Source organism: Neorhizobium turbinariae, assembly GCF_023223505.1.
Lineage (GTDB): Bacteria > Pseudomonadota > Alphaproteobacteria > Rhizobiales > Rhizobiaceae > Neorhizobium > Neorhizobium turbinariae.
On sequence record NZ_JALPRY010000004.1, the window covers coordinates 113,956 to 221,147 of the forward strand.

Annotated in this window: 133 protein-coding genes, 1 tRNA gene and 1 pseudogene (2 of these 135 only partly in view); 70 read left to right on the forward strand and 65 right to left on the reverse strand. The window is 60.9% G+C overall.

What is annotated here, in order from left to right:
- Positions 1-357: the 5' portion of a transglutaminase family protein gene (locus M0654_RS03490; protein WP_248681852.1), read on the reverse strand. Its footprint begins 2,982 nt before the window's first position; only the first 357 of its 3,339 coding nucleotides appear in the window; its start codon is at positions 355-357; its stop codon lies beyond the left edge, outside the window.
- A 180-nt stretch (positions 358-537) separates the two neighbouring features.
- Between M0654_RS03490 and M0654_RS03495 the strand changes: the two genes are divergently transcribed.
- Entirely contained in the window at positions 538-2,331 is a 1,794-nt protein-coding gene (locus tag M0654_RS03495; RefSeq protein WP_248681853.1) for an ABC transporter ATP-binding protein/permease, read from the forward strand.
- A gap of 23 nt (positions 2,332-2,354) precedes the next feature.
- Here M0654_RS03495 and M0654_RS03500 read toward each other — a convergent pair whose 3' ends face one another.
- On the reverse strand, positions 2,355-2,762 hold the full coding sequence (locus tag M0654_RS03500; protein WP_248681854.1) for a DUF1801 domain-containing protein: 408 nt from the start codon (positions 2,760-2,762) through the stop codon (positions 2,355-2,357).
- Between the two features lie 81 nt (positions 2,763-2,843).
- Positions 2,844-4,913, reverse strand: a complete 2,070-nt coding sequence (locus M0654_RS03505) for an ATP-dependent helicase (protein ID WP_248681855.1) — start codon at positions 4,911-4,913, stop codon at positions 2,844-2,846.
- Positions 4,914-5,150: 237 nt separating this feature from the next.
- Here M0654_RS03505 and M0654_RS03510 point away from each other — a divergent pair, with 237 nt between their 5' ends.
- Complete coding sequence (locus M0654_RS03510; RefSeq protein ID WP_248681856.1) at positions 5,151-5,324, forward strand: DUF1328 domain-containing protein; 174 nt, start codon at positions 5,151-5,153, stop codon at positions 5,322-5,324.
- Between the two features lie 74 nt (positions 5,325-5,398).
- On the opposite strand, the gene M0654_RS03515 is transcribed toward M0654_RS03510, so the two are convergent.
- From M0654_RS03515 to M0654_RS22715, 14 genes are all read right to left on the reverse strand, one after another.
- Positions 5,399-5,608 (reverse strand): KTSC domain-containing protein, encoded by a 210-nt coding sequence (locus tag M0654_RS03515; RefSeq protein WP_248681857.1) that lies wholly within the window; start codon positions 5,606-5,608, stop codon positions 5,399-5,401.
- 88 nt (positions 5,609-5,696) lie between these two features.
- A complete protein-coding gene (locus tag M0654_RS03520) occupies positions 5,697-5,978 on the reverse strand; it encodes a hypothetical protein (protein ID WP_248681858.1) in 282 nt (93 codons plus the stop codon).
- A gap of 223 nt (positions 5,979-6,201) precedes the next feature.
- Positions 6,202-7,329: a tyrosine-type recombinase/integrase gene (locus M0654_RS03525; protein WP_248681859.1), complete on the reverse strand. Its 1,128-nt coding sequence runs from the start codon at positions 7,327-7,329 to the stop codon at positions 6,202-6,204.
- Positions 7,304-7,474: a hypothetical protein gene (locus tag M0654_RS03530; protein WP_248681860.1), complete on the reverse strand. Its 171-nt coding sequence runs from the start codon at positions 7,472-7,474 to the stop codon at positions 7,304-7,306. Before M0654_RS03530 ends, M0654_RS03525 begins: the two co-directional genes overlap by 26 nt.
- On the reverse strand, positions 7,474-7,752 hold the full coding sequence (locus M0654_RS03535) for a hypothetical protein (RefSeq protein WP_248681861.1): 279 nt from the start codon (positions 7,750-7,752) through the stop codon (positions 7,474-7,476). Before M0654_RS03535 ends, M0654_RS03530 begins: the two co-directional genes overlap by 1 nt.
- Positions 7,742-8,161: a hypothetical protein gene (locus M0654_RS03540; protein WP_248681862.1), complete on the reverse strand. Its 420-nt coding sequence runs from the start codon at positions 8,159-8,161 to the stop codon at positions 7,742-7,744. Before M0654_RS03540 ends, M0654_RS03535 begins: the two co-directional genes overlap by 11 nt.
- Positions 8,154-8,372: a hypothetical protein gene (locus M0654_RS03545; RefSeq protein WP_248681863.1), complete on the reverse strand. Its 219-nt coding sequence runs from the start codon at positions 8,370-8,372 to the stop codon at positions 8,154-8,156. Before M0654_RS03545 ends, M0654_RS03540 begins: the two co-directional genes overlap by 8 nt.
- On the reverse strand, positions 8,369-8,728 hold the full coding sequence (locus M0654_RS03550) for a hypothetical protein (protein WP_248681864.1): 360 nt from the start codon (positions 8,726-8,728) through the stop codon (positions 8,369-8,371). Before M0654_RS03550 ends, M0654_RS03545 begins: the two co-directional genes overlap by 4 nt.
- The gene (locus M0654_RS03555) at positions 8,725-8,925 is read right to left on the reverse strand and encodes a hypothetical protein (protein ID WP_248681865.1); all 201 of its coding nucleotides are present in this window, start codon (positions 8,923-8,925) and stop codon (positions 8,725-8,727) included. The genes M0654_RS03550 and M0654_RS03555 overlap by 4 nt, the downstream gene beginning before the upstream one ends.
- On the reverse strand, positions 8,922-9,143 hold the full coding sequence (locus M0654_RS03560; RefSeq protein WP_248681866.1) for a hypothetical protein: 222 nt from the start codon (positions 9,141-9,143) through the stop codon (positions 8,922-8,924). The genes M0654_RS03555 and M0654_RS03560 overlap by 4 nt, the downstream gene beginning before the upstream one ends.
- Entirely contained in the window at positions 9,140-9,439 is a 300-nt protein-coding gene (locus tag M0654_RS03565) for a hypothetical protein (protein WP_248681867.1), read from the reverse strand. Before M0654_RS03565 ends, M0654_RS03560 begins: the two co-directional genes overlap by 4 nt.
- Before the next feature lie 56 nt (positions 9,440-9,495).
- Entirely contained in the window at positions 9,496-10,218 is a 723-nt protein-coding gene (locus M0654_RS03570) for a Rha family transcriptional regulator (protein ID WP_248681868.1), read from the reverse strand.
- Positions 10,215-10,550 carry a hypothetical protein gene (locus tag M0654_RS03575; RefSeq protein ID WP_248681869.1) on the reverse strand — a complete coding sequence of 112 codons (336 nt, stop codon included), beginning with the start codon at positions 10,548-10,550 and terminating at the stop codon, positions 10,215-10,217. Before M0654_RS03575 ends, M0654_RS03570 begins: the two co-directional genes overlap by 4 nt.
- Before the next feature lie 12 nt (positions 10,551-10,562).
- Positions 10,563-10,736 carry an Arc family DNA-binding protein gene (locus M0654_RS22715; RefSeq protein ID WP_313791066.1) on the reverse strand — a complete coding sequence of 58 codons (174 nt, stop codon included), beginning with the start codon at positions 10,734-10,736 and terminating at the stop codon, positions 10,563-10,565.
- A 112-nt stretch (positions 10,737-10,848) separates the two neighbouring features.
- Between M0654_RS22715 and M0654_RS03580 the strand changes: the two genes are divergently transcribed.
- From M0654_RS03580 to M0654_RS03615, 8 genes are all read left to right on the forward strand, one after another.
- On the forward strand, positions 10,849-11,187 hold the full coding sequence (locus M0654_RS03580; RefSeq protein ID WP_248681870.1) for an Arc family DNA-binding protein: 339 nt from the start codon (positions 10,849-10,851) through the stop codon (positions 11,185-11,187).
- Between the two features lie 431 nt (positions 11,188-11,618).
- Entirely contained in the window at positions 11,619-12,077 is a 459-nt protein-coding gene (locus M0654_RS03585; protein ID WP_248681871.1) for a hypothetical protein, read from the forward strand.
- 129 nt (positions 12,078-12,206) lie between these two features.
- Positions 12,207-12,518: a DUF6074 family protein gene (locus M0654_RS03590; RefSeq protein WP_248681872.1), complete on the forward strand. Its 312-nt coding sequence runs from the start codon at positions 12,207-12,209 to the stop codon at positions 12,516-12,518.
- Positions 12,515-12,979: a hypothetical protein gene (locus tag M0654_RS03595; RefSeq protein ID WP_248681873.1), complete on the forward strand. Its 465-nt coding sequence runs from the start codon at positions 12,515-12,517 to the stop codon at positions 12,977-12,979. Before M0654_RS03590 ends, M0654_RS03595 begins: the two co-directional genes overlap by 4 nt.
- Complete coding sequence (locus tag M0654_RS03600) at positions 12,976-13,416, forward strand: hypothetical protein (protein ID WP_248681874.1); 441 nt, start codon at positions 12,976-12,978, stop codon at positions 13,414-13,416. Before M0654_RS03595 ends, M0654_RS03600 begins: the two co-directional genes overlap by 4 nt.
- A gap of 58 nt (positions 13,417-13,474) precedes the next feature.
- Entirely contained in the window at positions 13,475-13,921 is a 447-nt protein-coding gene (locus M0654_RS03605; protein ID WP_248681875.1) for a hypothetical protein, read from the forward strand.
- Entirely contained in the window at positions 13,918-14,349 is a 432-nt protein-coding gene (locus tag M0654_RS03610) for a hypothetical protein (RefSeq protein WP_248681876.1), read from the forward strand. Before M0654_RS03605 ends, M0654_RS03610 begins: the two co-directional genes overlap by 4 nt.
- The gene (locus M0654_RS03615) at positions 14,346-14,927 is read left to right on the forward strand and encodes a DUF6362 family protein (protein WP_248681877.1); all 582 of its coding nucleotides are present in this window, start codon (positions 14,346-14,348) and stop codon (positions 14,925-14,927) included. Before M0654_RS03610 ends, M0654_RS03615 begins: the two co-directional genes overlap by 4 nt.
- A gap of 30 nt (positions 14,928-14,957) precedes the next feature.
- Here M0654_RS03615 and M0654_RS03620 read toward each other — a convergent pair whose 3' ends face one another.
- Positions 14,958-15,221: a DUF982 domain-containing protein gene (locus M0654_RS03620; protein ID WP_248681878.1), complete on the reverse strand. Its 264-nt coding sequence runs from the start codon at positions 15,219-15,221 to the stop codon at positions 14,958-14,960.
- Positions 15,222-15,382: 161 nt separating this feature from the next.
- On the opposite strand from M0654_RS03620, the gene M0654_RS03625 reads away from it, so the two are divergent.
- The gene (locus M0654_RS03625; RefSeq protein WP_248681879.1) at positions 15,383-15,610 is read left to right on the forward strand and encodes a Lar family restriction alleviation protein; all 228 of its coding nucleotides are present in this window, start codon (positions 15,383-15,385) and stop codon (positions 15,608-15,610) included.
- Between the two features lie 249 nt (positions 15,611-15,859).
- Here the strand turns inward: M0654_RS03625 and M0654_RS03630 are convergent, their stop codons facing one another.
- Positions 15,860-16,033: a hypothetical protein gene (locus tag M0654_RS03630; RefSeq protein ID WP_248681880.1), complete on the reverse strand. Its 174-nt coding sequence runs from the start codon at positions 16,031-16,033 to the stop codon at positions 15,860-15,862.
- A gap of 150 nt (positions 16,034-16,183) precedes the next feature.
- On the opposite strand from M0654_RS03630, the gene M0654_RS03635 reads away from it, so the two are divergent.
- The 3 genes from M0654_RS03635 to M0654_RS03645 are packed head-to-tail and all read left to right on the forward strand — an operon-like array spanning position 16,184 to position 16,991.
- On the forward strand, positions 16,184-16,420 hold the full coding sequence (locus M0654_RS03635) for a hypothetical protein (RefSeq protein ID WP_248681881.1): 237 nt from the start codon (positions 16,184-16,186) through the stop codon (positions 16,418-16,420).
- Between the two features lie 2 nt (positions 16,421-16,422).
- Positions 16,423-16,599 (forward strand): hypothetical protein, encoded by a 177-nt coding sequence (locus tag M0654_RS03640; protein ID WP_248681882.1) that lies wholly within the window; start codon positions 16,423-16,425, stop codon positions 16,597-16,599.
- On the forward strand, positions 16,599-16,991 hold the full coding sequence (locus tag M0654_RS03645) for a hypothetical protein (RefSeq protein ID WP_248681883.1): 393 nt from the start codon (positions 16,599-16,601) through the stop codon (positions 16,989-16,991). Before M0654_RS03640 ends, M0654_RS03645 begins: the two co-directional genes overlap by 1 nt.
- A gap of 1,239 nt (positions 16,992-18,230) precedes the next feature.
- On the opposite strand, the gene M0654_RS03650 is transcribed toward M0654_RS03645, so the two are convergent.
- Positions 18,231-18,632 (reverse strand): hypothetical protein, encoded by a 402-nt coding sequence (locus tag M0654_RS03650; protein ID WP_248681884.1) that lies wholly within the window; start codon positions 18,630-18,632, stop codon positions 18,231-18,233.
- A gap of 153 nt (positions 18,633-18,785) precedes the next feature.
- Between M0654_RS03650 and M0654_RS03655 the strand changes: the two genes are divergently transcribed.
- Genes M0654_RS03655 through M0654_RS03725 form a run of 15 tightly spaced genes read left to right on the forward strand, consistent with a single transcriptional unit; the run spans position 18,786 to position 27,671 of the window.
- A complete protein-coding gene (locus tag M0654_RS03655; protein WP_248681885.1) occupies positions 18,786-19,199 on the forward strand; it encodes a hypothetical protein in 414 nt (137 codons plus the stop codon).
- Positions 19,196-20,875, forward strand: coding sequence for a terminase large subunit (locus tag M0654_RS03660; protein ID WP_248681886.1), 1,680 nt, complete (start codon positions 19,196-19,198; stop codon positions 20,873-20,875). The genes M0654_RS03655 and M0654_RS03660 overlap by 4 nt, the downstream gene beginning before the upstream one ends.
- Positions 20,872-22,158 (forward strand): phage portal protein, encoded by a 1,287-nt coding sequence (locus M0654_RS03665; protein WP_248681887.1) that lies wholly within the window; start codon positions 20,872-20,874, stop codon positions 22,156-22,158. Before M0654_RS03660 ends, M0654_RS03665 begins: the two co-directional genes overlap by 4 nt.
- Entirely contained in the window at positions 22,130-22,798 is a 669-nt protein-coding gene (locus M0654_RS03670) for an HK97 family phage prohead protease (RefSeq protein ID WP_248681888.1), read from the forward strand. Before M0654_RS03665 ends, M0654_RS03670 begins: the two co-directional genes overlap by 29 nt.
- 32 nt (positions 22,799-22,830) lie before the next feature.
- Positions 22,831-24,024, forward strand: a complete 1,194-nt coding sequence (locus tag M0654_RS03675) for a phage major capsid protein (protein ID WP_248681889.1) — start codon at positions 22,831-22,833, stop codon at positions 24,022-24,024.
- Between the two features lie 58 nt (positions 24,025-24,082).
- Positions 24,083-24,289 carry a hypothetical protein gene (locus M0654_RS03680; RefSeq protein ID WP_248681890.1) on the forward strand — a complete coding sequence of 69 codons (207 nt, stop codon included), beginning with the start codon at positions 24,083-24,085 and terminating at the stop codon, positions 24,287-24,289.
- 1 nt (position 24,290) lies between these two features.
- The gene (locus tag M0654_RS03685) at positions 24,291-24,635 is read left to right on the forward strand and encodes a hypothetical protein (protein ID WP_248681891.1); all 345 of its coding nucleotides are present in this window, start codon (positions 24,291-24,293) and stop codon (positions 24,633-24,635) included.
- On the forward strand, positions 24,635-25,210 hold the full coding sequence (locus M0654_RS03690) for a head-tail connector protein (RefSeq protein ID WP_248681892.1): 576 nt from the start codon (positions 24,635-24,637) through the stop codon (positions 25,208-25,210). Before M0654_RS03685 ends, M0654_RS03690 begins: the two co-directional genes overlap by 1 nt.
- A 9-nt stretch (positions 25,211-25,219) precedes the next feature.
- Positions 25,220-25,423, forward strand: a complete 204-nt coding sequence (locus M0654_RS03695) for a hypothetical protein (protein WP_248681893.1) — start codon at positions 25,220-25,222, stop codon at positions 25,421-25,423.
- Positions 25,410-25,802 (forward strand): head-tail adaptor protein, encoded by a 393-nt coding sequence (locus tag M0654_RS03700; protein WP_248681894.1) that lies wholly within the window; start codon positions 25,410-25,412, stop codon positions 25,800-25,802. The genes M0654_RS03695 and M0654_RS03700 overlap by 14 nt, the downstream gene beginning before the upstream one ends.
- On the forward strand, positions 25,802-26,227 hold the full coding sequence (locus M0654_RS03705) for an HK97-gp10 family putative phage morphogenesis protein (protein ID WP_248681895.1): 426 nt from the start codon (positions 25,802-25,804) through the stop codon (positions 26,225-26,227). Before M0654_RS03700 ends, M0654_RS03705 begins: the two co-directional genes overlap by 1 nt.
- A 1-nt stretch (position 26,228) precedes the next feature.
- Positions 26,229-26,633, forward strand: a complete 405-nt coding sequence (locus tag M0654_RS03710) for a DUF3168 domain-containing protein (protein ID WP_248681896.1) — start codon at positions 26,229-26,231, stop codon at positions 26,631-26,633.
- Between the two features lie 23 nt (positions 26,634-26,656).
- Positions 26,657-27,106 carry a phage tail tube protein gene (locus tag M0654_RS03715; protein WP_248681897.1) on the forward strand — a complete coding sequence of 150 codons (450 nt, stop codon included), beginning with the start codon at positions 26,657-26,659 and terminating at the stop codon, positions 27,104-27,106.
- Positions 27,106-27,519, forward strand: coding sequence for a gene transfer agent family protein (locus tag M0654_RS03720; protein WP_248681898.1), 414 nt, complete (start codon positions 27,106-27,108; stop codon positions 27,517-27,519). The genes M0654_RS03715 and M0654_RS03720 overlap by 1 nt, the downstream gene beginning before the upstream one ends.
- Before the next feature lie 2 nt (positions 27,520-27,521).
- Positions 27,522-27,671: a hypothetical protein gene (locus tag M0654_RS03725; RefSeq protein WP_248681899.1), complete on the forward strand. Its 150-nt coding sequence runs from the start codon at positions 27,522-27,524 to the stop codon at positions 27,669-27,671.
- Here the strand turns inward: M0654_RS03725 and M0654_RS03730 are convergent.
- The gene (locus tag M0654_RS03730) at positions 27,668-27,931 is read right to left on the reverse strand and encodes a hypothetical protein (RefSeq protein ID WP_248681900.1); all 264 of its coding nucleotides are present in this window, start codon (positions 27,929-27,931) and stop codon (positions 27,668-27,670) included. The genes M0654_RS03725 and M0654_RS03730 overlap by 4 nt on opposite strands.
- Before the next feature lie 11 nt (positions 27,932-27,942).
- On the opposite strand from M0654_RS03730, the gene M0654_RS03735 reads away from it, so the two are divergent.
- From M0654_RS03735 to M0654_RS03795, 12 genes are all read left to right on the forward strand, one after another.
- On the forward strand, positions 27,943-29,898 hold the full coding sequence (locus M0654_RS03735) for a phage tail length tape measure family protein (RefSeq protein WP_248681901.1): 1,956 nt from the start codon (positions 27,943-27,945) through the stop codon (positions 29,896-29,898).
- Positions 29,899-29,901: 3 nt separating this feature from the next.
- Positions 29,902-30,546, forward strand: a complete 645-nt coding sequence (locus M0654_RS03740) for a hypothetical protein (RefSeq protein WP_248681902.1) — start codon at positions 29,902-29,904, stop codon at positions 30,544-30,546.
- A 1-nt stretch (position 30,547) separates the two neighbouring features.
- Positions 30,548-31,213: a hypothetical protein gene (locus M0654_RS03745; protein ID WP_248681903.1), complete on the forward strand. Its 666-nt coding sequence runs from the start codon at positions 30,548-30,550 to the stop codon at positions 31,211-31,213.
- Between the two features lie 185 nt (positions 31,214-31,398).
- Positions 31,399-31,641 (forward strand): hypothetical protein, encoded by a 243-nt coding sequence (locus tag M0654_RS03750; protein WP_248681904.1) that lies wholly within the window; start codon positions 31,399-31,401, stop codon positions 31,639-31,641.
- A gap of 19 nt (positions 31,642-31,660) precedes the next feature.
- The gene (locus tag M0654_RS03755) at positions 31,661-35,515 is read left to right on the forward strand and encodes a carbohydrate binding domain-containing protein (RefSeq protein ID WP_248681905.1); all 3,855 of its coding nucleotides are present in this window, start codon (positions 31,661-31,663) and stop codon (positions 35,513-35,515) included.
- On the forward strand, positions 35,512-37,035 hold the full coding sequence (locus tag M0654_RS03760) for a hypothetical protein (RefSeq protein WP_248681906.1): 1,524 nt from the start codon (positions 35,512-35,514) through the stop codon (positions 37,033-37,035). Before M0654_RS03755 ends, M0654_RS03760 begins: the two co-directional genes overlap by 4 nt.
- A 52-nt stretch (positions 37,036-37,087) precedes the next feature.
- Positions 37,088-37,771 carry a hypothetical protein gene (locus tag M0654_RS03765; RefSeq protein ID WP_248681907.1) on the forward strand — a complete coding sequence of 228 codons (684 nt, stop codon included), beginning with the start codon at positions 37,088-37,090 and terminating at the stop codon, positions 37,769-37,771.
- A 58-nt stretch (positions 37,772-37,829) separates the two neighbouring features.
- The gene (locus M0654_RS03770; protein WP_248681908.1) at positions 37,830-38,075 is read left to right on the forward strand and encodes a hypothetical protein; all 246 of its coding nucleotides are present in this window, start codon (positions 37,830-37,832) and stop codon (positions 38,073-38,075) included.
- A gap of 122 nt (positions 38,076-38,197) precedes the next feature.
- A complete protein-coding gene (locus M0654_RS03775; protein WP_248681909.1) occupies positions 38,198-38,821 on the forward strand; it encodes a lysozyme in 624 nt (207 codons plus the stop codon).
- A complete protein-coding gene (locus M0654_RS03780) occupies positions 38,821-39,057 on the forward strand; it encodes a hypothetical protein (RefSeq protein WP_248681910.1) in 237 nt (78 codons plus the stop codon). The genes M0654_RS03775 and M0654_RS03780 overlap by 1 nt, the downstream gene beginning before the upstream one ends.
- A complete protein-coding gene (locus tag M0654_RS03785; RefSeq protein WP_248681911.1) occupies positions 39,054-39,320 on the forward strand; it encodes a hypothetical protein in 267 nt (88 codons plus the stop codon). Before M0654_RS03780 ends, M0654_RS03785 begins: the two co-directional genes overlap by 4 nt.
- A 340-nt stretch (positions 39,321-39,660) precedes the next feature.
- The gene (locus tag M0654_RS03795) at positions 39,661-40,233 is read left to right on the forward strand and encodes a Panacea domain-containing protein (protein WP_248681913.1); all 573 of its coding nucleotides are present in this window, start codon (positions 39,661-39,663) and stop codon (positions 40,231-40,233) included.
- 585 nt (positions 40,234-40,818) lie between these two features.
- Here M0654_RS03795 and M0654_RS03800 read toward each other — a convergent pair.
- Both M0654_RS03800 and M0654_RS03805 read right to left on the reverse strand, forming a co-directional pair.
- Positions 40,819-41,070, reverse strand: a complete 252-nt coding sequence (locus M0654_RS03800) for a DUF6894 family protein (protein ID WP_248681914.1) — start codon at positions 41,068-41,070, stop codon at positions 40,819-40,821.
- A 284-nt stretch (positions 41,071-41,354) separates the two neighbouring features.
- Complete coding sequence (locus M0654_RS03805; RefSeq protein ID WP_248681915.1) at positions 41,355-41,573, reverse strand: hypothetical protein; 219 nt, start codon at positions 41,571-41,573, stop codon at positions 41,355-41,357.
- A gap of 270 nt (positions 41,574-41,843) precedes the next feature.
- Here M0654_RS03805 and M0654_RS03810 point away from each other — a divergent pair, with 270 nt between their 5' ends.
- Entirely contained in the window at positions 41,844-42,548 is a 705-nt protein-coding gene (locus M0654_RS03810; RefSeq protein WP_248681916.1) for a hypothetical protein, read from the forward strand.
- Positions 42,549-42,994: 446 nt separating this feature from the next.
- Complete coding sequence (locus M0654_RS03815) at positions 42,995-43,672, forward strand: hypothetical protein (RefSeq protein ID WP_248681917.1); 678 nt, start codon at positions 42,995-42,997, stop codon at positions 43,670-43,672.
- A gap of 99 nt (positions 43,673-43,771) precedes the next feature.
- Here the strand turns inward: M0654_RS03815 and M0654_RS22720 are convergent, their stop codons facing one another.
- Genes M0654_RS22720 through M0654_RS03845 form a run of 6 tightly spaced genes read right to left on the reverse strand, consistent with a single transcriptional unit; the run spans position 43,772 to position 46,306 of the window.
- Positions 43,772-44,335: a CatB-related O-acetyltransferase gene (locus tag M0654_RS22720; protein WP_282571523.1), complete on the reverse strand. Its 564-nt coding sequence runs from the start codon at positions 44,333-44,335 to the stop codon at positions 43,772-43,774.
- A 47-nt stretch (positions 44,336-44,382) separates the two neighbouring features.
- On the reverse strand, positions 44,383-44,757 hold the full coding sequence (locus M0654_RS03825) for a thermonuclease family protein (RefSeq protein ID WP_248682004.1): 375 nt from the start codon (positions 44,755-44,757) through the stop codon (positions 44,383-44,385).
- Positions 44,757-44,963 (reverse strand): hypothetical protein, encoded by a 207-nt coding sequence (locus M0654_RS03830; RefSeq protein ID WP_248681918.1) that lies wholly within the window; start codon positions 44,961-44,963, stop codon positions 44,757-44,759. The genes M0654_RS03825 and M0654_RS03830 overlap by 1 nt, the downstream gene beginning before the upstream one ends.
- Positions 44,960-45,613: an SOS response-associated peptidase gene (locus tag M0654_RS03835; protein WP_248681919.1), complete on the reverse strand. Its 654-nt coding sequence runs from the start codon at positions 45,611-45,613 to the stop codon at positions 44,960-44,962. The genes M0654_RS03830 and M0654_RS03835 overlap by 4 nt, the downstream gene beginning before the upstream one ends.
- A 4-nt stretch (positions 45,614-45,617) precedes the next feature.
- Positions 45,618-46,079: a hypothetical protein gene (locus tag M0654_RS03840; RefSeq protein WP_248681920.1), complete on the reverse strand. Its 462-nt coding sequence runs from the start codon at positions 46,077-46,079 to the stop codon at positions 45,618-45,620.
- Between the two features lie 23 nt (positions 46,080-46,102).
- The gene (locus tag M0654_RS03845; protein ID WP_390919536.1) at positions 46,103-46,306 is read right to left on the reverse strand and encodes a hypothetical protein; all 204 of its coding nucleotides are present in this window, start codon (positions 46,304-46,306) and stop codon (positions 46,103-46,105) included.
- Positions 46,307-46,456: 150 nt separating this feature from the next.
- Here M0654_RS03845 and ligD point away from each other — a divergent pair, with 150 nt between their 5' ends.
- Complete coding sequence (gene ligD / locus M0654_RS03850; RefSeq protein WP_248681922.1) at positions 46,457-47,518, forward strand: non-homologous end-joining DNA ligase; 1,062 nt, start codon at positions 46,457-46,459, stop codon at positions 47,516-47,518.
- Positions 47,519-47,582: 64 nt separating this feature from the next.
- The gene (locus M0654_RS03855; RefSeq protein ID WP_248681923.1) at positions 47,583-47,918 is read left to right on the forward strand and encodes a GCG_CRPN prefix-to-repeats domain-containing protein; all 336 of its coding nucleotides are present in this window, start codon (positions 47,583-47,585) and stop codon (positions 47,916-47,918) included.
- Between the two features lie 313 nt (positions 47,919-48,231).
- On the opposite strand, the gene M0654_RS03860 is transcribed toward M0654_RS03855, so the two are convergent.
- The 4 genes from M0654_RS03860 to M0654_RS03875 all read right to left on the reverse strand — a co-directional run bounded on the left by M0654_RS03860 (position 48,232) and on the right by M0654_RS03875 (position 50,344).
- Positions 48,232-48,429, reverse strand: a complete 198-nt coding sequence (locus tag M0654_RS03860; RefSeq protein ID WP_248681924.1) for a hypothetical protein — start codon at positions 48,427-48,429, stop codon at positions 48,232-48,234.
- 86 nt (positions 48,430-48,515) lie between these two features.
- Positions 48,516-49,193 carry a hypothetical protein gene (locus M0654_RS03865; protein ID WP_248681925.1) on the reverse strand — a complete coding sequence of 226 codons (678 nt, stop codon included), beginning with the start codon at positions 49,191-49,193 and terminating at the stop codon, positions 48,516-48,518.
- Positions 49,194-49,326: 133 nt separating this feature from the next.
- Entirely contained in the window at positions 49,327-49,794 is a 468-nt protein-coding gene (locus M0654_RS03870) for a translation initiation factor 2 (protein WP_248681926.1), read from the reverse strand.
- Between the two features lie 178 nt (positions 49,795-49,972).
- Complete coding sequence (locus M0654_RS03875; RefSeq protein ID WP_248681927.1) at positions 49,973-50,344, reverse strand: hypothetical protein; 372 nt, start codon at positions 50,342-50,344, stop codon at positions 49,973-49,975.
- 298 nt (positions 50,345-50,642) lie between these two features.
- Here M0654_RS03875 and M0654_RS03880 point away from each other — a divergent pair, with 298 nt between their 5' ends.
- The 4 genes from M0654_RS03880 (at position 50,643) to M0654_RS03895 (ending at position 51,939) form a co-directional block, all read left to right on the forward strand.
- Positions 50,643-50,903 carry a hypothetical protein gene (locus tag M0654_RS03880; protein WP_248681928.1) on the forward strand — a complete coding sequence of 87 codons (261 nt, stop codon included), beginning with the start codon at positions 50,643-50,645 and terminating at the stop codon, positions 50,901-50,903.
- Between the two features lie 8 nt (positions 50,904-50,911).
- Positions 50,912-51,085, forward strand: coding sequence for a hypothetical protein (locus M0654_RS03885; RefSeq protein ID WP_248681929.1), 174 nt, complete (start codon positions 50,912-50,914; stop codon positions 51,083-51,085).
- Complete coding sequence (locus M0654_RS03890) at positions 51,057-51,404, forward strand: hypothetical protein (RefSeq protein WP_248681930.1); 348 nt, start codon at positions 51,057-51,059, stop codon at positions 51,402-51,404. Before M0654_RS03885 ends, M0654_RS03890 begins: the two co-directional genes overlap by 29 nt.
- Positions 51,405-51,486: 82 nt before the next feature.
- Positions 51,487-51,939: a hypothetical protein gene (locus M0654_RS03895; protein WP_248681931.1), complete on the forward strand. Its 453-nt coding sequence runs from the start codon at positions 51,487-51,489 to the stop codon at positions 51,937-51,939.
- 194 nt (positions 51,940-52,133) lie between these two features.
- Here M0654_RS03895 and M0654_RS03900 read toward each other — a convergent pair.
- Positions 52,134-52,208: transfer RNA gene (locus M0654_RS03900), tRNA-Val, on the reverse strand.
- Between the two features lie 107 nt (positions 52,209-52,315).
- Positions 52,316-52,678 (reverse strand): response regulator CpdR1, encoded by a 363-nt coding sequence (cpdR1, locus tag M0654_RS03905; protein WP_037077221.1) that lies wholly within the window; start codon positions 52,676-52,678, stop codon positions 52,316-52,318.
- Between the two features lie 185 nt (positions 52,679-52,863).
- Here cpdR1 and M0654_RS03910 point away from each other — a divergent pair, with 185 nt between their 5' ends.
- Positions 52,864-53,751 carry an N-formylglutamate amidohydrolase gene (locus M0654_RS03910; RefSeq protein WP_118850430.1) on the forward strand — a complete coding sequence of 296 codons (888 nt, stop codon included), beginning with the start codon at positions 52,864-52,866 and terminating at the stop codon, positions 53,749-53,751.
- A gap of 288 nt (positions 53,752-54,039) precedes the next feature.
- Positions 54,040-54,816: a histidinol-phosphatase gene (gene hisN, locus M0654_RS03915; RefSeq protein WP_248681932.1), complete on the forward strand. Its 777-nt coding sequence runs from the start codon at positions 54,040-54,042 to the stop codon at positions 54,814-54,816.
- Positions 54,817-54,819: 3 nt separating this feature from the next.
- Here the strand turns inward: hisN and M0654_RS03920 are convergent, their stop codons facing one another.
- Entirely contained in the window at positions 54,820-55,809 is a 990-nt protein-coding gene (locus M0654_RS03920; protein ID WP_248681933.1) for an alpha/beta fold hydrolase, read from the reverse strand.
- A gap of 438 nt (positions 55,810-56,247) precedes the next feature.
- Between M0654_RS03920 and M0654_RS03925 the strand changes: the two genes are divergently transcribed.
- Positions 56,248-56,727, forward strand: a complete 480-nt coding sequence (locus tag M0654_RS03925) for an Hsp20 family protein (protein ID WP_118850428.1) — start codon at positions 56,248-56,250, stop codon at positions 56,725-56,727.
- Positions 56,728-56,803: 76 nt separating this feature from the next.
- On the opposite strand, the gene M0654_RS03930 is transcribed toward M0654_RS03925, so the two are convergent.
- Positions 56,804-57,802 (reverse strand): bile acid:sodium symporter family protein, encoded by a 999-nt coding sequence (locus M0654_RS03930; RefSeq protein WP_118850427.1) that lies wholly within the window; start codon positions 57,800-57,802, stop codon positions 56,804-56,806.
- A 192-nt stretch (positions 57,803-57,994) separates the two neighbouring features.
- Between M0654_RS03930 and M0654_RS03935 the strand changes: the two genes are divergently transcribed.
- A complete protein-coding gene (locus tag M0654_RS03935) occupies positions 57,995-58,276 on the forward strand; it encodes a hypothetical protein (RefSeq protein ID WP_248681934.1) in 282 nt (93 codons plus the stop codon).
- Positions 58,277-58,329: 53 nt separating this feature from the next.
- On the forward strand, positions 58,330-59,124 hold the full coding sequence (locus M0654_RS03940; RefSeq protein ID WP_248681935.1) for an SDR family NAD(P)-dependent oxidoreductase: 795 nt from the start codon (positions 58,330-58,332) through the stop codon (positions 59,122-59,124).
- Positions 59,125-59,167: 43 nt separating this feature from the next.
- Here M0654_RS03940 and M0654_RS03945 read toward each other — a convergent pair whose 3' ends face one another.
- A complete protein-coding gene (locus M0654_RS03945) occupies positions 59,168-60,220 on the reverse strand; it encodes a threonine aldolase family protein (RefSeq protein WP_248681936.1) in 1,053 nt (350 codons plus the stop codon).
- Between the two features lie 446 nt (positions 60,221-60,666).
- On the opposite strand from M0654_RS03945, the gene gltB reads away from it, so the two are divergent.
- Both gltB and M0654_RS03955 read left to right on the forward strand, forming a co-directional pair.
- Positions 60,667-65,406 (forward strand): glutamate synthase large subunit, encoded by a 4,740-nt coding sequence (gene gltB / locus M0654_RS03950; RefSeq protein ID WP_390919543.1) that lies wholly within the window; start codon positions 60,667-60,669, stop codon positions 65,404-65,406.
- A gap of 176 nt (positions 65,407-65,582) precedes the next feature.
- The gene (locus M0654_RS03955; RefSeq protein ID WP_118850422.1) at positions 65,583-67,037 is read left to right on the forward strand and encodes a glutamate synthase subunit beta; all 1,455 of its coding nucleotides are present in this window, start codon (positions 65,583-65,585) and stop codon (positions 67,035-67,037) included.
- A gap of 103 nt (positions 67,038-67,140) precedes the next feature.
- Here M0654_RS03955 and M0654_RS03960 read toward each other — a convergent pair whose 3' ends face one another.
- The gene (locus M0654_RS03960) at positions 67,141-68,370 is read right to left on the reverse strand and encodes an SGNH/GDSL hydrolase family protein (protein WP_248681938.1); all 1,230 of its coding nucleotides are present in this window, start codon (positions 68,368-68,370) and stop codon (positions 67,141-67,143) included.
- 60 nt (positions 68,371-68,430) lie between these two features.
- The gene (locus M0654_RS03965; RefSeq protein ID WP_248682005.1) at positions 68,431-69,579 is read right to left on the reverse strand and encodes a lytic murein transglycosylase; all 1,149 of its coding nucleotides are present in this window, start codon (positions 69,577-69,579) and stop codon (positions 68,431-68,433) included.
- A 272-nt stretch (positions 69,580-69,851) separates the two neighbouring features.
- Here M0654_RS03965 and galU point away from each other — a divergent pair, with 272 nt between their 5' ends.
- Complete coding sequence (galU, locus tag M0654_RS03970; RefSeq protein WP_248681939.1) at positions 69,852-70,739, forward strand: UTP--glucose-1-phosphate uridylyltransferase GalU; 888 nt, start codon at positions 69,852-69,854, stop codon at positions 70,737-70,739.
- Between the two features lie 56 nt (positions 70,740-70,795).
- Here the strand turns inward: galU and M0654_RS03975 are convergent, their stop codons facing one another.
- On the reverse strand, positions 70,796-72,280 hold the full coding sequence (locus M0654_RS03975; protein WP_248681940.1) for an outer membrane beta-barrel protein: 1,485 nt from the start codon (positions 72,278-72,280) through the stop codon (positions 70,796-70,798).
- Positions 72,281-72,410: 130 nt separating this feature from the next.
- On the opposite strand from M0654_RS03975, the gene M0654_RS03980 reads away from it, so the two are divergent.
- Positions 72,411-73,406 carry a KpsF/GutQ family sugar-phosphate isomerase gene (locus M0654_RS03980; protein ID WP_118850418.1) on the forward strand — a complete coding sequence of 332 codons (996 nt, stop codon included), beginning with the start codon at positions 72,411-72,413 and terminating at the stop codon, positions 73,404-73,406.
- A gap of 3 nt (positions 73,407-73,409) precedes the next feature.
- On the opposite strand, the gene M0654_RS03985 is transcribed toward M0654_RS03980, so the two are convergent.
- A complete protein-coding gene (locus M0654_RS03985) occupies positions 73,410-73,868 on the reverse strand; it encodes an NfeD family protein (protein ID WP_118850417.1) in 459 nt (152 codons plus the stop codon).
- A gap of 5 nt (positions 73,869-73,873) precedes the next feature.
- Positions 73,874-74,911: an SPFH domain-containing protein gene (locus M0654_RS03990; protein ID WP_248681941.1), complete on the reverse strand. Its 1,038-nt coding sequence runs from the start codon at positions 74,909-74,911 to the stop codon at positions 73,874-73,876.
- A 179-nt stretch (positions 74,912-75,090) separates the two neighbouring features.
- On the opposite strand from M0654_RS03990, the pseudogene M0654_RS03995 reads away from it, so the two are divergent.
- Positions 75,091-76,614, forward strand: a pseudogene (locus M0654_RS03995) (FAD-dependent monooxygenase).
- Here M0654_RS03995 and hemH read toward each other — a convergent pair.
- The 7 genes from hemH to M0654_RS04030 all read right to left on the reverse strand — a co-directional run bounded on the left by hemH (position 76,615) and on the right by M0654_RS04030 (position 85,927).
- Positions 76,615-77,649, reverse strand: a complete 1,035-nt coding sequence (gene hemH, locus M0654_RS04000) for a ferrochelatase (RefSeq protein ID WP_248681942.1) — start codon at positions 77,647-77,649, stop codon at positions 76,615-76,617. It abuts the pseudogene before it with no gap.
- A gap of 134 nt (positions 77,650-77,783) precedes the next feature.
- Positions 77,784-79,799 (reverse strand): 5'-nucleotidase C-terminal domain-containing protein, encoded by a 2,016-nt coding sequence (locus M0654_RS04005; RefSeq protein WP_248681943.1) that lies wholly within the window; start codon positions 79,797-79,799, stop codon positions 77,784-77,786.
- A gap of 216 nt (positions 79,800-80,015) precedes the next feature.
- On the reverse strand, positions 80,016-80,378 hold the full coding sequence (gene omp10 / locus M0654_RS04010; protein ID WP_118851611.1) for an outer membrane lipoprotein Omp10: 363 nt from the start codon (positions 80,376-80,378) through the stop codon (positions 80,016-80,018).
- A gap of 145 nt (positions 80,379-80,523) precedes the next feature.
- Positions 80,524-81,978, reverse strand: a complete 1,455-nt coding sequence (locus M0654_RS04015; protein ID WP_248681944.1) for a homospermidine synthase — start codon at positions 81,976-81,978, stop codon at positions 80,524-80,526.
- 191 nt (positions 81,979-82,169) lie between these two features.
- Positions 82,170-82,835 carry an aminotransferase class IV family protein gene (locus M0654_RS04020; protein WP_248681945.1) on the reverse strand — a complete coding sequence of 222 codons (666 nt, stop codon included), beginning with the start codon at positions 82,833-82,835 and terminating at the stop codon, positions 82,170-82,172.
- Positions 82,784-83,941: an aminodeoxychorismate synthase component I gene (locus tag M0654_RS04025; protein WP_248681946.1), complete on the reverse strand. Its 1,158-nt coding sequence runs from the start codon at positions 83,939-83,941 to the stop codon at positions 82,784-82,786. The genes M0654_RS04020 and M0654_RS04025 overlap by 52 nt, the downstream gene beginning before the upstream one ends.
- A gap of 132 nt (positions 83,942-84,073) precedes the next feature.
- On the reverse strand, positions 84,074-85,927 hold the full coding sequence (locus M0654_RS04030; protein ID WP_248681947.1) for a M3 family oligoendopeptidase: 1,854 nt from the start codon (positions 85,925-85,927) through the stop codon (positions 84,074-84,076).
- A gap of 166 nt (positions 85,928-86,093) precedes the next feature.
- Here M0654_RS04030 and M0654_RS04035 point away from each other — a divergent pair, with 166 nt between their 5' ends.
- Together M0654_RS04035 and M0654_RS04040 are read left to right on the forward strand one after the other, a co-directional pair.
- The gene (locus M0654_RS04035) at positions 86,094-87,653 is read left to right on the forward strand and encodes a sigma-54-dependent transcriptional regulator (protein WP_248681948.1); all 1,560 of its coding nucleotides are present in this window, start codon (positions 86,094-86,096) and stop codon (positions 87,651-87,653) included.
- A 271-nt stretch (positions 87,654-87,924) separates the two neighbouring features.
- Complete coding sequence (locus tag M0654_RS04040; protein WP_248681949.1) at positions 87,925-89,784, forward strand: DUF882 domain-containing protein; 1,860 nt, start codon at positions 87,925-87,927, stop codon at positions 89,782-89,784.
- 49 nt (positions 89,785-89,833) lie between these two features.
- Here the strand turns inward: M0654_RS04040 and M0654_RS04045 are convergent, their stop codons facing one another.
- From M0654_RS04045 to M0654_RS04060, 4 genes are all read right to left on the reverse strand, one after another.
- The gene (locus M0654_RS04045; RefSeq protein ID WP_248681950.1) at positions 89,834-90,340 is read right to left on the reverse strand and encodes a hypothetical protein; all 507 of its coding nucleotides are present in this window, start codon (positions 90,338-90,340) and stop codon (positions 89,834-89,836) included.
- 117 nt (positions 90,341-90,457) lie between these two features.
- Positions 90,458-90,730: a DUF2312 domain-containing protein gene (locus M0654_RS04050; RefSeq protein ID WP_118850405.1), complete on the reverse strand. Its 273-nt coding sequence runs from the start codon at positions 90,728-90,730 to the stop codon at positions 90,458-90,460.
- A 93-nt stretch (positions 90,731-90,823) separates the two neighbouring features.
- Positions 90,824-91,132 carry a DUF1244 domain-containing protein gene (locus tag M0654_RS04055; protein WP_248681951.1) on the reverse strand — a complete coding sequence of 103 codons (309 nt, stop codon included), beginning with the start codon at positions 91,130-91,132 and terminating at the stop codon, positions 90,824-90,826.
- A 19-nt stretch (positions 91,133-91,151) separates the two neighbouring features.
- Positions 91,152-91,943 (reverse strand): N-formylglutamate amidohydrolase, encoded by a 792-nt coding sequence (locus M0654_RS04060; protein ID WP_248681952.1) that lies wholly within the window; start codon positions 91,941-91,943, stop codon positions 91,152-91,154.
- Positions 91,944-92,196: 253 nt separating this feature from the next.
- Between M0654_RS04060 and M0654_RS04065 the strand changes: the two genes are divergently transcribed.
- Both M0654_RS04065 and pyk read left to right on the forward strand, forming a co-directional pair.
- Positions 92,197-92,607: a DUF1036 domain-containing protein gene (locus M0654_RS04065; protein WP_245450474.1), complete on the forward strand. Its 411-nt coding sequence runs from the start codon at positions 92,197-92,199 to the stop codon at positions 92,605-92,607.
- Positions 92,607-94,046, forward strand: coding sequence for a pyruvate kinase (gene pyk / locus M0654_RS04070; RefSeq protein ID WP_248681953.1), 1,440 nt, complete (start codon positions 92,607-92,609; stop codon positions 94,044-94,046). The genes M0654_RS04065 and pyk overlap by 1 nt, the downstream gene beginning before the upstream one ends.
- 70 nt (positions 94,047-94,116) lie before the next feature.
- On the opposite strand, the gene M0654_RS04075 is transcribed toward pyk, so the two are convergent.
- The 6 genes from M0654_RS04075 to M0654_RS04100 form a co-directional block, all read right to left on the reverse strand.
- Positions 94,117-95,157, reverse strand: coding sequence for an alpha/beta fold hydrolase (locus tag M0654_RS04075; RefSeq protein ID WP_248681954.1), 1,041 nt, complete (start codon positions 95,155-95,157; stop codon positions 94,117-94,119).
- Positions 95,158-95,178: 21 nt separating this feature from the next.
- The gene (locus tag M0654_RS04080; RefSeq protein ID WP_248681955.1) at positions 95,179-95,832 is read right to left on the reverse strand and encodes a hypothetical protein; all 654 of its coding nucleotides are present in this window, start codon (positions 95,830-95,832) and stop codon (positions 95,179-95,181) included.
- Positions 95,833-95,931: 99 nt separating this feature from the next.
- Entirely contained in the window at positions 95,932-96,057 is a 126-nt protein-coding gene (gene ykgO / locus M0654_RS04085; protein ID WP_003497670.1) for a type B 50S ribosomal protein L36, read from the reverse strand.
- A 128-nt stretch (positions 96,058-96,185) separates the two neighbouring features.
- A complete protein-coding gene (locus M0654_RS04090; protein WP_248681956.1) occupies positions 96,186-97,256 on the reverse strand; it encodes a 5-(carboxyamino)imidazole ribonucleotide synthase in 1,071 nt (356 codons plus the stop codon).
- Positions 97,253-97,750 (reverse strand): 5-(carboxyamino)imidazole ribonucleotide mutase, encoded by a 498-nt coding sequence (gene purE / locus M0654_RS04095; protein ID WP_248681957.1) that lies wholly within the window; start codon positions 97,748-97,750, stop codon positions 97,253-97,255. The genes M0654_RS04090 and purE overlap by 4 nt, the downstream gene beginning before the upstream one ends.
- A 10-nt stretch (positions 97,751-97,760) precedes the next feature.
- Complete coding sequence (locus M0654_RS04100) at positions 97,761-97,964, reverse strand: YdcH family protein (RefSeq protein ID WP_118850396.1); 204 nt, start codon at positions 97,962-97,964, stop codon at positions 97,761-97,763.
- A 230-nt stretch (positions 97,965-98,194) separates the two neighbouring features.
- Here M0654_RS04100 and M0654_RS04105 point away from each other — a divergent pair, with 230 nt between their 5' ends.
- The gene (locus M0654_RS04105; RefSeq protein WP_118850395.1) at positions 98,195-98,371 is read left to right on the forward strand and encodes a YdcH family protein; all 177 of its coding nucleotides are present in this window, start codon (positions 98,195-98,197) and stop codon (positions 98,369-98,371) included.
- Between the two features lie 141 nt (positions 98,372-98,512).
- On the opposite strand, the gene M0654_RS04110 is transcribed toward M0654_RS04105, so the two are convergent.
- Positions 98,513-98,773, reverse strand: coding sequence for an ArsR/SmtB family transcription factor (locus M0654_RS04110; RefSeq protein ID WP_118850394.1), 261 nt, complete (start codon positions 98,771-98,773; stop codon positions 98,513-98,515).
- An 85-nt stretch (positions 98,774-98,858) separates the two neighbouring features.
- On the reverse strand, positions 98,859-99,629 hold the full coding sequence (locus M0654_RS04115; RefSeq protein WP_248681958.1) for a sulfite exporter TauE/SafE family protein: 771 nt from the start codon (positions 99,627-99,629) through the stop codon (positions 98,859-98,861).
- A gap of 123 nt (positions 99,630-99,752) precedes the next feature.
- Between M0654_RS04115 and M0654_RS04120 the strand changes: the two genes are divergently transcribed.
- The gene (locus M0654_RS04120) at positions 99,753-100,406 is read left to right on the forward strand and encodes a thiamine phosphate synthase (RefSeq protein ID WP_118850392.1); all 654 of its coding nucleotides are present in this window, start codon (positions 99,753-99,755) and stop codon (positions 100,404-100,406) included.
- 9 nt (positions 100,407-100,415) lie between these two features.
- Positions 100,416-101,552 (forward strand): tetratricopeptide repeat protein, encoded by a 1,137-nt coding sequence (locus M0654_RS04125; protein WP_248681959.1) that lies wholly within the window; start codon positions 100,416-100,418, stop codon positions 101,550-101,552.
- A gap of 21 nt (positions 101,553-101,573) precedes the next feature.
- On the opposite strand, the gene M0654_RS04130 is transcribed toward M0654_RS04125, so the two are convergent.
- Positions 101,574-101,789 (reverse strand): hypervirulence associated TUDOR domain-containing protein, encoded by a 216-nt coding sequence (locus M0654_RS04130; protein ID WP_248681960.1) that lies wholly within the window; start codon positions 101,787-101,789, stop codon positions 101,574-101,576.
- Between the two features lie 222 nt (positions 101,790-102,011).
- On the opposite strand from M0654_RS04130, the gene M0654_RS04135 reads away from it, so the two are divergent.
- The 4 genes from M0654_RS04135 to M0654_RS04150 all read left to right on the forward strand — a co-directional run bounded on the left by M0654_RS04135 (position 102,012) and on the right by M0654_RS04150 (position 105,248).
- Positions 102,012-102,812, forward strand: a complete 801-nt coding sequence (locus M0654_RS04135; protein ID WP_118850389.1) for an inositol monophosphatase family protein — start codon at positions 102,012-102,014, stop codon at positions 102,810-102,812.
- 132 nt (positions 102,813-102,944) lie between these two features.
- A complete protein-coding gene (locus M0654_RS04140) occupies positions 102,945-103,994 on the forward strand; it encodes a flagellar motor protein MotA (protein WP_248681961.1) in 1,050 nt (349 codons plus the stop codon).
- Between the two features lie 3 nt (positions 103,995-103,997).
- On the forward strand, positions 103,998-105,029 hold the full coding sequence (locus M0654_RS04145; RefSeq protein WP_248681962.1) for a peptidoglycan -binding protein: 1,032 nt from the start codon (positions 103,998-104,000) through the stop codon (positions 105,027-105,029).
- A 3-nt stretch (positions 105,030-105,032) separates the two neighbouring features.
- Positions 105,033-105,248 (forward strand): hypothetical protein, encoded by a 216-nt coding sequence (locus tag M0654_RS04150; protein ID WP_248681963.1) that lies wholly within the window; start codon positions 105,033-105,035, stop codon positions 105,246-105,248.
- Here the strand turns inward: M0654_RS04150 and M0654_RS04155 are convergent, their stop codons facing one another.
- Both M0654_RS04155 and M0654_RS04160 read right to left on the reverse strand, forming a co-directional pair.
- A complete protein-coding gene (locus M0654_RS04155) occupies positions 105,249-106,520 on the reverse strand; it encodes a glucoamylase family protein (protein WP_248681964.1) in 1,272 nt (423 codons plus the stop codon).
- 43 nt (positions 106,521-106,563) lie between these two features.
- Positions 106,564-107,192: the 3' end of an ABC transporter transmembrane domain-containing protein gene (locus M0654_RS04160; protein WP_248681965.1), read on the reverse strand. It continues 1,168 nt past the right edge of the window; only the last 629 of its 1,797 coding nucleotides appear in the window; its start codon lies off the right edge, out of view; its stop codon occupies positions 106,564-106,566.

The following is a 107,192-nucleotide window of genomic DNA, read 5'->3' on the forward strand; positions in this document are numbered from 1 at the left end:
CTTGCGGTAGATCGACAAGTCCTCGACGAGGTTTTCCGGATAGAGGAACGGCCAGTTCGTCGCCTCTTCCTCCACGAAGAAGTCGAACGGGTTGTAGACCGTCATGTCGGCAACAAGGTCGACCTCGATCTTGAACTCGGTTGCCGGTTCGGGAAAGACGAACCGGGCGAGGTAATTGCCGTAAGGATCCTGCTGCAGATTGACGAAATGATTCTGCGGCGAAACCTTGAGCGAATGGCTCAATACCTTTGTTCGGGAATGGGCGGCGGGCTTGAGGCGGATGATCTGCGGTCCGAGACGGACGGGTTTGTCGTACATGTAATGGGTGAGGTGGTAGATACTCGCCTTGATCGACATCGGTTCCCCAAAAGCAGCCTGTTGCACGGATTTTGGGCGCTGCCTGAGAAGAATGCAAGGTGCAATACTTGGGCGAGGCCCAAGATGTTTGCCGGGTGTTGCTGGCACTGCCTCCTGCAAAGCCTGCGGCGGCATGATAAAGCTCGCTCAATACGATAAGGCGGCAGGGAATAAAGACAGATGACCCATGCTCAGGAAGCGGCTCCGCAATCTTACGAGCTTCCGTTCGGCAGTCAGTTGCGGATGATGATCGGCGCCTTCTGGAGCGCCGAGGTTCGCAACAAGGTGCTGGTGCTGACGGTGGCGTTGCTCGCCGTCATATTCGCCACCACTTATGCGACCTACAAGCTGAATGAATGGAACGGGCCGTTCTATGACGCGCTGGAGCGGCGCGACATGCCCGAATTCCTGAACCAGTTGATGGTGTTCGGCGTCCTTGGCGTGTCGCTGACGCTGCTCAACGTCATCCAGCAGTGGCTGAACCAGACTACCGCGCTGCGCATGCGTGAAGGCCTCGCGCGTGACCTTGCGGAAGTGTGGCTGAAACCCGGTCGGGCGCTGAAGCTCGGTGGGGCAGGCGCGATCGCCAACAATCCCGACCAGAGGCTGCATGAGGATACGCGCATCCTGGCGGAGAACACGACGTCGCTGGCGATCGGTCTCGTTAATTCCACCATCCTGCTCGCAAGCTTCATCGGCGTGCTCTGGGCGATATCGTCGGACTTCGGCTTCCGCATCGACGGGCGCGTCATCACCATTCCGGGCTACATGGTCTGGGCAACCATCATTTATGCGCTTGCCGGCTCGCTCTTGAGCAGTTTTGTCGGCCGTCAGTTGCCGCGGCTCAATGCCGACCGCTATGCCCGCGAGGCAGACCTTCGCGCCACACTGGTGCGGACAAACGAGAACCTCCTGCCGATCACGCTGGCACGCGGCGAGGCGAGCGAACTCAACCGCGTCCACTATGCAATCGATGGCGTGCTGCACATGCTGCAGCGGCTGGCGGTGGCGCTTGCCAACCTTACATGGGTCTCCGCCGGCTTCGGCTGGCTCTCGGTGGTGGCGCCGATCATCATCGCCTCACCGATATATTTCTCCGGTGAGCTTTCCTTTGGTGGTTTGATGATGGCGGTGGGTGCCTTCAACCAGGTCAACCAGGCGCTGCGCTGGTATGTCATCAACTTCAGCGTCATCGCGGACTGGCGGGCGACGCTGGCGCGCGTTTCCTTTTTCCGCAACGCGCTGCTCGCGATGGATACGCCGGCCGCGGAGGGCGAGGTGATCAGCCACAGGATGGGACCGCCCGAAGAGGGGATCAGCCTTCGCGGCGTCGCGGTTTATGGCGAGCCGGACAAGGGCGAGGCGGGCCACGGCACACGCATGGGCGAAGACGCCTGCACGATCATGGCGGGCGAGCGGGTGATGATCAATGGTGATCCGGGTGCCGACCGGCACCTGTTCTTTGCAGCGCTTGCCGGGACCTGGCCCTGGGGGCGGGGCGAGATCACGCTGCCGCACGGCGAGACGATGATCCTGATGCCGCAGGAAGGCTACCTCCCCTTCGCCAGCCTGCGGGAGGCAATGACTTATCCCGCCGGCGGCACCGGCATCAGCGACGAGGCACAAAGGACAGCTCTAGAGGTCGTGGGTCTGGAGCGTTACGCAGACCGGCTCGACGCGGTGGAGCGCTGGGACCGCCTCCTCGACAAGGAGGAGGAGGCAGCGCTGCAGGTGGCCAATGTGCTGCTGCGCAAGCCGCAATGGCTGGTGATCGACGACGTGCTGGAGGGGCTCGAACCGCAGGTACAGGCGCGGCTGGTGGAGGCGCTGGCAACGCTCGAAGGTTCAACGATCATCTATGTCGGTCATTCGCAAGCCTTCAGCGACGCGATGTCACCGAAGCTCCTGCACCTGGCGCCGCTCCAGCCCGGCGAGCCTGTAAAGGAGGATGCACCGGAAGAAACGGAGGGGTGAACGGTTCTGCGGGAGGTGCGCCGTCAGAGCTTTTCGCCGGGCAGGGCGGCGGCCTGGCGGATCCATTCCGCAAGCTGCGTTTCGTCGATCACGTCGTCTTCGTGGATGTGGAAATAACGGACCTCCTTCTGCTTCGAGCTTTCCGGCGGCTGTGGCACCAATGATGTGCCCCGGAAGAAGGTGAGCTTCACGTAGCGGTCGAAGCAGTGGAAGGCGAGGAACCAGCCGTTGCCCTCAATGCCATAGAAGGGCGTGTTCCACTTCACCGCCTTGCGAATATCCGCAACCGTCCTTTCGACGAGCCTGTCTAGCGTGCGTCCAACCCGCTTTTTCCAGCCGGGCATGGCGGCGATATAGGCCTGGACCGGCGCGTCTCCGTCGCCCTTCGGGATCTGCGGATTGCCACCGGACAGGAGTTTTGGCTTGTCCATGCTCAAGCTCCCTTCAAGGTTGCCGTTTCGCCCTCAACATCTGAGCTTCCATAGCAGAAATCGCCTTGCGACACGATCCCGTCAGCGCCACATGCCGCGCATCCTGGCCGTCACATCGATGCGCACCTGCTGGCGATGCTGGCGTTCGGCATCCGACATGGGTGCCACGACCGGCCATGCGGTGGTTTCGAAAAACTGCAGCAGGGTGGCCGGGATGAAGCGGGAGCGCGAGGCATAAACATGCCGGTCGCCCTGCGACTGCTGACCATGCACGAAAAATCGCTGCGGCGTGATGAGATGCAGGTGGTCCTTCGCCCGCGTCATCGCGACATAAAGCAGGCGGCGTTCCTCCTCCAGCTCGGCCGTGGAGCCGGTGCCGAGGTCGGATGGAATGCAGCCATCGACGCAGTTGAGCAGGAAGACCGACCGCCATTCCTGGCCCTTGGCGGAATGGATGGTGGAGAGGATCAGGTAGTCCTCGTCCAGCAGTGGCACCCCGGCTTCCGCGCTCGTCGCGTCCGGCGGATCGAGCGTCAGCTCGGTGAGGAAACGTTCGCGCGACGCATAGCCTGCTGCGATCTGCTCGAGCTGCAACAGGTCGGCCTTGCGGGTTTCTGCATCCTCGTGAATGCGTTCCAGGTGCGGTTCGTACCACTGGCGGGCAAGGCCGATCTCGGACGGCCAGCCTTCCTTTCGGCGCACCGCGCTGAGCATCTCGACAAAGGCCGGCCAATCGGCGCCGGAGCGCGGCGGCGCCGGGATTTCTTCGAGTGCTGCGAGCGGCTCCGGATCGGCGGAGATGGCATCGAGGATCTTGCCCGCCGTCTGTGGACCGACGCCCGGGATGAGCTGCATCAGCCGGAAACCTGAAACGCGATCGCGCGGGTTCTGCGCAAATCTCAGCGCCGCCAGCATGTCCTTCACATGTGCGCTGTCGAGGAACTTCAGGCCGCCGAACTTGACGAAGGGAATGTTGCGGCGCGTGAGCTCCACTTCCAGCGGGCCGGAATGGTGGGAGGCACGAAACAGGACCGCCTGGTTCTTCAGCGTCATGCCCGCCTCGCGGTTTTCCAGCACCTTTTCAACGATGTAGTTGGCCTGTTCCGCCTCGTCCTTCACGGTGACGAGGCGCGGCCGCTCCTCGGCTTCCCGGTCGGTCCAGAGGTTTTTGGTGAAGCGCTCGCGGGCCAGATCGATGACACCGTTGGCGGCGGCCAGGATGGTGGTGGTGGAGCGGTAGTTGCGGTCCAGCGTGACGATTTGCGCCGGCGGATCGAAACTTGCCGGGAAATCGAGGATGTTGCGGATCGTGGCGGCGCGAAAGGAATAGATCGACTGGGCATCATCGCCGACGACGGTGAGCCCGCGGCCGCCCGGCTTGATCGCCATGAGGATCGACGACTGCAGGCGGTTCGTATCCTGGTATTCATCGACCAGGACATGGTCGAAACGAGTGCCGACATCCTCGGCAATGGCCGGTTCGGCCATCATCTGCGCCCAGTAGAGCAGCAGGTCGTCGTAATCGAGGACGTTCTGGGCCTGCTTGGCTTCGACATAAGCGCCAAACAGCTCGCGCAGCTGCTTTTCCCAGTTGAGGCACCAAGGAAACTGCCCTTTCAGCACCTCGTCCAGCGGCGTCTCGGAATTGACGGCGCGGGAATAGATGGCAAGGCAGGTTCCCTTGGTCGGAAACCGGCTTTCCATCTTCGAAAAACCGAGCTCGTGGCGCACGAGGTTCATCAGATCGGCGGAATCTTCCCGGTCGTGGATGGTGAAGTCGGGATCAAGGCCGATCTGCTGGGCGTAGAGCCGCAGGATACGTGCGCCGATGCCATGGAAGGTGCCGGCCCAGGCAAGCGCATCGGTCATCACGCCGGCATTGGCGCCCAGCACCTGCTTGCAGATGCGCTCGACACGGCGCGCCATTTCGGACGCCGCGCGGCGGGAAAAGGTCATCAGCAGGATGCGGCGCGGATCAGCGCCAGAGACGATGAGGTGCGCCACCCGGTGCGCCAGCGTGTTCGTCTTGCCAGAGCCGGCACCGGCAATCACCAGCAGCGGACCGGCCGCACCGCCGTTTGGCACGTCCGAACCGTGCTCCACGGCCCGGCGCTGTGCATCATTGAGCTTTTCCAGATAGGCGATCGACATTCGTTTCCGCAGGCTTGTTCCCGATGTGTTCGGCAGCAATAGCTGATTCGCCGCCAAGGCGCCCGTTGTTCGGTGGCGGGTTCGACCGATGGGGTGGCGGATATGCGTTGGCACGTCGAGCGGGATCAGGCAGGGGCAGTTCGTGCAGATGTCGGGAACAGAGCGGGTTGCTCCGTGGTTTGGAACCTCGCGGGTTCGTTCACGTTATCTGCCCATCATTCATCGAGGGTATCTTCCATGCTGAAATGGGCACTGATTTTCCTGGTCATCTCGCTGATTTCCGGCTTTCTCGGCTTCTCGGGCATTTCGCAGGCCACGGCCGGCATCGCCAAAATCCTGTTCTTCCTCTTCCTCGTTGTCTTCGTGGTTCTGGTGGTCTTCGCATTCGCCGTCGGCAGCGCTGTTTTCTGAGAACACGCGAGGGTTGCGACAAGGGAGGTCTCAGCCTGCAAGGGCTGGGGCTTTCGAGTAGATGTTGTGGAAGCCTAACCCAAGCTGGCGTCGCGATACCGGTTGCGTATCAGCTTCATGTAATAGCTGCCGGGGGAGGAAGTATTTCTCAGGTCATCGATGACATAGTCGGGCACATCGCAAAACTCCCGGATCTGCCCGTTGGACATGAAGATCTTCAATCGCGACGATGCCATGTCGTATTCCGCGGCATCCAAGAGCTTCGACTGCAGCACAACATGCATTTCGCCACCCGCCTTCCGTCATTCCTCCCAGAGAGCAAGAATAAGCAGGATCTGAGGCGAGTCAATTAGCACAATCAGCGCGCGTTGTTTAGCGGCATAGGGCATTGCCGTTGCCATCGACGACGCAGTTGCGCTGCGTTGCGCCGATGCTGCCCGCCTTCCGCGATGGCCGCTCCTGTATCACGCCGGGACGTCTTCCGCCGATCTGCCCGGAGACGCCACCATACTGTGTATCAATGTCGAAGTTTTCGTTTCCGTAAGTGCCGGTATAGCCGCCACTGCCATTCGGTGCGACTTCGTAGTTGCGGTGTTGTTGTGCACTGGCGGGCGACGCAGCGAGAAGAATTGCGACGAGAGGCATTGTCTTCATGATCGAGCTCCTTTTCGTCCTCAAACAATTAACGTGCAGGAAGTTTCCTCGCGGCGACGTGCCAGCCGAGCGTCATGAGTTCGGAGGAGCGCCGGCTCGACGCCGTCAAGATGGCGACAGGTCTGCGGGAGACGACAGGCTATAAATGCCAAAAAGGCTCCCGGTTGCCCGGAAGCCTCTGCTGTTCAGCGAATTGGATGGTGGGCGTGACAAGGATACAATTTCAGTTTTTTGCCTTTGTTTTTATTGCTTTTTTCGGTTTGAATCCCTCACCTGAAATTGGGTGAGGGGAAAGTATGTTCTCGATCTGGTCTGCCACGATGCGGCTGCCCTCGACTCCGAGACGCTTTCGATCGACACCCTTGGTGTAGATTTCGGCCGTTGCCAGCTTGGTCCATCCGTACTGCGCCATCAGTTGGTGGCTGCCTGCGCCGCCTTCAGCCGCCAGTGTGGCGCTGAGCTTCCTGAGCCCGTGAGCCGACTTGGTCACGCCCGCCTCGGTGCATCTCTCCCTGAACCAATTCCCGAATGCTTCCTTCACGAATGGTTTGCCGCGGCTGCTCTCGATCAGATGCAGGCCCTTCCGTGGCGTCTGCTCAATCATCTTCAGAAGATCGTCGGTGAGCTCCACCGTGATCCTCGATCCTGTCTTCGCCGTCGCCAGCGACAGCTCTTTTCCCTTGATGTGCTGACGGCCGGCAATCGCGACGTCGGACCGTCTCAGACCCGTCAGAAGCATCAGCTCCATCGCTAGGCGCTCGGGTGTCCCGATCTCGTGGCGCTGACGGAATGCCCTCACGTCGTCGATCGTCCATGGCGGGAAGCCGTCTGACTTGTAGCCTGGCGGTTCAACGCCGATAGTCGGATCCGCTGCGACCAAGCGCATTTTCCTCGCCCAGCCAAACATCCCCCGCATTACCTTCAGGAAGTTCGCGGCCAGCGCCGGTGTCTCGTGCCGCTTATCCACGCCCTCTTGAATGACGTCCTGAGTGAAGGTGGACAGGGCATAGTGTCCGTTCTTTTCCAGAACCTTTGCCATGATCAGCCGCTGCTGCTTTTGCGTGGCGGGGCTATAGCCGGCCCACTTGGCGCTTTCGGTCGTGTACCGGTCCCAGAGCCACTGCAGCGTGCCCTCGTAAACCTTGGCCACCTCAACGGGCGATCCCGTCAGGGCAGCGCGGTACGCGGCCTTGAACGTCGGGTCGTTCGGGTACGGGAGCCGTATCCGTTTCCCCTTGCCGATGCGAAAATAGAAAACCCACTTGTCGTGGCGGGTTTTCTGCTTGGTGACGTGGAGGGGGAGCTTTCTTGGCATCCCCGAAGCTTCATAGGCTTGGTCGGGAGTAGTCAATTCCGGTTTCCTTGATCTGCTCGGACCTTGGCCGGATGGTGACAACGGCCTCACCAATCTTGATTTCGACAGTGCAGCCAGTCTCTTGCGCGACTTCCGCCGCGCGCTGCATGTCCTGCTTGCGGATGAGGGCAGGGGCGGACATCAGGCAATTTCCCCGCTATTCGACTTATCCACAGGGGTGATGTCGTCCATCGCCTCGATATGCGAGCGCGCCGTTTCCAGCCCGCTCAGCGCATGGTCAAGCACCAGCAGCAGCGAGTGCAGAGCATCGTCGATCTCACGGCCGCGGGTATTGTCGCCCAGGCCCTGGACGATCAGCTTCGCGGCGTTCGTGTAGCCCTTGGTGTCTAGCAGGTTGCTGTCAGCCTGCCGGATCAGATAGAACATCGTTGACGGATCGGCCGGCGCTTCACTTCGCATGCGGTAGCCCTCCGTTGACGTAGAGCGACCGCAGGAGCAACGGTTCCATGGTGCCGCCGCCCTTCTCATCTTCGTCCAGATGCGCGGGCCACCAGAGCTTGTCCAAGTTCGACCACCCGTTGGGGTCTGCTGCCTCGTGGAAGTAGGCGAGCTTCATCTGGGCTTCTTCTGCCGTCAGGCACGGCAGGCGGAGCAAGATCCGAAATGCTTTGATCTCCCGCACGGCCGCATCATCGCGAGTAGCTTTCCTCGCCTTCGGCTTGCCATCGGCGTGGTAGAGCTTGTTTTCGTCTTCGACCATGAGGCGATGCAGGGTGATGGCTTCCTTGATCATCGATGTGGAGTTGACGGTGAGGGCCATAAGCTCATGCTCCCACCGGTTGATGCGATCGGTTTCGGACTTAGCCACGGCTGGACCTCCCGCGCTTTACACCTGGGCTGACCAAGATGAACTCGACCCCAGCCTCGTGGCTGATGTCGAATTGGCATTCCTCGCCGTGGAGTTCGTCCATCAGTTGAGACAGGTGCTTGGTAACCGCCTCGATCTGGGCGGTGAGGATTTCCGCATTCTTGAATTGCGATGTGATCGAGCGGGGCAGGGCGACGGTAGGGCGGCTCATTTCAGCCCCTCCAGATAACCCAGAGCGGCCAGGACCATCCGCTCAGCAGCTTCGCAGCCGTAGACTCCGCCTTGATCGCTCACAGAGATGCGAAGCGCCTCCATAGCTCCTTCGAGCGTTGTCGCTGGCGCGTTCCACTCTGTCAGTCGGTCAAGGTGTGGCCCATAGGTAATATCGGCCAACGCGCTGCACTCGTCGTTGTCCAAGCCCCCAGCGAGCCGGTTGAAGTCTTCCAGCCCGCGTTGATACGCCCGGATGGTGTCCAGAAGCGGGTCAGGAATGTCCGCCGTGGCGACGGCGGTATGGCTGGTAGCAGCGATGACGATGCTAGCCTTCAGAACGGTGCGGCGGTTCATTGCGCGTCCTCCATCTCGTCCACAAGCTGCTGTGCTGCCGTGATCTGCTTCTTCGCGTCCTCAATGATGAGGCAGAAGGCCGCGTAGTCCGCCACGTCGCCTTTGCCGATGAGAACTTCGACCATAATGTCCAGGGTGTGGAGATAGCTATCGGTAGCGCCGAGAGCATCGCGGAACTTCGTGACCCGGTCGGTCATTGGCGCTTCTCCTTGAATTTCGCGATGTTTTCCTCGCCCTGCTTGTCTTGGAAGGCGACAATGCCTTCCGAAATGTCGCGGGCGATCCAGAGAAGGCTGTTTATGCGGCGGTCTATTTCGTCCTTTCCAAGAGCGAACTGAAGTTCGCACATGACGTCCAGAAGGTCGTTCAGGTTGCGGACGGCTGCATCGACTTCCTCAATCTTGTAGCTGCTCATAGCGAAGTCCCTCCATCAATTGCAGCCTCGAAGCGCACGCGGAGGACGCTGGCACGTTCCGCGACATTGCTGATCAGGAAGTCGAAGCAGTCTCGCTCGAGGCGGGTGCATTGGTACTGGAAGCAGTTGTCGTTGACGGTTTTCGGCGGGCCTATGTTGTCCCAAGCATTGACCGCAATGTCGGCCATCAGCATGAGTTCGCGGATATCGTTTTCGAGCCCGCGCATCGCGTCAGCGACCTGTTCGTGGGTAGGTTTGGGCATAGCTTCGCCCTTCGCCGGTGATGGCGTTGTCATTGGTATTCTCCGTGGCTGATTAGGAATGTCTGGTGTGGTTCAGATTTGAGCCATGACTATTCGCGGCGGGTGAGCTTGAACCGGCCTTCGATGTATGGATGCGTGTAAAGCTTGCCGGCCGAATGCTTGGCCTCGTCAGCGAAGCGCTTGAAGATTGCCGAGACCTCTTTGATCGAGAACCCGGAATTGTGGACGCCCTCGGCGTGAGGGTTGCGGACCAGCACGCGGATAGTCGGCGCATACGGACTGTCCCGCATAATCTTGTCGACGACGGTGACGGACAGGCCGTATTCCTTGTTCATGCGCTTCCTGATGCGCTCGATGCCTTCGCAGTCGGTCGGCATCTTCTCGAGGACTGTGTGCGCCTGGGTGATCAGGGACACCTGAGAAGTCAGGACCGCGATCTGCTCGCCCTGCTCAGCCTGCCGGCGCTCGACCTCCGCTTGGATGGTCAGCATCTGGATCAGCGTTTCGGTGGTGGTCAGTGGACGAGGGGAGGCGACTGCAGCCTCAAGCTCCCGAAGGCGACGAATGACCTTGAGGCGGAGCGGAGCGCTGTAGCCAAGAAGCAGAGTTTCGGTCAGTTCCCGGTTGAGCCGGTATTCCGTCTGCTCACGGTTCATGCTGTCGAGGTAGATGTGTCCAAAAATGGACGCATCTTCGTTCAGTTCACCGAGCATCTTCTCGATGTCACGCTTCACGTGCTGGTGCTGCTTGCCGGTCAGATCCGCAATCTCACGGCTGGACATGGTGACGGTGGTAGAGGTGAGCATGTTCATCGAGCGCTCTCCTGCGGCAGGACGAGCGAGCGGAGAAAGGCTTCGAACCCTTCCCATGCCCCGTATTCCTCGTCACCTAGGCATTCGATGATCGGGGTTCTTACGCCAACGGATCCGTCAAGCACATAGCGCAGCTTCGCCTGCACTTCGTCATGCGTGCTGCACGGAGCCGTCGCCATAACCTTAAACGCGGCCACCTCTGCGGCGCCGGTCTGTTCTGCGAGTTCTTCGCTGACTGGGTTATGGTGATCGTCGAATGAACCTTCGTCGGCTAACACCGCTTTCTGGTGCGCCTTGATGGCTGCTTTGACTGCGTGTTGAAGTGCGGTCATGCTTGCTCCTTGTCAGTCGTGACGACCTGTATTGCCTACGGAAGCTGCTTCCATTTGCGCCCTGATGCAGCGAATGACCTCGCTGTTTTGCGAGCTGCCGTTGTATTCGGCCCGGCTCGAGATGAACGTCTTCACGTCATCAGGAAGGCGAACCATTAGTTTGGGCTGTTGAGATTTCTTAACCACGTCTTGTACTCCTTTCGTTAACTTCAAGATGTCACCGTGACATCATGACGTCAACAAAAGAAGTCACGGTGACATCATTTATTTTGTGTCACGGTGACAGTATGGATTGGATATGAGCGACGAAAAGCCGGTAAGAGAGCAAGACAAGTTCATGTTGCGCCTGCCCGACGGCATGCGCGAGCGTATTTCCGATGCTGCAAAAGCTAACCGGCGGAGCATGAATGCTGAGATTGTTGCTGCGTTGGAGGAGAAGTATCCGGAGATCGAATATCCTGAGCTAAGCTTTCTCGACGAGATCGATGAACTCACTAGGAAGCTCGAGCGGATACGGGAAGCTCGCCTGCAGGAGGCTGCCGAGAACTGGAGCGACGCCTTCATCGACGAGGTAGCCGACAAAATCGGGCCTAAGGCAAAGTCGTTGAAGCGGAACAAGACGCCGTCGGAAAGATGATGTCACGGTGACGCTTTTCATTGCATTGATGATGTCACGGTGACATACTCGGCTTCTCATTCCATTGAGGAGCCTTCCTTTGCCTTATTCTCCACAACAGAGCATCACATCAGCGCTTCGACCGCCCGCCAGTGGCGATAGCGGCACGCGCGATGTGGCAAGCCAAACCCTCAAGCAGCGCTTTGAGCTGACGGTATATGAAGCCGCACAGGCCTGCACACTGGCGAAGACCTTTCGGACGGTGCGGAGGGCGCATTCGTGACCATCTCCTCCGAGAAGAAGGGATACCCGCCGCGGCGGTACGTCGTCGAGACAAGCGGTCCGCGTTGCCCGAAGTGCAACGGCAGGGCTCCGAACCGCTACTGCCGCAGGTGCGGGCCGTTGCCTCGCTTGATCCGTGAGGATGGCGTCGTTCGGCGGGAGTTCCCGCGATGAAGAACAAGCGCTGGCAAGTTGAAGGCGCATGGGTGCCGAAGCGGCTGGATCTCCTGCAGAGCGCCGCATGGCGGAATGCACCGCGCGCTCTTAAAGCCCTCCTGGAAGTTCTCGAAATCGAGCACATGCGCAAGAAAGGCAGTGCGAACGGGGAGTTGTTCTTCAGCTACCCGCAGTTCGTCGCGGCTGGATTCAACCGGACGACAGTGTCGTCGATGACGAAGCTTGGCGAAGCGCTCGGGCTCTTGAAGGTGAACCGTGAGACCGGCGTAGGCAGACAGGATCTGCACGATGCCTGCGCCTACACTCTCACATACCTTCCTACCGGGATCATCGGCAATCTTGCTCCTACCGATGATTGGAAGCGGATCAAGACGGACGAACAAGCCTTGCTCATCGTCCAAAGGATGAGGGAGCGAAAAGCCAGCCGCAAGAAAGACAGGAGGGCTGCGTGATGAAAACGCAACTCCGGTCATACTTGGAGGCGTCTACCGGTACCTCAAGTGAGACTACACCGGTCATGCTTGGAGTACTTTACCGGTCATACTTGAAGGACATTCCTCTATATTCTTGGGAGGGTATCCATGCGGCAGGGTGAACTCTTCGACAGAGATCATGCATCAGCCAGCGCGACTGTGCTCTTGTTCCCGCTCAACCGCCGTCGTTCGAAGGTCGCCGATGTTGCTCGGAAGCTGAGCACGAAACGAACGGAAGCGCATGTCGACCAGTACACAGGCCAGGTTACGAACGCTCTTCGCCGCCATCTTCGATCTCTCGGTCTGACCGAGCCACAGCAGCAATCGGAAATCGCGTCCTTCTGGTCGGAGGTTGACCGGGAAGTCGCGTGCTTGTCCTGGCGGGCTTCGACCGGCAACAACCCCAGAGGTGCAGCATGACCAACATCGTCTCTTTCCAACCCAAGCAGCCGCCGATGGGTGCGAGGGATTTGGTCGAACTCCTTCAGACGCTGAAGGCATTCGCACTTGTAGCGTCGGCGCAAGCCGAGAAGGCAAAGACGCTCGACAAGCTTATCGGCGTCTACGCCAACTGGTTGCGCAGGTACTACGAGCTGTCCGGAGCAATTGGGCAGGCTTATCAGGAAGCCACAAAGGATGTTCGACACCGCGGCACGGATGCTGACGAAGATCGCATCGATAACATCGTCGATTGCATGACCGAGCTGGAGGCGCGGATTAATGGACCACACCCTTGGCTGTCCCTGCCAAGCCGGCGCCGCGCTCAGGAAAGGATCGTCCTCATCCTTGGCTTCGCGGCGACCAGCCTCACCAAAGCGATAGAAACCGCCGAGTTGATCGGAAAGCCTGCGCCTCGTCCTGAACCTGGAGGCGCAGCATGACCTTCGTCGACATCAAGCCGGGGCAGTGGGTGCTGGCCTTTTACGAACCCTTCGGGCCGAACAGCCTGACGCTTGCGGAGCACCTTGAGAGGTTCACGAGCCGTGGCGGGGGCTGGGACTGTATCCCTTCGAACGAGATATTCCACCTCTACCGAGTCTCGCGCGCAACGCCGAAAACCTATCACGTCGACGAGATGGATACGCACCTGCGAGCCTACGTCACCAAAACGCAGTATCGGGGCAACGTCATCGCAGCCGGAACAAAGGACGAGATGACGGAGCTGCGGAAGCGGTTCTATGCAATCGGCAAAGAGGCAGACGATCAGATCGATTTCGCCGTCGATCGTCTCGCGAGGCCCGTGCGCCGGCGCGTTTACGCCAAAGCGCGCAAGGAAATTCACAAGCTCCTGCCTCAGCATTTCGGGAGGGGCGAATGATCCTGCTCGACATCTTCAAGCTATGGCGTCGGTTGCGCATGATCCGGAGGGCAGGGCAATGACCCAGATCCTGAATGTCACCCGCAACGAGGACGGCCAGTATCAAGTTAGTGATGCCAGCGGTCACCTCGTCGATGGCCCATTCGAAACCAACGCCGCAGCGTGGCGGGCGCTCGATCGGCTCGACCACGAGAACAACGCGCCACCCAAGATGCCGAAGAACAAGAAGGTGCTCTGGGGCAAGCCTGAGCAGGCGAAGAAAGGGGAGAAGGGCAAGAAGGCGCGCCGCAGGGATAAGCAGGCCCAGCCCAAGCAGGAGCACCGCCTGAAGGTGAACGCAGCCAAGGCGCCGGGATGGATTCGCGGTGTTGCCGCGGCAAAGTTCGACCCGGCCGGCCAGCGGAAGTACCGTGACGACAAGCTGGGCACCTTTGGCGCCGCTTCGCCGGTCAAGCGTATCGATCCTGCGGAATACCTGGCGGCGAAGGCGAGGGGTGAAGCTTGAGGCGTCACCGCGTCAACATCTACAAGATAACCCGAGAGTGCGGTGTTCGCCTCCGGGATGCGAGCGAGCATTCCCCAGCCAGCCGACGGCCGGGGGACTGCTTCTGCAAGCCGACCATTCGCGAGATAGGCGAAAGCCACGGCGAGGCTCATCTTCGCCTCGTCCTCATGCTCCTCACCGGTGACAGGAGCAATGCTCGAGAACTTTACGCCGATGTCCTCAAGGCGGTGTCCCGCCTCCTGGCGAAGCATCCTGAACTCGTCCGTCGCCCGACGCTGATCGACGAGTTCAACGCGCTTAACATCCATCGCCTGCGCCGGCAGGCAAAAGCCATGAACTGCGACACGGCCATGAGCGACGTGCTGCACGTGATGCTCACACTCACATTCATCCTCCCCGACGAAGCGGCATTTGGAGAAGCAGCATGAAATTTCAGGACTGGACAGCGCAGGCGGTAAAGGATCGGGTGATCGAGATGGCGGAGACGCTACGGCGGTCACCATCCGTCAAGGGGCCTCGCATGTTCGGCAATGCCATGCCAGTGCCCGTCAGGCGCTACGACGAGAGTTACGGGCACCAGGCGGCGCGATATCGCGAAAGCGCGTCAGCGGCCGCCCTGGGGCGAATGGAACAGGTTTGGCGGTGGGTGAACGACCTACCAAGCGAAGACGACAGGAAGCTGCTCTATGCCTGGTCGTGGGTAAAGGTGCGTAAAGGGCTGAAGATTTCTGCGTTCGCTGCAGAAAACGACATGAACGAAAGAACTTTACTTCGCTCGGTAACAGCTATCTGCCAGGCCATTGCGGACGATCTAAACCAAAAAGGCCAGTTTCGGCTGGTCACCCCGGATTTACAGGTGTCCGAAACTCAGCCAGATATCACGTCAACAACGGTATCGTCCGGAAATTGCGTCACACACTGGCGCGCTTCGGACGCCAAGCCGCACATCGACCCTGCTCTGCCTCCGGTGAGAGTAATCGAACCCCGGCAGGCCCGGGCGCGGTAACCTTTGGACCGAGGTAGGGCACCTGATGCTCTAATGGCACTTGCTCACGTGGATCTCGTTTTCATACGCGGCGAGAAAAAACATTTTCGCGGTGTCATGATCCGTCTCAAGCCGGAGTGCAGCGTAGCAGACGCTGATCGCTCTTGAGCAAGCAGGGCGGGCGACCGTGAAGTTGTCTCGCATGTAGCGAACCGCTTCTGCGGGGCCGCGGATCTGGCGAACGCGCGTCTTCTCGACGATGTTTACGGGCGGATACCACCGGGCACTGAACAGCACCGGAACAATATGCGACATAGCTTTCTCCCTCTAGCTCATCTGCGTGAGCCAAGGCGAAATATTCCGCATTTCTACAATCAGAGCGAGTCCATCTGACCTAGCTAATTGGAGGTAGACAGCTACATCCGGCGAGCTAAGCCGAACGCCGCAGGCAGCGCGAGAAGCGGAAGGCGGCGTAGATGGTAGCCAAGGTTCTGGAAAGCGATATCGGGTTGAAGCCTTGCCCGTTCTGCGGCGGCTTCGAGTTGCATATCGAGACGGACAGCGAGCCAACGTCAACGGTGCAGGTGGAGTGCGACACTCCCGGCTGTGAAGCCTCCGGGCCTCATGGCAAGGATGCTGACGAAGCCGCAAGGCTTTGGAACCGTCGCGCACCAGCAGACAGAATCGGGAAGCGGCCGCTGTGAAGAGCGAAACGTGCCGCTGAGGTTCGGCCAAGTAGAGGCCTCCGGTTACGCTTCCCGCCCTAACACTGCATGCGCTTCGAAGCCCTGGGTTCTACCAGTAGCCGGGCCACGGCTCGGATAGGGCGCATGCAGGACCTCATCGCTCGGGAGCACGTAAGTGTGTGAGGCTTCGGCCTCCCCGGCGTCCATTACCGCTCATTACGGTTCATTAGCCCCGCCCCGGAGTGATCTGGAGCGGGGTTTGTCGTTTCAGGAAAACAGCAGGTCATCGAGTTTGGCGAATTCGGTGAGGGCTGCGTCGAGTTGGTTGCGCCTTTCCGCGCGCTCACTTGGCCGAAGGTGGAGCTGGATCATTCGCTTCTCGGCCAGGTGAAGATTAACGAAGGCCTTTGTGTAGGCGTCTATAGCGTCTTCTGTTTTCATTTCGGCAATTCCTTTTCTGTTGGGGTAGCGCTCAGTGCGCAGACACCAAGATGCCGCTGATTCAAGCGTGCGTCAAACAAGAAAACCGTTGGTTGTCAATGAGATAAAGGGTTTAGCGGCTGAGTTAAACCGCATGACCAGGAGAGAGACATGACGCCGAGTTCATACCCTATGACTGCGGCGACCAGAGCCGAAGCGAGGGCTGTCTTCGATCAGCATTGCGACATGAACGGCATAGGCTACCTCACTGTCGAGGATGTCGACGGCGAGCGGGTTTGCTTTCTCTATGACGCGAAGGGTTACTGCCTGATCGCATCGAGGCATGGCCAATACGACCTCATCAACTACGCCATCGCGAACGGCATAACCATCCGCTCCAGGCATTAGCGATGGCCACAACCCGCGAAATCATCGAAGACATTGTCGCTCGCCACGATGAGCGCATGAGGGCAGACCCACGCTACGCTATGACCTTCCGCTACATGCAGGAGGCCACCAAGCCGGTCGAGCGCTCTAAGCACTACGATCGCGACGGCTACTGCGATAACCCGGCCAGAGGATATTGATGCTTCCAGTCGATCAGACGCAGTTCGTTGGCGATGGCGTCGGCGGCAATTGTGTTCAGGCTTCGGTTGCTTCCATCCTCAACCTGTCGCTTGCGGACGTTCCGCATTTCCTTGAGGTCGGTGAGCGACCGGAGGAATGGGAGCTATCCATGATGGACTGGCTGGAGGAGCGAGGCATCAGCTACATCCGCCGTGAAGGCGAATGGATCTTCGATGGCTACTATCTCGCATCTGGCCCGTCACCACGTGGAGTCAGCCATATGGTCGTCTACCATGACGGCTCACTTGCTCATGACCCCCATCCGTCGCGAGCTGGCATTCTTGAGGTTAAGCGGACGTGGGTCCTCGCTCCGCTCGATCCGTCCGCCATCCGCCTGACCGCCGCCGCCTAGCCAGAGGCAGAACCTTCGAAGCATGAGTTGAACACTTCCAGCATTCGCCGGGGAAGCTCAACCTGGTCTTGGGCGAGAATCATGATGCCCTCTATGTCTCCGTCACTAGGGGAGCTGTCGGGCCGGTTCATTATCGCGAGGATTTGCTTTTCGAGAGCCTGATGCTCTCTGCTCAATGCGTTGAGATCTGCTATCTGTTCCTCTGTCAGTACCGGTGAAGCCATTTGCATTCTCCCAAGCTTAGTCAAGCCTAGCGATGACAGACGGAGATTCGTCCGGCGTCAATCCACCAATAGAGGTAGCCGTGGCTGCCAATAGCTCGCGCTTCCGCTCACACCCTCTTAAGACAACCCATGCCGGTCGTGAAAACACGGCTAGAGATCGGATCTAGTTTGAGCGGGCCCGGCGGTTGAACGAATCGACAGCGTTGCTGTAGTCGGACGATGCAGACTCGTTTTCGCGATTTGCCTTATCGATGGCCTCTTGCGCCTCTCGCTTATTGCACGTCATGAAGGACTCTACCTCATCCCTGTAGGTCTCCATCTCGCGTTTACAGCGGTCGAACTCCCACTCGTCGTCAAAGGCGCCATACTGTGATGCGCACGAGGGGGCACTAGGTTCGCTGCAATAAGCGTATGCCGTAGCTGGTACGGCCCACGCCGCGAGAACGTAAGCTAGAATAAGTTTGCGCAAACCGGGTCCTCCTGATTCCTCCAGCAAGAGATCACCTCGAGTGCCTAAGCTCAAGACCCTCAAGCCCATGGTCTCTACCATCAAGCCTCTAGTGGGCAGGATGCCAGGAGACGAGAAGGCGAGAGACCAACAGCGACGGGACACAGCCCCATGGCGCAACTGGTACAAGACGGAGAGATGGGCACGGCTTCGGCACGCGGTCTTCCTCCGTGACCACTACCGCTGCCAGCGCACTGGTGAACTGTGCGTAGGTAAGCACCCCGCACCCAACAGTCCTGTTGCCAACCACAAGGTAAGGCACAAGGGCGACCCGGTTCTCTTCTGGGACATCGACAACATCGAGACCGTGAGCAAGGCTGTCCATGATAGCCTCATCCAGTCCGAAGAGCGCAGGTCAGAACTACGGGACTGAGTACCTGTGAACCGCTATATCAGCTGAGAGGCTGACTTGAGGGGAAAACCGCAGAGACGGAAGGCACTTGGGCTGTACCCCAGTGCGTCCACAGCAAGCCCATCACGACGCCCCGAAGCAGAAGCGGGCTCTGTTCAAAGCCGCTTCACGCTGACTTCTATATGTAAGGATGAACCATTATGGGCAAGCCCCCTGAACTCACTGGATTCCCTATGTGGGTGCACAAAGCTTAGCTCCTCCGCCCGCATGGCGTCTTCGTAGAGCAGGATGTCGTGGCTACCGGCATAACGACTCGGTCGCGGGGCGTTCGAAGGGATAGCTATCGCCGGTTGTTTGTCTTCCTTCGTGAAGAGGAATAGCCCAACGGCGACCAAACCCACGGAAACTGCGGCTACTGCTAGGACGAGAAGCGAGGCCCCGACCATGTCGTTAATAGGGCCCTTAATTCCTTCAACCATGAGGTTGCTGCTTACTGAGGCGAAGACCGATGAAGACAGACTAACGAGGAAGGTGGCGGTGTATTGGTTTCTAGTCACTTTGGGTCGCTCCTATTTGTGCGGCGGCAACCTAGAGGCCGCTAATGAATCCTTTGTGTAGGGGGGGCGTTGAAAGCGTCTAGCACTCCATCGCCCCGGACCCGCGCCCCACGCACGTACACAATTTTTTTTGGAGCACCGTGAATTTCAGCCATGGCCGGAAACAAAAACAGCGGTCGTCCAGAGTACGCGCCTACGGATGACGAGCGCGAGAAGGTGCGAGTTCTCAAGGCCGGCGGCATGTCGAACGAGGCAATCGCTGAGGCTGTGGGCATTTCGGAGCCAACGCTTCGCAAGCATTTTTCTTCTGAGCTAGATCGGGGCACTGCGAAGGTGCGTGCTGATCTGCTGATGGCTCGGTATCGCTCGGCAATGGGCGGCAACGTGGCTGCGCAGAACAAGATGATCGAGCAGGTTGCAGCCTCTCAGGCACAGGACAGGAAGATGCCCAAGCCGAAGGCAGAGAAGCTTGGCAAAAAGCAGGAGCAGAAGATCGCGGCCCAGAACGTGGGGGGCCGGTTCGCCCCTCCTGCGGCTCCTAAGCTGGTTGTGAGCAACGACAAGTGACCTGGGACACAAGCTGCCCGGATTGGGAGCGCCGGATCATTGAAGGCGAAAGCCTGATCCCGTTCGCGCCGCTTTTCCCGGATGAGGCGGAGGCTGCGCTGGAGGTCTTCCAGTCGCTGAAGATCGTGGACGCGCCAGGCAGCCCGACCTTTGGCGAGGCGTGCGAGGATTGGGTCTTTGATTTCGTCAGGGCCATCTTCGGCGCCTATGACCATGAGGCGGCAAAGCGGAATATCCGAGAGTTCTTCCTGCTGATCTCGAAGAAGAACTCGAAGTCGACCATTGCGGCCGGCATCATGCTCACGGCGCTGATCCGCAATTGGCGGCATTCGGCGGAACTGCTGATCCTGGCGCCAACGATCGAGATCGCGAACAATTCTTACGGCCCAGCGGCCGACATGGTTCGCGCAGATCCTGATCTGTCGGACCTCCTGCACATCCAAGACAACTTCCGCACCATCACGCACCGGATAACAGGCGCGAAGCTGAAGGTGGTCGCGGCTGACACGGACACGGTAGGCGGCAAGAAAGCGGCTTTTGTGCTCGTGGACGAGCTCTGGATCTTCGGCAAGCGCAACAACGCTGACGCGATGCTTCGGGAAGCCACCGGCGGTCTGGTGTCTAGGCCGGAGGGGTTCGTCATCTACCTGTCGACGCAGAGCGATGCACCGCCGGCTGGGGTGTTCAAGGACAAGCTCGACTATTTCCGCGAGGTCCGCGACGGCAAGATTGCCGACCGGAAGAGCCTCGGCGTGATCTACGAGTTCCCCAAGGCCATGCTGGACGCTGAGGCATATCTGGATCCGGCGAACTTCTACGTGACGAACCCGAACCTGGACCGCTCGGTCAGCCGCGAATGGATCGAGGAAGAGCTGGTCAAGGAGCTTCAGAAGGACAGCGAGACCCGCAACACCTTCCTTGCCAAGCACCTTAACATCGAGATCGGCATGAACCTCCGGTCAAACCGGTGGCCTGGTGCTGACTTTTGGACGGTGCGAGTGGAACACGGTCTGGATCTCGAAAGCCTGCTGGCTCGGTCTGAGGTTGCGGTGGTCGGCATCGACGGCGGCGGCCTTGATGACTTGTTCGGCTTTACGGTGGTGGGCCGGGAGAAGGGCACTCGAGACTGGCTCTCCTGGTCGCACGCATGGTGCCACAAGGGTGTCCTGGAGCGGCGCAAGTCGATCGCCTCGAAGCTGGAAGATTTCAAGAGCGACGGGCTGCTGACGATCGTAGACGACGAGCTGGACGACATTTCCGGCATCATCGAGATTATCAAGGATATCAAGGACCGCGGCTTGCTCGCCTCGGTGGCTGTGGATCCCGCCGGCCTTGGTGAGATGATCGAAGCGCTGGCCGAGATCGAGGTGACGCAGGAAGCCGGCAACCTCATCGGTGCTCCGCAGGGCTGGCACATGATGAACGCGATCAAGACCGCCGAACGCAAGCTCGCGAACGGCACGCTCCGGCATGCGCCATCCGCCCTCATGGATTGGTGCGTCAGCAACCTGAAGATTGAACCGACCGCGACGGCTATCCGCGCGACGAAACAGAACGCGGGTGACGCGAAGATTGACCCGGTGATGGCGCTTTTCGATGCCGTCACGGTCATGATGAGGAACCCGGTGGCCCCCTCGGCTTTCGATGCCGATTCCTGGATTGCGAGTTATGCATGAGCTGGTTGTCGCGACTTCTGCGCCTCGACGGTGCGAAAGATATCGAGCCTTGGCGTGGCGGGGCTGTGTCGACGGAGCACGGCGACAACTTTGTCACCAATCAGGTAACCGTTGCAGATTATCGTGACTATCGCGCTGCCCAGGGAGGCGCTGCGGTAGGCCTCTCGGCCACATGGGCATGCGTCCAGCTGATCGCCGGTACGATCGCCTCCTTGCCCCTCATGGTCTACCGCACGGGCGACGACGGAATCCGGCGGGTTGCGAAGGATCACCCGCTCTATTTCGTGCTCCATGACAGCCCGAACTTCGACCAGACGGCGGTTGATTTCTGGGAGATCATGGCGGCCAGCATTGAGCTGCACGGCAACGCCTACGCACTGATGGAGCGGCGGGCGTCAGATCGCGCGATCACGTCGCTCTACCCGATCCGGCCGGATCTGGTGAAGGTGCGGCGCCTCAGCAACGGCGACCTTGAATATGAATGGACGGACAACGGGCGGCGCGTCGTCAAGACGGGCACCGATGTTCTGCATATCCGCGGTTCATTTGGGGACGCGCTCGGCGGGACTTCTACCCTGTCTGCATGCCGGAATGTCTTTGATGATGCGATGGCCGCTGAGAATGCCGCCGGCTCTATGTTCCAGAATGGCGTGAACCCTAGCGGCGTGCTGTCCACGAAGCCAGAGGTCCAGCTAACGCCCGAGCAGCGCCACGAATTGGAACAGCATCTCCAAAAGAAATACATGGGGTCGATCCGCCAGGGCCGGCCGATGCTTCTCGATAACGGTCTGACGTGGACGCAGCTGTCGATCAACCCGCAAGACGCGCAGATGCTCGAGAGCCGCAAGTTCAGTGGCGAGCAGATCTGCCGCATCTTCGGTGTGCCGCCGGCAATGGTCGGGTTTGGCGACAAGTCGTCGAACTGGGGCACTGGCAAAGAGGTGGATGTCCTCGGCTTCCAGAAGTTTGCCCTTCGCAAGCGCCTGAAACGGATCGAGCAGTCCGTTCTAAAGCAGCTGGTGCCTCTTTCCGAGCGCCGCGCGCAGGGGCTGACGATCGAGTTCAACCTCGATGGCCTGCTCCGCGGCGACACGACGAGCCGCTATGACGCCTACGAGAAGGCAATCCGCATGGGGATCAAGACCCGCAACGAGTGTCGAGCGCTTGAAAATGACCCGCCGATCGAGGGCGGCGACGTAATCACCGTGCAGATGCAGGACATCCCGCTCGCAAACGCCATCAACGGAGATCGAGATGGACAAGAAGACAGCGCCAGTTCTTGAGATCAAGTCTCTCAAGGATAGCGGCGAGTTTGAGGGCTACGGCTCCACGTTCGGCGGCGAGCCGGACGCCTACGGCGACGTAATCGCGCCTGGCGCCTACACGGAGAGCCTCGCGAAGCACAAGGCAAAGGGCACGATGCCCAAGCTGTTCTGGCAGCACAACGCTGACGAGCCGATCGGCAAATGGCTTGATGCGTCGGAAGACGATCATGGCCTGCTGATGAAGGGGCGGCTGAACATGGAAGTTCAGCGCGGCCGCGAAGCCTACGCTTTCCTGAAGGCCGGCGACATCGACGGTCTGTCGATTGGCTATCGCATCAAGGAGTACAGCGTCGACACGGAAACAGGCGTTTGGACGCTCCAAAAGCTAGATCTGGTTGAGGTCAGCATCGTGTCTGTCGGCGCCAACGAGAATGCGGTCGTGCAAAGCGTGAAGGCGGCGAAGGCCGTCCACGACCTCACCGAGAAACTGAAGGCCGGGGACCGGCTGTCAGAGCGCGAGTTCGAAACCTGGCTCAAGGGGCTGGGCTTTTCCAACTCGCAGGCGGAGCGCGCCGCGCGTCTCCACCTGAAAGGGCAGGGGGAACCTGCCAATGCGGCTGAAGACGGCGTTGCCTTCTGGCGCGCCTTGATGGGCTGAGGGCCCAAATCAACCCAAAACAGGAGGTTCCCATGTCGGAACAGAAAACTGCGGCCGAGCTTGCCGCAGAGGTCAAGCGTGACTTCGACACCAAGCACGACAAGGTGAAGGAAATTGCCGAGAAGGCACTTGCCGAAGCCGAGAAGGGCACGCCGATGGCGCAGAGCGCCAAGGAGCTTGCCGACCAGGCCATCACCGCGCTGGCGGAAGCCAAGGCTCGTCTCGATGAGATGGAGCAGAAGATGGCCCGCAACCGCGAGCAGGGCGACAACGGCCGCACTGCCGGCGAGCGTTTCGTGGAAGACGAGGGCTTCAAGTCCTTCGCCGGCCAGACCCGCCCGCGTGGCCGCCACATCGTGGAAGTGAAGGACATCACGTCTCTCACGACCGACGCTGCCGGCTCTGTTGGATCGCTGGTCCAGCCTCAGCGCGTTTCTGGCACTGAACTGCCGCAGCGCCGCATGACGATCCGCGCGCTTCTGGCGCAGGGCAACACCAACTCCAACTCGATCGAGTACGACAAGGAGAAGTTGTTCACCAACAACGCGGCTCCGGTCGCTGAAGGTGCCACCAAGCCCCAGTCGGAGCTCCAGTTCGAGGATGCAACCGCTCCGGTTCGCACCATCGCTCACTGGATGCGCGCCTCGGTGCAGATCCTGGCCGATGCGCCGGGTCTTCGCTCGATGATCGACCAACGCCTGCGTTATGGCCTTGCCTATGCTGAAGAGCAGCAGCTTCTCAACGGCTCCGGCTCTGGCCAGAACCTCGAAGGCCTCATCACCGCCGCCACCGCCTATTCGGCGCCGGGTAGCCTCACGGCTGCAACTCCGGTTGACGTGGTTCGCCTGATGATCCTGCAGGTTGCTCTCGCTGAGTACCCGGCAAACGGCATCGTCATGAACCCGATCGACATGGCTGCGATCGAAATGGCCAAGGATACGGCCGGCGGCTACCTGATTGGTGACCCGCAGGGCACGATCCAGAAGCGCCTCTGGGGGCTTCCGGTCATCGAAACGCAGGCGATCGGCGTCGATAAGGCGCTCGTTGGCGCCTTCAACCTCGCTGCACAGATCTTCGACCGCCAGGACGCGACTGTCGAAGTCTCGACCGAAGACCAGGACAACTTCGTGAAGAACAAGGTCACCATCCGCGCTGAAGAGCGCCTGGCACTGGCCATCTATCGCGAAGCCGCCCTCGTTTACGGCGATCTGGGCCGCGTGGCCTGATGAAATGAAGGGCGGGGCAGCAATGTCCCGCTCCTCCCTCTCGTAACAGGAGGCCACCATGACCACCAAAGTCAAACTCATCCGCCCTCTGGACGGCAAAGACGCCGGCTCGGTTGTCGAATACCCGGACCTCGACGCAAAGCGCCTTGTGGCGCGTGGTGCTGTTGAGATCGTGAAGGAAAAGGCAGCGCCTGCGGTGGACAACAAGATGGCGCCGGCCGTGGCCAACAAAGCCGCAGCCCCCCGAAAGAAAAAGGGCGAATAAGATGGTTGGCCAGATCCAGAGAACACGCGGCAAGGCCGCATACCGCCGCGCGGCCGACGCCGCCGGCAAGAAGCCGAAGAACACCGTTCTGCCGGCTATCACGGGCACGCCTACGGAAGGCGAGACGCTCACCTGCTCGACAGGCACGTGGACCAACACGCCTGACGCCTATGCCTACCAGTGGCTCAGGGCTGGCGTTCCAATCGCGGGCGCTACTGCATCCACCCGCGTGCTCGACGCTGCTGACGTTGGCTCTGCCATGAGCTGCACGGTGACGGCGACGAATGAAGGCGTTTCAACGTCGGCAACGTCCGCTCCGACTGCTGTTGTAGAGGCTGATGAATAATGTTCCGACCCGTCCGCGTCACGCCTTCGGCTGACCTTGATCTTCCCATCTCCGTTGAGGACGTGAAGACCGCTCTGCGCGTGGACGGGGACGATACCGACGGCGAGATCGAGCGGCTGATCAAGGCTGCCGTCCAGCACTATGAAGGCTGGAGCGGCGTGCTTGGCATTGCCATCGTCGAGCAGACGTGGCGGCAGGACTACGGGCGGTTTGAGGAGAAGATGGGCCTCAAAGTCGGCCCTGTCACCTCGATAGCCTCTGTGAAGTATCGCAACGACCAAGGCCAGATTGCCACGGTTGCCGCGGACAAGTACGCGCTGAAGCATACCGGCGGAGGCGAGGCTTATGTTCGCTTCGATCGGGGCTTCACTGCACCCGTTGATCTCTACGAAGACGCCCCGATTTCCATCGAATACGTCGCCGGCTGGCCTATCGGAGAGGTGCCTGCCGATATCCAGACGGCGATCATCCTGCGCGTGCAGAAGCATTTCGATGCCGCCGCGCAGACGAACTCTGATGTTCTCGATCGGGTCGAGAAAGACCTAACATCCCGATACCTCACCCTCTCGATCTAGGAGAAAGCCATGACCCGCGTCCGCTTCACCGCCGACTTCGACTACAAACCGACTATGCAGACCACCATCGGCTACAAGGCCGGCATGGAGGAGACCGTCAAGAAGGAATGCGCCGAGCAAGCGATCGCAGCCGGCAAGGCGGAGGAGATCCCTGACGCCGGACGTCCGTCCGAGGGCAAGCCATCCGGTAAGACAACCGATGGCGCCAAGTAAAACGCCCACCGCCCAAGAGCTGAAGCATCGGCTTGCCTTCGACAAGCGAGTGGAGTTTGACGACGGATACGGCAACACCGAGGGCAAGTTCAAGGAGCAATTCGAGGTGTGGGCGGCTGTCCGCTCCCGCGGCGGCTCCGAGGCTGTGGTGGCCGCGCGGCTGGAAGGCCGCAATCTGTATGGCGTCTACCTTCGCTCTTCCTCACAGACGCGGCAAATCGAGAGCGACTGGCAGGTAAGAGACTTGCGAAACGGCGCATGGACCGGCGAAGGCGACGATCAGGTATGGACCGGCCCCACCTACGCAGTGAAGATCGTCGATGCCCTCACTGACCCGCGCTGGGTTTATCTGGAGATCCAGTCTGGAGTGGCCTCGTAATGGCAATCAAGGCGAAGATGCTCGGTCGCGAGAAGGCGATGCGGCTGCTTAGCGGCATCGTTCCTGAGGCGGAGAAGGAACTGGCGAAGGCGCAAATGGAGGGCGCGCAGCAGGTTGCGAACAAGATCAAGCCTCGCGCTCCTGGGCCACGAACGGGCGCCTACCAGGCCAGCATCCAAGCAGCCCGCCTTGCCGATCGGCCAAAAGAGCGTGCTCTGGGCGGCGGGGCATCGAACAGCAACACGAAAGACCCCAACGCGACCGGTGTGTTCGCTGATTACATCTGGCGGTTCCTGGAGTTCGGCACCGTAAAGATGGCGAAGCGCCCGCACATCTTCCCGACATGGCGACAGGAACGGAAGAGGGTCCGATCGAAGATGGCTGCGGCCGTCCGCAAGGCCGTGAACAAGGCGAAGAGCAAGTAACATGGCATCACCGAGCCTTGAACTGCAGGGAGCGATTGTCTCCCGCCTGAAGGCCTCTGCTGCGCTGACGGCGCTGAACAAGGGGCGGGTTTACGACGCCGTTCCCGACAACGCTGTCTTCCCATACGTGACCGTAGGGGAAGGTGACGAAACCAGCGACGACGTGGACTGCGTCGACGGCTTCGAGATCTCGCTCGACATCGATGTCTGGTCGCGCGCTACAGGCTTCCCTGAAGCAAAAGCGATCAGTGACGAGATCCGCAAGGCGCTCAAGACGCCCGATCTCACCATCCCGACCAACGCACTTGTTAGTTTTCGCCACCGGCAGACGCGGTTCCTCCGCGACCCTGATGGCCTGACCTCACATGCCGTGATGACCTTCGAAGCCATCGCGGAGCAGCCTTAACCGCCACTACAGGAGACACCCCTATGGCAGACCCAACAACCATCCGCGGCGGGAATATCAAAGTCCTCCTCGGTAACGCCGCAACCCCGATCGTCTACACCGCGCCGTGCGGCTTCAATCAGCGCAGCGTCACGATCAACAAGGGGTTGGAAGAGGTAAACATCCCTGATTGCGACAACCCGGATGCGGTGAACTGGGTCGGTCGAGATGCGACTTCCATGTCCATGTCGATCAGCGGCGAAGGCCTGCTCGCGGCAGAGAGCGTGGAGACATGGCTTGACGCAGTGGAAGATGTCGAATCCATCCCGATCAAGGTTGAATGGCATTTCCCGGCGAAGACGATCACCTGGACCGGAAAGGCTCATGTTGAGAGCTTCGAGGCTGGCGCTCAAGATGGCCGCCGCGTTTCGGGTAACGTCTCTCTCCAGAGCGATGGCAAGATGACCCGCGTTGTCACGCCGGTTGGTGGCTGATGAGCAGAGACGGCTCCTGCGAGGTCGTCTTCAACGGCCAAAGGACACAGTTCAAGCTTGCCTGGCGCGAGCTGATGAAGATCCAGGAGGCCTGCGATGCTGGGCCTTATGTGGTACTGGACCGACTGGTTACCGGACGCTGGCGGCTCCAAGACATTTCCGAAGTCATCAAATGGGGTCTCATCGGCGCCGGCATGCCGCAGGGTGATGCCTTGAAGCTGGTCGAGACCGAAGTTGAAGGGCGCCGTCCGCTCGAAAACCTCGTCATCGCGCAAACGGTCTTGGGTGCTGGTGTGGTTGGCGCTCCGGAGGAAGAAGTCGGAAAAAAATCCGAGGCGGCAAGTCGAGGAAAGCGGAAGTCCCGCTCCCGAACGGGAAGCTCCGGTTTGCCGCCATCATCGGGAACGGAATAGCGATGGGCATGACGCCGGCAGAAACGCTAGCGTGCTCCCCATTCGAATACCTTGCCGCTCTGGACGGCTTCATGGAAGCTAACGATCCGGATAGCGACAAGAGGCTCAGCGAAGCGGAGAAGGATGCGCTCTGGGAGATGCTGGAGGCTTAGTTGCCTAAGATGCGCTTGCTGGTTCTGTCCAAGTCCGCTTGGCTGATGAATCCGTTGAACATGCACCTCGTCAGGAACTGTTGGTTGTCAGACGGGATGACACCCTTCTCCATGCCTCGAAGACGATCGGTGCAAGCAAGTCTCTGCGCGACCAGCTTACGCCGATCAGCCGCTTTGTATTCCGACCAAGCGTAATATCCGCCGCCGGCAATCACGACGGCGCAGGCTGTTGCAATCAATGTTTTCAGCCATCCCTCCATAGGAGTCTCCCTTGGCCACTGACAATGAACAACTGGTGCTTAGCATCAGCGCCGACGTGCGGCAAATTCAGCGGCAGCTAAAGGGCTTGGTCGGGCAGACGCAGCGCGACACGAAGGCAATCGAAGCTGCGTTTGGAGGCATCGACAAAGCTGCTTCTGGTGCGTTCGCCGGGGTGGCTGCCAACAGCAATCGCGCTTTCGGTGCTGGGGTAAACGGAGCGAAGCAGTTCGAGCGGGCGGTGAATACGTCTCGGCTTCAGACGGCTAATCTTGCGGCCCAGCTCAACGACATCGGCGTACAGCTTGCAGGTGGGCAGTCGCCGTTCCTCATCGCCCTGCAACAGGGCACGCAGATCAACCAGGTTCTCGGACAGGGCGGCGCGCGAGCGGCTGTAGGCGCCCTTGCCGGCGCGTTCACATCGTTGATCAACCCTGTCTCGCTTGCGACAATCGCCATCATCGCGCTCGGTGGCGAGGCCATCCAATACTTCACCTCGCTCCTCTCCGAGGGGGACAAGTCGGAGGAGATGCTTAAGCAGCAGGCTCAGCTGATCCAGCAGGTTGCAGATCGCTGGGGCGATGCTGTGCCGGCGCTTAGGGAATATGCCGACGAATTGGAGAGGACGGCCCGGGCGGCCCAACTAAATGAGGCCGGTGGCATCGTGAACGAGCGTGAACTAGCGCCCGTTCGGAAACAGATCGAAGACGCCGCGGTCGCTGTAGCTGACCTCGTTTCGCAGCTTCAAAGCGCGGGGGAAGAAACCGAAACCATTGTCGCCCTGCAGGAAGCTTTCAACAAGTTCTCCAGCGCCGCAGAGGACGGGTCTCTGAAGCTTGAGGATGTTCAGGCGGTACAGGACACTCTTGCCGCTGCGATCAACAGCAGCGGAATTCCTGCGCTTTCTGAATTCAAGTCGATGTTCGACCAGTTGACCGGGTCGGCCCTCAATGCATCGGATGCCGTTCGCCAGACCAATGCCGCCATTGCCCAGGCACAGGCACGGATGAACGACCCTAATACCTGGCGCGGTCGCGGACTCATCGGCCAGCCGGAAGGTGCTATTCAAGGCTCGTCTGACCCTGACTTACCGTTCGAGGGACCGACGATCAATCGGCGTCCGCTTGTGGAACTGGAAGGTTTGCCGGGGGCGAGCAGGTCTGCATCACGCGCTGCGTCCGAACGGGAGAAGGCTGCGAAGGCAGCCGAGCGTGAAAAGCAGGCTGTTACCGATCTGATCGAGCAGCTTCAGTTCGAGCAGGCCGCTCTCTCCATGACAAATGAAGAGCGTGCTGTTGCCAATGCCCTTCGTCGCGCTGGCACTGCTGCCACGCCAGAACAGCGAGCACAGATCCAGAGCATTGTAGAGGCAACATATGCTGAGCGTGACGCGATCCGCGCCAACAAGGAGGCGATGGAAGAGCTTCGCGACGTGAGCCGAGACGTGTTCGAAGGTATTGTCTCGGATCTCCGCAACGGCAAGAGTGGCGCCGACATCCTCTCCAATGCTCTCGACCGCCTTGCCGACCGTCTCATCAGCTCCGCGTTTGACGGATTGTTTGACGGTACATCAGGTGGCAAGGGCGGCTTGTTTGGCGGCAAGATTATTCCCGGAATTCTTCACAGCGGCGGTGTTGCCGGCAGTGACGGGTATGGTCATGGTCGCGCTGTGTCGCCTTCGGTGTTTGCAGGCGCGAAGCGTTATCACAAGGGTGGCGTAGCGGGCCTTATGCCTGGCGAGGTGCCCGCGATCCTGCAGCGTGGCGAAGTCGTGATTCCCCGAGGTGCAAAAGCTGCCTCGGGCGGAGGGATGGCGTTCACCTACGCCCCACAGATTGACGCTCGCGGTGCTGACGCGGCGGCCGTTGCCCGGCTGGAGCAGGTCGTCGCCAAGCAGCAGACTGAGCTGCAGGGCCGGGTCGAGGCAGCCGTCCGGTCGGCGCAAAAGCGCAACGTGAAGCTGGGCTAGCCGATGACCATTACCTATCCGCTGCCCCTATCGTTCTGGGATGACTTTCCCGGTTGGTCGACAGAGTTCGAACTGTTCTGGCGGCAGGAGCAATCCCGCACGGCCGGCGGCGCGACCATCGTCAAGGATATCGGCGACCCGCTCTGGAGGATGACGGCGCAGAGCCGCGTCATGAAGCCGAACGAGCTCGATTACTGGCGGGCGCGCCTCGCGAGCCTGGAGAACGGGTTGAAGACCTTCCGCGCGTTCCCTAAGTCGCGCTGCTTCCCGATCGCTTATCCGAATGGAAGCTGGCCAACGGGAGCCTCTTTCTCCGGCACGGCGCAGCTTGCGACGGTGAACGCGAACCGCAAGGCTATCGCGGTCGGAGGTCTGCCCTCCGGCTACAAGGCGTCGGTCGGCGATTTCCTGCAGATCGGAACACGGGATCTACACCAGGTGATGGAGCCGGCAACCGCGGCTGGCGGCGGCGCAACCTCTCAGTTTGAAGTTCGTCCGCACCTATGGCCTGGCGTTGTGGCTGGTGTGCAGGTTCTGGTGAAGCAGCCATCGTGCATCATGTCGATTGTTCCCGGCTCAGTCTCTACCACGGCTGACTTGGCGACGGGTCGCGGCTCCGTCAGCTTCCAGGCGTTGGAGGCGCGGTAGAATGCGAAACATCTCGGCAGAAAACCTCGCTGCGCTCGAGGCGCGGCAACTGGTGGCGCGCGACTTCCTCTGGATCGTGGCGCGCGATCGGGTGACGAATGCACCTGTCACTGATGGCATGTGGTCGGGCGTCGGCAACATCTCGGCGTCCGTCATCCACCCTGACACAGGCGCAATGGTCACACGTGACTGGTTTGGTTCGGGCACACTGGTGCAGATCGATGATATCCCGCTCGTATCGAACCTGTCCGTGCAGAACGTCACCATCCGCATGTCTCAAGTTTCCGAGCATGTTGCGATCCTCGTGCGGCAGTATGAATGCAAGCAGGCTCGGGTGGAGATCTACCGCGGCCTGTTCAATCCGGACACGCGCCAGATGGTGGCGCCAGCGGAATGCCGGTTTGTCGGCTTTGTCGACCAGATTGAGATTACGACACCGAGCGAGAACGAGGAAGGATCGGTCACGCTGACCTGCGCCAGCCATACGCAGGAGATGACGCGCGCCAATACTTCGACCCGCAGCCATGCAACCCAGATCCTGCGCGACCCGAACGACACGTTCTACCAGGACGCGGCGACGGTGCAGGAGTGGGAGGTCTTCTGGGGCAGCGAAAAGGGCAAGGTCCAGACCCAGAAGAAGCGCAAGAAGTTCCTCGGGATATTCTGATGCAGGTGCGGAACGCGACGTCGTCAGACCGTGATCGGGTTGTTGCCCTGCTTCGGGAAAGTCATGAGGCGGCCGGCTTCACCTTCCCATTTCAGGCGGCTTACGCGGACCAGCTTTTCCAGCAACATTTTCATTCCCCTATGGCTTGTGTGCTTGTGGCCGGCGAACCGGCCATGTGCGTGCTGATGGCAGTCGCGTTTGAGCACCCCTTCGGCGCTGGGCGCATCGCCAAGGAAACCGTTTGGTATATCGCCCCGTCATCTCGCGGGCGCTGCGCCTTGAAAATGCTTGATGCCTACGAGGCCTGGGCGCGCGCTGCCGGCTGCGTCTCGGTCGGCATGGCCTCTCTTGTCAGCAATGACATCTCCAAGATCTACGAACGGCGCGGATACGCAGCCGTCGAAACTCACTTCATGAAGTCGCTCTGACGCTTCCAGGGAATTTCTGATGGCAATTTTCACAGCCGTGGCGTCAGCCATCACGGCAGTATCGACCTTCATTGGCGGCCTCGGCACGATCGGCACGTTCCTGCTCAAGACCGCTGTTGGGGTTGGCGTCAGCCTTCTCGGCCAAGCGCTCGCAGGCAAGCCGAGTGCATCCCAGAACTTTGCGATCAACAGCACCATCCAGGGCGGCGGAGATCTGCCGCGCTCGTTTATCCTTGGTCGCTATGCCACCGCTGGTTCGCTCGTGTGGGTCAACACCTGGGGGCAGGACAACGACACACCGAACGCTTACCTGACGCAGGTCATTGCCCTCTCCGATCTTCCTGTTGGGGGGCTGGAGGAATTCTGGTGCAACGGCGAGAAGATCACCCTCGGCGGCAACACCATGCTGGGTCTCGCTGCGACGGGTGCGTTTGCTGACAATCTCTGGATCAAGTTCTACGACGGCACGCAAACCGCCGCCGATACGCTACTGACCACCTACGCCTCGAATGCCAACCGGCAATGGAACAGTAATCGGATCGGGCGCGGCGTGGCTTATGTCGTTGTCACGGCGCTGGTGTCAGCGAACAAGTTCTCCGGCATCCCCTCCTTTAAGTTCGTGGTGGATGGTCTGAAGCTTTACGATCCGTCACGCGACAGCACTGTAGGGGGCGTCGGATCGCATCGCGCAAGCAATCCCGCCACGTGGGGCGGCGACGGTGACCATCTGCCGGCAGTCCAGCTATATAACCTGCTTCGCGGCATCACTTATGAAGGAGAGTGGTTCTACGGCCTTCAGAACCTGCCCGCCGCCCGTCTGCCCGTGGCTCACTGGATCCAGCAGATTGCGAAGTGTCGCGCGCCCATTGAAGGTGCGGATGGTCCAGAACCGACCTATCGCAGCGCCGGGGAAATCCAGGTGGATGCCCCGCTGACGACTGCGCTGGAAGCGATACTCACTTCGTGCCAAGGCAAGATCTCGGAAGTTGGTGGCGTTTACCGGCTCCTCTGCGGTGCGCCGGACGCTCCGGTCATCTCCTTCAGCGACGATGACATCCTGTCGACGGAAGAGCAGACCTTCACGCCGTTCCTCGGTCTCGCGGACACGATCAATGGCATTTCGGCAACCTATCCCTCGCCAGCCGACGGATGGGTGCCAAAAACGGCACCTCCGCTCTACCGCAGCGACCTCGAAACGCTTGACGGTGGCCGCCGGCTGATGGCTGACGTGCCTCTGGATTTCGTGCCGTATGCGGAGCAAGTGCAGAGGCTAATGAAATCCGCACTGGAAGAAGCGCGCCGCTTCCGCCGGCACACGCTCGTCCTGCCGCCGCGGTTCTGGGCCTACGCCACACCTGGCACCGTCTTCGCGTGGACGTCGGTTCGCAACGGTTACGCCAATAAGCTGATGATCATCGACGGGGTTGCCGATCGCGCCAACCTCGATGTCATGGTTGATATTCGCGAAGTCGACCCGGCCGACTACGACTGGAACAGCGATTTAGAGTTCCACCCTCCTGTTGATGGAGCTGTCGGTGTCATTCGTCCGGCCCCTCAGCCTATGTACGGCTGGGAGGTGGAACCTGCAGAGTTTCGTGATGCTGCGGGCAACGCAAGGCGGCCATCGATTCTGGTTCGATGCTCTTCTCAGCAGAAAGACGTCGCCAAGGTATGGGTAAAGGTTCGGCTGAAAGCGACCGCTGCCGTCGTATTCGACAGCGACGAGACGCCCTATGCATCGCCTTACGAATGGATCCTGAACGGACAGTTCCTGCCGAACACAGTCTATCAGGTCGCTGGAAAATTCGTGCCCTTCTCTCAGCGCGAGACGTTGTGGTCCAGCTGGATCGATGTGACGACGCCGAACATCCTGATCGCGGCGGAAGATGTCCTCGACAACGCTATAACGGCTGCCAAGATCGCCGACGCCGCCGTCACGGCCGCCAAGATCATGAACGAGGCCGTCACCAGCCTGAAGCTGGCCGAGAAGGCGGTGACGACGGCAAAGCTCGCGGTTGCGGCCGTGACCGCGGAGGTTATCGCGACCGGCGCCGTCATTGCCGATAAGATTGGCACGGGCGCCGTTACGGCTGCCAAGATCGCAGATGGCGCAATTGCCGCGACCAAGTTCGCCAGCGGAATAGAGCCGGTCACGATCGTCAGCAGCGGACCACTTCCCACACAGAAGTCCACCTCGACGATCTTCTATGGCGGGCAGCTCTATCAGTGGGGCGGGACATCCTACGCGCCTATCGAGGCTGAAGTCGGTCCAGGCACGATCACTCAGACCGAGATCGCTAACGGTGCCATCACAACCCCGAAGCTTGTTACCAACGCAATCACATCTGACAAGCTCGCCACCAATTCAGTGATTGCAGGCAAGATTGCAGCGGGTGCCGTATCGGCGGATCAAATCGCTGCGAATGCGGTCACCACGGAGAAGCTGGCTGCAGGGGCGGTGAGCGCCGACAAGATCGCGGCCAATTCGATTACGTCCAAGCAGCTGGTCGTAACAGACTTCTCAAACGTTCTTTTGAATGGCGACTTTTCACAAGGGATCGACGGGTGGTCGGCCAATCATCCCGAATTTACCAGCGTCGGCCCTGAGCCTGCCAACAGGCCAGTCGGTAGTTCAGTGCGATTTACCAGCCCGACCGCGACCTGCACTCTTTTGAAGACCGATGCTTTGGCCGCCAATCCTGGAGACCAATATTATTATGAGGCGTGGGTTTACAATCAGTCGGGCTTTTCCTCCACCTGGCGGCTTTACGCCCAGTGCACGGACTCTACCGAAACGGCCTACGCGTACCCGATCGCAATAGATGTGCCGAAAACCGGAAGCGGCTGGCAAAAGATCACGAGTTCGCTAACCGTTCCGCCCACGGTTTCCAACGGCAATATGGTGGCGAAGATAAGGTTTGGCATAGAGTGCCGTAACCCGGATGCTTCAGGTCTTTACGCGGCAGGGCAGCTGTTCGTTCGCAGAAAGAACAATTCCGAGCTGATTGTTGACGGGGCGATCATCGCTTCCAAACTGGCGGTCGATTCCGTTACTGCCGCTGCCATCAAGGCAGGCACGATAACCGCGACGGAGATCGCGTCAGGCGCTGTCACGGCGGCCAAAATCGCAGCAAGTGCCGTGACGGCTGACAAGATCGCTGCCAACTCTGTTGGCGCCGACAAGATTGCCGCCAATTCGATCACGGCCAAACAGCTTGTCTTGACCGATTTTTCCAACGTCGTTTTGAACGGGGACTTTTCCCAGGGTCTGGATGGATGGGTCAGCAACGCACCGACCTATGTCAGCACTGGGACTGAGCCTGCAAACAGGCCGGTCACCTATTCGGCAGCATTCAATTCGCCGGCCGGAACAATCAATCTTCTAGGAACCGAGTTTGTACCGGTCAACGCGGGAGATGAGTATTATTTCGAGGCATGGGTTTACAATCAAGGAGGGGCCACCTGCACTTGGCGACTGTACGCTCAATGCACGGATTCAACCCAGACCGGGTACGCTTATCCCGTAGCAATCGACTTCCCGAAAACCGGTGGAAGCTGGCAGAAAATTTCGGGCTCCCTCAAAGTGCCGGCCACGATAGGCAGCGGCAACCAGATCGTAAGAGCCAAGTTTGGCATCGAATGCCGCTCTCCAAGTCCAGGCTACACCTACCTTTTGGGGAAACTGTTTGTCCGGCGCAAGAACGGAGCCGAATTGATAGTTGATGGCTCCATCACGGCCGACAAGCTTGCCGTCAATAGCCTCACCGCCATCAGCGCCAACTTCGGTAATGCCAGCGTCACCGGCGTCATCTCGTCCACCAACGGCAAGATGCAGCTCGATTTCAACAACGGCAACATCATCATCAACTCATGACCAGGACACTGATCGGCCTCGACAGCACTGGTGTTACTTGCGTGAAGATCACGAAGGGCAGCATCAACCCATTCACCGAGCCAGACACGAACTACGGTTCTTTCCTGTACAATTCGAAATGGTTCAAGGACATTAAGATCAACAATGTCTACAAGCTGCCGACGCCGAGCGGGACCGCCTATTACCCCTCCGGCCGGAACGCATCGAACTACAACTATGCGCACTACACCGACTTCAACTCATGGGAGACGATCTACCGGCGCGGCTATTTCTCCAGCGAATACACATTCCCCGCCTTCGACTTGAAGTCGAAGCGCAGATCGGACGGCCGCTTCGTCGAGATCAGCAGGCGCCGGTTTCAGGGGACGTCCTACAACGGCAATGAAGCGGCCTACAACAGAAGCGACATCCCCGGCATATGGTATGAAAATCTCGCCGGCTGGGGAAACCCCGGTACGACCATCTACAATTTCTTCGGCGCCGTCGGGAACGCTCTCGTCCTGCAGGGCTCTTACCAGAACTCAGGTTACGACCGGCATGTTGTCCTCTGGGAGCTGCCCGCGAATAACGTCGCAATAAAGGACTCGGCGACGAAAACGCCCTCTCCGGGGCAGCGGGTCGTTCAGATCGACAAGGACTCCTGCAAGGTCGCCAAGCCCGGCTACGACGTCAGGACTGCCACACCGACGCAGCTTGCCATGGACAGCAGCCGCAGGCCCGCGAGCGTCATCAAGACAGGTGATGTTGCCTTGGCGGCCGGTGCTGTGACGGAAGTGCCGCTCGGCTTCGCAGTCGGACCGAATACGGTCGCCGACATCATCCTCTATAACGGCGGCGTGATCACCTTCCCGGCGGGCCAGTATTTCGACGCGTTGGCCTGCGAGTACTGGTTCTCAGGCTCCAGCATGTTCATCCAGAACGCCGAAGCAGCCTGTCGGGCCCGCTTCATTATTATGGCGTTCGACGACGCGAGCCCCAGCTCCGGCACGAACAAGGTGCTCAACAAGTTCACCGCCGGCGGTCAGGACGTCGTCCAGTTCCTTCGCCCCGGATCTGCCAACCCTCCGAATTTTTCAGACGTCATCCTCGATAGCCGCTGGCCGGCGCTGCAGATCCTCGACGAGGGGTGGATCGATGTCGCCCCTGTGTCGCCGGGCATCTACTACCCGGGCAGCCAGATCCAAGGGCAGTTGAACCAGGGTCAGGCTGTCACGAAGACGTTCAACAACAACGGTTTGTTCCCGTTCGTGAAGTACTGGACCTACAACCAGCACAGCACGCAAGGCTGGCAGATCAATCCTGCGCTGACCTTCATTACCGAGTCCTGGAACAACAAGACGCGGTATCACCAGGGCAACTCGTCCTACTGCTACCTGACGAACAACCAGGCGACCTTCGTGACCTTCAATGGCAACCCCGTGCTGGAGCGCACCGCGGGCAACCCGCCGCAGTGGGTCTACGACTACCAGCCCGACCAGGTCCGGGGCATCCGCTACTACATCCTCGGGATCTCCGTCTGATGCTTCTGTCCCTCACATTAACCTGCGACGTATCCAGCGGAAGGAACATAAAATGTACCGCATAGACAGCATGTATGAGGCCATGGCGGATGCCGTGGTCAAAGCCCACCAGGCGCAGACTGTCGACCGTTGGGTCGCCGCGTCTGCCATCTGGCTGGCGCGGCAGCAGATTTTCGGGGTCCAGGACTTCTGGTACGAGCTCGCAGCCAAGGTGACGTCTCTGCTGCCTGACGCAGACCGTTTAGCCATCGACGAGCAGCTCAGCCGGCAGGAAGAAAAGCTGTTCCAAAATACGGGCGACTGGCCGGTTGTCCCCTCCGGGCTTCATGCGGTTGTGGACTCATGGTCCCCGCAGGAGGCTGAGATCGATATCGATCTGCTCCGCGCGGAGATGGTTGCTAAGGTCGACCGTGAGGCGGAGGCATACCGCCTCAACTTCATCACGGCCGGCGACGGCCAGGCCATGACCTATCAGCAGAAGCTGGCAGAGGCGCGCGCCAAGCTCGCCAATACCTCGATCGCGGATGCCGAGATCCCGCACATCGTTGCGGAGGCTGAAGCCACCGGCATGACCAAGACTGATGTAGCGCAGTCGATCGTCGACACCTTCGCCGGTTGGCAGATCCTGTCGGCCGGCATCGAGGGCAAGCGCATGGCGGCGAAGAAGGCGATCGCAGAAGCTGAGGCGGCCGAGGCGATCAAGGCCGCTGCGGCTGTCTCCTGGTCAACGGAATGAACCGGCTGCAAAAGCCTCCTCGCAACCCCATAAGAAACTTCACGCAGGAACGCAGCCTATGTCCATGATGATCTCGTCGCTCAAGCGTCGCAACGAAGCCCTCCAGAACGAATGCGATAGCCTCGCTGGTGGTATCGACCACCTCTCCAACCAGTTGCAGGAGGCCTACCAGCTTCTGCAGAAATACGAACCGGCCTATGTGGCTGAGAAGATGGGAGTGCCGGTGCTTCAGCCTGCCCCGGGACGAAGGTTGACCGCTGCTGAAGCAGAAGAAATCGGGAAGCTGCAGGACGGCCAGGTGTGATCTCCCGGCAGCAACGTGACGTCAATCGGTTGCCCGACCCCTGTCTAAAGCTACAGGCAGTCGCGTCCTAAGCGGCTTCTGCCAGAACGGGCGGGCTTCGTCCATCAACATCGGAGAACATCATGACACGACGCATCAACGCGGCGGGGCTCTCGCTCGTGAAAGAGTTCGAAGGCTTCGAGCCCCGCTGGTACAAAGACCCCGTTGGCATTTGGACAATTGGCTACGGCCATACGGATGCAGCCGGGGATCCCAAGTACGCGGCGACGAAGGGACTTGTCCTCACCGAAGCCAAGGCCACCGAGATCCTGCAAAACGACCTGCAGAAGTATGCGGACGCGGTGTCAAAAGCGGTCACCGTTCCGCTTAATGACAACCAGTTCGACGCGCTCGTGTCGTGGTGCTACAACGTCGGCCCGGGAGCGATGGCGAGTTCAACGCTCGTCCGCAAGCTCAATGCCGGTGACTATGCGGCCGTGCCGTTCGAGCTCTCGAAGTGGAACAAGGCCGGCGGCAAGGTTCTGCGCGGCCTAACCCGTCGCCGCGCTGCAGAGGGGTCTCTGTTCACGCGCAAAGCTTCTCCTGCCCCTGCGCCAGTCCCGACGCCTAAACCCGCTCCAGCGCCTCCTGTGGGCGAAAGCAAGCCCACCGCCTCTAACGCGACCAAGGGGCTGGTTGCCGCCATCGTCGCCGCGGTGGCTGCGGCTGGCGCATGGTTCTCCGACTTCTTCCAGGGGTGGTTCTGATGACCGACATCATCAAGACAATCGCCCGCTGGCGCACGTGGGTAATCAACCTGCTGCTCGTGTTCGCCACGCTGGCGCCGGAGATCCTCAACGCGCCAGAGATCCTCGCCCTCGTGCCGCAGGATTATCAGCGACTGTTTCTGGCTGCGCTGTTCCTGCTGAATATTTGGCTTCGCCCCCGTCCGGCTGTTCTTCCATCTGACCCAGAGGTGCAGGTGAGGAAGGAGGGCGCATGAGCCTCTTCGACCTCATCAAGCTCGCTGTGGGAGCGCTGATAGGCTTTGGCCTGTGCATGCTCCTCTACGTGCCTGCCGCCGTCAGTGACGCGAGAGAAGCCGAAGCCGCCCGCCTGACCGCTGCCACCAATACCGCCATCGGAGAACTGACCAATGAAGCGGATCGTGCTCGTGTTAATCGCCGCCTATGTGTTGAGCGGGGCGGCGTGTACATCCACCAAACCGGTCAGTGTGGCGAAAGGCCAGCTGCAATCCACGGCTAGGTCGATCGCCGGGACATCGCTGATCGGGGCTCGAGGAGCCACAGCACGCGACCAGGACAAGATCGATGACACGGTGGCGGGGCTCTGCGCGGCGCGTGCTTTCACGCCGGACGAATGCGCAGCGCATGACAAGGCGGTGAACCGATGAAGATCAGCCTTGACATCTCCTTGACCTCCGCAGCCCTTCGACAGGGAGGTGGGGTGCCTTGGTCGACTGCAGAACGTCGGCTAAACGTTCTTTAATCTCATTCAGTCATATTGATGGCATCATATTGCGTTCTAAATCCGTTAACGTATACCGATGGACGCGAGATTCGCGTTTCTCGCGATGAGAGAAGCCATGAGCTACGAACCGAGAAAAGCCGCGCAGTTGATTGCGTCACTTATCCTAAAGACCGGAGGGCATTCCTTGAACGTCCTAAAGGCGGTCAAGCTCGTGTATCTTGTCGATCGGGAGAGCATAAAGCGCTACGGGTTCCCGGTGCTTGAAGAGAACCGCGTGTCGATGCCCCATGGGCCAGTAAATTCTTCGACATACAGCCACATCAACGGCGAGTACGATCTTGATGAGTGCGGCTGGTCTGACTTCCTGGAAGATCGAGCGCAGCACCGTATAGCGCTAACGGATAGTCGCATCACAGTCGACGACCTTGATGAATTGAGCGACGCCGACCTCGCCTGTGTTGACGCGGTCTGGGAAACGTTCGGCGCCATGGATCAGTGGCAGTTGCGGGATTGGACGCATGATCCAAAAAACGTCCCGGAATGGGAAGATCCGAATGGCGGCTCTGCTGTCATCCCCATGCAGCGTATTCTCAATTCTGTCGGCGTCGAGAATGCCGACGAGTTCCTACAGTTGTCCGATAGCTTCAAAGCTATAGATCGAGCTTTCGAGGCCGCAAGGGTTCACTAGGTGGTTGCGAGAGCCGGAACGCTGCTAATTCCATCCGGACCGAGCCACAATCCTGGTACGATGCATCTGCACATCGTGTGCACCGAACCGTGCGCTAAGGGCCTTCAGATAATCGTCTCAGTGACCACCTACACAAACAACCTTTGTGACGGCACGTGTCTTCTAGATGTTGGAGACCATGACTGGATCAAACACCAGTCATGGGTCATGTATCGGAAGGCGCGGCTTGAGGAAGCTACTACTTTGGATAACGGGCTGCAGATTGGAGTGTTCATTCCAAAGCCAGCTTGCTCGACAGAACTTCTGTACCGTGTGCTCGACGGCCTGTGTGCTAGCCCTCACACGCCGCGGAAGATCAAGAACTACTACGGCTGCCCAGTGCCTCCAGTGGATCCAGTGGCCGCTTGAGCCGGCTACACCGGGCCACCTCGCCAACATCATCTGCTGGTTAGAGGTAGCGGTCGAGGTGACAGGGGGTTACGCCACCTCGACCGCCTACTCGGTTGTTAAAGCGCGCGCCGAGCCACTCATCTTGTTGTACCAGGGCGCCATTGATCAACGCCATCTTCTGTAGAGCATACCCTCTCATTTAGAGGGGCAGTCCCGCAGGCGAATGACCGACCGAAATGGTAGTACGTGGATTGTCTTGCCGTCTTCGTCGACGACCTCGAACTGCTCGTTGCCTATTTCCTCGCCGTTCCGAACCCTGTCTGCGACCATCTCGCGAGCTCCCAAAATGGCTTCCTCCAAGGCCGCGGTGTGGGTCGGAAGATCGATACCGTCTATGTCGGCCTGAAGTGCGCCGCCGCTGCGGATATGGAAGTAGTATCTCGGCATGGCGTTCTCCAGCAGAACCGCGCACAGAACGACGGATGCTCCATCCTGTTCCACCCATAGCAGAAAGGGAAGTGTATCCAGCAGAGGAGAGCCGCCTGGCGGTGGGTGGCAGCTCTCCTCTGGGTACCTCGATTTGCGGCGAGGTGACTCTGAATAGATGACAGAGCTTGTGCGACCAAGGATGAGCGATCGCTAAATGGTTGAAGGGCTCAGCCGTTTTTCCCGCCTGAGCCCTTCTATCGAACGGGCCTTCACGTACCCGCAGTCGTTGTCCCACAAGATGGTTAATGCTGTATTTCCGAAATGTTCCCTGGCGAACTATCAGAGGAACCGCTCAATCTGCTGATTACTTCCGCCAATAGCGACACGATCTGCAACATCAATATTATCGAAATCGCGAAAGCCGCACATTTGAACAGGCTCACGCCGAAGCAGGCAGCTTCCGCCGCGGCCAGAACCGCAATGACACCCATTTGGATGAGCGAACAGATCTTGTTCTGCATGGCAGGACGTCCACTCGGTAAGCTGTTGAGCCGCTAGAGTGGTATCCCGATCCTAATTTGGCCTTAGCGGATGAGGCCAAGATCTTGCTTCCTAGCACCTAAATGAACCGCATTAGATGGGATCGAGGTCCTGCTGTATCGAAATGCCACTGCCATTCACCGTCTCTTGAGTATGTTTTCCGCTAAATTAGCATTAGGCGAAACGACTGCAGGTTGAGTCGCATTCCACTCCAGTGCCGGCGTTTGGACCGGTTCATCAGGAGGAAGATAATGCGATATCAGTTAAGGTGCCTGATGCTTTCGAGCGTCTTCATCGTTCCTCTTTCCGCACCCAGCTTCTCGCAGGGGCTGAGCGTGGGAGGCGAAAACGGCGTCAGCGTCGGCGTCGACACCAGTGACGGCTTGGGAGTGAGCGCTTCGGTCGGTGGCGACAACGGTGTGAACGCTGATGCAAACGTTGGCGGCAGCAGTGGATTAGCTGACGCGAATGCATCGGTTGGCGGTAGTGGCGGTGTCAACGCGGACGCCAACGTAGGAGGAGGCGGAGGTCTCGATGCTGACGTCAACGCCTCAGTCGGCGGATCTAATGGCGTAAACGCTGGTGTCGGTCTCGATACCTCGGATGGTGTTGATGCTGATGTCACAGCTTCCGTCGGCGGCAGTGATGGCATCAACGCAGGCGTCGGTGTGGGCATTGGAGGATCTGGCGGCACGGGCCTCGACGTTGATGTCGGTATCGGCAATGGCGCTGGTGCTGGAGGTAGTGGGCCAGGTGCGGGCTCGGGAGGATCCGGCGGATCTGGCGGGACAGGGGGCGGTAAAGGCTTGACTGCAGCCCAGCAGCAAATGTTCAATTCCATGTCTGACGGAGAGAAGCGCCAGTTGCTCAACCGTTGCGCTGATATCCGTTCCGGCGGCGGCGACAGAGCGCTCGTCCAGCTCTGCCAGATGCTGCGTCTTACGGCACGTCGTTGATGCCCATAGGTTTCTGAATTCGGGCAGCTAGCACGCGACCTTACAACATTTTCAAGATCAGATAGCCGTCCTCCGGGGCGGCTTTTTCTTTGTCTGAAAGGGCATCCCGTTGTTACCAGATGAAACCGGCGCCACCGCAGCCGCAAGCCTTCGGGCCAAGCTAGGGGCGGGTAGCATGATCTTCACAGACCCAGCCGGTGTCTCGGCATCTCCTGCACTTCGCCATCTCTGACCTCGTGAGCTTCCATGAACGAAACCGACATACATGGCGGCCGACGGTATCGCGGCTGCAACGGATCGGTACGCGCCGTGGAGAAGGTTGAAGATGGGAGAGTGTTCTACCGGGTCAACGGGACCGGAACGAGAACATCAATGGAGCTGTGCGCATTCGCGCCGCTCATAAAGCATGAACTACCTGATGGTGCATTGAAAGGGCGGCAGGATTAATGGCGAGCGGAAACAGCGATATGCCGAACGGTAACGGAATAGCCTTCGACCCGATGGCTCAGTATGCGCGGTTGTCCGAGCGCGTGGAGAATCAAGGCAAAGACATCGTTGATCTCCGGTCGAACATGAACACCGGGTTCCAGAGCGTCAACGCCAGCATCACAACCCTGTCGAACGAACTGCGCTCTAATTCCAAGACGCAGTGGCCGGTTATCTGGGCTGCGGCTGGCGTCTGCTTCACCATCCTCGCCACCGGTGGAGCGTTTTTCTACAACAGCCTGAGCAAAGGCCAAGATAGGTTGGATGCCGCAATACTTAAGAACGCCGAACTGCAGCAGGTTTCGGTGAGTAAGCTGGCGGACACTACGCAAGCCGCTCTCTCGGCTATGGGCGAACGCATGGTCACGCAGAAGGAATTGGAGTGGCGGACCGCGCGAGGGCAGGAAGATCGGTCTCGCATGGAAGCGTCGGTCAAGGAGATCCGAGAAGGGTTGGTCCCACGCGCAGAACATGAGCGGGTCTGGCAGAACTACACAAACAAGGATCAGGACCTCCAGCGTCAGCTCAACGAGGTGAAAGAGGCCCAGGGCAGCGTCTACGGTGCCCGTGATGTTATTCTTGATCTTCGCCAGCGTCTGGACCGCGTCGAGCGCGAGCGGATAAATCCGCCTTCCTGACATCTTGCCGCCTTTGTACGATTGCGTACACTTCTCGCGCGGACCTGAATATTGGCCTCCTCTGCCTTCACGGGCGGGGGAGGCTTTTCGTCGTTTGGGCTATGCATCGATCCGCAGCGGAGAGGCTTCCAAGGTTGCAATGGCCTCTTCTAGTTCAGCAAACTTTTCTCGCGCGTCCTCCAGATCACGGTCCCACCACTCGGATGCCAGGATAAGCTGACGTTGTGCTTCGTTGAAACGAAAACCGACGATCCGGGCAGGAGAACCAGCTACGATAGCGAACGCCGGCACATCTCTGTTTACGAAGGAGTTGGCGCCGACAACCGCCCCAATGCCGATGTTTACGCCTCTCCGGATAATGCTGTCGACGCCAATCCAAACATCGTGGGCGATGTCGCAACTGCCTTTCGTGAGCACTGCCTTTGCATCGCGGTAGAACAGGCTGCTTGTCGAGATCCGATCGATGTCATGCTCCCCCTGGCCGATGCTCACGTTGTTCGCAATTGACACGTAGTTGCCGATACTGCTTCGGGTGACATCGCATCGTTCACCGATGTAGCAATATCTGCCGATCGTGCTGTCGGATGAGATTCGGCTGCTCGGTCTGATCTCTGTGGTGAGGTCAAACCTCCCCGCCGTCTTCTTTTTCCGAAACAAACGCATCTTGCATCCTTATTTGAAGAACCCACCGCTTTAGCCGTGCGTCTAAGCTATGTGTCGACTTGGCACCAGTCATTCTTTTTGCCCGGGCGCCACTCTCGCGCCGTCCCCTCCCTAAGCAGGATCTGGCCCACCTCTTGCCCATCGGGCAGGTAGAGGTTCACTAGCGGCCGCTTGAACTGGTCTACACCGTTCGCTTCGACCTTGATCGCCTTGCCCTCGATCAAGCTTCTCAGGCGCTGCTTTGCCAGCAGGGCGAGCTTCCGCTCCTTCTCGCACTTTGCATGGCTGCCGATCTCTGGCGTGTCAATGCCGGAGACGAAGGGCGTTCCGCCGCCCAAGAGGCGCATGTTCTGGCCGTCGCACTTGATGGTATCCCCATCGACAACAAGCAGCGAAGCGCACACGAAGAGGGTGCTGAGCATCATTCAGCCGGCTCGGTGGCATACTTCGCCGCGATATGCTCCGGCCAGTGAGGGTAATGCTTCGCGCACCACCATGTCATTTTGTCGCCGGTCCCGCGGCTGTAGCCAAGCCCGCCCCACTTCCGGCAGCTCGCGATCGAGCAGTAGTGGTTCTCATGGATGCCGGCGCCCGGGTCGCTCGTTCTGCTCTCAGGGTTCAGGCTCAAATCAGCGCTCCCTGGGCTTCCTGCACAGGGAGCAGGATCAGGCGGTCATCCGGCAGAGGGCGCTGCAGAGCTTTGGCTTCGTCCCATGGTGCGCGCATCCAGACGTCCATCTCTTCCTCGTTCGTCAGGATCACCGGCATTGCCTTCGGGTGGATCGGACTGACTACGCTGTTTGGCTCACAGGTGAGGAAGCCGTAGACCTCATGCTCGCCCTCACGAGGCGTCTTCATGGAGCCTCGCGTTCCGCTCCAGATCGTCCATATCCCAGCAAAGAAGGCGATCGGCTTGCTCTCGTCGATGGCAAACCAGCGCTTCGTCTTCCTCGGCTTGGTGTCCTCGTATTCGCAGAAGGTCGTCCAGGGCACGAGGCAGCGGTTCGCCGGGCCTAGCCACCGGCGCCAGTGCGGCGAGGTCGCGTTGCGGATGTTAGTGACGCCGCAGTCCGGCTTGCCCTGCAGGATGCTGGGAGGGGTCGGCATACCCCAGGTGAGCATCGTCATTTCGCGTCCGTCCGGCGTGTTTCGGATGACCGGCCCCGGCCGATCAGGATAAACATCGAGCGACGGCTGCAGGTTGCCGAGCCTGTCGAAGGCCTTGGTGATCGCCCTCAGGGCCTCCTGGTTGGTTGTGACATTGTAGAGATTGCACATGCTTTCACCTCGGCAATGACGAAATCTCGACCACGCTAGCGTATCTTTTACATTCCTTACAGTGGAGCTTGGCCGCCAGGTCCTTGATCCGAGCATTAGTCCCGACCTGTCGCTCCAGCGCCTTCCTGTTGAGCTTGGCGCGGCGGCCGCATTGGCAAACGGCCTTCAGCACTTCCCACTCCCGCAGATCGGCAAGGCGTTTCCCCAGTTCGATTTCATGCTGCTCGCGGCTGATGTAGCCACGCTGCCGCACCCATTCGTCCAAGCGCCTGTAATAGAACAGACGGCAAAGATTGTAGTAGCCCTTCTTCGGTCGGTCGCAGCCAACGGCTTTAGCAAGTTCGCCCAGCAACTCCGGCATGGACGCGTCTCCGTGTTTGCCGAAGAGTTCGTCTCCATCGAAGTGATGGAGAACCTCACACTCTTCGCAGATGACGGTGACCTTCTTGCCCTGGTATTCGGACAATGTCGCCGCTTGCTTCCCGGACATCACTCGCGCTCGTAGCTCGGTCGCCATCCACGCGTGAAGCCACGGCTGCTTGCCCCTTCCGTCAGTGCCAGCTCTTGCCGCAGGTGACGGCAGTCTCCGAGAAGCGTGGCAATGGCTGCGCGGCTATCACCACCATGCCAGGCGAGAACCGCATCTACCTCAGACAGTTCAGGTTCGCTCTGTTGTAGAGATGCTTCAGGCACGACTTCTCCTTCGCGCCGAAGCGCGTCCATAAGCTGTGGATGATATGTGGATAGCCGCTGCTCATGCGGCGACTGGTGTTCTCAATATGTTCTCGTTTGTGGCGGAGTCAACAGGAAATCTTTTTAAGGATTTGCTGTTGCAATGGGTGCATGACAAAGCGTCCTCGCAAGCGCTCCAAGCCACTGCTGATTGACGACAATCTGCCGCTTCAGAGCAGGCCTGTACGGCGGCGTGACCCAAAGCAGCCCGAGCTTCCGTTTGATCTGATGCCCGAACGGGTGGAGCCTTGCCTGGCAACGCTGCGGGCTTCTCCGCCTCATGGTCCCGACTGGTCGTATGAGATCAAGTGGGACGGCTATCGCCTTGCCGTTCACGTCGAACCATCGGGTGTTCGTGTGATCACGCGCGGCGGCAAGGATTGGACGCACCGTTTTCCTGGCATAGCAGAAGCCGCCAAGGCGCTTGATCGGACCATGATCCTCGATGGCGAGGCTGTCATCCTGGACGAGCAAGGGAGGTCCGACTTCGGCCTGCTCCAGAGGTCGCTCGGAGCCAGTGGCAGAAATGGCGGCAAGCTGCCGTCGAGGGACTCCATTCTCTACGCCTTCGACCTCCTCTACCTGGATGGTCACGATCTACGGAAGCTGGACTACGAGGACCGCCGAGAACTGCTGGAGGAGGTGCTGGATGGGCAGGACGGAGCGATCCGTCTCTCGGAAGAGTTCGACGCCGATCCGGATGCACTGTTGCAGCATGCTTGCCAGCTAGGCCTCGAAGGCATCATCGCGAAGCACAGGAGACGCCCGTACAGGTCTGGCAGGCAGGGCGACTGGCTGAAGATCAAGTGCATTCAGAGCGACAGCTTCATCGTTGTCGGCTACGAGCCATCAACCGCATTGGCAGGCGCAATCGGCAGCCTGCTGCTTGCAGCCTACAGCGGGGACGACCTCGTCTATGTTGGCAGCGTTGGAACAGGCTTTAAGCACGATCAAGCGCGTGACTTGAAGGTGACGCTCGACAAGCTGCGTTGGAAGGCGAAGAAGCCTCCCGTCGACTACGACGGAAGCCGCAAAGCGGTCTGGGTGCAGCCGACACTGATCACCGAGATCGAATATCGTGCCTGGACTGGTGACGGAAAGCTGCGGCATGCCTCGTACAAGGGGCTCAGAGACGTCCAGGACAACGCTGAGATCTATCAGTTGGACGACTGAACGTTCAGCAGCCATTCACGCGGCCAAGCGCTAGATCGACCCATCACGTTTGGAGGAAACAGGAATGCGTGGTTTGATTCTAGCAGCAGGCCTTTTGATTGCTGGATTGACAGGCGGAACTGCAAACGCAATGCCTGCGGGCGGTGTATCAGCACCATCGTCGTCTTTGATCCAGACGGTCGATTGGGCATGCGGTCGAGGCTTCCATCTCTCGCCGCGGGGGTATTGCCGGCCCAACCGGTGGGCGCCACCCCCACCACCGAGGCACGTCTACCGTCATCATCGCCGAGATCATTGGGATCATCGTGGACCACCGAGGCACTGGCGGGAGCGAGACCGCTTTGACGGAAGAGACTGGCGCGATCATCGCGAATGGCGACGCGACAGAGACTGGCGATAGGGTATCCGACCATCCGTGCGCATGCGCACGGCTTACGCTCAATCATGGGTGAGAACGTCGCGACGGCAATGAATTCCGGGGGTAGGAATTCTGAGGGGGACGGGGGCGATTGCCGTCGCGACATCGTTCTAATCTGCAGCCCGGCCAAACGTTCCAAAACAAAACGACCGGCTGCGTTTTTTCGCGCGCCGGCCGTAGCCCGTCCCTGGGTTGAGGCTGTGGTACTGTGGCATGTAGGCAAGAAGATGTCATAGATGCAGTGTCAGGCGGGACGTTGATACCTTGCTGATTCCCCGCCTCTGTTTTCAAAGACCTAGCTGATGAGGGCGCTCAGCTCCTGCTCACCTCGCACGCCGTGCGCGTAAAGCTCGACAAGCTCGGCGGCAATATGCGCGGCGTCGTTGCCTTCCTTAGACAAGCCGCGGCGTTGGCAAGCAGCCTCAAGAACGCGCTGGATCATGGCGAGATCTGCCGGGGCGAGTGGTTTAGGATCGTAGGTAGTTGCTATCATCCCGGCAGTATCGGGTGCCGGGATGAACCTCAGATGAATCGGGACGGGGTGTCAGGCCCTAGCGGCTTCGCGCCGCCAGCCCACTATCATAAACGCAGGGCCGACTTCCAATCCGGCAGCGTCGGCTCGCCCCGTACTTGCCGCCTCCGACCGAGCTCATCGAACAGGTAATTCACCACAGGCACGTTGGCGTCAAACGTCCAGCCTCGGCTACCAGATGGATGGAGGATGTGCGCCGCAACGGCGCCGTAGTTATCACTCCAGTTGATCTCGTGAGCCTCGAACGAACGGCCGGCGATATTATACGCCGCTGGGATCGTCACATGGTGTTTCTTCCGCCGCCACAAGTCCCGGCCGCAGACGAGGATGATCTCGGCTTCCGACCGTTTGACCGCATCGAAGAAGATTCGCGGAGTATCTCCCTCCCACATCTCAGGGAGAGGGCGCGAGTTGGGCTTACTTGCGGCGACTACCGGGATGTAGTTGTAGAAGACGACCGATCGCCAAAACGCATCGGACTGCTCTCTGGTCAATGGCTTGTCACGGCTCCCGGTGACGAGCCGCTCGACGTTTGCAAAGAACTTCCCCGTTTTTCCAAGCTTGCCTTCCAGATAAGCCTGAACGACGTCCTGCGTCATGTTCGGCACGTAGGATCCCACAGCGTGCTCTGCACTGTGGTGGCTTTCGCCGAGGATCATCAGCCGCGCGCCGCCGATGATGTTCTCGCTATCTCCCCACAGGTCACCGCGCCAAGGTTCTGCCATTTCGACTTCCTCCGTAACTTGTTGCGGCTCAGAAACCCTTTCACCGCTCAACTGACGCATACGCTGCAAATAAATGTTCGGCCCGCATGGCGGCGCGAGCCGAACGATCTAAGACCGGGCCGGCCGTGGGCGGTTAGGCCGAAGGCGTACCTGTCGTCGTTTTCTTCTTGGGTTCCACCACCGGAGGCGCCATCGTTGGCGTCTTTGGGTTCTTTGGGTCCATCGGTTCCAGAACGACGTAAGCTGGGTTAGGGTAGTGGTCGAGCGCCGCGCCAGTCGCTGCGTCGACGCCCATGCCGATCACGCCACCGACCAGAACGTTGCCTGCAAATCCTGCGGCTCCCCCGTCGCTGATCTTGGTTTTGACATCGAGCCGGCCAGGCTTGTAGCCTTCCTTCTCAGCGAATACGGTGAACTCTGCCTTGCGCTCAACCTTGATCGTGCAAGGCGATTGGGGGCAGGAGTGTCCGAGCGACGTGCTCACCTTGGCGTCGGTCGGCATCGCGGAGATGACGACGTTTTCGCTCGTGCCGCGTGAGATAGAGCCGCACGACGACAGTGCCGCGGCAAGCGCAGCGATAGTAGCTATTTGGATTTTCATGATTCCCCCTGGATGTGCGGGAGAAGTAAACAGCTGCTCGCGTTAAAGTCGAGTGGGAGTTTTCATATGTGGTAAATTTGGGGACGATCAGCCGCCATTTAATCTACCTTTGCAAGGGTCTTGTCGTCTCGAGCGTGGCCGGACCATCGAGCCAGGTGTCAGTGCGCCACTCCTCGGTTCATGGCCTAAGCGCTTCCCTCAAGATCGCTTCTGCTCGCGCCTCGATCGTCATACGCAAATCGCGGATCATGCCCGTCGCTTCCAATAGAGCAGCCTTGATCTCGTTGTCGCTGAACATCTGCACGGACCTAGACATGGTCAAGAAATCAATGGCTGAATCGCGGTCTAGGCTATCCTGCTGCACCCCTAAAACCTCCCTTGCGTAACGGATGCCTCGGTAAGCCCGATCAAGCAGCCGCGCACGCTCGAACTCGCCCAGGCCGAGGACGCCGTTTGCAGCGCGGATCAAGTCGGCGATGAGGTTGTCTAGCGGCTCCACCTTCAGATCCCATCGTTCTGGGTCAGAGTTTCCTCCAGCCTCGATATCCAAGCACCGCAGCCTGCCACGGGTCCGACAAGAGTCAATGGGCCTATCCCACCCATTCTCATTCCTTCTAGCTGTTGAAGAAGGCGAGGTCAGCCGCTACGGATTTTGGAGAGCGCAGATGAGGGGATGTGATGAATCGCAAACGTAACCGCCGCTGGTCAGACGCTACTGTAAGAAAGGCTGCTGACCTCGCTCGGGAGAAGGGGGTGACAATCCGTCTTGAGCCGGACGGCGCCGTCGTTGTTCTCCCGCCAGGTCAACAGGACCCGAGCCCGATCGAAGATGACGACGGAATTGAACAATGGTGAAACAGCACCCGGGAGACGGATTATCTTACCCACCGAGAGGAATGTCTCGCGAAGAGGCGGCTCGCTATGTCGGTGTCGGCACTAGCAAGTTCGCTGAGCTGGTGGCTGACGGACGGATGCCTAAGCCGAAGAGGATCGACGGCCGGGTCATTTGGGATCGTATTGCACTGGACGCCGCCTTCTCCGACCTTCCCGACGAAGGCAGGAACATGATCGACGAGCTACTGTCTCGACGCGATCCCCCACCTCTGTGAGTGAAGACGTGACCAAGCCCGCTTTTCTGAACTACGCCGACATGAAACGCATGGCGACGTTGGCTAAGCGTGAAGGCGTCATAGTCGAAGTCGAGATCGACGGGAAGATTGTCAGGATAAAGCCCGACAGAGGCGACAAACGAGAAGAGCTTGATGAGCCTTTCGAAGAAATCCGCCTCTGACGGGACGCCGCGACTGCCTTACTGGCCTGCCGCGCTAAACAAGAAGATGGCCGCGGCCTACTGCGGGCTATCACCCGAGGTCTTCACAAGTGTTTGTCCACTGAAACCCATCTCCTTTACCTCATCATCGAGGGGGGAGCGATTTCTCCGGCAACGTTTGGACGAATGGCTGCTTTCACTCGATCCGAACGTAGAACCTGCGGCGGAGCGGAGAAGCATGGTGCAGTTGATTGATGGCGACCAAGAGCCCAAGCGAAGGTTTGGGGACAACATCCTGGCGGAGCCGTTGCCGCGCAAACGGCGGAAAAGGGAAACCTGATGGTGCGAAAGCCACCAAAGGTCGAATGAGGATAGTGGCGATCCTCTCTGTTACCGCGCAACGTATTAGGTTCTAAGTAGACGTGACCAAGAAAGCCATCATTAGCCAGGCCGAGCTCATGAGAATGGCCACCGCTGCGAGAAAGCACGGCGTTGTCGTGGAGCGAGAGATCGACGGTGTCATCACCCGCGTTACTCCCTTTCATGAACTGCCAAAGGTCGCCGCTCCAGAGCCAAATCACTGGGACGCGGTTTTAGAGGATGCTCCACCCGAACCCATCCAGCCGCCGTTCGATCATCGCGAACGGTACGTGATGGAGCGGCTGATCGATCTAGGGGTTGGGGTCAGAACGTATTCGTGCACGATCCGAAGCTTCGGGCCGCACACGCAGAGCAAGCTGTTGGAGCGCGGGTACGTTGAGGTCACCAATTCCATCGGGGACAAATTTAAGGACGACGAAATCAGCCTGACGAGGAAGGGGCTTGCTGATTTCAAGGCGCTCGAGAGGCACCGTAGTAAATACCCAAGCCTCTAGACGCGGCACGCTCTCACATTGCTGCCTGCTTGCCCGAAAGAACCTCTGGACACGCTTGAACCCGCTGAAAGGTGAGGGGAGCGCGTCGGGTTTCATAATAAAATCAAGGGGCTCAAAAAGAGGGTAGGTGAGGGGCTTTAGTAGCCTGAAAAAGCAAAAAACCCTGCGTTAACAGGGCTTTAGCTGAATAAGGATGGTGGGCGTGACAAGGATCGAACTTGTGACCCCTACGATGTCAACGTAGTGCTCTCCCGCTGAGCTACACGCCCATCCGATGGCGGCGCATAGACCATATACTGGCCGGGCCGTCAACTGGTTTTTGCCATGAAATGCGAAGGTTTTTTCAAAGCCTTGCAGATCAGGGCAAAGGCGGCCTTCAGGCCGCCAGGAGCTTGTTCACTTCGTCCACGAGATCGCGCAGGTGGAAGGGTTTGGAGAGAACCTTGGCGTCCTTGGGAGCCTTGGAATCAGAGTTGAGCGCGACAGCCGCAAAGCCGGTGATGAACATGACCTTGAGGTCCGGATCGAGTTCGGTGGCGCGGCGTGCGAGTTCGATGCCGTCCATTTCAGGCATGACGATGTCGGTCAGGAGCAGCGAAAACGGCTCTTCGCGCAAGCGGTCATAGGCGCTCGCACCGTTGTCGAAGGAAGCCACCTTGTAGCCCGCCTTTTCCAGCGCCTTCACGAGGAATCGGCGCATATCATTATCGTCTTCGGCGAGAAGGATTTTCTGAATCATCTCCGGGACCGTCATCCAATGCAACTTTTTTAATGTTTTTCGTAACTCTCACACTGCCAAGGCACGGTAAAGATCCGTTTAATGCGGCTGGGAGAGGATCTGGTAGGGTATAGATAGTATGGACTTCCCGCCGGGCAACTGGCAACATGGATCTCCGGACAAGTTCGCGACATGGTAAAGGCAGGATGGATTGCAGCGCGGGTGATTTTGAACATTTTGAAGTAAGGGAGCCCGCCACCCAGACCATCCCCTTCGTTTTCAACTCCCCGCATAGCGGCCGCGTTTATCCCCCCGCGTTCCTCGCCGAAAGCAATCTCGATTCGCTCGCCATTCGCCGCTCCGCCGACCACTATGTCGACGAGCTGTTTGCCGAAGCGACGGAACTCGGTGCGCCGCTGCTCATGGCCCACTTTCCCAGGGCGTATCTCGATGTGAACCGCGAACCCTACGAGCTCGATCCGCGCATGTTCGACGGGCCCTTGCCGCCCTTCGTCAACATCGGCTCGATGCGGGTTGCCGGCGGGCTTGGCACCATTCCGCGCATCGTGGCGGAGAACATGGAGATCTACCGCAGGCGCTTGCCGGTGGCGGAGGGCCTGTCCCGTATCGACGCAATCTACAAACCTTACCATGCGTGCCTGAGGAAACTGATCGCCCGCACCCATGCCCGGTTCGGGCTTGCGGTGCTGATCGACTGCCATTCGATGCCGGGCAACATCCGCGTCTCCGGCCCTGAGTCGCGGCCGGACTTCATCATCGGCGATCGCTACGGCACGAGTGCTTCGGCCGAGCTGTCGCGGGCGGCAATGCAGATCCTTGATGGGCTTGGGTTCGCCGCCGTGCGCAACAAGCCCTATGCCGGCGGCTTCATCACCGAACATTACGGGCGCCCGGTGCGCGGGCTGCATGCCCTGCAGATCGAGATCAACCGTTCGCTTTACGTGGATGAGGTGACCCTCGAGAAGCGGCCGGAATTCACCGCGATCGCCGAGGCGCTTGCCGTCTTCATGCGGCAGATGGCCGAGTTCGTTGCCGATTTTTCCGGCCAGAGCGGCGCACTCGCCGCCGAATAAACTCGCCGAGCGATTCCCCACCCTGCAGGCAAAAAAAACCGCGCTTCCGCGCGGCTAAGTCTAGGGAGGAAACACCCAAGGAGGGTATTCACAGTCAAAGACTGTGCTTGGGAGACTAGGTTTGCGATGCACAAACGTCAAGCATGAATTTCTCATGCCTAACTTTCGGGCACGCTAAATTTGCTCTTCCGGATGCTGCCATTTGCCGGTGAAGCGCTTGTCCCGACTGGGTTTTCAGACGTCGCCCAAGACGCTAGAGATGAGATCCCGCCACAAGGATTTTTCTTCATGCTTCCGGATCGTGACTTCTTCTACAGGCTGGCTGATGCGGCGAAGGCAGAGACCCTGCCGCGCTTTCGCACCGGGCTTTCGGTGGTCAACAAGATGGCGGGCGGCTTTGATCCGGTAACGGAAGGCGACCAGGCGGCGGAGAAGGCGATTCGCGCCCTCATTACCGAGCATTTCCCGGAGCATGGGGTTCTTGGCGAAGAGCATGAGAATGTGGGGCTTGATCGCGAGCACGTCTGGGTGATCGACCCGATCGATGGCACGCGCTCCTTCATCTCCGGTCTTCCCGTCTGGGGCACGCTGATCGGCTTCCAGACGAATGGTCGCGCCGCCATGGGCCTGATGGACCAGCCGTTTATCGGTGAGCGTTATTTTGCCGACGGGACGCAGACGCATTATTGCGGACCAGATGGCGAGCGGGTAATCTCGGTGCGCGACTGCGGCGAGCTTGGCAATGCGACGCTCTTCACCACCTCTCCGCATATCTTCACAGGAACCGATCTTGAGCGCTATCGTGCGGTGGAGGAGCGGGTCCAACTGTTCCGTTACGGTTGCGATTGTTATGCCTATGTGCTGCTTGCCTCCGGCCAGATCGACCTCGTCGTCGAAAACAGCCTCAAGCCCTATGACGTTGGTGCGCTGATCCCGATCATCGAGCAGGCGGGCGGCATCATCACCACCTGGGACGGCGGTCGTCCGGAAAAAGGCGGCAACATCATCGCTGCCGGCAGCAAGGCGGTGCACGAACAGGCGCTGGCGCTGCTCGCCGGCCGATAAAACTCAGGCCGCGGTCTCCGACAGGCCGAAGCCGCCGTCCTGGCCGGGCATGAAGGCGTCGATGGCGGCCATGGCCTGCGCCCGGTAGATGTCGCGTTCCTGGAAAAGCTCGTGGCGTGCGCCGTTGATCGTCACCAGCTGCCCGGCGCGGAAGTTCCGTGACAGCTCCTCCTGCGCCCAATAGGGCACGATCGGGTCGAGCACCGGTGCGAGGATCAGCGTCGGGATGGTGATCTGGGTCAGATGCGCCTGATTGTTGACGCGCTTCATCGCCTTGAACGTCTCGTGCAGCCAGCGGGCCGTCGGCGCCCCGACCGTCAGCTCCGGGTGGGCGTTGATGATCTCGAGGTTGCGACGGAAGCGACCACGATCCGACGTGATCGGATTGCCCTCGAAGGGTCGGTGGTTCTGGTCCTTGCCCATTGCCAGGCTGCCAAGCCCCGTCCAGGAGGCGGCGGTGGAGAGCGCGCGGATCAGCCCTTCCGGAACTCCCTGGCCGGAGAGCGCGGTATAGGGCGCGGCAAGCGCCATGCGGTGGATGCGGTTCGACAGCCGCGGCGCAGCCGACAGGGCGACGAGTGCGCCGGTTGAATGGCCGACCAGGAAGAACGGCAGTCGGGCATCCGGCAGCACGATGTGCTCGAGGAAGAGCTCGAGATCCTTCTCGTAATCGGAGAAGCGCCGGACGTGCCCCTTCCTGGGGTTCTTTCTCAGCCGGTCGGAGCCACCCTGGCCGCGCAGGTCGAAGGTCGCGACCCAGAGCCCCTTGGCGTTGAGCTCGCGGATCGTTTCGAAATACTTCTCAATGAACTCGTTGCGCCCCTGCATGATGACGACGGTGCCCGCCGCCGGCACGACGGATGAGCGAAACAGCCCGTAGCGCAATCTCGCGCCGCGATGGCCGGTGAAATAACCGCAGGTGTAGTTCTCCGGGGCAGGGTTGCCTTCGGTGAGGTGGAGAATGTCGGGCGATGCAGCGGGCGTGGTATTCATGTGTGTCAAGCGACAGCAAGCGGCTGTGAAGGTCAAGCGGGATTTGCGTTTCTGTGGCCCAAGAGGTTGGCCTGGAGCGAAACGGTTCAAGGGGATGTGCGGGAAAAAGAAGCCGGAACCGGCGGTACGGGAGCCCGCGCGAGTTCCGGCAAGCATGACTGAAGCGAAGGGACGAATGGGCTCCAGTCGTTAGAGGCAGTCTGCCTTCCAGTTCTGCTGGTCTAGCCTCATGCGCCTGAACCCCTGCAAAACGGGGTGTTCACCTGACATTCATGGCGGTCGCGCTTCTCGCGAAAAAGGGGTCTTGAAGCCGCGAAATCGAATTCCCATCTTCACCCTGCGGGCGCCGAAAAGGGTCCGCGCAGCGGCTACGGCATCGCCAGAACGGGATGCTGAAGGCCCAAGATCATCGCAACGTCGCTTCAAAGAGAGGACACCATGCGTCACGTCGATTTTACCCCGCTCTATCGCTCCACGGTTGGTTTCGACCGCCTTTTCAACCTGCTTGATTCCCGCGGACCGGCTGAACAGACCCCCAGCTATCCGCCCTACAATATCGAGCGGACGGGCGATAACACCTACCGCATCACCATGGCCGTTGCCGGCTTCGATGAAAGCGAACTTTCGATCGAGTCCCAGGCTCATGCGCTGACGGTCAAGGGTGAGAAGAGCGAAGAAGAAAACGCTGAACAAAGCGAATTCCTGTATCGCGGCATTGCCAAGCGTGCCTTCGAGCGCCGCTTCCAGCTCGCCGATCATGTTGAAGTCCAGTCCGCTTCGTTGAAGAACGGCCTGCTCCATATCGACCTCGTCCGGAACATTCCGGAAGCCATGAAGCCGCGTCGTATCTCGATTGCTTCCGAACCGGTCGCAGCCAAGACGATCGAAGCCCAGGTGGCTCCGCAGCAGATCAACTAAGCCTTCAAGACCTCCAGTCAAAGGCTCGCATGCAAGAACGCTCCTTCCTCCGGGAAGGAGCGTTTTTTGTATGTGCTCAGGCGGCCGCCGACGGGGCGGGCGCGTCCGTCGTCTTCAGGCGGTTTGCGTATTTCTGGGCAATCACCGCGCAGGCCATCAGCTGGATCTGGTGGAAGATCATCAGCGGCAGGACGATGGCACCAACGGCAGACGACTGGTTGGCGAAGATGGCGTTTGCCATCGGTACGCCGCTCGCCAGCGACTTCTTCGAGCCGCAGAACAGGATGGTGATCTCGTCTTCCTTGTTGAAGCCGAGCAGGCGACTGCCGAACATGGTGATGCAGAGCACGACGATCAGCAGCAGGATATCAACGATGATGACGACCGCGATGTCGGTGAACGAGAAGGTGTGCCACAGGCCTTCAATGACGGCTTCGGAGAACGCCAGATAGACGACCATCAGGATGGAACCGCGGTCGACGGGGGCAAGCAGCTTCTTCTTGGAGCGGATCCAGTCACCGATCCATGGCTGCAGGATCTGGCCGACGATGAAGGGCAGCAGGAGCTGCAGCAGGATGCTTTCCAGCGCATCCCAGGAGAAGCCGGAGGAGCCGGTGGTGGACAGAAGCACGCCGACGAGCAGCGGCGTCAGGAACATGCCGAGGATGTTGGAGCCGGAAGCCGCGACGATGGCGGCCGGTACGTTGCCGCCTGCCATGGAGGTGAAAGCGATCGACGACTGGACGGTGGACGGAACGACGCAGAGGAACAGGAAGCCGGTGTAGAGCGGTGCGGCCAGGATGTCTTCGGGAAGGAAGCCGATCATCAGGCCGAGGATCGGGAAGATCGCAAACGTGGTGAGCAGGATGGTGAGGTGCAGGCGCCAGTGAAGCGCACCGGCAACCACAGTGTCACGCGACAGGCGGGCACCATGCAGGAAGAACAGAAGACCGATCGCGATGTCGGTCGCGAGCTCGAACCACTCCGCATAAACGCCCTGGATCGGCAGGATCGATGCGAGGATGACGGCAAGGACGAGGAGGACCGTGAAGCGGTCCGGCATAAAACGGCTCATGACGGATTCCTTATTCAGTGGCTCCCCTTTCGACCAAAGCGAAGCAGAATGCAAACAATTCCACCGCAGTGCAGCAACAGATCCGGTGGGTTGCGGCCACATTTCCGACAGATGCCGGGGAAACATTTGCCCCCACGCATCTTTTTCTTTGCCCTTGCGTTCTGGCTGCGGCGAAACAACAGGGAGCTTGCCGTGAGCAATGCGGATCTGAAACAGGCGCAAGCCGAGACTGCCCTTCTCCAGGAGGTCAAGAACCTGCGGGCCCAGGTCGCCCGGTTGTCCGCACGGCTCGAAACACTTGACCATGCCGCTCCCGCCGAGCCGCCCGAAGATCCACATCCGTGGATCAAGATTGCCGCCACCGTCGGCATCACGTTCGCGATCGGAAAGATCATCCAGATGCTGCGGTTGCCGACCGCCACCACGGCAGCCATTCCGCTGATCACAAACCAGGTCAACAAACACATCTTCTAAGGGACGTGCCCCAAGGCAGGCTTGAGACCCGCCATGGCAAGAGGAGCTATTCCATGTCTTCAGGTAAACTGGCCGTCATCACAGGGGCGTCTTCCGGGATCGGGCTGGAACTGGCGCGGATCGCCGCCGCGCGGGGCTTCGACCTCATCATCGCAGCCAATGAGCCGGACATCGACAAGGTGGCGAGTGACTTGCGCCGCTCCGGCGTGCTGGTCGATGCCATGCAGGTCGATCTTTCGGAGATCGCTGGCGTGCAGGACTTCGTGCGTTTCGTGCAGGACAAGGGCCAGCCGGTGGATGTGCTGATCGCCAATGCCGGGATTGACCGCGGCCACGCCTTCCTGGACCAGGAGCTTGTCGATGCGCTCGCCATCATCGATACCAATATCCGCGGCACGGTTGCGCTTCTGCATATCCTCGGGCGGGACATGCGCGCGCGCGGTCACGGGCGCATCATGATCACCGGGTCAATCGTCAGCATGATTCCCGGGCCGTTCCACGCGGCCTATAGCGCCAGCAAGGCCTTCCTTTATTCCTTCGCAATGGCGTTGCGCGGCGAGCTAGCCGGTGCGGGCGTCAGCGTCACCTGCCTCATCCCAGGCGCAACCGATACGCCAATCTATGAGAAGGCGGACATGGTCGATACCGTAGTCGGCCAGGTGCACAAGCCGGATCCCGCTGAGGTGGCCAAGGCTGGCTTCGACGCGATGATGGACGGCGACCGGGAGGTGGTTCCCGGCATCCTCAACAAGCTGATTGTCGCGGCGGCCAATGTCATGCCTTCGGCCGTGCTGACCGCCATGCACGCCGCGGCGGCCAAACCGCAGGATAAGGACCCGGCGCGCTAGGCCGGGTTCCGGTGCGTCAGTCGGCAGGTGGCTCGAGCGTGTTTCAGCCTGCCTTGCAGATCGCCAGGAACTGGTCGATGTCTTCTTCCGTCGTCGCAAACGAGGTGACGAGGCGGACGAGTGTTTCGTCGCTGCCAACGAGGTCCGGCTGGTTCAACGGAACCGGCCAGCCATAGAACTTGGCGCCCTTGTTTTCGGCCGATGTGGCAGCCGCCTTGCTCAAAACCGCAAAGACTTCGTTCGATGTCGTTTCCCACGCAAGCCGCGAGCTGTTCTGGGTGCGGATGCCGGCGCGCAGGCGGTCGGCCATGGTGTTGGCGTGCCGAGCCAGATCAAGCCAGCGATCACCTTCGAGATAGGCTTCGAACTGGGCCGAGATGAAGCGTGTCTTGGAAAACAGCTGTGCGGAACGCTTGCGGATGAAGGCAAAGTCGCGGGCAAGGTCCTGGTTGAAGAAGACGATGGCTTCTGCACACCAGCAGCCGTTCTTGGTGCCGCCGAAGGAGAGCACGTCGACGCCGCGCTTCCATGTCATCTCGGCGGGCGAGCAGCCTAGCGCCACGAGCGCATTGGCAAAGCGGGCGCCGTCCATGTGCACCGGTAGGCCTTTCTTGCGGGCGATGGCGGTCAGGGCGTCGATCTCGTCAAGGCTGTAGACCGTGCCGGTCTCGGTGGCCTGGGTGAGGGTGAGGGCGGCGGCGCGGCCGTGATGCAGCGAGTCCTGCGGGTAACCGGCAATGCGACTGCTTAGTTTTTCAGGGTCGATCTTGCCGCCTGCGCCTTCCACCGGCACCATGCGCATGCCGGAGAAGAAATCCGGCGCGCCGCATTCATCTTCGATCACATGCGCCTCGGAATGGGCAAAGACGACGCCACCGGTGCGGGCCATGCTGGCGAGCGACAGCGAGTTCGCGGCCGTACCCGTGGACACGAAGAAGACGGATACGTCGCGTTCGAAGATTTCGTTGAAGCGGGCTTCGACGGTCTTGTCGAGTTCGCTGTTGCCGTAAGCCGCGGCAAACCGGGTGGACTCACGTGACAGACGGTCATTGATGGCAGGATGGGCGCCTGCCCAGTTATCGGAAGCGAAGAACATATTGAGGCCTTGCGGGGGGAGGATGATTGCGGGAAGCGAGCTTACGATTTTTGCCGATGTTCGCAATGCCAAAGCTGCACGATTGGGAACGATCCTAATCTGTCGAAACGATAGAAGCGCCGATGCGCAAGGTGAGCAACAAAATTACGCCGCCGGTGTGTCGCCCGTAATCACATTGCGTCGATTGCCCGGAAATATGTGCGTCGCCCCTTGTGGAGTCCCGGCATATGTGCCATAGAAAATGAAGAATTAGGTCAGACATGCTGTCCTAATTCAGGGACTGGCAGGCCATAACCGCGGCTGTTGAAGCACATTGCCACCCCTGTTGCGACGACCCGAAAGCTCGATCGAACAGCGGCGCTTCCTGCGGCGGACCAACGTGACGATGTCATTCTATCGAGATGTTTTGAAGCCACTTTGCCCGCCATAGGCGGCCAACAGGAGGAATGACGATGACGAAGATGCTCTCCGACGTGACCGGCGCAGGCGCCGAGGCCACCACAGGCAAAAGCACGGCTTCGACGTCTGCGGAGCGTTTCGTGGCCTCCGGCATCCCGGCGGCGCAGGGCCTTTACGATCCGCGCAACGAACACGATGCCTGCGGCGTCGGCTTCATCGCCCACATGAAGGGCAAGAAGTCGCATCAGATCGTCAAGGACGGGCTGTTCATCCTGGAAAACCTTACCCATCGCGGCGCGGTTGGCGCTGATCCGCTGATGGGCGACGGCGCCGGCATCCTGGTGCAGATCCCCGACCGCTTCTTCCGCGAGGAGATGGCAAAGCAGGGCGTCACCCTGCCGAAGGCTGGCGAATACGCTGTCGGTCACTTCTTCCTGCCGCGCGACGCCGAGCAGATCGAGCATTTCAAGAAGGTCATCATCGAGACGATCGCGGAGGAGGGGCAGCAGTTCCTCGGCTTCCGTGAAGTTCCGGTGGACAACTCGTCGCTCTCCAAGGCGCCGGAAATCGCCGCGACCGAGCCTTATCATCTGCAGGTCTTCATCGGCGCCGGGCACGATGCCGCGACCAACCCCGATTTCGAGCGCAAGCTCTTCCTCGTCCGCAAGGTGATTTCCAACCGCATCTACGACCAGTTCGGCGGCCAGGAAACCGGCTTCTATCCGGTTTCGCTGTCGTCCTCGACGATCGTCTACAAGGGCATGTTCCTGGCCTACCAGGTCGGCGCCTATTACAAGGACCTGTCGGACCCGCGCTTCGAGACGGCGGTGGCGCTCGTTCACCAGCGCTTCTCGACCAACACCTTCCCGTCCTGGAAGCTGGCGCACCCCTACCGCATGGTCGCCCATAACGGCGAAATCAACACGCTGCGCTCCAACGTCAACTGGATGGCGGCGCGCCAGGCGTCGGTTTCGTCACCGCTGTTCGGCGACGACATCTCCAAGCTTTGGCCGATCTCCTACGAAGGCCAGTCGGACACGGCCTGCTTCGACAACGCGCTCGAGTTCCTGACCCGCGGCGGTTATTCCCTCGCGCATGCGATGATGATGCTGATCCCGGAAGCGTGGGCCGGCAACCAGTCGATGCCGAAGGAGCGCAAGGCATTCTACGAATACCATGCGGCCCTTATGGAGCCGTGGGATGGCCCGGCCGCCGTCTGCTTCACCGACGGCAAGCAGATCGGCGCAACGCTCGACCGCAACGGCCTGCGTCCGGCACGTTACCTCGTCACCGATGACGACCGGGTGATCCTGGCATCCGAATCCGGCACGCTGCCGGTGCCGGAAGAAAGCATCGTCAAGAAGTGGCGCCTGCAGCCGGGCAAGATGCTGCTCATCGACATGGAGAAGGGCCAGATCGTCTCTGACGACGAGCTGAAGACGGAGCTTGCCACCAAGCACCCTTACGAGAAGTGGCTCGATCGCACCCAGCTGATCCTCGAAGAGCTGAAGCCGGTAGAGCCGCGCGCGCTGCGTCGCGACGTGTCGCTGCTCGATCGCCAGCAGGCCTTCGGCTACACCTCGGAAGACACCAAGATCCTGATGTCGCCGATGGCGACGACGGGGCAGGAAGCGGTGGGTTCCATGGGCACCGACACGCCGATCTCGGCCATGTCCAAGAAGTCCAAGCTGCTCTACACCTATTTCAAGCAGAACTTCGCGCAGGTCACGAACCCGCCGATCGACCCGATCCGCGAGGAGCTCGTCATGAGCCTTGTGTCGTTCATCGGTCCGCGCCCGAACATCCTCGACCACGAAGGCATGGCGAATGCCAAGCGCCTGGAAGTGCGCCAGCCGATCCTCACCAACGGTGATCTGGAAAAGATCCGCTCGATCGGCCACACGGAAGACCGCTTCGACACCAAGACGCTCGACTTCACCTATGACATCGAGCGCGGCGCCGAAGGCATGCCGGAGATGCTCGATCGCCTGTGCGAACGTGCCGAGGCGGCGGTCAAGGGCGGCTACAACATCATCGTGCTCTCTGATCGCCAGATCGGTCCGGACCGCATCGCCATCCCGGCGCTGCTCGCAACGGCCGCCGTGCACCACCACCTGATCCGCAAGGGCCTGCGCACCTCGGTCGGTCTTGTCGTTGAGTCAGGCGAGCCGCGCGAAATCCATCACTTCTGCTGTCTCGCCGGCTTCGGCGCCGAGGCCATCAACCCCTACCTCGCCTTCGACACGCTCACCGACATGCATATGCGCGGCGAGTTCCCGAAAGAGGTGGACGCGCAGGAAATCGTCACCCGCTACATCAAGGCAGTCGGCAAGGGCATCCTCAAGGTCATGTCCAAGATGGGCATCTCGACCTACCAGTCCTATTGCGGCGGCCAGATCTTCGACGCCGTCGGCCTGTCGTCCGAGCTGGTCGCCAAGTATTTCTTCGGCACAGCCACCTCGATCGAAGGCATCGGCCTGAAGGAAATCGCGGAAGAAACCGTTGCCCGCCACCAGGCGGCCTTCGGCAAGGACCCGGTTCTTGCGTCGACGCTCGATATCGGCGGCGAATATGCCTACCGCATGCGCGGTGAAAGCCACGCCTGGACGCCGGACGTCGTGGCGACCCTGCAGCATGCCGTGCGCGGCAACAGCCAGGATCGCTACCGTGAGTTCGCCCAGATGGTGAACGAGACTTCGGTACGGATGAACACCATTCGCGGCCTGTTCAAGATCAAGTCGGCGGAAACGCTCGGCCGCAAGCCGGTGCCGCTCGAAGCGGTCGAGCCGGCGGTGGATATCGTCAAGCGCTTCTCCACGGGCGCCATGTCCTTCGGCTCCATTTCGCGCGAGGCGCATACGACGCTTGCGATCGCCATGAACCGGATCGGCGGCAAGTCGAACACAGGTGAGGGCGGCGAGGAAAGCGATCGTTACCTGCCGCTGCCGGATGGTTCGAGGAACCCCGAGCGTTCAGCGATCAAGCAGATCGCGTCCGGCCGCTTCGGCGTCACGACCGAATACCTGGTCAATGCCGACATGCTGCAGATCAAGGTGGCGCAGGGCGCCAAGCCCGGCGAGGGCGGCCAGTTGCCCGGCCACAAGGTGGATGCGACGGTTGCCAAGACCCGTCACTCGACTCCGGGCGTCGGCCTGATTTCGCCGCCGCCGCACCACGACATCTATTCGATCGAAGACCTGGCGCAGCTGATCTACGACCTGAAGAACGTCAACCCGACCTCGGATATCTCGGTCAAGCTGGTGTCCGAAGTGGGCGTCGGCACGGTTGCCGCCGGTGTCGCCAAGGCACGTGCCGACCACATCACCATTGCAGGTTTCGACGGTGGCACCGGCGCCTCGCCGCTCACCTCGCTGAAGCATGCCGGTTCCCCATGGGAAATCGGCCTTGCCGAAACCCAGCAAACGCTGGTGCTGAACGGCCTTCGTTCGCGCATCGCGCTGCAGGTCGACGGTGGTCTGAAGACCGGCCGCGACGTCATCATCGGCGCGCTGCTTGGTGCAGACGAGTTCGGTTTTGCGACCGCACCGGTGATTGCGGCAGGCTGCATCATGATGCGCAAGTGCCACCTCAATACCTGCCCCGTTGGCGTCGCGACGCAGGACCCGGTTCTGCGCAAGCGCTTCAAGGGCACGCCGGAACATGTCATCAACTACTTCTTCTTTGTTGCCGAAGAAGTGCGCGAGATCCTGGCGTCGCTCGGCTTCACCAAATTCGACGATATCATCGGCATGTCGGAACTGCTCGAGAAGGACGAGATGCTGGCCCACTGGAAGTCCAAGGGACTCGACTTCTCCCGGATCTTCCACCAGGTGGAAGCGCCGAAGGAAGCGACCTACTGGACTGAACGCCAGAAGCATCCGATCGATGACATTCTCGACCGCAAGCTGATCGAGAAGGCGCAAGCTTCGCTCGAAAGCAAGGAGCCGGTTGTCATCGAGGTGCCGATCAAGAACGTCGACCGTTCTGCCGGTGCGATGCTCTCCGGTGCGCTTGCCAAGCGCTGGGGCCACAAGGGCCTGAAGGATGACACGATCCACGTCACCCTGCGCGGCACGGCCGGCCAGAGCTTTGGCGCCTTCCTGGCACGCGGCATCACCTTCGATCTCGTCGGCGATGGCAACGACTATGTCGGCAAGGGCCTTTCGGGCGGACGCATCATCGTCCGGCCGCCGGAAAATTCGAAGATCGTCGCCGAGCAGTCGATCATCGTCGGCAACACTGTGCTTTACGGCGCAATCACCGGCGAGTGCTATTTCCGCGGTGTGGCGGGCGAACGTTTTGCGGTTCGCAACTCCGGCGCCATCGCGGTTGTCGAAGGCGTGGGTGACCACGGCTGCGAATACATGACCGGCGGCATTGTCGTCGTGCTGGGCGGCACGGGTCGCAACTTCGCGGCGGGCATGTCGGGCGGTGTCGCCTACGTGCTCGACGAGCAGGGCGATTTCGCCAAGCGCTGCAACATGGCCATGGTCGAACTCGAGCCGGTTCCGGAAGAAGACGACATGCTGGAAAAGCTGCATCACCGCGGCGGCGACATCATGCACAAGGGACGCGTCGACGTTTCCGAGGACATGACGCGCCACGACGAGGAGCGCCTGTACCAGCTGATCTCCAACCACATGCACTACACCGGGTCCACCCGCGCCAAGGATATCCTTGATCGCTGGGGCGAGTTCCGGCCGAAGTTCCGCAAGGTCATGCCGGTGGAATATCGCCGTGCGCTGGTCGAGATGGAACGCATGCGCATGGGCGTCGCGGCAGAGTAACGCGGATGGCTCTCGTCCACCGGCTCATATCGGTGGGCATCGCGATCGCCGTTCCGGCGGTCGCATTTCTGGCAGGCGCTGGCGCTGCATTTGAGTTTTTCGTGCTGGGGGCGACCTTGGGGTTCGCCTACTGGTACTGGGGTCCTACGGGAACCCTTCTATGAAAAGGGACGAACATGGGTAAGGTCACTGGTTTCATGGAAATCGACCGGCAGGTGGCGAAGTATCAGCCTGCGTCGGATCGTATCCGTCACTTCCGCGAATTCACCATTCCGATGTCGGATGCCGAAGTGACCAAGCAGGCGGCACGCTGCATGGATTGTGGCATTCCCTACTGCCATGGCCCGACCGGCTGTCCGGTGCACAACCAGATCCCGGACTGGAACGACCTCGTCTACAACAACAAGTGGGAGGAGGCGATCCGCAACCTCCATTCCACCAATAACTTCCCGGAATTCACCGGCCGCGTTTGCCCCGCGCCGTGCGAGGAAGCCTGCACGCTGAACCTCGAGGACGCGCCCGTCACGATCAAGACGATCGAGCAGGCGATTGCCGACAAGGCCTATGAGCTTGGTTTCATCGCGCCGCAGCCCGCAACCGTGAAGACCGGCCGCAAGGTCGCCGTTATCGGTTCGGGCCCGGCCGGCATGGCGGCTGCCCAGCAGCTTGGCCGCGCAGGCCACGAGGTGCATGTCTACGAGCGTGAGTCGAAGGCCGGTGGCCTGCTGCGCTACGGCATCCCCGACTTCAAGATGGAGAAGAACTTCATCGACCGGCGCGTCGAGCAGATGAAGGGCGAAGGCGTGACCTTCCACACCGGCGTCAACATCGGCGTCGACGTGCCTGTCGAGCAGCTGCTTGCTGAGCATGATGCCGTTCTTTACTGCGGCGGCTCGGAAACCCCGCGCCCGGCCGGCATTCCAGGCGTGGAACTGAACGGCGTTTACGACGCCATGCCTTACCTCGTGCAGCAGAACCGCCGCATCGGCCGCGAAAACATCGACAGCGTCGCATGGCCTGCCGATCCGATCCTCGCCGGCGCAAAGCATGTGGTGGTCGTTGGTGGTGGCGATACCGCATCCGACTGCGTGGGCACCGCCTTCCGCCAGGGTGCGGTGAAGGTGACCCAGCTCGACATCCGTCCGCAGCCGCCGGAAAAGGAAGACAAGCTCGCCGTCTGGCCATTCTGGGCCACCAAGATGCGTACCTCGTCCTCGCAGGCAGAAGGCGCCATCCGCGAGTTCCAGGTCGCGACGCTGGAGTTTGTTGGGGAAGACGGCCAGTTGACCGGCGTGCGCTGCTGCGAAGTCGATGAACGTCGCAATCCGATTGCCGGCACCGAGTTCATCATCAAGGCTGATCTCGCCTTCATCGCCATCGGTTTCTCCGGCCCGTTGAAGGACGGCGTCCTGTCTGAACTCGACGGAAAGCTGCAGCTCAATGTCGACCGCCGCGGCTCGACCAACGTCGTTGCCAACGACCGCGACTACAAGACCTCGGTCGACAAGTTCTGGACGGCGGGCGATGTCCGTCGCGGCCAGTCGCTGGTGGTCTGGGCCATCCGCGAAGGTCGCCAGGCTGCGCGCGCAATCGATGAAGCCCTGATGGGCAGCTCCGTCCTGCCGCGCTGATCAGCTCTGCTGGAAAAACAACGCCTCCTCCATCTTTCCGGATGGAGGAGGCGTTTCTGTTTGTGCAAAGGATCCTGGATCCGCCTGGTGGGATCGATTGGCGCTACTTGACGATCCGGTAGTCGTCGATGCGTCCGGGCGGCGGCGGGGCGATCTCACCGCGCTTCACGAGCTTGTCGCGTGGGGTTTCGATATTCACGGATGGCAGCGGCGCAGCACCCAGCAGGTCCTTGCCGCCGTCCAGTTCCGGATCGGACAGGCTGATTGGGTGTGTCGGAACCACGACGCCTTCCGGCGAGGGAGGCAGCGTCAGGAGTTCGGGCAGGTTGGAGCCGTCGAGCTTTGCCAAGTCGGGGCTGGCCATGTCGCCCAGGTGCCGGCGCAGGAACTTCTCCACATAGAAGGCGAGCTTCTTCTTACCCGCCTTGGTAAAGTTGATACCGTCCGAGCCGCGCAGGCGTACCTGCTGGCCGTTGACGTCCGAGCCGGTGATGACGAACTTGCCGTCTTCGTCGACGAACCCGTCCCAGATATCGACGAACTCGCCACCGACCTTCTCGACCTGGCTGCGATAGATGGCGTTGAGCGTCACCGCGTCGGCGGTCATCGACGGTGACTGGAAGGCCGGCAGGCCGACCCAAAGCAGCGGCAGCTTTCGCTGGACAACGACGTCGGCAAGGCGCGCGCCGCGCTCTTCGTATTCCTTGAACCAGGCGTCGGTGCGGAATTTTTCGCGCGCGTTGTCGCCGATCTGCATCTGCTGCCGGTCATTGGCGCCTATCATCACGATGACGACGGCCGGCTTCACTTCATCAAGGAATTCCGGGAGCTTCTGCTGCCAGTTGTAGTGGTCCTCGCGGACAAGGCCGGACGAAACGTTGCTGCGTTCGGCGATCGCGACGCCGGGGGAGGCGGCGAAGGTCTGTTCCAGCTCGCTGCCGATGCCGCCCGCCATGAAGTCGCCGATCACCAGGACCTGCTTGGCGTTCTCGATCTTGGCAACGGGTTCAGGTGCAGCTGGCGCGGCGACGGCGGGAACCGGTGCCGGAGCAGCAGGTCTCGTGCGGCGTACGGGTGGACGGTTCTTCGGACGGGTCGGAACGTCAACGACCGAGCCGTCGCGATAATAACGCCGCTCAAAGCCGCGTCGTTCGTTCTGGCCCCAGCGGGGCGGTGGCGGCCGTTCGTAACGCGGGCCGCCAAACAGCATTTCCAAGACGTTGCGGCGCGGCACCCGCTCTTGCGCGGATGCCGGGTGAGGCACGGCCAGCACGAACACAAGCAGGAGCGCCCCTGCCTTGCTCCAGATGTTGTTATGCTGCCTCGGTTTCACGGCCACGACTTCCCGCACGTCTCATTACCCGCCGACGATGTGGGGCATCCAGCCTCGATGTCAACGCAAAGCTTCGAGAAGCCGCTGTGAAGGCTCGCCGCTTTGCTGCATGCCAAGGCGCTTCTGGATCTCGGAAATCGCAGCTTTTGAGCCCGAGCCGAAATTGCCATCCACTTCGCCGTTGTAATAGCCAAGTTCCTTCATGCGCGACTGCAGCTCGAACTTCTCGCGAATATCGAGCGTGCCCTGCGGACGGGGCCAGCGCTGCTGGACGCCGCCGTAGCCGGCGATCTCATCCGCCAGGAGCCCCACGGCCAGCGCGTAGCTGTCGGCCGCATTGTAGCGTTTGACGACAAAGAAGTTCTTCAGCATCAGGAATGCCGGGCCATTGGGGCCTGCCAGCAGCTTCAGTTCGGCGCGATCGCTACCGCGCGGGAAACCCTTGCCGTTCGGACGGGCAAAACCGAGTGCCGCCCATTGGGCAAGCGTCTTGGTCTGGCCCTCATACTTGGCAGCGCCGGCGGGAAGAACGGCCTCGTAACCCCAGGTCTTGCCGGTCTGCCAGCCGTTTTTCTTCAAAAGGTTGGCCGCGGTCGCGAGCGCATCCGGCACCGAATGCCAGATGTCACGCTTGCCGTTTCCATCCGCATCCACGGAATAAAGCAGGTAGCTCGTCGGGATGAACTGGGTATGGCCCATGGCGCCTGCCCAGGAACCGGTCAGCTGCTTCGGCGTGACATCGCCGGACTGAAGGATCTTCAATGCGGCGGTCAGCTGGGTGCGGGCAAACTTGGCGCGCTTCTTGTCACCCCAGGCCAGTGTGGCGAGAGCCTGCGGCACGTGGTGCAGGCGGTCCGGATTGTCGAGCGCTGCCCCATAATTGGATTCCATCGACCAGATCGCCAGCAGGATGTGCTTGTCGACGCCAAAGTGACGCTCCAGCGCGTTGAGCGTCGAGCCGTGCTTGGCGGCCATCTCGCGACCGATCTTCACGGTGTAAGGGTTCACCCGGCTGTCAAGGTAATCCCAGATGCGCGACTTGAACTCCGGCTGGTAGGCAGCCTTCTCCAGCACGTTGCGGTCAGGCTCGGAAATGCCTGCAAAGGCGCGCTGATAGGTGCTGCGCGAGATGCCGGCCTTGGCGGCCGTCTCGTAGAAATTTGCGATCCACGCCTTGAAACCGGCGTCTGCCTGAGCATCTATCGGCATGGCCGCGGTCAGTCCGAAAGCCAGGGACAGAAGGGCTCCACGGAGGAAATTGATGCGAGGGGTCTTCATCGGCAGTCGTGTCCAATCTTCTTGTGTCTATGCCTTGCGGCAAGAGTGGCATGCGGCTTAACGACGTAATAACACATCAAGGGTCAACAAATTCTTTACCATATCCCGCCGACCGGCGGCAGTGTTTCTCAAACGGTAATAATGTCGCCCATAAACGCTGAAATGGTGGATTTTGCACAATGACGTGCTTTCAGGAGGCATGAGTGGCACAACAACAAAAGATCCGTAAGGCAGTGTTCCCCGTCGCGGGTCTCGGCACGCGCTTTCTGCCGGCAACCAAGGCAGTTCCGAAGGAAATGCTCACGGTGGTCGACAAGCCGGTCATCCAGTATGTCGTCGACGAAGCGGCTGAAGCCGGTATCGAACACTTCGTGTTCGTGACCGGGCGCGGCAAGGGCGTCATCGAAGACTATTTCGATATCCAGTACGAGCTCGAGCAGATGCTGCGCGAGCGCAACAAGAATGCCGAACTGACGCTGCTTGCAGGACTTCTGCCGGTAGCCGGTACCGCAAGCTTCACCCGCCAGCAGGTGCCTCTTGGGCTTGGCCACGCTGTGTGGTGCGCGCGCGACATCGTCGGCGACGAACCCTTTGCAGTGCTGTTGCCGGACATGATCATGTCAGGTGAAAAGGGCTGCCTGAAGGGCATGGTCGACCTTTACGCCCAGAGCGGCGGCAACGTGATCGCCGTGCAGGAATGCGATCCGGAACTGGCCCATAAATACGGTATCGTCGGCGTCGGTGACGCCATCGGCGAAGGCTTCAAGATCACCCAGATGGTGGAGAAGCCGCCGAAGGGTACGGCACCCTCCAACCTTTACATCAACGGGCGCTACATCCTGCAGCCGGAGATCTTCAAGATCCTCGAAACGCAGGAACGCGGCGCGGGCAACGAGATCCAGCTGACGGACGGCATGCTGACACTTGCGAAGTCGCAGGAATTTGCCGCCTATCCGTTCAAGGGTGAAACCTATGACTGCGGCGCGAAGGATGGCTTCATCCTGGCGAACCTCGCATTTGCGCTGAAGCGCGAGGACATCCGTCCTTCGATCGAAGAGCCGATGAAGGCGCTGCTCGCTTCGCTGAAGTAATCTCCGCTTCTGCCGCGAAAATCAAAAAGCCCGGGCCGCAAGCCCGGGCTTTCTCGTCACCGCTTGACGGTCATGCCGATGCCGGCCCGCAAAGTGCTGTCATTGGCGCCGCCGCCCGTGACGCGTTCGTATTCGACGTTGCCGGTGACATCGAGGTAGCGGTTGACCGCCCAGGCGAGGCCCGCACCACCCACCCAAACGGTCTCATCGCTGCGGCCGTTCTGCAGGTCGCGAAGCGTGGTCGTGCTGGTTAGGCGTGCCACGAGGTTGTCGCGCATTTCATGGGCGACAGCGGCAGTTGCCTGGTATTCGACCCAGCCACTCTGGCCGGCCGCCGTTGCATCCTGCACCGTGGTGCGCAACCCAAGATCGACATCCGTGCCCCGTTGCGGCGACCAGCGGACGCTGCCATCGACGGTGAAGGCGTCGAGAGAGTTCAGGCGGCTGTCTTCGTAATCGACAATTTCGTAACCGGCGCCGATTTCGCCGCGCAGTTTCTCGCCAAAGTCGAATTCGACGCCAGTGCGGGCGGCATAACTTTGCGAGGAGCGGGCATAACCGTTGTTGTCGCGGCGCAACTCATAAAGCGTGCGGCCCGTCGCCACTTCCACGAAGGGGATCAGCGCCGGCGAAAGCTCGTAGCCGAGACGCAGGCGACCGTCGATGCCGGTGCGGTTGCGGTCCCTCATGCTGAGCGAACTGCCGTCGGACAGCTCCGCATCGGTATAGTTCAAGCGAGTCACATCGACTGCAGCCAGCCCGCGCACCTTGCCGAAGTCGCGCTGGATCGACGCGCCAGCGCGAAACTCATGGACGCCGGACTGGGTGTCGGCGTTGCCGATCGCGTTCGGATCGTAATCCTCTTCGCGGGTAAAACTGTATCCGCCGGTGACATGCGCTTGCGTATCGCCCGCGAGGTCGAGGCGCAGGTCCGCATCAATCCCGGCCTCTGGGCGCAGCCCATCCTGGCCGCCGTTGATATTGCGCTCATACGTGCCGCTGCCGGTGACGGTGAGCGCATGGCGCGACCAGTCGGAGGTCAAGGTGCCGCGGATATTGGTGGAGAGGTAGTCGCGGCGCTCGGTGGAGCCGCCCGATTTGGTGCGTTCAGTGTTGATGCTCTGGTTGACCGATGGGCGCAGCAGGAAGGTGCCAAGCCTGATGCCGGGCGTTTCCGTTCGCGTGCGCAGCGGGTCGCGGGTGTTGATGAGTTCGTCGAAGGTATCGAGCGGCGGGTCGGCCGGCCGGTTCAGATCTTCTGCGTAAAGGGGTTCTTCGTCCGGACCGTCGGCCGAGATGGAGGCGGTGTAGTCGGGAACCGCGGTGCCATCCTGAGCGGCCTCTTCGATGGCTCCATCCGGTCCCGATGGAGCGGCGCTGGGCGTTGCGCTGGTTGCTGAAGGAAGGCCGCTTCCCTGCGCCGGAAAAAGGGGACGGTCTTGCGCGAGCGCCGGCGAGGCCAGCGCCGAGCAGGCCAGCAGGAGGACAAACGTCTTGCTGCGCCGCTTCCGCGTCCTGCCTCTGGCTGTGGTTTCGGTCATGGATCCGCCCGGATGATCAATACTTACCCAAACGTAAAGCCATGTGGTTAAATTTTGGTTTCGGGCGCCATAACCGGTCCAGTAGAGGTCGCGCATGGACTTGGAAGGCAAAAAGGTCTAAGGCTCACCCATGATCAAGAGAGCGTTACAACTGGTCGAGCACGATGTCCTGGACTCGGCTCTGCGTACGGTTTCCTTCGGAAAACAGGGTCTTGACGCTCTGGAGCAGGCACTTCAGGGGAAGCTGGGCGAGACCTTCCGCAAGGTTGTCGAAGTGATTGGCGACATCGAGGGGCGGGTGATCATCACCGGCGTCGGCAAGAGTGGTCATATTGGCCGCAAGATCGCCGCGAGCCTTGCCTCCACCGGCACGCCGGCCTTCTTCGTGGATGCCAATGAAGCCAACCACGGCGATCTCGGCATGATCACCTCTGCGGACGTGGTGCTCGCCTTGTCCTGGGGTGGCGAAACGGCCGAGCTTCGCGGCGTGGTCACCTTCACGCGCCGGTTCTCCATTCCTCTCGTAGCGATCACCTCCGGCGAGTTTTCAACGCTTGCCCGGCAGGCTGATTACGTCCTGCTGCTCCCCAAGGAGCAGGAAGCCTGCCCGCACGGGCTTGCCCCGACGACATCCACGCTGATGCAGCTTGCGCTCGGCGATGCCATTGCGGTCGCGCTCCTGGAAGCGCGAGGCTTTTCAGCCACCGATTTCCGTGTCTACCATCCGGGCGGCAAGCTCGGCGCGATGCTCTCGCATGTGAGCGACCTGATGCACACCGGCGATCGCATTCCGCTCGTCAAGAAGGGCGTTCTGATGCCCGAGGCGATCGAGGTTCTGTCGCGCAAGCGGTTCGGCTGCGTTGGCATCATCGATGACGACGGGTGCCTGTGCGGCGTCATCACCGACGGCGACATCTCCCGCCACCTCGATCTTGACCTGCGCCAGACGCCGGTCGATCAGGTGATGACGGTCAATCCGAAGACGGTTGCCAAGGATACGCTTGCGACCGCCGCCATGGCGATCCTCAACAAGCACAGCATTGGTGCACTGCTTGTGGTGGATGAAGCACGTCATCCGGTTGGCATCGTGCACTTCCACGACCTGCTGCGCGTCGGCGTCGCCTGATCCTCAGGCGGCTTCCACCACCAGATCGCGACCGGCCGCCGAGACGACGCGCACCTGCGTGCCGGCGGGCAGGTTCGGCCCCATGACAGACCACCACGTATCATCGAGGCGGATACGGCCGCGACCTTCCGCGATCGGTTCGTGCAGCGTCGCCGTGCGGCCGACGAGGCTCTCGCCGCGCCGGTTGAGCAGCGGCTCGTCGCTCGAATGGCCCCGGCCGGAGTAAAAGCGGCGGCCGGCAAGCACGAAAACGACCGACAGGATCGCAAACAGCAACAGCTGGAGCTGCCAGCTCCAGAGGCTGGCTTCCCAAAGCAGAAGCGACAACGCTCCCACCACGACCGCGGCTGCGCCGATCCAGACCAGGAAGAAGCCGGGCACAATGAGCTCAGCCGCGAGCAGGAGAATGCCGAGCACCCACCAGCTCCACGGGCCGAGGCTGACGACGAGGTCATGCAGCATGACGATCAGCTTCCAGACGACGGGCCGAAGGGCGGCACGACCGGGTTGGTGGTACCCGTGGTGCGCGGGCCTGTCGGCGGACGCGACGGCTGGCGTGGCGGGTTCGAACCGGACGGCCCGGGATTGTCGCCGAACACTTCCTTGGCAATGGCGCCGATGCCGCCAAGTGAGCCGATGAGGGAGGAGGCTTCGAGCGGCATCAGCACGATCTTGGAATTGGGTGCCTTGCCGATCGCCACCAGCGCCTCGGTGTATTTCTGCGCCACGAAATAATTGATCGCCTGCACATCACCGGCGGCGATGGCTTCGGAGACCGCCTGCGTGGCTTTGGCTTCCGCTTCTGCCAGACGTTCGCGAGCCTCGGCCTCGCGGAAGGCTGCTTCCCGCTTGCCTTCGGCTTCCAGCACGGCGGCCTGCTTGGCACCTTCGGCGCGCAGAATCTGCGCGCCACGCGCACCTTCCGCCTCAAGAATCTGGGCGCGCTTTTCGCGCTCCGCCTTCATCTGCCGTCCCATGGATTGGACGAGGTCAGCGGGTGGCTGGATATCCTTGATCTCGACGCGCGTCACCTTGATGCCCCAGGGGCCGACGGCTTCGTCGACCACGCGCAACAGGCGCTCGTTGATGACTTCGCGGTTGGACAGCAGTTCATCGAGATCCATGGAGCCCATGACCGAACGGATATTGGTCATGGTGAGGTTCTGGATGGCGTTCTGCAGGTTGGAGATCTGGTAGGCCGCCTGCGCAGCGTTCAGCACCTGGTAGAAGGCGACGGCATCGGCTGAAACGCTCGCGTTGTCGCGGGTGATGACTTCCTGGGTCGGCACGTCGAGCACCTGCTCCATCACGTTCATCCGCACCCCGACGCGCTCGATAAACGGCGTCAGCAGGTTGAGGCCGGGCTCGAGCGTGCGCGTGTACCGGCCGAAGCGCTCCACCGTATATCGATAGCCCTGCGGCACCGTCTTGATCGAGGCAAACAGGACCAGGATCACGAAGAGGACAAATACGACCACCACTATGTCGAAACCGCCCAAGCCCATGTTTTTCCTCCCGCGGTCGATCCGCCGTTTCTCGTTGCGGCGATCCTATTCAATGCGGCTTGGCTCCACAAGGACGATCGGCGTCGTTGAGGGGGGCTCGCGGCCGCACGCCTTTGCTTTTGCCTCGCCTGTGATAGCCTAGCGGTGAGATCGAGGAGGCCGGGATGCGTCATGACGTGATGATCATCGGGGCAGGACCGACAGGGCTGGTGCTCGCCCTGTGGCTTAATGCCATGGGCGTCTCGGTGCGGATCATCTCGAAGGCAGCGGGACCGGGAACGGCTTCCCGCGCGCTTGCCGTGCATGCGCGGACACTCGAACTCTATGAGCAGATGGGGCTGACGGATGCGGTGCTGGCGGAAGGGCACCGGGTGCGGGGCGTCAATGTATGGGTGGGCGGCGAGCGGCGGGTCCGCGTGCCGCTCGATGGCCTGGGCGAAGGCCAGACACGGTACCCGTTTCTCTACATCTACCCGCAGGACCGGCACGAAGAGCTTCTCGTGTCGCGACTGTAGGCTGCGGGCGTCCCGATCGAATGGAACACCACCTTCAACGGTTACGAGGAAGAGCCAGACGGCGTGACGGTGCGGCTGACGTTGCCGGATGGCAACGAGGAAGTGGCCGAGGCGCGTTATCTGGCCGGATGCGACGGGGCCAGTTCGGCTGTTCGGAAAGCACTCGGCGTCGGTTTCCCCGGCGGTACCTACCAGCAGACCTTTTATGTCGCGGATATTCAGGCGGATGGGCCGCCAATGAACGGCGAGCTCAACCTGGCACTCGACACCTCCGATTTCCTGGCGGTCTTTCCGCTCGATGAGGGGCGGCGCGCCCGGCTTGTTGGCACGGTGGAGGAAGACGAGGAGCACGTCGGGCAGATGCGTTTCGACGACCTCAACGATGCGGCGGTCCGGCATCTGCGGATCGACGTCAAATCGGTCGCGTGGTTCTCGACCTACCGGGTGCATCACCGGGTGACGGAGCGGTTCCGCAAGGGGCGCGGCTTCCTGCTCGGTGACGCGGCGCATATCCATAGCCCGGCAGGTGGGCAAGGGATGAATACCGGAATTGGTGATGCCATCAATCTCGCCTGGAAGCTGCGCACGGTGCTCCAAGGAGAAATGAGCGCGCAGGCCGCAGACAGGCTGCTTTCCAGCTACGAGGAGGAGCGAATGGCTTTTGCGCGGCGGCTCGTGCGCACCACCGACCAGATGTTCTCGCTCGCCACCGCCAATGGCTCGGTTCCCGCCTTCGTGCGCACAAGGATCGTGCCGCTCGTGCTGCCGGTCCTCGTGCGCTTGCCTTTGCTGCGGCAGTTCATCTTCCGAACTGTATCGCAGATTGGCATCCACTACCGTGGCCATACCTTGAGCGAAGGAAGGGCGGGTCGCGTTCATGGCGGCGATCGGCTGCCCTGGGTGGAGACCGGCGACGGGCGCTCGAACCACGACGGACTGAACGAGATGCGCTGGCAGGTGCAGGTCTTTGGTGAGGCGGCAAGCGTGCTCGCTAACTGGTGCAAGGCCAATGGCCTGCCGCTTCGCACCTTTGCGTGGACTCGCGGAGCCGAACGCGCCGGCTTCGTGAGAGATGCCATTTACCTGGTGCGGCCTGACGGCTATCTCGGCTGCGTCGCATCGGGCGATGCGACGTCGGTTCTGCAGGATTATTTCGGGACGAGAGGGTTCAAGCTGCCTCTCGTCTGATCAAGCCCAGCCCTGAAGTTCGCGGCGAACGACCTTTTCGAGCACGTTCATGCCGTCCTCGCTGTCGTTCAGGCAGGGGATATGGACGAACTTCTCACCGCCGTGATGCTGGAAGATTTCGCCCGCTTCACCGGCAATTTCCTCGAGTGTCTCAAGACAGTCGGAAACGAAACCGGGGTTCATGACCGCAACCCGCTTGATGCCCTGTTCCGCGAGCTTTTCCATGGTCTTGTCGGTGTAAGGCTGAAGCCACTCTTCCGGTCCGAAGCGGGACTGGAAGGTCACCATGAAGTTCTTGTCGTTGAGACCGAGCGCTTCCTTCAGGAGGCGGCCGGTCTTCTGACAGTGGCAGTAATAGGGATCACCCGCCTTGAAATAGGACTGCGGAATGCCGTGGAAGGAGGCCACCAGCATTTCCGGCTCCCAGTCGAGGCGCGCATAGGTCTGCCGAACGGAGTTTGCCAGCGCCTCGATATAAGCCGGGTCGTCGTGATAGGGTGGGACGGTGCGCACGGCCGGCTGCCAGCGCAGCTTCATCAAATGCTCGAAGGCCTTGTCATTGACGGTCGCCGTCGTCGAGGCGGCATATTGCGGGTAAAGCGGAAAGAGCACGATCCTTTCGCAGCCCTTCTCCTTCAGCGCGTCGATGCGCTCAGCGATCGATGGCTTGCCGTAGCGCATCGCCCAGTCGACGACGACGTTCGGCAGGTCCTTCAGCCGCTCGGCCATCAGCTCGCCCTGGCTGCGGGTATAGGTGCGCAGGTAACTTTCGTTGCGATCCTTGTTCCAGATCTCCTCGTAAGCCTTGCCGACCTTCTGTGGCCGCTTGTTGAGGACGATGCCGTAGAGGATCGGGTACCAGTAGAGCCTGGACCATTCGATGACGCGGCGGTCGGACAGGAATTCCGCCAGGTAACGGCGCATGGACCAATAGTCGGTGCCATCCGGCGTGCCGAGATTGACGAGCAGCACGCCCACTTTTCCGAAGCTCACCTTCGGGTGGTTTGCAGGGGTCAGATTAGGGTTCGGGTTCATCGTGAGGCTTTCGCAATTGCGGCCGCGTTTCGCGCCATAAGGTTGCGCGATATGTAGAAACAAAAGCCGGTCCGGGAAAGCCCGGACCGGCTGCAGAAACGAGACATATTGTCCTGCTGGCGTTGACGACGAATTTACTTCGCCGGCAGTTCGAGTTCGTCGCCGATCTCGATGTGGTTTGGCCGGCGCAGCGTGTTCGCCTTGGCGATATCCGTCCAGCGTGCGCCATCGCCATAGGTGGCTTCGGCGATCTTCCAGAGGGAGTCACCCTTGACGACCGTGTATTTGGTCGGGCCGGACGGGGCAGCTTCGGTCGACTGGGCCGGAGCGGCTACCGCAGGAGCTTCTGCAGCGGGCGCCTGGGCTGCCGGAGCCTGGGCCTCAGGGGCAGGCGTTGTCGGCGCGGCCGGTGCCGGAGTTGCTGGTGCCGGAGTTGCTGGTGTCGAGGGGGCCTGCGCCGTGGTTGCCGGTGCGGCCGGAGCTGGAGCTGCAGGCGTGGATGCTGCGGCGGCTTCCTTGGCCGGAGGCGTGTAGTCCGCCGGCGTCAGGTCGGTGATGCGCCCGTCCGTGTAAGGCTTGTAGGGGTTGTGGGCCGTCAGGTAGTCCGCAACAGCGTTCTCGAGGTTCGGGCCAAAGTCATAGGCATTCTGCGCGTTGGTGGCGAAAACCTTAAAGCCGTCACCGCCGCCGCGGACGTAGTTGTTGGTCACCACGCCATAGGTCTTGTTGGGGTCGATCGGAACGAAGTTGTCGCCGTCCTTCACCTGCACGTCGCTGACGCGGCTGCCGACCGGCTTGGAGCGGTCGAAGGAATACTTGAGTCCGGCAACCTGTGCGAAGCGGCCTGCGCCGTCGTCGATCTGGCTGACGCCGTTTTCCAGCGCTGCCACCACGTCGCTGCCCTTCAGCTGGAAGGTGGCGATGGTGTTCTGGAACGGCAGCACTGTCAGCACTTCGCCCATGGTGACTTCGCCGGCGTCGATCGACGCACGAAGGCCGCCGCCGTTCTGGAACGAGATGGTGATGCCCTGGTCCTTGACGCGGTCGAGCTGCGCATCGGCAAGCAGGTTCCCCATGCTGCATTCCTTGGCGCGGCAGTTCTTGCGGTCACCGTCGATCAGATCTTCAGCGGAGCCGACGACCTTCTTCTTCAGTTCCTCGATCGGCGCCTTCAACTCGTTGATGCGCGCGGTCATGGCTTCGTCAGGCTTGAAGCTCGAATCCACCAGGATCGGCTCGCCGGTGGCTTCCTTGACGACGCCGTTGTCGTCGAAGACGACCTTGAGGTCACCGAGGTAGCGCGAATACTGGAAAGCCTGCACGACCGGCACCCGGGTGCCGTTGTTGTCCACCCAGGTCGGGTAGGGGCCTTCGGCGCCCTCGACCTTGTTGGAAAGAAGCGTGTGGGTGTGGCCGCCGACCACGACATCGACATCCGGGATCTTGGCGATCGCCGAGAGGTCACGCGGGTAACCGACGTGCGTGAGCGCGATGATCTTGTTGACGCCCTGCGCCTTCACGGCCTGGACGGCTTCGGTGATCTTGGCGACATCATCGGCAATGGTGATGTTCGGACCGGGACTTGCGACCTCCGGCGTTTCATTGGTCACGGCGCCGACGATGCCGACCTTCTCGCCGCCCACGTCGAGGATGACGAAGGGCTTGATGCGATCGCCGATCTTGGCGGCCGCCGTCGGCACGACGTTGGCGGTGACAACCGGGAACTGGATCTTGTCGAGGAAGGTTGCCAGCACGTCGTCGCTGTCATCGAATTCATGGTTGCCGACGGTCATGGCGTCGAACTTCATAGCGTTGAGCGCCTCGGCTTCGGCCGCACCCTTGTAGGTGGTGTAGAAAAGCGAGCCCTGGAAGTTGTCGCCGCCGTTCAAGAGGATGACGTTCTTGTTTTGCGCCTTCAGCTCGTCGCGGGTCTGGTTGATGGCGGTCAGCAGGCGGGCAGCGCCGCCAAAGCAGGCATTCTTGCCTTCGTCTTCGGCCGAGCAGGTGGAGTCGGTCTTGTTGATGGACTCGAGGCGCGAATGGAAATCGTTGACGTGGAGGATGTTCAGTTCGAAATCGGCAAACGCTGCGCCGCTGGAAAGGGCAAGGACCGATACGGTCAGCAGGCCAGTCCTCAGTCTCTTCATCATCTGGTCTCTCTCCTGTTTTTGCCGGCAGCGATGCGCGGCCGTCACCCGATCCGTCTACAGTCCCACCGTGACAGTCGTTGTGGGGCATGTTTCCACCAAGGCAGGACCGTTTCAAGGAAAATAATACAAGGCGAGAAAGGCCCGTGTGCGGGGGCTCAAAAACAGAAAACCCCGCTTGCGCGGGGTTTCGGAATTCCAAGGCAGACCGGCAGCCGGTCAGCTGCGGCGCGCCAGCGAGAACTGGGCGCCGCTATCCTGCGTGCAGTTGAGCTGCGAAGGGGTGACCAGCGAGCAGTTGACGCGCGACTGGGTCTTGCGCACCAGCGAGGTCATGTTGATCTCCACCAGCGTCGGCGAGAGGTTTACGTAGGTGCCGGAGGCAAGCAGCGTATTGCTGTCGCTGGAGCGGGTGTTGAACGTGCCACCCTGGAAGGTCGAAACGATTCCGTTCGGATCCACCCACGTGCCCTCGACGCCCTGCGGCTGCGGTGCCGACACCATCTGGCGCGGGGGCGGGGAAGATACGCAAGCGGTCAAGCTGGCTGCCGCGATGAGCGCAAAGGTCGCTTTGAATTTCATCATCTGTCTCCGCGATTCGGTCCGGCGTCGGTGCGGAACCATGCCGTCTCCGGGCTATGTAACGCAAGATCTTGCCGCGAAAAGGCGGCAGTTGTCGAGAAGTGCAGATGACCGCCCGCGGATACGAGCGGCCATCGAAATTGGATCAGCGAACGAGAACGTTCTTGAACTGCCAGGGATCGGTCACGTCGATGTCTTCCGGGAAGAGGCCCGGACGGCCGACGAGCGGGTTCCAGTCGGTATAATGGCCTTCGACCGGTCCGAGATACGGCATCTGCACTTCGAGGCAGCGCTTGTAGTCGATCTCGTCGGCTTCAACGATGCCGGCCTTGGGGTTCTCCAGCGCATAGACCATGCCGGCGAGAACAGCCGAGGTCACCTGCAGGCCGGTTGCGTTCTGGTAAGGCGCAATGCGGCGGGTTTCTTCCAGCGACAGGCGCGAGCCGAACCAGTAGGCGTTCTTTTCGTGGCCGTAGAGCAGCACTCCGAGTTCGTCGACGCCGTCCACCAGTTCATGCTCGTCGAGAACGTGCTGGACCGGCTGGGCATTGCCGCCATTGCCGAACATTTCGTGCAGCGACAGCACAGCGTCGTTCGCCGGATGGTAGGCGTAGTGGCAGGTCGGGCGGTAGGCGACTTCGCCGTCATTGCCGCGAACCGTGTAATAGTCGGCGATCGAGATGGACTCGTTGTGGGTGACGAGGAAGCCGTACTGCGGCCCAGGCGTCGGGCACCAGGTACGAACGCGGGTGTTTGCTCCCGGCTGCTCCAAGTAGATCGCCGCCTGGCAGCCCTTTTCGTGCTGCTTGGCGTTGTCCGGCATCCACTTTTCGTGCGTGCCCCAGCCGAGTTCGGACGGCTGCAGGCCTTCGGAAATGAAGCCTTCGACGGACCAGGTGTTCCAAAAGACGTTGAGCGGCTTCGGGTTCTTGGTGCGCTGGGTGTCGCGTTCAGCGATATGCACGCCCTTGACGCCGAGCGTCTTCATCAGGTTGGCCCAGCCTTCGCGATCGTGCTGGCCCGGCTCTTCAAAGGAAAGACCGGTGTCATTGGCAAGGTTGACCAGCGCCTGCTTGACGAACCAGGAGACCATGCCCGGGTTTGCGCCGCAGGTGGAAATCGCAGTCGTGCCGCCCGGGTTGTTGCGCTTTTCGGCACGCAGGGTTTCGCGCAGCGCATAATTGGTGCGCTCGGAGTTCTTCATGTTCTTGTCGAAGTAGAAGCCGAGCCAGGGCTCGACCACGGTGTCGATGTAAAGGACATCAAGTTCGCGGCAGAAGCGCATCAGGTCCACCGAGCCGGTATCGACGGATACGTTGACGCAGAAGCCCTGGCCGCCCTTGCCGTCATCGAGCAGGGGCTTGAGGAGTTCCTTGTAGTTGTCCTTCGTCACATATTCCTTGATGTGGCGGACACCATGCTTTTTCAGGATCTCCATGTCGGACGCGTCTTCGCGCGGGTCGATGACGACCATCCGGCTCTTGTCGAACTTGAAATGGCGTTCGATCAACGGCAGCGTGCCGCGTCCGATCGAACCGAAGCCGATCATCACAACCGGTCCGGTTATCTCGCCATAAACCGGATAGTACGCGTCTGACATATCTTTCTCCTTTGGATCGGCGGCCCTGCCGGTCCGCTGCCCCGTTTGTTAGGCAGTAAAAACGAATGAGGGTGCTTAAACGCAAGCAATTCGCGAGGCTCTAGATCACAAAACCTCGACATAATAAAGAGCCTGGCGATATAGCCGCGCCGTTATCAGCCTTGATTTCCGGGCTATATTGTCGCGCTCACTCAAGCCGGCAGCAGTTCGGCTCGGATCAGGCCGCGCAGCGAATTGCCGACATAGATCGTGCGGCCGGCAAGGTCGGCCGGCTTCAGGAGCGCCGATTTCGCGCGCCCGTTGCGGATCATGTCACCGCGCAGGATGCCGGCAAGAAGGCCGGAGGAAATGGCGGGCGTCGCAAGTCCGCCATCCATGTCTTCGACAAAGATATTGGTGATCGTGCCTTCGCAGAGTTCGTCGCGCTCGTTGAGCAGCAGCACCTCGTCAGCTTCGTCGGCCGCAAACTCCGCACGCGCCGCCTCGTAGAGGTCGCGCCGGGTCGTCTTGTGCCGGTACATCGGATCGGAGGAATCCATGCGCGCCCTGGCGATCGCGATCCGCCAGACAGTGTCTTCGGCAAGCGGCACGAAGGGTGTCGTGGTGATCGTCAGCTTGCCGCGAAAGCTCATCTCCAGGCGCACGCGCAAGGCAGCCTCGGCGCCGTTGGTCGCCTCTTCGAGTTGCTTCACCAGATCGGCCGGCGCCGCCAGGAAACCCAGAGCATCCGCCGACCGTTTCAGGCGACGCAGATGTTGGTCGAGACGCGCAAAGCCGGTTTCCGGCTCCCAGCGCATGGTCTCGATCAGCGACAGATGGGACTGCTGCCCGCCGCGAACCTTGCCTTTAGAAGACATTCTTCATACTCCGCCTCGGCGGTGGAATCGAACACGATACCGCCACCGACATTGAAAACCGCCGTGCCGCCGCTGAAAAGGCTGAGCGTGCGAATGGCCACTGAAAACTTCATCGGTCCTGCCGGATCACACCAGCCGATCGCGCCGCAATAGGCGTCGCGCGGCGTCTGTTCGAGCTCGGCCAGGATGCGCATGGCCCACATCTTCGGTGCCCCGGTAATGGAGCCACATGGAAAAAGTGCGGCAAGGATCTCAGGCAGGCCAACTTCGGGCAGGAGCCTCGCACGCACGTGGCTCACCATCTGGTGCAGCGTCGGGTAGGTTTCGATCTCGAACAGCTTCGGCACCGACAGTGACCCCACCTCGGTGATGACCGAAATGTCGTTGCGCAGAAGGTCGACGATCATCCGGTTTTCGGCAAGGGTTTTCTCGTCCGCCAGCATCGCTGCGATGATCGCCTGGTCTTCTTCCTCGCTCGCGCCGCGTGGCGCCGTGCCCTTCATCGGATGCGTCTCGATCATCCGGTCGGCATCGACGGAGAAGAAGAGCTCCGGGGAGCGCGACAGAATAACCGGGCCGCCAAGGTCGATGAGGGCGCCGTAGCTCACCGGCTGGCGTTCGATGAGCGACCAGAACAGGTCCTTCGGGTCCCCCGTCCATTTCGCCGCGACAGGCATGGTGAGGTTGGCCTGGTAGCAGTCGCCTCGGCGGATGTGCGTGTGCAGGCGCTCGAAGCGTTCGCGGTAAGTCTCCAGGCTCCAGGTCGCACGAAAATCCGACAGCGCTGCCTCGCCTCGGTCCGGTCCCGGTGTGGCGAGCGGATGTTCGTTGCCTGCCGGCTTGTCGAAGATGCCCATGGCGACGAGCGGGGTCGGGCGGTCATCTTCGATCAGCGGCGCCAGCTTTTCCTCGAAGATGTGCCCGGCTTCATAGGAGACGTAGCCGGCAAGCCAGAAGCCGGCGCGACGGGCGGCTTCAAGTTTTTCAAGCGCCGGTAGGATTTCGCTTGCGGTGCGCGCCAGCACGATTTCGCGCGGCCGGTCAAAGACCAGGCTCGTGGCGCTGCGGTCGTCGCGGAAGAGCGCGAAGGGAAGATGATCTGTCATGCGATGCGCTTCCAGCTGCCGTCACCGTGGCCCTCCCGTCATCATGAGAGAGGGCCAAGGTGCCTAGACTAACTGTATAGCTTTAGGAAGCGGTATGCCGCGCAAATTCAGGGGAGAACGTGTCTCTCCTTGTCAGCTGCGGTCGAGCGCTTCCAGTTCGTCGATCAGCCCCTCGATCATCGACAGGCCCTTCGACCAGAAGGACGGGTCGGTGGCGTCGAGGCCGAACGGCTTCAGGAGTTCCGAGTGGTGCTTGGTGCCGCCCGCCCGCAGGAGCTCGAAATACTTCTGCTGGAAGCCGGGAGCGGCGTTCTGGTAGACCGCATAAAGCGAGTTCACCAGGCAGTCCCCGAAGGCATAGGCATAGACATAGAAGGGCGAGTGGATGAAGTGGGGGATATAGGTCCACCACGTTTCATAGCCTTCGGAGATCTTGATCGCTGGCCCGAGGCTTTCGCCCTGTACCGAGAGCCACAGTTCGCCGATCTGTTCGGAGGTTAGTTCGCCATCCTTCCGGGCCGTGTGGAGCTTGCGCTCGAACTGGTAGAAGGCGATCTGTCGCACGACCGTGTTGATCATGTCCTCGACCTTCTGGGCGAGCATGGCCTTGCGCTCACGCTTGTCCTTGGTCTTGTCCAGCAGCGCGCGGAAGGTCAGCATTTCGCCGAACACCGAGGCGGTTTCAGCGAGCGTCAGCGGCGTCTGGCACATCAGGGCGCCCTGTTCGCTGGCCAATACCTGGTGCACGCCATGGCCGAGTTCGTGCGCGAGCGTCATCACGTCGCGTGGCTTGCCCATGTAGTTGACGAGCACGTAAGGGTGCGCGGACGGCACGGTCGGATGCGCAAAGGCGCCCGGCGCCTTGCCCGGCCGCGCCGGCGCGTCGATCCATTCTTCGTCGAAGAAGCGCCCGGCGATATCGGCCATTTCCGGCGCAAAGCCGCGATAGGCATCCAGCACCATACTCTTTGCTTCCGGCCAGGGGATCAGCGCGTTCGGCGTTTCGGGCAGCGGCGCGTTGCGGTCCCAGTAGTTCAGCTGCTCCATTCCGAGCCACTTCGCCTTCATCGCATAATAGCGATGGGAGAGACGCGGATAGGCCTGCTGCACGGCTTCCGCCAGCGCGTCCACGACTTCGCGTTCAACGCGGTTTGCGAGGTGGCGGGAGTCGGCGATGTCTTCAAAGCCACGCCAGCGGTCGGAGATTTCCTTATCCTTGGCGAGCGTGTTGGTGATCAGCGTGAAGACGCGCAGGTTCTCGCCGAAGGTCTTGGAGAGCGCTGCGGCCGCCTTGGCGCGCACCTCCGGATCACGTTCCTGCAGCATGTTGAGCGTCACCTCGAGCGGCAGCTTTTCGCCATCCACCTCGAAGCGCAGTTCCGCCATCGTCTCGTCGAACAGACGGTTGAAGGCGGCAGCCGAGGTCATCGACTTGTCGAGGAAGAGTTGCTCGAGCTTGTCGTCCAGCTGGAAGGGCTTGTCCTTGCGAAGATCAATGATCCACGGACGGTAATGGCCGGCAGCCGGATCCCGATCCATGCAGGTATCCATGACGGCATCATCGATGCGGTTGAGCTCCAGCGCGAAGAACAGCAGGTGGGACGACATGTCGGTGAGCCTGGCCTGCACGTCGCCATAGAACTTGCCGTTTGCCGGGTTGGACGTATCGGAGAAATAGGTGAGGCCGGCAAAGGAGCCGAGCTTGCCCAGAAGATCGTCCAGCGCCTCGTATTCCTTCAGCGCCTCGCCGATGCCGCCAGCGCCGGTCTTGGTTGCCGCCTCGGCAAGCTTGCCCTTCCACTTCTCCTCGAAGGCCAGGCTGAGCTTTTCGGCCTTTTCCATGTCAGCGGTGAACGCCGGGTGATCCTTGGCGGGATAAAGGTCCGACAGCTTCCATACCGGCAGCGTGCCGAGCGCGGGATCGGCCGCCGCACCGGAGGCGGCAGTGGCCAGAACTGGATGGAGCGCAGGGCGGGAGGAATTCATCGCGGCTTCCTTGTTATCATGAGGATCTGACAGGGGATCTGTTTTCCTTGGCAGCTGTTAAAATGCAAGCTTTTCTCAAAAGGGGATGTTCAAGCCTTTCTGAGACAACCGGCTTCAGAAAAGAGAGCCCATACCGGGGCACGATGACCGTAGCCGGGAGCCGAGCATGATTGCGCAAATCCTCGTTGTCGATGACGATCCGATCCAGCGTCGCCTGTTGAAGAGCGCTGTTGAACGGTACGGTCACGTTGCCCATGTCGCCGAAAACGGGCTTGCAGCGCTCGAGTTCCTGAAGCGGAGCGCGGTCAACGTCAATGTCATCGTGCTCGACCTGATGATGCCGCAGATGGATGGCCTGACATTCCTTGCCACCATTCGCGAGCAGGGTGTCGAGACGCCGGTGATCGTCCAGACCGGCCAGGGCAGCATCGAATATGTGGTGCAGGCCATGCGCGCCGGGGCTTTTGACTTCGTCGTGAAGCCCGTGTCGCCGGAGCGGATCGCCAATTCGATCGCCAATGCGCTGAAGCTCGACCAGCGGGAATCGAAGTCCAAGGGCCGTCGCAACCGCTCCGGTTCCGTCGGGTTCGGCGACATCATCTCGGCAAGCCCGGACATGCTGCGGGTCGTCGACCTTGCCCAGCGTGCAGCTCATTCCAACATCCCGGTCGTGCTTGAAGGCGAGTCGGGCGTCGGCAAGGAAATGATCGCGCGCGCCATCCAGTCCAACAGCGATCGTGCCGGCAAGCCGTTCATCACCGTCAATTGCGGCGCCATTCCCCATAATCTTGTGGAAAGCATCCTGTTCGGCCACGAAAAGGGTGCCTTCACCGGCGCCTCCGAAAAACACACCGGCAAGTTCGTGGAAGCCGATGGCGGGACGCTGTTCCTCGACGAGATCGGCGACCTGCCACTCGACGTACAGGTGAAGCTCTTGCGCGCCGTGCAGCAGGGCGAGATCGAGACCGTTGGCGCCTCCAAGGTGCAGAAGGTCGACGTCCGCCTGATCTCGGCCACCAACAAGGATCTGATTGAAGAAGTCCGCGCTGGTCGTTTCCGTGAAGACCTGTATTACCGGCTGAACGTGTTCCCGATCACGATTCCGGCGCTGCGTCGCCGCAAGGAAGACATCCCGCATCTGGTACGGGTGTTTGCCGAGCGCTTCTCCGCCGAACAGCGGCTGCCGCAGACTGTCAACATCAGCGCCGGCGCCATGGCTCTGCTCACCGCCTATGATTGGCCCGGCAATATCCGCCAGCTGGAAAACGCGATCTTCCGCGCAGTCGTGTTGGCTGAGGACGACGAGCTGACCGAGGCCGACTTCCCGCAGATTGCCGCCCAGGTGCCGCAGTTCCATTCGCGCGAACTGATCGCCGTTGCCGCACCTTCGGCTGCCGCAGCGACCGAAAATGCCGTTCGCGAGGCGCTCGCCGAAACCCCGGTGTTCTCCAACAACGACCGGTCCCATTCTTCGAAGCCGGATGCGAAGGCGATGCTCGCCGCCGCCTATCCGACGCCCGAGAACGTCATCGTCAGCACCGATGAGGCGGGCGATGTCCGCAAGCTCGCCGATGTCGAAGAAGAACTGATCCGCTTCGCATTGAAGTTCTATCGCGGCCAGATGAGCCAGGTTGCCCGCAAGCTCGGCATCGGACGCTCGACGCTTTACCGCAAGCTCAAGGATTATGGCATTGATCCCGATGATCCGCTGAAGGAAGCAGCTTGAGCGATAGTAACGGCGGAATCAGCTGTTTAAAGAGCGTGAGGCGAATCTGCATTCTACTGTATGGTCCGGCAATAAAGGCAGGGAATGCAGTGTGTTAAGCGCCGTTAACTTTCAGGCAAGGATGTCCTGTCACCTTCTGTCAACCTTCCCTTAGTCATTTGTTGACTATATGGGAGAAGCTTGTACATGTGTGGCACATTTGCCATCGTGTGACCGCATTTGGCAGTCATTTGAGGCAACGTGGGACGTTGTCGACAGGACGGGGATCGTTTTGCCGGATTATCATGCAGAACAAACGCCTTCGGGTGAGACAGGGCGCGGCAGGCTTTCAGGGCTAATCGCCAAGCTCACCAAACGCGTTGTGGCAGCAGGCGTCGTCGCTTCTGCCTTGTTGCCGGTGCTGTTTTTCTCCGCGAATGCCGCTTCCGCACAGGACAAGAGCCTTAAGCTCTATTTCGTCCATACGGGCGAAAAGGCGACCATCACCTTCAAGCGCAACGGCAAGTTCGACAGCCGGGGCCTGGCGCAGATCAACCAGTTCCTGCGCGACTGGCGTCGCAACGAGCCTGCCAAGATGGATCCGCGGCTGTTCGATCTAGTCTGGGAGGTTTATCGCCGCTCGGGCGCGACCGATTACATCCATGTGGTTTCGGCCTATCGTTCTCCGGCAACCAACAACATGCTGCGGACCCGTTCGCGCAATACCGGCGTTGCCAAGAACAGCCAGCACATGCTCGGCAAGGCCATGGACTTCTATATTCCGGGCGTAAAGCTCTCGACGCTGCGCGCGCTCGCAATGCAGATGCAAGTTGGCGGCGTCGGTTATTATCCGAAATCCGGTTCGCCCTTCGTGCATCTTGATGTTGGCGGCGTGCGCGCCTGGCCGCGGATGACGCGCCAGGAACTGGTGCAGATCTTCCCGAACGGCAACACGATCCACCTGCCGGCGGATGGCAAGCCGCTGCCGGGCTACGACAAGGCGCTCGCCGACTACAAGCGCCGCGTTGGCTCCGACTCGATCCAGATCGCCAGCACGGCGGGCGGTGTTCGTGGTGATTCCACACCGCGTCGCCAGCCGAACCTGCTCGCCTTCCTGTTTGGCGGCGGCGGTGCCGACGAGGAGGAAGACAACGAAGAAAGCAATGCACCGGCCACGGCACGGCGTCCGGCGCCGGCGGCCAAGCCCGCACCGGAGCCCGTCGAAGCGCCGACGCTTGTTGCATCTGCCGCGCCTGCTCCGAGGCAGGTGGAGGAGGCGATCACTGCGCCGGTTCCGCTGTCGCGTCCCGCCTTCCGTTCGGATGCCGCACCGGGCAGCCTTGCAACCGCACTTTATTCTCCGGCCCGAAATGCCGCTCAGGAAGCGCTCGCCATGCAGGCATCAGCTCCGGTGCCGCAGCAGCAGCCTGACTCCGGCTTTGTCGACCTTGCCGCCTACAAGATCCCGGTTCCGACCCTGCTTGGCCCACGCGGCCTGAAGGGTGACGCGGAAGAGGTGACGACGGCCTCACTGGCCCAGATGCCGCTGCCGGAAGAACTGGCGGCCGTTCCAACGCCTCTCCAGCGGCCCGCCACCGCGGCTGAAGGTTCGAGCGTGATGGCGGCCAAGACGCCGGATGCCGACAACGAACAGGAACTGACGGCCGAATTGGTTGCAGCGCTCGCAAAGAGCGTGGAAAGCGGCCAGGTTGCGACTTCGACCCCACTTCCGGCTGCCACGGCGCCGGTGCCACAGCCGACGCCGGCACAGCGCCCGGTCCAGACGGCTGCCGTTTCGCCGAAGGTGATCCAGTCCTCGTCCAACCGGTCGATGCAGTTCGGCGACGCATTTGATGCGCCACGGCCAACCGTTTCCGCTTCGGTCGGCGCCATGCCAAGCGTCAGCAAGGGCGGCCGCCCGGCGCGTGCATCGGGTGATGCGGCCAAAAACAACGGCCTGACCGGTGACATGCTGGCCAAGTGGGCGCTCAACAACAACCGCGCCGAGGCAACCGCTTCGATGAAGGCGCCGCGCGTCGTGACCCGCACGCTTAACAGCGAATATGCCGCGGGCTACACGAGCGGCGGCTTCAAGCCGGTCGCCAAGGCAGCCGCGATCGATCCGGCACGCTTCAGCGGGCCCAGCAACTAAGCGATCGCAAGCTTAGCCGTCGGCGGGTGTCGGCGGCGGCAATCCTCATTCAGTGATGACCATACCAGGCATAGGTGCCGTCCTCCTTGAAGGGCGGGCCCATGTTCTGCTGCTCGAAACGCCGTTCGGCCATGGCTTCGGACTGCACGAAGAGCTTGCGCAGCCGGTCGATATCCTTCTCCATCCGCTCCAGCGCCGTATCGAAGCGGCTGAAGGCCCGTGCAGAGGAGTGTGACGTCTTGGGGTTGACGCCGTAGGCGGGCTCGATCGACACGCGCGCCCCGACATCCGGCTGGAACTGCGCCAGCGTCAGGCCGGCAGAGGCAAGGCGCCGGCGGACCGGCTTGCGAGGCTCGGTGGCGATCACCAGTCGGATCGAGTTCTCCAGGGACACCTTGCTGCATGGCAGTTCGCTCACGTCGATGACATCGTTGCCGAGACGTTCACTGCGCAGGAAGGCAAGATAGGCTTCGACACGTTCATGGGCGGCGGCAAGCACTTCGCTGTCGGAAAGCTTGTCCGGATCACGGGTATGGAACTCGTATGATGTGGCCATGTCGACTCCTTCGACATAGCAACGCGCATGCAACGCAAAGGTTTCGCGGCCTGAAGACCGAGGCGGACATGAAAAAGCCCGCCAGTGGCGGGCTCTGGTCAGGATTGGATCCCGGTTTTAGGCCGCGTCCTGCTCCGGCGGGCCTTCGATCATGCCAAGCGCTGCGAGGTAGGTATCGAGGATCAGGTCCTCTTCCATGCGCTCCTGATCGTCCTTCTTGCGAAGGGCAATGACCTTCTTCAGGATCTTGGTGTCGAAACCCATCGACTTGGCTTCGCCATAGACGTCCTTGATGTCGTCGGCGATGGTCTTCTTTTCTTCTTCCAAACGCTCGATGCGCTCAACGAATGCGCGGAGTTGGTCGCGGGCGACGCCATGAGCATCAGACATCGGTGTCTCCTGATATTGGGAATTTTATCTGCGTGGTGGTCAACTGCCGAAAAGCGGCGCCCAGGTCAAGCCCAATCGATCACCCGCGCCATTTCAGCCATGCGCGGGTTTGTTAACGTCGAATGCGGCTTTTTGAGCGCTATCCGCTTCTTTCTGATGAAGGTTTTTCCAATCGTCGTAGGGCATGCCGTAGACGATTTCGCGGGAGGCATCCTTCGATAAATCGACGCCTGCCTCGGTTGCCGCGTCCCTGTACCAGTTCGACAGGCAGTTGCGGCAGAAGCCGGCGAGGTTCATCAGGTCGATATTGTGGACGTCGGTGCGCTCGCGCAGGTGCTGCACCAGGCGGCGAAAGGCAGCGGCCTCGAATTCCGTCTGCTGTTGTCTGCTGAGTTCGGTCATGAAGCGCCTCCTGTGCCAGTCACGCGGGGTAGGGCCCGGTGCGCGACGGAAAAATCTTGTATTCGTGCAAGATGGGGTTTGCGTTGAGCGCATTGAAGATGGGAGCGAGCCTTTCTGCCCAGGCGGCGATGCCATCCTCGTCGGCGATCAGGTCCTGGCGCACTTCCAGAAGCGCATGCGGCCGGCCGGTCATCATGCAATGGCGGTACATGGTGTCGCCCTTCAGTGCGCCGTCGTAAGGCTCGTTGTCGCCGATCACGAGATCGCCCGGCGCCCGCAGCGCTTCCAGCAGCGGAAGCACGGCGCGGTGGTCGGTATCCCACAGGACCGCGGCATGCCACGGCCGCGCGAAGTTCTTCCAGAACGGCGTGAAGGAATGGAGCGAGAGCACCAGCGGCGCGCGCTGCGGCGTCTGCGCCCTGGCGATCGTTTCCTCGACGGCGCGGTGGTAGGGGCGGTGGTAGGTGTCGAGCCGCCGGTCCCATTCTTCCTGGGTGATCGGATGGTTGCCGGGGATAATCGCGCCATCTGAAATCTTCATGATGAGCGTCGGATCGTCCTCGCCGCGGTTTGGGTCGATCAGCAGGCGGGAGAAACATCCGAGCACGGCGGGAACGCCGAGGCGGGACGCGAGCGCCCGCGTCAGCCCCTCGATGCCGATGTCGTAGGCGATGTGCCGCCCGAAGGCAGCTTCCGGCAAGCCAAGGCTGCCATAAGCGGGCGGCAGCCGGTTCATGGCGTGATCGGCCAGAAGCACCATGCCTCGGTCATAATCGCCGTCTATGATCTCGAAAGGTGCAAAGTCTTGCATGATGCGGGATGGCGTCTTGAGGTCTGGGAAAGCAACGTTAGTTGCACGAGCAGGCGGGCGACGCAAGCGGCGGTGGCCGTTGAAGGGCAATCGCAGGGGATCGGGCTAATCGATTAGACTTGCGTTGACTTTCAGGTGTCGCCTTGCGAGAAAGTGCTTCACCAATAACCATGGAGTCCTGACGGAAACCGTGTCGAAAAAATCCCCAAGATCCGCAGTTCGCTCCCTTCTTTCCGTTCCCGTTCTCGGCGCGATTGTTGCCACCGGTGGCCCGCTTTTCGTCGCCACTGCCGCGCATGCCGATTTCCGCGTGTGCAACGGAACGCAGAACCTCGTCGGCGTCGCCATCGGTTACCGCGCCGCGGAAGGCTGGACCACGGAGGGCTGGTGGCAGGTGCCTGCCTCCACCTGTGCGACGCTCATCGAAGGCGAGTTGAAGTCGCGATATTATTATCTATACGCCGAAGACGCGGCTCGTGGTGGCCGCTGGACCGGCAATATCAACATGTGCGTCGCGGAAAACGAGTTCAAGATCGTCGGCGTCAACGATTGTTTCGCCCGTGGCTACCAGCGCATGGGCTTCAAGGAATATGATACAGGACGTCAGGGAAGCTGGATGGTTCAGCTTTCCGATACGCCCGGCACGCAAGAAGGCCAGAATTGATGAGGCGCTACCGCAAAGTAAAGATCCTAGCGACGCTGGGACCTGCATCCTCCGAAGAGGATATGATCCAGAAGCTGCATGAAGCGGGAGCAGACCTTTTTCGCATCAACATGAGCCATTCGAGCCATGACATGATGCGCACCCTGATCAGCCGGATCCGTTCGGTCGAAGAACGTTGCGGCCGCCCGATCGGCATTCTCTGCGACCTGCAGGGGCCCAAGCTGCGCGTTGGCAAGTTTGCCGCCGGCAAGGTGACGCTCACGGCCGGCCAGACGTTTACGCTCGACAACCGCGACGAACCGGGCGACGAAACGCGCGTCTTCCTGCCGCATCCGGAAATCCTGGAAGCGGTTAAACCAGGCGACCGCCTGCTGATCGATGATGGCAAGCTCGCACTGAAGGCCGAGCAGGCGGACGGCACGAAGATCGTCTGCACCGTGGTTGCCGGCACCAGCATTTCAGACCGCAAGGGCGTCAGCCTGCCCGATACGCTACTTGGCGTCGGCGCGCTGACCGAGAAGGACCGTTCCGACCTCGACGCTGCGCTCGCCACCAATGAGGTGGACTGGGTGGCGCTGTCTTTCGTGCAACGTCCGGATGACCTTGCCGAAGTGCGCAAGATCGCCCGCGGTCGCGTCGGCGTGATGTCGAAGATCGAAAAGCCGCAGGCGCTCGAGCGGATCGACGAGATCATCGAGCTTTCCGACGCCGTGATGGTTGCCCGTGGCGACCTTGGCGTCGAAATGCCGATCGAGGCGGTTCCGGGCATCCAGAAGCAACTGACGCGCGCATGTCGCCGGGCCGGCAAGCCGGTTGTCGTTGCCACGCAGATGCTGGAATCGATGATTTCCTCGCCGGTGCCGACGCGCGCCGAAGTATCGGACGTGTCGATTGCCGTGTTTGAAGGCGCTGATGCCGTGATGCTGTCGGCTGAATCGGCTTCCGGCCAGTATCCGGTCGAAGCGGTTGCGATGATGGCCTCGATCGCGCGGCAGGTGGAGCACGACCCGCTCTACCCGAGCATCATCTATGCCCAGCGCGCGACCCCGGAAGCGACCGGCGCCGATGCGATTTCGCTCGCTGCCCGCCAGATCGCCGAAACGCTGCGGCTTGCCGCCATCGTCACCTATACGTCCTCCGGCACGACGGGACTTCGTGCCTCGCGCGAGCGGCCGAATGTGCCGATCATCGCGCTCTCGCCGATCGTGCAGACGGCGCGCCGCCTGTCGCTCTGCTGGGGCATGCACTGCGTCGTGACGCAGGATGCAACCGACCTCGACGACATGGTGAACCGCGCCTGCCGCATCGCCGTCTCCGAAGGCTTCGGCAATCCGGGTGATCGGCTGATCATCTCCGCCGGCGTTCCGCTCGGCACGCCGGGCGCGACGAACATGCTGCGCATCGCCTATATCGGCTCGGACGGCCAGACGGGCATCTGACGCCACGCAGATTGAGCTGCTAAAGCCGTCGGAGCGATCCGGCGGCTTTTTCATTTGCGGCTTGGGTCGGTCAGGTCTTTTCGATGGCAAGGTCGAGGGCGGCTGCCGGCTCCTGCGCATGCCGTGCTATGCGTGCTTCGGCCAGCGCTGCAGCGGACTGGAGATCCCGCGGCAAGCCGGACAGCTTTTCGATCGCCGCCACCGCGACATCGGTCGCCACGTAATCCGGCTTGTGGCCAAGGTTGCGGATCCAAATGAGTTCGGAGCCCGCGATATCATTCGCCAGCCCGACGGAGTGGATTTCCTCGGCAACGATCGCATCCTGATCGCCGGTGATGATCACCGTCGGCGCCTTGATCTCCCGGTAGCGTGGCGCCACGCGCGTCACGTAACCGTTGAGGTTGGCGACATCGATCGCGTTGTAGCGGAAGGTTGCCGGCCGCAGCACGAGCGCCGGCGCGCCATTGTCCTTGTAGGATGCGGGGCAGGGGTTGGGCGAGAAGACCGAGCGGGTGGCGCCGTCCATCATCAGTAGCCCTGCCGGCAGCGCCAGCAGGTGGCTGAACAGGCGTCCAAGCACCGGGCGCGCCGTCAGCTTGTAGTACCAGTCGATGCTGCCCGGCCAGGGATGTGTCGCCGGCGCAAGAAAGAGAAGGCCTGCCGTCTTCTCCGGGTGGTACAGTGCAAAGCTTGCGGCGATGGCGCCACCAAAGGAGTGGCCGACGATGATCGCCCTGTCGATGCCGCGCTTTTCCATCAGCCGCGCGATTGCGCCGGCCTGGCCATCCGGAAAATCGTTCTCCGGCCCGCCGCGTTCGGAATAACCATGGCCAGGACGGTCGACAAAGAGCATTTCCGCGCGCCCCTCCAGCAGGGGACGGAAGGCCGCCTGCTGGTCGCGCAGGTTGCCGCTGGCGCCATGGATGAAGACGATCGGCGGCAGGTCGGCATTCGGTGGTGGCGGAACATGCACGGCATTCATCCGGAAGCCGCCTACATCGGTCAGTTCGCCGATATTCGGATAGGCCTTCTCGATCGCAAGCGCCTTCCAGGTGGTGAAGCCGAAAGCCGCAGCAAGGATGCCGAGCAGGATCAGGGGAATGAGGATCATCGCGTCAGCGAGTCGCGCTTCTCAGGTGCGGTTGCCGGCGATCTTTTCAGACAGCTTGGTCACCGCCTCCTGTGCGTCTCGGTCAGCCGGATAGATCGCGAGGTAGTCCTCCCAGGCCTTCAGCGCCAACTCGTCCTTGCCGGACTGCATCAGGATGCCCGCCATGCCGGCGATCGCCCCGAAATGTCGCGGCTCTCGCTTCAAGACCTCGGCGATGTCGGCCATGGATTTGCGCGTATTTCCCATCGTGTAATGCAACGTCGCACGGCGATTCCATCCTTCCGGATAGGCAGGGTCGAGGACGGTCACCTGGTCCAGGAAGTCGAGTGCCGCGGCATTGCGCTTCTCCTTGATGGCGGTGGCAGCCCACTGCATCAGGAGGTTGACGGTGGCGCTGCCCGAGTCGTTGAGATCGGTCATGATCTGCGTGGCGATGCCGCGCGCCTTGTCCGGGTTGCGCTCGCGCTTCAGTGCCTCGAACAGGGGGTCAATCGGCTTGGCGGCTTTTGCCGCGGGTGCGGTTTCGGCCGGCGTCGATTGCGGCGCCGCGTTCTTCGGCGGATCCGGCAGGGTCGTTTCCGGCACGACCGACTGAGCCATCGCCGCTTGGGATAACGCGGGAAGGGCTGCCAGGACCGCGGGCAGAATCAGGATAATCGAACGAAAATAGCGCATGCGGATAAGGTAATCCGCATGCGCTGGAGGTCAAACCCGAATTGTCGCACTACCGACAATTTGATCAGCGGCCACTAAAAGCTGCGGCCAGCCGACATATCAGCCCTGACGAGCCTTGAAGCGCGGGTTCTGCTTGTTGATGATGTAAACGCGACCCTTGCGGCGAACCAGACGGTTATCGCGGTGACGAGCCTTGAGCGCCTTAAGCGAGTTCTTGATCTTCATTGTACTGGTCCAGCAGTCTGTGGGCGTTGAAGCCGCTTGTCTCTATCAATCAAAAGCGCGCCGCCAATTTTTAGACAAGAGGGGCGCGCTCCGGTTGGGCGTGCAGATAACCCGAGCCACCCTGCGTGTCAACCTTGTGACGGCTTTTTCAACTCCGTTACGTGGCCCATTTTGCGGCCGGGGCGGGATTCCGTCTTGCCATAGAGGTGGACGAGCACGTCCTTCCTGGCGAGCCAGACCGGCACGTCCTTGATGTCGTCGCCGATCAGGTTGGTCATGACACAGTCGGAATGTCGGGCCGGATCGCCGAGCGAAAGGCCGGAAACGGCGCGGATATGCTGCTCGAACTGGGACACCACGCAGGCCGCTTCCGTCCAGTGGCCGGAATTGTGGACGCGCGGGGCAATTTCGTTGGCGATCAGCGTGCCGTCGCTCATCAGGAAGAATTCGATGCCGATCACACCGACATAACCGAGCGCATCGAGAAGCTTCTTGGCCGAGTCGCGCGCCGTGGCCGCAGCTGATTCCGAAATGCGCGCCGGTAGGGTCGAGGTGTGGAGGATTCCGTTGCGGTGCACGTTCTCCGCCGGATCGTAGCATGAAACATGGCCGTCGCGGCTGCGGGCGGCGATAATCGACACCTCGCGTTCGAAGGGAACGAAGCTTTCGAGAATCAGCGGTACCGAGCCCAAGGCCTCGAATGCGCCGGCCGGGCTGTCATCCGTGGAGCGAAATACGCGCTGGCCCTTGCCGTCGTAACCCATGCGGCAGGTCTTCAGCACACCCTTGCCGCCGAATTCGGCAAGCGCCGCTTCGAGGCCCTCCTGGTTGTCGACGGCGCGGAAATCGGCTGTGCGGATGCCACAGGAGTTCAGGAAGCGTTTTTCGGTGAGGCGATCCTGGGCAACTTCCAGCGCCTTGGCCGGAGGATAAACGGGAACGGTGTGCTGCAGCGCTTCTGCCGCCGCGACCGGCACGTTTTCAAATTCATAGGTGACGACGTCGCAGCGCTCGGCAAGCTCGGCAAGCGCTGCCGGATCATCGTAGGCCGCCGCGATCTGGGCATTGGCGACCTGGGCGGCGGGGCAATCGGCCTGCGGCTCCAGGATGATGGTGCGGAAGTTCAGCCGGGCGGCGGCGATCGCCAGCATGCGGCCAAGCTGGCCGCCGCCGATGATCCCGATGGTGGAAATGGTCATAGAGCCTCGTCGATCGGATAATCTGCGACGGCGGCGGTCTGCTGGGCACGCCATTCATCGAGCCGCTCGGCGATGCCGTCGTCATTGAGCGCAAGCACGGAGGCTGCCAGCAGGGCGGCGTTGATGGCCCCGGCGCGGCCGATCGCCAATGTCCCGACCGGGATGCCGGCCGGCATCTGGACGATCGAAAGCAGGCTGTCCTGGCCCGAAAGCGTCTTGGACTGCACCGGCACGCCAAAGACAGGAAGCGGCGTCATCGCCGCCGTCATGCCCGGCAGGTGGGCGGCACCGCCGGCACCGGCGATGATGACCTGGAAACCTTCGTCGCGGGCACCCTTGGCAAAGCTCATCATCCGTTCGGGCGTGCGATGCGCCGAGATGATGCGGGCCTCGTAACCGATATCGAGCGCCTCCAGCGTGTCGGCAGCATTCTTCATGGTTTCCCAGTCGGACTGGCTGCCCATGATGATAGCAACGGCAGGTCTTTCAGCCATGTCGAGCCTCTTAGGCGATGATGTCGGGAATGATCTGGTCTTCAAGCTGGCTCATCTTGTCCTTGATGGCCAGTTTCTTCTTTTTCATCCGCTGAATGCGAAGCGCCTCGGAGCCGACCTGGATCATGGCGTTGATGGCGGCGTCATAATCCTCGTGCTCCTGGCGAAGCTTTGCGAGTGTCAGCCGGATATCCGCCTGTTCCTGGTCAGCCATGGTTCAATCCCCATTCTCATACCAGCCATTTCCGATCTGCCGGTCAGTTGCGCAAGCCTCTACCATCAAACCGCGTTAACTGGAAGTTAGCCGGCGCCATGAATTTGCCCGCATCAGGCCACGATTTCTCCTTCGACAAACGTGCCCGATCATGTCACACTGCTAATGTAAACCTGAAGCCTCGGCAGAAGGGATTGTCGGGGCAGGTGGACCAAGGAGGAACATGCCACATGACCGTCCAGGCTCATATCGCATCGCTTGAAAAGAAGCATGGTGCTCTCGAGGAGGAGCTCCAAAGCATTCTTGCTTCGCCCTCCGCGGACGATCGGGAAATCGCCGATCTCAAGCGCCGCAAGCTGCGCCTCAAGGATGAGTTGCAGCGTCTCAAAGCCTCTACGCGTCACTAACTCTCTCAAGGAGAAACGAGCCGCTAGCCCATGTTCCAGCCGCGAACGGGCCCGACAGCGGCAAAAACAATCCAAGCCTTAAGAACTAAAGATTCTGGTCGTGGTTGACGGACTCCAACAGAGTGACTTGCACACCGAAGGTCACGACCAGAATTGATCAAGCCACAGGTTCATGCGGTCGAAGCCCTTGGTATTGACCGAATAGATGCGCTTCGTGCCGTGGTTCTTCACCGTCACGAGATTGCTGTCCAGCAATGCCTTCAGATGCTGTGACACCGCCGGCCGACTGATCGGCAGGCCCTGCGCCAGTTCATTCACCGTTTTTGGTGCGCGGCGCAATTCTTCCAGCAGATATCGCCGGTTCGGATCAGCTATGGCTGCAAAGGGATCCAAAGAGCTCATGGCGGCAGCCTAAGCCAAACCCATCGATGCGACAAGACGCATTGTGCATTGCAGCAAGCGGGCGAGACCAGCTGTGCTTGGCGTGTCAGCCGAACAACCCATCCCACAACAGCTTGAGGCCAGCGAAGAAGGCGAGGCCATAGGTCATCGGGTAAAAGACTTCGGCCTTCAGGTGCTTGACGACAGCGGCCCCGAGCATGGTCGCGACAAGCGCCACCGGTAGCAGGGTCATCGAGATGAACATGTTCTCGCGGTCCAGCGCGCCGAGGAAGAAGTAAGGGATCACCTTCACCGCATTGACGATGGCGAAGAAGCGGATGCTGGCGCCTGTATAGGCCTTCGGGTCAAGCTGCATCGGCAGCACGTAGATCTGGAACGGCGGCCCGCCGGCATGTGCAACGAAGCTCGCGTAACCCGAGAGCGAACCCCAGAAGGTTGCCGTGACCGGACGATGCGGCAGGGGTTCCCGCGGCACCCGTGAATGGGGTCCATAGACCTGCCAGAAGTAGCGCACGGTAAAGAGGATGGTGGCGGTGGCGATCACCAGTCGCAGCGCGTTGTCGGACACATAGGCCGAGGTCGCCCAGCCGAGCGCAATGCCGATGACGCCGCCCGGCAGGATCATCAACAGCGTCTTGCGGTCGTTGAAGTGCCGCCATGACCACAGGGCGACGATATCCATGACGATGAGGATCGGCAGGAAGATCGCCGCCGCCCGCACGGGATCGACCGCCAGTGACATCAACGGCACGCCGAGCAGGCCGATCGCGCCGCCGATGCCGCCCTTCGAGAGCCCGACAAGCAGCACGGCCGGAACGGCAAAGGTGAAAAAGGCGAGTGTCAGGGAATCGGTCATCAGGGGTGCAGTGCAGACCTAAGCGGAGGCGGGGCGGTTGATCCTTCAATCGGTCCGGTTTATCGAACTTGTGAACAGAACACGAGCGCGGATTTGTCTCCTTATCCGCTGAACGGACATGAGATGAGTAAAATGGAAGAGCGCTGCCGACTGGTCCTGATCGTACCGGAGGCCGAGGATCTTGCCGAACAGGCAAAAAACCTTGAAGCCGCGCTAGCAGCGGGCGACGTCGCCTCGGTCATCGTTCCGCAATATGGTTCGGACGACCAGGTGTTCCAGAAACGCGCCGAGACACTGATCCCGATCATCCAGGATGCAGGTGCTGCCGCCCTGGTCGCCGGCGATACCCGGATTGCCGGTCGCACCAAGGCTGACGGGCTGCACATTGCCGGCAATGTCGAGGAACTGGGCGAGGCGATCGAAAAGCATGCGCCGAAGATGATCGTCGGCGCCGGCGGTGCCTCCGACCGGCACCAGGCGCTGGAGGTCGGCGAACTGCGGCCCGACTATATCTTCTTTGGCAAGCTTGACGGCGACATCAAGCCGGAAGCTCATCCGAAGAACCTGGCGCTCGGCGAATGGTGGGCCTCGATGATCGAGATCCCCTGCATCGTCATGGGCGGCACGGATCTTTCTTCCGCACTGGCTGTCGCCGAAGCCGGCGCCGAGTTCGTGGCGCTCCGGAGCGCTGTTTTCTCCCATCCCGAAGGAAGCGCTGCCGCTGTCGCTGCCGTCAACGCCTTGCTGGACGAAAAAGCGCCACGGTTTGAGGCTTGATGGCTGCCCATGGGTTCGAACCGATCTTTGCGTGTGATTTGTGGCAGTCTGGGCGTGGCATTGGCCGCGCTCATCTCTTTGCCGCCTGCTGCCTTGTCCCAATCGGACCAGAAGGCGATCACGCGTCCGCTCGAGCCTGACAACCAGCCGATCAAGAGTGATCGGGTGGAAACCCGGCCTGTTGCGGGAGCTGCCAAGGGTAACCAGCCGGCTGACAGCCAGCCCGACGGCATTGTCCCGTCGAGCGGCGTCAACGTTTACCAGCGCATGGGTGCTGCCCTTCCGCCTGCTCCGCCGGAAAAGCCGTATAACGGGCCGATTGACGAAGCTTACGGCGCCTACCAGCGCGGGCTCTACCTGACGGCACTCGACAAGGCACTGACACGCGCCGGTGAAGGCGATGCCGCCGCGCAGACGCTCGTCGCCGAAATGACGACGAAGGGGCAGGGGGTCAAGCGCGACACCAAGGCTGCGGCTTTCTGGTACCAGAAAGCCGCCGAGGGTGGCGATCCGGCCGCGATGTTCCAGTATTCGCTGTTATTGATGTCCGGTCGCGACGTGCCGCGCGACAAGAAGCTCGCCGACGAATACATGCGCAAGGCAGCCGAGGCCGGCAATTCGTCTGCACAGTTTAACTGGGCGCAGATCCTGGTTTCCGAGAACCCCGGCGAAAAGGGGCTGCGGCTGGCGCTTCCCTTTTACGAGAAGTCGGCCGCGCAGGGCGTTGCGGATGCGCAATATGCCGTGGCCCAGCTCTACATGACGCTGAAGGACGTGCCGGAGGAAAAGAAGGCGCAGGCGCGAACCTGGCTGGAACGGGCCGCAAAAGCTGGCTTCGATACGGCGCAGCTCGACATGGGCCTTTGGTACGTCAACGGCGTTGCCGGCGAGCGCGACTATGACAAGGGCTTCCAGTGGATCAAGATTGCCGCAAGTCGCGGCAATGTGGCGGCCCAGAACAAGCTCGCGCATCTTTACATCAATGCGCTCGGCACCCGGCCCAATCCGGTCGAGGCGGCCAAGTGGTATGTCCTGTCACGCAGGGCGGGGCTGCAGGATCCGGAACTGGAAGATTTCTACCTCGGCATCAACGAGGAAACCCAGAAGAAGGCGATCGAGGCCGCGAACCGGTTCCGCCGCGGCTGATCCTTCAGGCTGATCACCAGGTCAGTGGCTGGTCTTGTGCAACTGGTCCGGCTTGTGGGCGGCGCGTTTGCCGGTCTTGGCGCTTTCCACGATATATTCGGGATTGTCCTTGGAGGCTTTCACCTCGTGGCCCTTGATCTTGGTCGGGCTTGTCTGCTTCTTGACAACCTTGCCTTCGGTCTTGCCCTGGCTGGTGTTCCAGGTCACCTTGTCGCCGCTCTTCAGGTTCTCGCTCATTGATCGCTCCTTGGGACGTGAGCCTGCGCAACGTCGGCAAAGCGCCATCGTTCCGAATTGGAGCATCTCCGGCACCCGCAAACATGGCTGCCATGCTTGATGAGGCCTCGGCGCGACTTGAATTTCCCGCATTTTTGTGGTCATGAAGCCGCCCATCAATCAAGAATGAGATAATAGCGTTCTGCACCCACGCATGCAGACGGTTCCCCAAGGATTTCCTTCATGGCTCGCTCCGCCCTTCTCAATGTCATGGTTCAGGCTGCCCTCAAGGCCGGCAAGTCGCTATCGCGCGATTTCGGCGAGGTGCAGAACCTGCAGGTCTCGGTGAAGGGGCCGAGTGACTTCGTTTCCCAGGCTGACCTGAAAGCTGAGAAGATCGTGCGCGACGAGCTGTTGAAGGCGCGCCCGACCTACGGCTTCCTCGGCGAAGAAGGCGGCGAAGAAAAAGGCACCGACGGCGCCCATCGCTGGATCGTCGACCCGCTCGATGGCACGACCAACTTCCTGCACGGCATTCCGCAGTTCGCCGTGTCGATCGGGCTTGAGCGCAACAACGAGATCGTTGCCGGCGTCATCTTCAACCCGGCCACGGACGAACTTTATACGGCGGAAAAGGGCGGCGGCGCCTTCCTCAACGACCGCCGTATCCGCGTGGCTGCCCGCCGCGTTCTGTCCGATTGCGTCATCGGTTGCGGCGCGCCGCATCTTGGCCGCGGCAACCACGGCAAGTTCCTCGTTGAACTGCGCCACGTGATGGGTGAAGTCGCCGGCATTCGCCGCCTTGGCGCCGCAGCGCTTGACCTCGCCTATGTCGCCGCCGGTCGTCTCGACGGTTTCTGGGAAACCGATCTGTCGCCGTGGGACATGGCAGCCGGCCTCGTATTGATCCGTGAAGCTGGCGGCTTTGTCAGCGACATGCGCGGAACCAACAGCATGTTCGAGAGCGGCAATGTGGTTGCCGGCAACGAACTCATCCAGAAGGCGCTGCTGGAAGTCGCAAACCGGCCTGTACCGCAACGCTGAGTTCAGCCTCCATTGAAGTGAACTTGCGGTGCAGGAGCGGGATATCTCACTGTTTTCCGCAGGTTCCGCACTTCAATTCGTCGCATTTTTCCACTAGCCTCCGGCGCAACCTAGTACCGGAGACAATGCGTCATGGCGAATGCGACAGTGGGCGATTTGGACGAGTCGGAGACAGGCCGCGGTGGCTATCTGTACAAGCTCTCCAATCCCGCCTCCTTCCTGTGGACGATGGCGATCTTCCTGATCATCGTCGGCTTCGTCGCCGCCATCCTGTACCGACAGGCAGCGCATGCCTTCCAGACAAACCCGGGCCTCAACGGGCTGATCCTCGGCGTTCTGCTGATTGGCATCATCCTGGTCTTCAACCAGGTGATAGGGCTGGTTCCGGAAGTCCGGTGGTTCAACTCTTTCCGGGCTGCCGGCAGCGCTGACAAGGTCGGCCGCGAGCCTAAGCTGCTCGCGCCGATGCGCACGCTGATCGGCAGCCGTCGCGAGATGGCGCTGTCGACCACCGCCTTCCGCTCCATCCTCGACTCGATCGGCACCCGGCTCGACGAATCGCGCGACACGTCCCGCTACCTGATCGGCCTACTGGTTTTCCTCGGCCTGCTCGGCACCTTCTGGGGCCTCATCGAAACGATCGGCTCGATCAGCAACGTCATCGGCGCGCTCGACCCGAATTCCGGCAGCTCCAACGACGTGCTCGCCGCCATCAAATCGGGCCTGGCGCAGCCGCTGAGCGGCATGGGCACAGCGTTCTCGTCCTCGCTGCTCGGTCTGTCCGGCTCGCTGATCCTGGGTTTCCTCGACCTGCAGGCGGGCCGCGCCCAGAACCGCTTCTACACCGAGCTTGAAAACTGGCTGTCCTCGGTGACCGACCTCGGCTCCGACCTGCCGGTCGCAGCACCGGTGGCCTCCACCGGCTCCTCGGCCGAGTTGCGGGCGCTCACCGAACAGCTTCGGGCGCTTGCGGCCGCGCAGGCGAGGGGCTCAAGTGACGGCGCGACCAACGATCGGTCGCTCTCGGCCATGGCCAATCTTGCCGAAGGCATCCAGGGGCTGGTCAAGAACATGCGCAACGAGCAGCAGATGTTGCGCGACTGGATCGAAGCCCAGCAGGAAGAATCGAAAGCCATGCGGCGCACCCTCGACCGGCTCTCCGACAAGATCGGAGGGAAGTAACAGATGGCGCTCGGCAAGAACCGCCGTCGCGAGCGGGGTGTCGATTATTGGCCAGGCTTCGTGGACGCCCTGTCCACGCTGCTGCTTGCCATCATGTTCCTGCTTACCGTCTTCGTGCTGGCGCAGTTCCTGCTCAGCCGCGAGATATCCGGCCGTGACGAGGTTCTGAACCGGCTGAATAGCCAGATCGCCGAATTGACCGAACTGCTGGCGCTGGAAAAGAGCAACAGCCAGGATTTCGAGGACCAGCTTGTGACCCTGCAGTCGTCGCTCGCGACTGCCGAAAGCGAGCGCTCGCGGCTCCAGCAATTGCTGAACCAGGGCGCGGGCAACAGCGAGGCCGCCAATGCAAAAATCGGCGAGCTTACCAACCAGTTGAACCAGGAACAGCAGATCAGTGCGCGTGCGGCAAGCCAGGTGGAATTGCTGAACCAGCAGATCGCCGCGCTACGGGCGCAGATCGCTGCCGTGGAGCAGGCACTGCAGGCATCGGAGGCGAAGGATGCGTCTTCGCAGGCGCAGATCGCCGATCTCGGCCGACGGCTCAACGTGGCGCTGGCGCAGCGGGTACAGGAGCTCAACCGTTACCGGTCGGACTTCTTTGGCCGGCTGCGCGAAATCCTTTCCGACCGCGAAAACATCCGCATCGTCGGCGACCGCTTCGTGTTCCAGTCCGAGGTTCTGTTCCCCGTCGGTGGCAACGAGCTTGATCCGGCTGGCCGGGTTGAGATGGACAAGCTCGCCACCGCGCTGCTTGATCTCGCCAAGGAGATCCCGGCGGAAATCAACTGGGTGCTGCGTGTGGATGGCCACACCGATAACGCACCGCTGTCGGGCACCGGACGCTACCGCGACAACTGGGAGCTCTCCTCGGCACGGGCCACCTCCGTGGTGAAGTACCTCATCTCCAAGGGCGTACCGGCAAACCGTCTCGTCGCGGCAGGCTTCGGCGAGTTCCAGCCGATCGCGCCGGGTGATACGCCGGACGCACGGTCGCAGAACCGCCGCATCGAGCTGAAGCTGACGGAACGCTAATCCATGACCGAGAAGCCAGACATGAGCGCGGTGTTGAAGGCCGTCGCGGACAGCCCGAAGCGCGAGAACAGCACCTATCACAAGGCGATGGCCGATGCCCGGCAGATATTCGCCGAGGCTGAGGAAGCGCTCGGTGGCCCGGTGACCTTCAAGATCAAGACGAAGACGAAGCGCAACGGCAAGCACATCGTCAAATGGACCTTCAAGCGCGCCGACTGATCAGGCGTCGGCAGGGCTGATGCCGTGGGTGGTCGAGGTGAAGCCGAGCCGCGACAGGCCACGCCGCACCTCCGGCGCGCTCATGAACAGCTTCCACAGCAGGCCTGAACGAAAGTTCTCGATCATGGCGATGATCGGCCCCTGGTCGATCGCGAGATAGGTCGGCGCCATCCAGCCGGTCTTCGGCTTGAAGGAGTCGATGAAACCGAAGCGTCCGTAGAGTTTACCCCGCCCGTAACCCAGTATGGCGCGCATCGCCGCTTCGGCTTCCGCAGGCAGGAAGGGTAAGCTGGAAAGCGCGGCTGTCGGCGCGATGACGCCCTTGTCATTTATCGGCGAAAAGGCACCGTAACCCCGCGGGCCTTCGGATGCGGTGAGACCCCAGACACCGGTGGCTCGATATTCCGGCACGGTCATGCAGTAGTCGTGGTTGATGCGGGCATGCGCAACGCCCTGTGCCAGGTAATCGTCGCAATAGGCGTCGCTCAAGCCCCGTGGGTCGAGCGCGCAGAAGCTGTATTGCCCGAGGAAAAGCGGGCCGCCATAAGGCTCGCCGAGTGGCAGGAGCGTGCCGAGATAGTTTGCGCCATTGCGCATCTCTCCGGAGCGTGCCCAGCCCTTGTGGTAGCTGTCTGCCGATATGGGGAAGGTCTGCGAGCCGGCAGCCAGCACATAGGTTGACAGGGCCTCGTTCCAGCCGCGGATCGGCAGGTTCATGATCCAGTTGTAGTTCGGGCTCCAGTGCCAGTAGAGCGGGCCATCGTCGACGCCGCGCGTGTACCAGTTCCATTCCACCGTCTCGAGCAGGCGGTTGATGCGGTAGCAGAGCGCCTCTTCCTCCTCCGTGCCGCCGGAGAAGTATTGGCGGGCGCAGATGAGCCCCTGCATCAGGAAAGTCGTCTCGACAAGATCGCCGCCGTTGTCCTTTTTGGAGAAGTGCATGGCGTCGGCCGTTGTGCCGTCGAGGAAGTGCGCAAAGGCGCCGTGGAAGCGCGGGGAGCGGGCGAGATGCTCCAACATGCGTGCCAGCCGCTCAAGCGCTTCTCTGCGGCTGATCCAGCCGCGTTGCGTCGCGACAATGATCGCGAGCACACCGAAGCCAACGCCGCTCACCGAGATGATGTTGGGTGAGGGGGCGCCGGAGACGAAACATTTGTCGAAGGGAAGGCCGCTTTGCGGATGGGCGCCGTCCCAGAAGAACCTGAAGGTCCGTGACTGGATCTCGTCGAGCCAGAGGTCAAGCGGCGATGTCTGCGGGTCCAGGCTCGTCATGGGCGCTTCAACATGGTGTCACGCGAACCGCTTGGCGGCTCTATCAGACCGCGGAGGGCAAGCGCTGTTCGATGTCCTGGAACTGAAGCCGGGCAAGTTTGGCATAAAGCCCTCCCTGCGCCACCAGGCTCTGGTGGGTTCCTTCCTCCACCACCCTGCCGTCTTCCAGCACGAGGATCCGGTCGGCCTTCAGAACGGTGGCGAGCCGATGGGCGATCACCAGCGTGGTACGATCCTGCATCAGGCTGTCGAGCGCCTTCTGGACGAGCGTTTCGCTTTCGGCATCGAGCGCCGAGGTCGCTTCGTCGAGCAACAGCACCGGCGCGTTCTTCAGGATCGCGCGCGCAATCGCGATGCGCTGGCGCTGGCCACCGGACAGGGTGATGCCGCGCTCGCCAGCGAGCGTGTCATAACCATTGTCGAGCTTCGAGATGAACTCGTCGGCCTGGGCGGCAATCGCTGCGGCACGCACGGCCTCACGGCTGGCGTCTGGCATGCCGAAGGCGATGTTGTCGTGGATCGAGGCGGCAAAGATCGTCACGTCCTGCGGGACGATCGCCAGCCGCGCCCGAAGCTCTTCCAGCCGCGCCTGCCGCAGGTCGACGCCATCGAGTTTCACGGTGCCCGATGCCGGATCATAGAAGCGCATGAGGAGCGAGAAGATGGTGCTCT

Bases quoted from the DNA above. Each gene is read 5' to 3' on its own strand.
- M0654_RS03495 (WP_248681853.1), top strand. From the start codon at position 538: ATGACCCATGCTCAGGAAGCGGCTCCGCAATCTTACGAGCTTCCGTTC.
- M0654_RS03500 (WP_248681854.1), bottom strand. From the start codon at position 2,762: ATGGACAAGCCAAAACTCCTGTCCGGTGGCAATCCGCAGATCCCGAAG.
- M0654_RS03505 (WP_248681855.1), bottom strand. From the start codon at position 4,913: ATGTCGATCGCCTATCTGGAAAAGCTCAATGATGCACAGCGCCGGGCC.
- M0654_RS03510 (WP_248681856.1), top strand. From the start codon at position 5,151: ATGCTGAAATGGGCACTGATTTTCCTGGTCATCTCGCTGATTTCCGGC.
- M0654_RS03515 (WP_248681857.1), bottom strand. From the start codon at position 5,608: ATGCATGTTGTGCTGCAGTCGAAGCTCTTGGATGCCGCGGAATACGAC.
- M0654_RS03520 (WP_248681858.1), bottom strand. From the start codon at position 5,978: ATGAAGACAATGCCTCTCGTCGCAATTCTTCTCGCTGCGTCGCCCGCC.
- M0654_RS03530 (WP_248681860.1), bottom strand. From the start codon at position 7,474: ATGTCCGCCCCTGCCCTCATCCGCAAGCAGGACATGCAGCGCGCGGCG.
- M0654_RS03535 (WP_248681861.1), bottom strand. From the start codon at position 7,752: ATGCGAAGTGAAGCGCCGGCCGATCCGTCAACGATGTTCTATCTGATC.
- M0654_RS03545 (WP_248681863.1), bottom strand. From the start codon at position 8,372: ATGAGCCGCCCTACCGTCGCCCTGCCCCGCTCGATCACATCGCAATTC.
- M0654_RS03550 (WP_248681864.1), bottom strand. From the start codon at position 8,728: ATGAACCGCCGCACCGTTCTGAAGGCTAGCATCGTCATCGCTGCTACC.
- M0654_RS03555 (WP_248681865.1), bottom strand. From the start codon at position 8,925: ATGACCGACCGGGTCACGAAGTTCCGCGATGCTCTCGGCGCTACCGAT.
- M0654_RS03560 (WP_248681866.1), bottom strand. From the start codon at position 9,143: ATGAGCAGCTACAAGATTGAGGAAGTCGATGCAGCCGTCCGCAACCTG.
- M0654_RS03565 (WP_248681867.1), bottom strand. From the start codon at position 9,439: ATGACAACGCCATCACCGGCGAAGGGCGAAGCTATGCCCAAACCTACC.
- M0654_RS03570 (WP_248681868.1), bottom strand. From the start codon at position 10,218: ATGAACATGCTCACCTCTACCACCGTCACCATGTCCAGCCGTGAGATT.
- M0654_RS03575 (WP_248681869.1), bottom strand. From the start codon at position 10,550: ATGACCGCACTTCAACACGCAGTCAAAGCAGCCATCAAGGCGCACCAG.
- M0654_RS03580 (WP_248681870.1), top strand. From the start codon at position 10,849: ATGAGCGACGAAAAGCCGGTAAGAGAGCAAGACAAGTTCATGTTGCGC.
- M0654_RS03585 (WP_248681871.1), top strand. From the start codon at position 11,619: ATGAAGAACAAGCGCTGGCAAGTTGAAGGCGCATGGGTGCCGAAGCGG.
- M0654_RS03590 (WP_248681872.1), top strand. From the start codon at position 12,207: ATGCGGCAGGGTGAACTCTTCGACAGAGATCATGCATCAGCCAGCGCG.
- M0654_RS03595 (WP_248681873.1), top strand. From the start codon at position 12,515: ATGACCAACATCGTCTCTTTCCAACCCAAGCAGCCGCCGATGGGTGCG.
- M0654_RS03600 (WP_248681874.1), top strand. From the start codon at position 12,976: ATGACCTTCGTCGACATCAAGCCGGGGCAGTGGGTGCTGGCCTTTTAC.
- M0654_RS03605 (WP_248681875.1), top strand. From the start codon at position 13,475: ATGACCCAGATCCTGAATGTCACCCGCAACGAGGACGGCCAGTATCAA.
- M0654_RS03615 (WP_248681877.1), top strand. From the start codon at position 14,346: ATGAAATTTCAGGACTGGACAGCGCAGGCGGTAAAGGATCGGGTGATC.
- M0654_RS03620 (WP_248681878.1), bottom strand. From the start codon at position 15,221: ATGTCGCATATTGTTCCGGTGCTGTTCAGTGCCCGGTGGTATCCGCCC.
- M0654_RS03625 (WP_248681879.1), top strand. From the start codon at position 15,383: ATGGTAGCCAAGGTTCTGGAAAGCGATATCGGGTTGAAGCCTTGCCCG.
- M0654_RS03630 (WP_248681880.1), bottom strand. From the start codon at position 16,033: ATGAAAACAGAAGACGCTATAGACGCCTACACAAAGGCCTTCGTTAAT.
- M0654_RS03635 (WP_248681881.1), top strand. From the start codon at position 16,184: ATGACGCCGAGTTCATACCCTATGACTGCGGCGACCAGAGCCGAAGCG.
- M0654_RS03640 (WP_248681882.1), top strand. From the start codon at position 16,423: ATGGCCACAACCCGCGAAATCATCGAAGACATTGTCGCTCGCCACGAT.
- M0654_RS03645 (WP_248681883.1), top strand. From the start codon at position 16,599: ATGCTTCCAGTCGATCAGACGCAGTTCGTTGGCGATGGCGTCGGCGGC.
- M0654_RS03655 (WP_248681885.1), top strand. From the start codon at position 18,786: ATGGCCGGAAACAAAAACAGCGGTCGTCCAGAGTACGCGCCTACGGAT.
- M0654_RS03665 (WP_248681887.1), top strand. From the start codon at position 20,872: ATGAGCTGGTTGTCGCGACTTCTGCGCCTCGACGGTGCGAAAGATATC.
- M0654_RS03670 (WP_248681888.1), top strand. From the start codon at position 22,130: ATGGACAAGAAGACAGCGCCAGTTCTTGAGATCAAGTCTCTCAAGGAT.
- M0654_RS03675 (WP_248681889.1), top strand. From the start codon at position 22,831: ATGTCGGAACAGAAAACTGCGGCCGAGCTTGCCGCAGAGGTCAAGCGT.
- M0654_RS03680 (WP_248681890.1), top strand. From the start codon at position 24,083: ATGACCACCAAAGTCAAACTCATCCGCCCTCTGGACGGCAAAGACGCC.
- M0654_RS03685 (WP_248681891.1), top strand. From the start codon at position 24,291: ATGGTTGGCCAGATCCAGAGAACACGCGGCAAGGCCGCATACCGCCGC.
- M0654_RS03690 (WP_248681892.1), top strand. From the start codon at position 24,635: ATGTTCCGACCCGTCCGCGTCACGCCTTCGGCTGACCTTGATCTTCCC.
- M0654_RS03695 (WP_248681893.1), top strand. From the start codon at position 25,220: ATGACCCGCGTCCGCTTCACCGCCGACTTCGACTACAAACCGACTATG.
- M0654_RS03700 (WP_248681894.1), top strand. From the start codon at position 25,410: ATGGCGCCAAGTAAAACGCCCACCGCCCAAGAGCTGAAGCATCGGCTT.
- M0654_RS03705 (WP_248681895.1), top strand. From the start codon at position 25,802: ATGGCAATCAAGGCGAAGATGCTCGGTCGCGAGAAGGCGATGCGGCTG.
- M0654_RS03710 (WP_248681896.1), top strand. From the start codon at position 26,229: ATGGCATCACCGAGCCTTGAACTGCAGGGAGCGATTGTCTCCCGCCTG.
- M0654_RS03715 (WP_248681897.1), top strand. From the start codon at position 26,657: ATGGCAGACCCAACAACCATCCGCGGCGGGAATATCAAAGTCCTCCTC.
- M0654_RS03720 (WP_248681898.1), top strand. From the start codon at position 27,106: ATGAGCAGAGACGGCTCCTGCGAGGTCGTCTTCAACGGCCAAAGGACA.
- M0654_RS03725 (WP_248681899.1), top strand. From the start codon at position 27,522: ATGGGCATGACGCCGGCAGAAACGCTAGCGTGCTCCCCATTCGAATAC.
- M0654_RS03730 (WP_248681900.1), bottom strand. From the start codon at position 27,931: ATGGAGGGATGGCTGAAAACATTGATTGCAACAGCCTGCGCCGTCGTG.
- M0654_RS03740 (WP_248681902.1), top strand. From the start codon at position 29,902: ATGACCATTACCTATCCGCTGCCCCTATCGTTCTGGGATGACTTTCCC.
- M0654_RS03745 (WP_248681903.1), top strand. From the start codon at position 30,548: ATGCGAAACATCTCGGCAGAAAACCTCGCTGCGCTCGAGGCGCGGCAA.
- M0654_RS03750 (WP_248681904.1), top strand. From the start codon at position 31,399: ATGGCAGTCGCGTTTGAGCACCCCTTCGGCGCTGGGCGCATCGCCAAG.
- M0654_RS03755 (WP_248681905.1), top strand. From the start codon at position 31,661: ATGGCAATTTTCACAGCCGTGGCGTCAGCCATCACGGCAGTATCGACC.
- M0654_RS03760 (WP_248681906.1), top strand. From the start codon at position 35,512: ATGACCAGGACACTGATCGGCCTCGACAGCACTGGTGTTACTTGCGTG.
- M0654_RS03765 (WP_248681907.1), top strand. From the start codon at position 37,088: ATGTACCGCATAGACAGCATGTATGAGGCCATGGCGGATGCCGTGGTC.
- M0654_RS03770 (WP_248681908.1), top strand. From the start codon at position 37,830: ATGTCCATGATGATCTCGTCGCTCAAGCGTCGCAACGAAGCCCTCCAG.
- M0654_RS03775 (WP_248681909.1), top strand. From the start codon at position 38,198: ATGACACGACGCATCAACGCGGCGGGGCTCTCGCTCGTGAAAGAGTTC.
- M0654_RS03780 (WP_248681910.1), top strand. From the start codon at position 38,821: ATGACCGACATCATCAAGACAATCGCCCGCTGGCGCACGTGGGTAATC.
- M0654_RS03785 (WP_248681911.1), top strand. From the start codon at position 39,054: ATGAGCCTCTTCGACCTCATCAAGCTCGCTGTGGGAGCGCTGATAGGC.
- M0654_RS03795 (WP_248681913.1), top strand. From the start codon at position 39,661: ATGAGCTACGAACCGAGAAAAGCCGCGCAGTTGATTGCGTCACTTATC.
- M0654_RS03800 (WP_248681914.1), bottom strand. From the start codon at position 41,070: ATGCCGAGATACTACTTCCATATCCGCAGCGGCGGCGCACTTCAGGCC.
- M0654_RS03805 (WP_248681915.1), bottom strand. From the start codon at position 41,573: ATGCAGAACAAGATCTGTTCGCTCATCCAAATGGGTGTCATTGCGGTT.
- M0654_RS03810 (WP_248681916.1), top strand. From the start codon at position 41,844: ATGCGATATCAGTTAAGGTGCCTGATGCTTTCGAGCGTCTTCATCGTT.
- M0654_RS03815 (WP_248681917.1), top strand. From the start codon at position 42,995: ATGGCGAGCGGAAACAGCGATATGCCGAACGGTAACGGAATAGCCTTC.
- M0654_RS22720 (WP_282571523.1), bottom strand. From the start codon at position 44,335: ATGCGTTTGTTTCGGAAAAAGAAGACGGCGGGGAGGTTTGACCTCACC.
- M0654_RS03825 (WP_248682004.1), bottom strand. From the start codon at position 44,757: ATGCTCAGCACCCTCTTCGTGTGCGCTTCGCTGCTTGTTGTCGATGGG.
- M0654_RS03835 (WP_248681919.1), bottom strand. From the start codon at position 45,613: ATGTGCAATCTCTACAATGTCACAACCAACCAGGAGGCCCTGAGGGCG.
- ligD (WP_248681922.1), top strand. From the start codon at position 46,457: ATGACAAAGCGTCCTCGCAAGCGCTCCAAGCCACTGCTGATTGACGAC.
- M0654_RS03855 (WP_248681923.1), top strand. From the start codon at position 47,583: ATGCGTGGTTTGATTCTAGCAGCAGGCCTTTTGATTGCTGGATTGACA.
- M0654_RS03860 (WP_248681924.1), bottom strand. From the start codon at position 48,429: ATGATAGCAACTACCTACGATCCTAAACCACTCGCCCCGGCAGATCTC.
- M0654_RS03865 (WP_248681925.1), bottom strand. From the start codon at position 49,193: ATGGCAGAACCTTGGCGCGGTGACCTGTGGGGAGATAGCGAGAACATC.
- M0654_RS03870 (WP_248681926.1), bottom strand. From the start codon at position 49,794: ATGAAAATCCAAATAGCTACTATCGCTGCGCTTGCCGCGGCACTGTCG.
- M0654_RS03880 (WP_248681928.1), top strand. From the start codon at position 50,643: ATGGTGAAACAGCACCCGGGAGACGGATTATCTTACCCACCGAGAGGA.
- M0654_RS03890 (WP_248681930.1), top strand. From the start codon at position 51,057: ATGAGCCTTTCGAAGAAATCCGCCTCTGACGGGACGCCGCGACTGCCT.
- cpdR1 (WP_037077221.1), bottom strand. From the start codon at position 52,678: ATGATTCAGAAAATCCTTCTCGCCGAAGACGATAATGATATGCGCCGA.
- M0654_RS03910 (WP_118850430.1), top strand. From the start codon at position 52,864: ATGGATTGCAGCGCGGGTGATTTTGAACATTTTGAAGTAAGGGAGCCC.
- hisN (WP_248681932.1), top strand. From the start codon at position 54,040: ATGCTTCCGGATCGTGACTTCTTCTACAGGCTGGCTGATGCGGCGAAG.
- M0654_RS03920 (WP_248681933.1), bottom strand. From the start codon at position 55,809: ATGAATACCACGCCCGCTGCATCGCCCGACATTCTCCACCTCACCGAA.
- M0654_RS03925 (WP_118850428.1), top strand. From the start codon at position 56,248: ATGCGTCACGTCGATTTTACCCCGCTCTATCGCTCCACGGTTGGTTTC.
- M0654_RS03930 (WP_118850427.1), bottom strand. From the start codon at position 57,802: ATGAGCCGTTTTATGCCGGACCGCTTCACGGTCCTCCTCGTCCTTGCC.
- M0654_RS03940 (WP_248681935.1), top strand. From the start codon at position 58,330: ATGTCTTCAGGTAAACTGGCCGTCATCACAGGGGCGTCTTCCGGGATC.
- M0654_RS03945 (WP_248681936.1), bottom strand. From the start codon at position 60,220: ATGTTCTTCGCTTCCGATAACTGGGCAGGCGCCCATCCTGCCATCAAT.
- gltB (WP_390919543.1), top strand. From the start codon at position 60,667: ATGACGATGACGAAGATGCTCTCCGACGTGACCGGCGCAGGCGCCGAG.
- M0654_RS03955 (WP_118850422.1), top strand. From the start codon at position 65,583: ATGGGTAAGGTCACTGGTTTCATGGAAATCGACCGGCAGGTGGCGAAG.
- M0654_RS03965 (WP_248682005.1), bottom strand. From the start codon at position 69,579: ATGCCGATAGATGCTCAGGCAGACGCCGGTTTCAAGGCGTGGATCGCA.
- M0654_RS03975 (WP_248681940.1), bottom strand. From the start codon at position 72,280: ATGACCGAAACCACAGCCAGAGGCAGGACGCGGAAGCGGCGCAGCAAG.
- M0654_RS03980 (WP_118850418.1), top strand. From the start codon at position 72,411: ATGATCAAGAGAGCGTTACAACTGGTCGAGCACGATGTCCTGGACTCG.
- M0654_RS03985 (WP_118850417.1), bottom strand. From the start codon at position 73,868: ATGCTGCATGACCTCGTCGTCAGCCTCGGCCCGTGGAGCTGGTGGGTG.
- M0654_RS03990 (WP_248681941.1), bottom strand. From the start codon at position 74,911: ATGGGCTTGGGCGGTTTCGACATAGTGGTGGTCGTATTTGTCCTCTTC.
- hemH (WP_248681942.1), bottom strand. From the start codon at position 77,649: ATGAACCCGAACCCTAATCTGACCCCTGCAAACCACCCGAAGGTGAGC.
- M0654_RS04005 (WP_248681943.1), bottom strand. From the start codon at position 79,799: ATGATGAAGAGACTGAGGACTGGCCTGCTGACCGTATCGGTCCTTGCC.
- omp10 (WP_118851611.1), bottom strand. From the start codon at position 80,378: ATGAAATTCAAAGCGACCTTTGCGCTCATCGCGGCAGCCAGCTTGACC.
- M0654_RS04015 (WP_248681944.1), bottom strand. From the start codon at position 81,978: ATGTCAGACGCGTACTATCCGGTTTATGGCGAGATAACCGGACCGGTT.
- M0654_RS04020 (WP_248681945.1), bottom strand. From the start codon at position 82,835: ATGTCTTCTAAAGGCAAGGTTCGCGGCGGGCAGCAGTCCCATCTGTCG.
- M0654_RS04025 (WP_248681946.1), bottom strand. From the start codon at position 83,941: ATGACAGATCATCTTCCCTTCGCGCTCTTCCGCGACGACCGCAGCGCC.
- M0654_RS04030 (WP_248681947.1), bottom strand. From the start codon at position 85,927: ATGAATTCCTCCCGCCCTGCGCTCCATCCAGTTCTGGCCACTGCCGCC.
- M0654_RS04035 (WP_248681948.1), top strand. From the start codon at position 86,094: ATGATTGCGCAAATCCTCGTTGTCGATGACGATCCGATCCAGCGTCGC.
- M0654_RS04045 (WP_248681950.1), bottom strand. From the start codon at position 90,340: ATGGCCACATCATACGAGTTCCATACCCGTGATCCGGACAAGCTTTCC.
- M0654_RS04050 (WP_118850405.1), bottom strand. From the start codon at position 90,730: ATGTCTGATGCTCATGGCGTCGCCCGCGACCAACTCCGCGCATTCGTT.
- M0654_RS04055 (WP_248681951.1), bottom strand. From the start codon at position 91,132: ATGACCGAACTCAGCAGACAACAGCAGACGGAATTCGAGGCCGCTGCC.
- M0654_RS04060 (WP_248681952.1), bottom strand. From the start codon at position 91,943: ATGCAAGACTTTGCACCTTTCGAGATCATAGACGGCGATTATGACCGA.
- pyk (WP_248681953.1), top strand. From the start codon at position 92,607: ATGAGGCGCTACCGCAAAGTAAAGATCCTAGCGACGCTGGGACCTGCA.
- M0654_RS04075 (WP_248681954.1), bottom strand. From the start codon at position 95,157: ATGATCCTCATTCCCCTGATCCTGCTCGGCATCCTTGCTGCGGCTTTC.
- M0654_RS04080 (WP_248681955.1), bottom strand. From the start codon at position 95,832: ATGCGCTATTTTCGTTCGATTATCCTGATTCTGCCCGCGGTCCTGGCA.
- ykgO (WP_003497670.1), bottom strand. From the start codon at position 96,057: ATGAAGATCAAGAACTCGCTTAAGGCGCTCAAGGCTCGTCACCGCGAT.
- M0654_RS04090 (WP_248681956.1), bottom strand. From the start codon at position 97,256: ATGACCATTTCCACCATCGGGATCATCGGCGGCGGCCAGCTTGGCCGC.
- purE (WP_248681957.1), bottom strand. From the start codon at position 97,750: ATGGCTGAAAGACCTGCCGTTGCTATCATCATGGGCAGCCAGTCCGAC.
- M0654_RS04100 (WP_118850396.1), bottom strand. From the start codon at position 97,964: ATGGCTGACCAGGAACAGGCGGATATCCGGCTGACACTCGCAAAGCTT.
- M0654_RS04105 (WP_118850395.1), top strand. From the start codon at position 98,195: ATGACCGTCCAGGCTCATATCGCATCGCTTGAAAAGAAGCATGGTGCT.
- M0654_RS04110 (WP_118850394.1), bottom strand. From the start codon at position 98,773: ATGAGCTCTTTGGATCCCTTTGCAGCCATAGCTGATCCGAACCGGCGA.
- M0654_RS04115 (WP_248681958.1), bottom strand. From the start codon at position 99,629: ATGACCGATTCCCTGACACTCGCCTTTTTCACCTTTGCCGTTCCGGCC.
- M0654_RS04120 (WP_118850392.1), top strand. From the start codon at position 99,753: ATGAGTAAAATGGAAGAGCGCTGCCGACTGGTCCTGATCGTACCGGAG.
- M0654_RS04125 (WP_248681959.1), top strand. From the start codon at position 100,416: ATGGGTTCGAACCGATCTTTGCGTGTGATTTGTGGCAGTCTGGGCGTG.
- M0654_RS04130 (WP_248681960.1), bottom strand. From the start codon at position 101,789: ATGAGCGAGAACCTGAAGAGCGGCGACAAGGTGACCTGGAACACCAGC.
- M0654_RS04135 (WP_118850389.1), top strand. From the start codon at position 102,012: ATGGCTCGCTCCGCCCTTCTCAATGTCATGGTTCAGGCTGCCCTCAAG.
- M0654_RS04140 (WP_248681961.1), top strand. From the start codon at position 102,945: ATGGCGAATGCGACAGTGGGCGATTTGGACGAGTCGGAGACAGGCCGC.
- M0654_RS04145 (WP_248681962.1), top strand. From the start codon at position 103,998: ATGGCGCTCGGCAAGAACCGCCGTCGCGAGCGGGGTGTCGATTATTGG.
- M0654_RS04150 (WP_248681963.1), top strand. From the start codon at position 105,033: ATGACCGAGAAGCCAGACATGAGCGCGGTGTTGAAGGCCGTCGCGGAC.
- M0654_RS04155 (WP_248681964.1), bottom strand. From the start codon at position 106,520: ATGACGAGCCTGGACCCGCAGACATCGCCGCTTGACCTCTGGCTCGAC.